The 115,343-nt window shown below is 57.9% G+C and carries 98 protein-coding genes, 1 tRNA gene, 1 pseudogene and 2 riboswitches (1 of these 102 running past the window's edge); of the genes and pseudogenes, 55 read left to right on the top strand and 45 right to left on the bottom strand.

What is annotated here, in order from left to right; genetic code table 11:
* Together J8G15_RS07830 and J8G15_RS07825 are read left to right on the top strand one after the other, a co-directional pair.
* Window positions 1-10,370 carry the 3' portion of a leukotoxin LktA family filamentous adhesin gene (locus J8G15_RS07830; RefSeq protein WP_210546939.1) on the top strand. 4,018 nt of this gene lie to the left of the window's left edge, so the window shows 10,370 of its 14,388 coding nt (coding positions 4,019-14,388); the start codon falls outside the window, past its left edge; the stop codon is at window positions 10,368-10,370.
* Window positions 10,371-10,400: 30 nt separating this feature from the next.
* Window positions 10,401-12,068 (top strand): ShlB/FhaC/HecB family hemolysin secretion/activation protein, encoded by a 1,668-nt coding sequence (locus J8G15_RS07825; RefSeq protein WP_210546938.1) that lies wholly within the window; start codon window positions 10,401-10,403, stop codon window positions 12,066-12,068.
* Window positions 12,069-12,150: 82 nt separating this feature from the next.
* Here the strand turns inward: J8G15_RS07825 and J8G15_RS07820 are convergent, their stop codons facing one another.
* Window positions 12,151-13,065 (bottom strand): inositol monophosphatase family protein, encoded by a 915-nt coding sequence (locus J8G15_RS07820; protein WP_210546937.1) that lies wholly within the window; start codon window positions 13,063-13,065, stop codon window positions 12,151-12,153.
* Window positions 13,066-13,213: 148 nt separating this feature from the next.
* On the opposite strand from J8G15_RS07820, the gene J8G15_RS07815 reads away from it, so the two are divergent.
* Complete coding sequence (locus J8G15_RS07815) at window positions 13,214-14,017, top strand: RNA methyltransferase (RefSeq protein WP_210546936.1); 804 nt, start codon at window positions 13,214-13,216, stop codon at window positions 14,015-14,017.
* 9 nt (window positions 14,018-14,026) lie between these two features.
* Window positions 14,027-14,800, top strand: a complete 774-nt coding sequence (cysE, locus tag J8G15_RS07810) for a serine O-acetyltransferase (protein ID WP_210546935.1) — start codon at window positions 14,027-14,029, stop codon at window positions 14,798-14,800.
* 12 nt (window positions 14,801-14,812) lie between these two features.
* On the opposite strand, the gene mog is transcribed toward cysE, so the two are convergent.
* Together mog and yjgA are read right to left on the bottom strand one after the other, a co-directional pair.
* Complete coding sequence (gene mog / locus J8G15_RS07805; protein WP_210546934.1) at window positions 14,813-15,421, bottom strand: molybdopterin adenylyltransferase; 609 nt, start codon at window positions 15,419-15,421, stop codon at window positions 14,813-14,815.
* Window positions 15,418-16,083: a ribosome biogenesis factor YjgA gene (gene yjgA, locus J8G15_RS07800; RefSeq protein ID WP_210546933.1), complete on the bottom strand. Its 666-nt coding sequence runs from the start codon at window positions 16,081-16,083 to the stop codon at window positions 15,418-15,420. The genes mog and yjgA overlap by 4 nt, the downstream gene beginning before the upstream one ends.
* Before the next feature lie 64 nt (window positions 16,084-16,147).
* Here yjgA and pmbA point away from each other — a divergent pair, with 64 nt between their 5' ends.
* On the top strand, window positions 16,148-17,542 hold the full coding sequence (gene pmbA / locus J8G15_RS07795; protein ID WP_210546932.1) for a metalloprotease PmbA: 1,395 nt from the start codon (window positions 16,148-16,150) through the stop codon (window positions 17,540-17,542).
* Between the two features lie 93 nt (window positions 17,543-17,635).
* On the top strand, window positions 17,636-18,448 hold the full coding sequence (locus tag J8G15_RS07790; RefSeq protein WP_240538480.1) for a DUF4399 domain-containing protein: 813 nt from the start codon (window positions 17,636-17,638) through the stop codon (window positions 18,446-18,448).
* An 8-nt stretch (window positions 18,449-18,456) separates the two neighbouring features.
* On the opposite strand, the gene J8G15_RS07785 is transcribed toward J8G15_RS07790, so the two are convergent.
* The 11 genes from J8G15_RS07785 to J8G15_RS07730 all read right to left on the bottom strand — a co-directional run bounded on the left by J8G15_RS07785 (window position 18,457) and on the right by J8G15_RS07730 (window position 31,864).
* A complete protein-coding gene (locus tag J8G15_RS07785) occupies window positions 18,457-18,903 on the bottom strand; it encodes a GatB/YqeY domain-containing protein (protein ID WP_210546930.1) in 447 nt (148 codons plus the stop codon).
* Window positions 18,904-19,005: 102 nt separating this feature from the next.
* On the bottom strand, window positions 19,006-19,218 hold the full coding sequence (rpsU, locus tag J8G15_RS07780) for a 30S ribosomal protein S21 (RefSeq protein WP_210546929.1): 213 nt from the start codon (window positions 19,216-19,218) through the stop codon (window positions 19,006-19,008).
* 163 nt (window positions 19,219-19,381) lie between these two features.
* Window positions 19,382-20,638, bottom strand: a complete 1,257-nt coding sequence (locus J8G15_RS07775) for an NAD(P)/FAD-dependent oxidoreductase (protein ID WP_210546928.1) — start codon at window positions 20,636-20,638, stop codon at window positions 19,382-19,384.
* A gap of 206 nt (window positions 20,639-20,844) precedes the next feature.
* Entirely contained in the window at window positions 20,845-21,405 is a 561-nt protein-coding gene (gene cysC, locus J8G15_RS07770) for an adenylyl-sulfate kinase (protein ID WP_240538479.1), read from the bottom strand.
* A 2-nt stretch (window positions 21,406-21,407) separates the two neighbouring features.
* Window positions 21,408-22,208, bottom strand: a complete 801-nt coding sequence (locus tag J8G15_RS07765; protein WP_210546926.1) for a sulfotransferase — start codon at window positions 22,206-22,208, stop codon at window positions 21,408-21,410.
* 72 nt (window positions 22,209-22,280) lie between these two features.
* Window positions 22,281-23,954 carry a ShlB/FhaC/HecB family hemolysin secretion/activation protein gene (locus J8G15_RS07755; RefSeq protein WP_210546924.1) on the bottom strand — a complete coding sequence of 558 codons (1,674 nt, stop codon included), beginning with the start codon at window positions 23,952-23,954 and terminating at the stop codon, window positions 22,281-22,283.
* Between the two features lie 22 nt (window positions 23,955-23,976).
* Complete coding sequence (locus J8G15_RS07750) at window positions 23,977-24,870, bottom strand: GLUG motif-containing protein (RefSeq protein WP_210546923.1); 894 nt, start codon at window positions 24,868-24,870, stop codon at window positions 23,977-23,979.
* A 30-nt stretch (window positions 24,871-24,900) separates the two neighbouring features.
* A complete protein-coding gene (locus J8G15_RS07745) occupies window positions 24,901-26,751 on the bottom strand; it encodes a filamentous hemagglutinin N-terminal domain-containing protein (RefSeq protein ID WP_210546922.1) in 1,851 nt (616 codons plus the stop codon).
* Window positions 26,752-27,201: 450 nt separating this feature from the next.
* Window positions 27,202-27,999, bottom strand: coding sequence for a uroporphyrinogen-III C-methyltransferase (gene cobA / locus J8G15_RS07740; protein ID WP_210546921.1), 798 nt, complete (start codon window positions 27,997-27,999; stop codon window positions 27,202-27,204).
* Between the two features lie 10 nt (window positions 28,000-28,009).
* Window positions 28,010-28,909 (bottom strand): DNA-binding protein YbiB, encoded by a 900-nt coding sequence (ybiB, locus tag J8G15_RS07735; protein ID WP_210546920.1) that lies wholly within the window; start codon window positions 28,907-28,909, stop codon window positions 28,010-28,012.
* 66 nt (window positions 28,910-28,975) lie between these two features.
* Window positions 28,976-31,864, bottom strand: coding sequence for a nitrate reductase (locus J8G15_RS07730; protein ID WP_210546919.1), 2,889 nt, complete (start codon window positions 31,862-31,864; stop codon window positions 28,976-28,978).
* A 20-nt stretch (window positions 31,865-31,884) separates the two neighbouring features.
* Between J8G15_RS07730 and J8G15_RS07725 the strand changes: the two genes are divergently transcribed.
* Both J8G15_RS07725 and J8G15_RS07720 read left to right on the top strand, forming a co-directional pair.
* Window positions 31,885-32,097: a hypothetical protein gene (locus J8G15_RS07725; RefSeq protein WP_210546918.1), complete on the top strand. Its 213-nt coding sequence runs from the start codon at window positions 31,885-31,887 to the stop codon at window positions 32,095-32,097.
* Between the two features lie 492 nt (window positions 32,098-32,589).
* On the top strand, window positions 32,590-32,889 hold the full coding sequence (locus J8G15_RS07720; RefSeq protein WP_210546917.1) for a Dabb family protein: 300 nt from the start codon (window positions 32,590-32,592) through the stop codon (window positions 32,887-32,889).
* Between the two features lie 109 nt (window positions 32,890-32,998).
* Here J8G15_RS07720 and J8G15_RS07715 read toward each other — a convergent pair whose 3' ends face one another.
* The 4 genes from J8G15_RS07715 to nirB form a co-directional block, all read right to left on the bottom strand.
* Window positions 32,999-33,172, bottom strand: a complete 174-nt coding sequence (locus J8G15_RS07715) for a hypothetical protein (RefSeq protein ID WP_210546916.1) — start codon at window positions 33,170-33,172, stop codon at window positions 32,999-33,001.
* Window positions 33,173-33,225: 53 nt separating this feature from the next.
* Window positions 33,226-33,408 carry a hypothetical protein gene (locus tag J8G15_RS07710; RefSeq protein WP_210546915.1) on the bottom strand — a complete coding sequence of 61 codons (183 nt, stop codon included), beginning with the start codon at window positions 33,406-33,408 and terminating at the stop codon, window positions 33,226-33,228.
* Between the two features lie 251 nt (window positions 33,409-33,659).
* The gene (gene nirD, locus J8G15_RS07705) at window positions 33,660-34,046 is read right to left on the bottom strand and encodes a nitrite reductase small subunit NirD (protein ID WP_210546914.1); all 387 of its coding nucleotides are present in this window, start codon (window positions 34,044-34,046) and stop codon (window positions 33,660-33,662) included.
* Between the two features lie 85 nt (window positions 34,047-34,131).
* Window positions 34,132-36,573 carry a nitrite reductase large subunit NirB gene (gene nirB, locus J8G15_RS07700; protein ID WP_210546913.1) on the bottom strand — a complete coding sequence of 814 codons (2,442 nt, stop codon included), beginning with the start codon at window positions 36,571-36,573 and terminating at the stop codon, window positions 34,132-34,134.
* A gap of 326 nt (window positions 36,574-36,899) precedes the next feature.
* Between nirB and J8G15_RS07695 the strand changes: the two genes are divergently transcribed.
* The 6 genes from J8G15_RS07695 to J8G15_RS07670 all read left to right on the top strand — a co-directional run bounded on the left by J8G15_RS07695 (window position 36,900) and on the right by J8G15_RS07670 (window position 44,026).
* Entirely contained in the window at window positions 36,900-38,174 is a 1,275-nt protein-coding gene (locus J8G15_RS07695) for a type IV pili methyl-accepting chemotaxis transducer N-terminal domain-containing protein (protein WP_210546912.1), read from the top strand.
* 53 nt (window positions 38,175-38,227) lie between these two features.
* On the top strand, window positions 38,228-39,973 hold the full coding sequence (locus J8G15_RS07690; RefSeq protein WP_210546911.1) for a bifunctional protein-serine/threonine kinase/phosphatase: 1,746 nt from the start codon (window positions 38,228-38,230) through the stop codon (window positions 39,971-39,973).
* A 311-nt stretch (window positions 39,974-40,284) separates the two neighbouring features.
* Window positions 40,285-41,382, top strand: coding sequence for a HAMP domain-containing sensor histidine kinase (locus J8G15_RS07685; RefSeq protein WP_210546910.1), 1,098 nt, complete (start codon window positions 40,285-40,287; stop codon window positions 41,380-41,382).
* A 117-nt stretch (window positions 41,383-41,499) separates the two neighbouring features.
* Window positions 41,500-41,928, top strand: coding sequence for a response regulator (locus J8G15_RS07680; RefSeq protein WP_210546909.1), 429 nt, complete (start codon window positions 41,500-41,502; stop codon window positions 41,926-41,928).
* A 50-nt stretch (window positions 41,929-41,978) separates the two neighbouring features.
* Window positions 41,979-42,296, top strand: a complete 318-nt coding sequence (locus J8G15_RS07675; RefSeq protein ID WP_210546908.1) for an antibiotic biosynthesis monooxygenase — start codon at window positions 41,979-41,981, stop codon at window positions 42,294-42,296.
* Window positions 42,297-42,538: 242 nt separating this feature from the next.
* Window positions 42,539-44,026, top strand: coding sequence for a potassium/proton antiporter (locus J8G15_RS07670; protein WP_210546907.1), 1,488 nt, complete (start codon window positions 42,539-42,541; stop codon window positions 44,024-44,026).
* A gap of 207 nt (window positions 44,027-44,233) precedes the next feature.
* Here the strand turns inward: J8G15_RS07670 and J8G15_RS07665 are convergent, their stop codons facing one another.
* The 10 genes from J8G15_RS07665 to J8G15_RS07620 form a co-directional block, all read right to left on the bottom strand.
* Complete coding sequence (locus tag J8G15_RS07665) at window positions 44,234-45,493, bottom strand: NarK/NasA family nitrate transporter (protein ID WP_210546906.1); 1,260 nt, start codon at window positions 45,491-45,493, stop codon at window positions 44,234-44,236.
* A 165-nt stretch (window positions 45,494-45,658) separates the two neighbouring features.
* The gene (locus J8G15_RS07660; RefSeq protein WP_210546905.1) at window positions 45,659-46,492 is read right to left on the bottom strand and encodes an ABC transporter ATP-binding protein; all 834 of its coding nucleotides are present in this window, start codon (window positions 46,490-46,492) and stop codon (window positions 45,659-45,661) included.
* Window positions 46,489-47,412 carry a nitrate ABC transporter permease gene (gene ntrB, locus J8G15_RS07655; RefSeq protein WP_210546904.1) on the bottom strand — a complete coding sequence of 308 codons (924 nt, stop codon included), beginning with the start codon at window positions 47,410-47,412 and terminating at the stop codon, window positions 46,489-46,491. The genes J8G15_RS07660 and ntrB overlap by 4 nt, the downstream gene beginning before the upstream one ends.
* Before the next feature lie 55 nt (window positions 47,413-47,467).
* On the bottom strand, window positions 47,468-48,712 hold the full coding sequence (locus J8G15_RS07650; RefSeq protein WP_210546903.1) for a CmpA/NrtA family ABC transporter substrate-binding protein: 1,245 nt from the start codon (window positions 48,710-48,712) through the stop codon (window positions 47,468-47,470).
* A gap of 327 nt (window positions 48,713-49,039) precedes the next feature.
* Window positions 49,040-50,317 (bottom strand): D-amino acid dehydrogenase, encoded by a 1,278-nt coding sequence (locus J8G15_RS07645; RefSeq protein WP_210546902.1) that lies wholly within the window; start codon window positions 50,315-50,317, stop codon window positions 49,040-49,042.
* Window positions 50,318-50,399: 82 nt separating this feature from the next.
* A riboswitch (glycine riboswitch) is annotated at window positions 50,400-50,516 on the bottom strand.
* A 14-nt stretch (window positions 50,517-50,530) separates the two neighbouring features.
* Window positions 50,531-50,619: riboswitch (glycine riboswitch) on the bottom strand.
* A 70-nt stretch (window positions 50,620-50,689) separates the two neighbouring features.
* The gene (locus tag J8G15_RS07640; RefSeq protein WP_210546901.1) at window positions 50,690-51,397 is read right to left on the bottom strand and encodes a VOC family protein; all 708 of its coding nucleotides are present in this window, start codon (window positions 51,395-51,397) and stop codon (window positions 50,690-50,692) included.
* A gap of 80 nt (window positions 51,398-51,477) precedes the next feature.
* Window positions 51,478-52,104, bottom strand: a complete 627-nt coding sequence (locus J8G15_RS07635) for an ANTAR domain-containing response regulator (protein WP_210546900.1) — start codon at window positions 52,102-52,104, stop codon at window positions 51,478-51,480.
* Between the two features lie 41 nt (window positions 52,105-52,145).
* Entirely contained in the window at window positions 52,146-53,564 is a 1,419-nt protein-coding gene (locus tag J8G15_RS07630) for an efflux transporter outer membrane subunit (RefSeq protein WP_210546899.1), read from the bottom strand.
* Window positions 53,557-56,712: an efflux RND transporter permease subunit gene (locus J8G15_RS07625; protein WP_210546898.1), complete on the bottom strand. Its 3,156-nt coding sequence runs from the start codon at window positions 56,710-56,712 to the stop codon at window positions 53,557-53,559. Before J8G15_RS07625 ends, J8G15_RS07630 begins: the two co-directional genes overlap by 8 nt.
* 12 nt (window positions 56,713-56,724) lie before the next feature.
* Window positions 56,725-57,957: an efflux RND transporter periplasmic adaptor subunit gene (locus tag J8G15_RS07620; protein ID WP_210546897.1), complete on the bottom strand. Its 1,233-nt coding sequence runs from the start codon at window positions 57,955-57,957 to the stop codon at window positions 56,725-56,727.
* Between the two features lie 148 nt (window positions 57,958-58,105).
* Here J8G15_RS07620 and J8G15_RS07615 point away from each other — a divergent pair, with 148 nt between their 5' ends.
* Window positions 58,106-58,756: a TetR family transcriptional regulator gene (locus J8G15_RS07615; protein ID WP_210546896.1), complete on the top strand. Its 651-nt coding sequence runs from the start codon at window positions 58,106-58,108 to the stop codon at window positions 58,754-58,756.
* 23 nt (window positions 58,757-58,779) lie between these two features.
* On the top strand, window positions 58,780-59,844 hold the full coding sequence (tsaD, locus tag J8G15_RS07610; RefSeq protein ID WP_210547503.1) for a tRNA (adenosine(37)-N6)-threonylcarbamoyltransferase complex transferase subunit TsaD: 1,065 nt from the start codon (window positions 58,780-58,782) through the stop codon (window positions 59,842-59,844).
* A 56-nt stretch (window positions 59,845-59,900) separates the two neighbouring features.
* On the opposite strand, the gene J8G15_RS07605 is transcribed toward tsaD, so the two are convergent.
* Window positions 59,901-60,281: an Hsp20/alpha crystallin family protein gene (locus tag J8G15_RS07605; RefSeq protein WP_210546895.1), complete on the bottom strand. Its 381-nt coding sequence runs from the start codon at window positions 60,279-60,281 to the stop codon at window positions 59,901-59,903.
* A gap of 97 nt (window positions 60,282-60,378) precedes the next feature.
* On the opposite strand from J8G15_RS07605, the gene J8G15_RS07600 reads away from it, so the two are divergent.
* From J8G15_RS07600 to J8G15_RS07470, 27 genes are all read left to right on the top strand, one after another.
* Complete coding sequence (locus J8G15_RS07600) at window positions 60,379-61,653, top strand: branched-chain amino acid ABC transporter substrate-binding protein (protein ID WP_210546894.1); 1,275 nt, start codon at window positions 60,379-60,381, stop codon at window positions 61,651-61,653.
* Between the two features lie 30 nt (window positions 61,654-61,683).
* Window positions 61,684-62,868, top strand: coding sequence for a pyridoxal phosphate-dependent aminotransferase (locus tag J8G15_RS07595; RefSeq protein WP_210546893.1), 1,185 nt, complete (start codon window positions 61,684-61,686; stop codon window positions 62,866-62,868).
* Between the two features lie 29 nt (window positions 62,869-62,897).
* Entirely contained in the window at window positions 62,898-64,130 is a 1,233-nt protein-coding gene (locus J8G15_RS07590) for a cation:proton antiporter (protein ID WP_210546892.1), read from the top strand.
* A gap of 116 nt (window positions 64,131-64,246) precedes the next feature.
* Window positions 64,247-64,513, top strand: coding sequence for a 30S ribosomal protein S15 (rpsO, locus tag J8G15_RS07585; RefSeq protein WP_210546891.1), 267 nt, complete (start codon window positions 64,247-64,249; stop codon window positions 64,511-64,513).
* Window positions 64,514-64,724: 211 nt separating this feature from the next.
* Window positions 64,725-66,845, top strand: coding sequence for a polyribonucleotide nucleotidyltransferase (pnp, locus tag J8G15_RS07580; RefSeq protein ID WP_210546890.1), 2,121 nt, complete (start codon window positions 64,725-64,727; stop codon window positions 66,843-66,845).
* 58 nt (window positions 66,846-66,903) lie between these two features.
* Entirely contained in the window at window positions 66,904-67,899 is a 996-nt protein-coding gene (locus J8G15_RS07575; RefSeq protein ID WP_210546889.1) for an NAD(P)H-quinone oxidoreductase, read from the top strand.
* A complete protein-coding gene (tpiA, locus tag J8G15_RS07570) occupies window positions 67,896-68,639 on the top strand; it encodes a triose-phosphate isomerase (protein WP_210546888.1) in 744 nt (247 codons plus the stop codon). The genes J8G15_RS07575 and tpiA overlap by 4 nt, the downstream gene beginning before the upstream one ends.
* A gap of 37 nt (window positions 68,640-68,676) precedes the next feature.
* Entirely contained in the window at window positions 68,677-69,033 is a 357-nt protein-coding gene (gene secG, locus J8G15_RS07565; protein WP_210546887.1) for a preprotein translocase subunit SecG, read from the top strand.
* Window positions 69,034-69,153: 120 nt separating this feature from the next.
* A tRNA-Leu gene (locus J8G15_RS07560) sits at window positions 69,154-69,238 on the top strand.
* A gap of 58 nt (window positions 69,239-69,296) precedes the next feature.
* Entirely contained in the window at window positions 69,297-69,656 is a 360-nt protein-coding gene (locus J8G15_RS07555; protein ID WP_210546886.1) for an NADH-quinone oxidoreductase subunit A, read from the top strand.
* Window positions 69,657-69,660: 4 nt separating this feature from the next.
* Window positions 69,661-70,140: an NADH-quinone oxidoreductase subunit B family protein gene (locus tag J8G15_RS07550; RefSeq protein ID WP_210546885.1), complete on the top strand. Its 480-nt coding sequence runs from the start codon at window positions 69,661-69,663 to the stop codon at window positions 70,138-70,140.
* A 10-nt stretch (window positions 70,141-70,150) separates the two neighbouring features.
* Window positions 70,151-70,759: an NADH-quinone oxidoreductase subunit C gene (locus tag J8G15_RS07545; RefSeq protein WP_210546884.1), complete on the top strand. Its 609-nt coding sequence runs from the start codon at window positions 70,151-70,153 to the stop codon at window positions 70,757-70,759.
* 11 nt (window positions 70,760-70,770) lie between these two features.
* Window positions 70,771-72,024 (top strand): NADH-quinone oxidoreductase subunit D, encoded by a 1,254-nt coding sequence (locus tag J8G15_RS07540; protein ID WP_210546883.1) that lies wholly within the window; start codon window positions 70,771-70,773, stop codon window positions 72,022-72,024.
* Between the two features lie 29 nt (window positions 72,025-72,053).
* Window positions 72,054-72,521, top strand: coding sequence for an NADH-quinone oxidoreductase subunit NuoE (gene nuoE / locus J8G15_RS07535; RefSeq protein WP_370627513.1), 468 nt, complete (start codon window positions 72,054-72,056; stop codon window positions 72,519-72,521).
* A complete protein-coding gene (nuoF, locus tag J8G15_RS07530; protein ID WP_210546882.1) occupies window positions 72,521-73,873 on the top strand; it encodes an NADH-quinone oxidoreductase subunit NuoF in 1,353 nt (450 codons plus the stop codon). Before nuoE ends, nuoF begins: the two co-directional genes overlap by 1 nt.
* A gap of 12 nt (window positions 73,874-73,885) precedes the next feature.
* The gene (nuoG, locus tag J8G15_RS07525) at window positions 73,886-76,018 is read left to right on the top strand and encodes an NADH-quinone oxidoreductase subunit NuoG (RefSeq protein WP_210546881.1); all 2,133 of its coding nucleotides are present in this window, start codon (window positions 73,886-73,888) and stop codon (window positions 76,016-76,018) included.
* The gene (gene nuoH, locus J8G15_RS07520; protein WP_210546880.1) at window positions 76,015-77,097 is read left to right on the top strand and encodes an NADH-quinone oxidoreductase subunit NuoH; all 1,083 of its coding nucleotides are present in this window, start codon (window positions 76,015-76,017) and stop codon (window positions 77,095-77,097) included. The genes nuoG and nuoH overlap by 4 nt, the downstream gene beginning before the upstream one ends.
* Window positions 77,098-77,109: 12 nt before the next feature.
* Window positions 77,110-77,631 (top strand): NADH-quinone oxidoreductase subunit NuoI, encoded by a 522-nt coding sequence (nuoI, locus tag J8G15_RS07515; RefSeq protein ID WP_210546879.1) that lies wholly within the window; start codon window positions 77,110-77,112, stop codon window positions 77,629-77,631.
* 26 nt (window positions 77,632-77,657) lie between these two features.
* A complete protein-coding gene (locus tag J8G15_RS07510) occupies window positions 77,658-78,323 on the top strand; it encodes an NADH-quinone oxidoreductase subunit J (protein WP_210546878.1) in 666 nt (221 codons plus the stop codon).
* Window positions 78,323-78,631, top strand: a complete 309-nt coding sequence (nuoK, locus tag J8G15_RS07505) for an NADH-quinone oxidoreductase subunit NuoK (protein ID WP_210546877.1) — start codon at window positions 78,323-78,325, stop codon at window positions 78,629-78,631. Before J8G15_RS07510 ends, nuoK begins: the two co-directional genes overlap by 1 nt.
* A gap of 4 nt (window positions 78,632-78,635) precedes the next feature.
* Complete coding sequence (gene nuoL / locus J8G15_RS07500; protein ID WP_210546876.1) at window positions 78,636-80,651, top strand: NADH-quinone oxidoreductase subunit L; 2,016 nt, start codon at window positions 78,636-78,638, stop codon at window positions 80,649-80,651.
* A gap of 13 nt (window positions 80,652-80,664) precedes the next feature.
* Window positions 80,665-82,140: an NADH-quinone oxidoreductase subunit M gene (locus J8G15_RS07495; protein ID WP_210546875.1), complete on the top strand. Its 1,476-nt coding sequence runs from the start codon at window positions 80,665-80,667 to the stop codon at window positions 82,138-82,140.
* A 38-nt stretch (window positions 82,141-82,178) separates the two neighbouring features.
* The gene (gene nuoN, locus J8G15_RS07490) at window positions 82,179-83,666 is read left to right on the top strand and encodes an NADH-quinone oxidoreductase subunit NuoN (protein WP_210546874.1); all 1,488 of its coding nucleotides are present in this window, start codon (window positions 82,179-82,181) and stop codon (window positions 83,664-83,666) included.
* Window positions 83,667-83,676: 10 nt separating this feature from the next.
* Window positions 83,677-83,979, top strand: coding sequence for a DUF2818 family protein (locus J8G15_RS07485; RefSeq protein WP_210546873.1), 303 nt, complete (start codon window positions 83,677-83,679; stop codon window positions 83,977-83,979).
* Between the two features lie 10 nt (window positions 83,980-83,989).
* On the top strand, window positions 83,990-84,592 hold the full coding sequence (locus J8G15_RS07480; RefSeq protein ID WP_210546872.1) for an NUDIX domain-containing protein: 603 nt from the start codon (window positions 83,990-83,992) through the stop codon (window positions 84,590-84,592).
* Window positions 84,589-85,038 (top strand): DUF1178 family protein, encoded by a 450-nt coding sequence (locus J8G15_RS07475; RefSeq protein ID WP_210546871.1) that lies wholly within the window; start codon window positions 84,589-84,591, stop codon window positions 85,036-85,038. The genes J8G15_RS07480 and J8G15_RS07475 overlap by 4 nt, the downstream gene beginning before the upstream one ends.
* A 209-nt stretch (window positions 85,039-85,247) precedes the next feature.
* Complete coding sequence (locus tag J8G15_RS07470) at window positions 85,248-90,008, top strand: NAD-glutamate dehydrogenase (RefSeq protein WP_210546870.1); 4,761 nt, start codon at window positions 85,248-85,250, stop codon at window positions 90,006-90,008.
* A 75-nt stretch (window positions 90,009-90,083) separates the two neighbouring features.
* On the opposite strand, the gene J8G15_RS07465 is transcribed toward J8G15_RS07470, so the two are convergent.
* From J8G15_RS07465 to J8G15_RS07455, 3 genes are all read right to left on the bottom strand, one after another.
* Window positions 90,084-90,488 carry a hypothetical protein gene (locus tag J8G15_RS07465; protein WP_210546869.1) on the bottom strand — a complete coding sequence of 135 codons (405 nt, stop codon included), beginning with the start codon at window positions 90,486-90,488 and terminating at the stop codon, window positions 90,084-90,086.
* Between the two features lie 28 nt (window positions 90,489-90,516).
* Window positions 90,517-90,714, bottom strand: coding sequence for a hypothetical protein (locus J8G15_RS07460; RefSeq protein ID WP_210546868.1), 198 nt, complete (start codon window positions 90,712-90,714; stop codon window positions 90,517-90,519).
* A 76-nt stretch (window positions 90,715-90,790) separates the two neighbouring features.
* The gene (locus J8G15_RS07455; RefSeq protein WP_210546867.1) at window positions 90,791-92,566 is read right to left on the bottom strand and encodes an ABC transporter transmembrane domain-containing protein; all 1,776 of its coding nucleotides are present in this window, start codon (window positions 92,564-92,566) and stop codon (window positions 90,791-90,793) included.
* Between the two features lie 90 nt (window positions 92,567-92,656).
* Between J8G15_RS07455 and J8G15_RS07450 the strand changes: the two genes are divergently transcribed.
* The 4 genes from J8G15_RS07450 to J8G15_RS07435 are packed head-to-tail and all read left to right on the top strand — an operon-like array spanning window position 92,657 to window position 97,471.
* Complete coding sequence (locus tag J8G15_RS07450; RefSeq protein WP_210546866.1) at window positions 92,657-93,208, top strand: MarR family winged helix-turn-helix transcriptional regulator; 552 nt, start codon at window positions 92,657-92,659, stop codon at window positions 93,206-93,208.
* Window positions 93,198-94,661 carry an efflux transporter outer membrane subunit gene (locus J8G15_RS07445; protein ID WP_210546865.1) on the top strand — a complete coding sequence of 488 codons (1,464 nt, stop codon included), beginning with the start codon at window positions 93,198-93,200 and terminating at the stop codon, window positions 94,659-94,661. Before J8G15_RS07450 ends, J8G15_RS07445 begins: the two co-directional genes overlap by 11 nt.
* Window positions 94,662-94,691: 30 nt before the next feature.
* Window positions 94,692-95,900 (top strand): efflux RND transporter periplasmic adaptor subunit, encoded by a 1,209-nt coding sequence (locus J8G15_RS07440; RefSeq protein ID WP_210546864.1) that lies wholly within the window; start codon window positions 94,692-94,694, stop codon window positions 95,898-95,900.
* A gap of 11 nt (window positions 95,901-95,911) precedes the next feature.
* A complete protein-coding gene (locus tag J8G15_RS07435) occupies window positions 95,912-97,471 on the top strand; it encodes a DHA2 family efflux MFS transporter permease subunit (protein ID WP_210546863.1) in 1,560 nt (519 codons plus the stop codon).
* Between the two features lie 14 nt (window positions 97,472-97,485).
* Here J8G15_RS07435 and J8G15_RS07430 read toward each other — a convergent pair whose 3' ends face one another.
* Entirely contained in the window at window positions 97,486-98,568 is a 1,083-nt protein-coding gene (locus J8G15_RS07430) for a carotenoid 1,2-hydratase (protein WP_210546862.1), read from the bottom strand.
* 245 nt (window positions 98,569-98,813) lie between these two features.
* Between J8G15_RS07430 and J8G15_RS07425 the strand changes: the two genes are divergently transcribed.
* The gene (locus J8G15_RS07425) at window positions 98,814-100,466 is read left to right on the top strand and encodes a methyl-accepting chemotaxis protein (RefSeq protein ID WP_210546861.1); all 1,653 of its coding nucleotides are present in this window, start codon (window positions 98,814-98,816) and stop codon (window positions 100,464-100,466) included.
* Here the strand turns inward: J8G15_RS07425 and J8G15_RS07420 are convergent.
* The 6 genes from J8G15_RS07420 to J8G15_RS07395 form a co-directional block, all read right to left on the bottom strand.
* Window positions 100,413-101,189 carry an ABC transporter ATP-binding protein gene (locus tag J8G15_RS07420; protein ID WP_210546860.1) on the bottom strand — a complete coding sequence of 259 codons (777 nt, stop codon included), beginning with the start codon at window positions 101,187-101,189 and terminating at the stop codon, window positions 100,413-100,415. The two genes, J8G15_RS07425 and J8G15_RS07420, sit on opposite strands and share 54 nt — an antisense overlap.
* Before the next feature lie 30 nt (window positions 101,190-101,219).
* Window positions 101,220-102,350 (bottom strand): succinylglutamate desuccinylase/aspartoacylase family protein, encoded by a 1,131-nt coding sequence (locus tag J8G15_RS07415; protein ID WP_210546859.1) that lies wholly within the window; start codon window positions 102,348-102,350, stop codon window positions 101,220-101,222.
* Between the two features lie 8 nt (window positions 102,351-102,358).
* Entirely contained in the window at window positions 102,359-103,072 is a 714-nt protein-coding gene (locus J8G15_RS07410; protein ID WP_210546858.1) for an ABC transporter permease, read from the bottom strand.
* Window positions 103,072-103,758, bottom strand: coding sequence for an ABC transporter permease (locus J8G15_RS07405; protein WP_210542594.1), 687 nt, complete (start codon window positions 103,756-103,758; stop codon window positions 103,072-103,074). The genes J8G15_RS07410 and J8G15_RS07405 overlap by 1 nt, the downstream gene beginning before the upstream one ends.
* A gap of 18 nt (window positions 103,759-103,776) precedes the next feature.
* A complete protein-coding gene (locus tag J8G15_RS07400; protein WP_210542597.1) occupies window positions 103,777-104,544 on the bottom strand; it encodes a transporter substrate-binding domain-containing protein in 768 nt (255 codons plus the stop codon).
* 114 nt (window positions 104,545-104,658) lie between these two features.
* Window positions 104,659-107,214 (bottom strand): FtsX-like permease family protein, encoded by a 2,556-nt coding sequence (locus tag J8G15_RS07395; RefSeq protein ID WP_210546857.1) that lies wholly within the window; start codon window positions 107,212-107,214, stop codon window positions 104,659-104,661.
* A 174-nt stretch (window positions 107,215-107,388) separates the two neighbouring features.
* On the opposite strand from J8G15_RS07395, the gene J8G15_RS07390 reads away from it, so the two are divergent.
* Entirely contained in the window at window positions 107,389-107,802 is a 414-nt protein-coding gene (locus J8G15_RS07390) for a dihydroneopterin aldolase (RefSeq protein ID WP_210546856.1), read from the top strand.
* Between the two features lie 31 nt (window positions 107,803-107,833).
* On the opposite strand, the gene J8G15_RS07385 is transcribed toward J8G15_RS07390, so the two are convergent.
* Together J8G15_RS07385 and J8G15_RS07380 are read right to left on the bottom strand one after the other, a co-directional pair.
* The gene (locus J8G15_RS07385) at window positions 107,834-108,148 is read right to left on the bottom strand and encodes an HNH endonuclease (RefSeq protein ID WP_210546855.1); all 315 of its coding nucleotides are present in this window, start codon (window positions 108,146-108,148) and stop codon (window positions 107,834-107,836) included.
* Window positions 108,149-108,156: 8 nt separating this feature from the next.
* Complete coding sequence (locus J8G15_RS07380) at window positions 108,157-108,363, bottom strand: hypothetical protein (protein WP_210546854.1); 207 nt, start codon at window positions 108,361-108,363, stop codon at window positions 108,157-108,159.
* Between the two features lie 221 nt (window positions 108,364-108,584).
* On the opposite strand from J8G15_RS07380, the gene ubiG reads away from it, so the two are divergent.
* The gene (ubiG, locus tag J8G15_RS07375) at window positions 108,585-109,340 is read left to right on the top strand and encodes a bifunctional 2-polyprenyl-6-hydroxyphenol methylase/3-demethylubiquinol 3-O-methyltransferase UbiG (RefSeq protein ID WP_210546853.1); all 756 of its coding nucleotides are present in this window, start codon (window positions 108,585-108,587) and stop codon (window positions 109,338-109,340) included.
* A 54-nt stretch (window positions 109,341-109,394) separates the two neighbouring features.
* Here ubiG and J8G15_RS07370 read toward each other — a convergent pair whose 3' ends face one another.
* Entirely contained in the window at window positions 109,395-110,018 is a 624-nt protein-coding gene (locus J8G15_RS07370; RefSeq protein ID WP_210546852.1) for a glutathione peroxidase, read from the bottom strand.
* A gap of 160 nt (window positions 110,019-110,178) precedes the next feature.
* Here J8G15_RS07370 and udk point away from each other — a divergent pair.
* Window positions 110,179-110,823: pseudogene (gene udk / locus J8G15_RS07365) on the top strand (uridine kinase).
* A gap of 100 nt (window positions 110,824-110,923) precedes the next feature.
* Window positions 110,924-111,979, top strand: a complete 1,056-nt coding sequence (locus J8G15_RS07360) for an alkene reductase (RefSeq protein WP_210546851.1) — start codon at window positions 110,924-110,926, stop codon at window positions 111,977-111,979.
* Here the strand turns inward: J8G15_RS07360 and J8G15_RS07355 are convergent.
* A complete protein-coding gene (locus J8G15_RS07355) occupies window positions 111,964-112,275 on the bottom strand; it encodes a hypothetical protein (protein WP_210546850.1) in 312 nt (103 codons plus the stop codon). The two genes, J8G15_RS07360 and J8G15_RS07355, sit on opposite strands and share 16 nt — an antisense overlap.
* Window positions 112,276-112,278: 3 nt before the next feature.
* Between J8G15_RS07355 and J8G15_RS07350 the strand changes: the two genes are divergently transcribed.
* Complete coding sequence (locus J8G15_RS07350; RefSeq protein ID WP_210546849.1) at window positions 112,279-112,560, top strand: DUF427 domain-containing protein; 282 nt, start codon at window positions 112,279-112,281, stop codon at window positions 112,558-112,560.
* 56 nt (window positions 112,561-112,616) lie between these two features.
* Here the strand turns inward: J8G15_RS07350 and J8G15_RS07345 are convergent, their stop codons facing one another.
* A complete protein-coding gene (locus tag J8G15_RS07345) occupies window positions 112,617-112,985 on the bottom strand; it encodes a hypothetical protein (RefSeq protein ID WP_210546848.1) in 369 nt (122 codons plus the stop codon).
* A 278-nt stretch (window positions 112,986-113,263) separates the two neighbouring features.
* On the opposite strand from J8G15_RS07345, the gene J8G15_RS07340 reads away from it, so the two are divergent.
* Window positions 113,264-114,031, top strand: a complete 768-nt coding sequence (locus tag J8G15_RS07340; RefSeq protein WP_210546847.1) for a hypothetical protein — start codon at window positions 113,264-113,266, stop codon at window positions 114,029-114,031.
* Here the strand turns inward: J8G15_RS07340 and J8G15_RS07335 are convergent.
* Window positions 114,028-114,999, bottom strand: a complete 972-nt coding sequence (locus J8G15_RS07335; protein ID WP_210546846.1) for an IS481 family transposase — start codon at window positions 114,997-114,999, stop codon at window positions 114,028-114,030. The genes J8G15_RS07340 and J8G15_RS07335 overlap by 4 nt on opposite strands.
* A gap of 83 nt (window positions 115,000-115,082) precedes the next feature.
* Here J8G15_RS07335 and J8G15_RS07330 point away from each other — a divergent pair, with 83 nt between their 5' ends.
* A complete protein-coding gene (locus J8G15_RS07330) occupies window positions 115,083-115,334 on the top strand; it encodes a hypothetical protein (RefSeq protein ID WP_210546845.1) in 252 nt (83 codons plus the stop codon).
* The last annotated feature ends 9 nt before the right edge of the window (window positions 115,335-115,343 follow it).

Genomic DNA, 115,343 nt, shown 5'->3' with positions numbered 1-115,343 from the left:
GCACCGTGTCCCTCACCGCCACGGACGAGTCGAACATACGCAGCGTGGCCGGTGCGGCCAGCTACGGCGGCAAGGGGGGCTTCGGCGTGGGCGTGGCCATCTCGTCCGTTGCCTCGGACACCTTTGCTGGGTTCAACGGCGGCATGGTGAACGGCGCAGGCGGTGTACAAGCCACCGCAATCAGTAACAACGCCATCTTCTCGGTGGCCGCCGCCTTGAGCGCCTCCAAGGGCGTAGGGTTTGCGGGCTCGGTGAGCTGGAACGACATCGACAACCACACGGAGGCGAAGAGCACCGATGCCGTGCTCACCTCCAGCGGCAACGATGTGAACCTGGACGCCGACGACATCTCGGACATCAAGTCCATTGCGGGCAGCGTGGCTCTCTCGGGCGGTAGTGCGACGGTCGGCATTGCGCTGGCCAAAAACGACATCAGCAACGAAGCCCTCGCCCAAGTCGAGCGTGGGTCCCTGTCGGGTAAAAACGTCCGAGTCGAAGCCACTGAGAATGCCACCATCGAGGCCTTTGCCGTCGGCGGCAGCGGCGGCAAGAATGCCCTAGCCGGCTCGGTGGGCATCAACACCATCGACAACACGACTACCGCCTCGGCCAAAGATTCCGTGATTTTGGCCACGAACGGGTTAGTCAAGGTGCATGCGGCCAATGCCTCCACCATCGATTCGTTCACCGGCGCAGCGGCCGTGGGTGGCAGCAATGCGGTGGGCGCCTCCGGTTCCTATAACCACATCGCTGGCGAAGTAAAAGCCGAGATCTCCGGCGGCTCGGCCAATTCGGCCAATGTGAATGTGGCGGCCGAGCGTACCGGCACGCTCGACGTCTGGGCCATCTCGGGTTCAGCGGCGGGCACCACCGGGCTCGCGGGCTCGATTGCGCTGAACGATGTGGGCGGGTCCACCACGGCGCGTATTGGCGATGCTGCCAAGGTCTACGCTACTGGCAATGCGTTGGTCACTGCTGACGCGGACGATTTCATCAAGTCCAGGGCCGGTGCTGTAGGCATCGGCGGGTCCGCCGGGGGCGCAGGCGGCATTGCCTTCAATGACATGCACGCAGACACCAAGGCCGAAGTGACCGGAGCGGGAACTCAGGTCACTGCCCTGGGCCAGGGAGATGCTGCGAAGGTCGACAACGGTACCTTGTCTGGGGCTGGCGCGTTGAAAGGTCAGCAGAAAAAGGATGATTTGCGTGGCGCCGCCGTGGTGTCCTCATCGACCTCAGAGGTGGAGAACTACGCCGTGAGCGCAGCCGGAGGCGGCAGTGGTGCCGTGGCGGGGACGGTGAGTATTGCCATACTGGGCGGCAGTACAACAGCCGAGGTCACTGGCGGAGCGCAGCTGAACGCGGTATTTGGTGACGCGGAGCAGGAAGCCCGAGTGGCGGCCTATCACCATGACACCATGGTGTCTAAAACCGGCGGCGTCGCCGCGGGGGGCAGCGCGGGCGCGGGCGGCGCGGCCGACACAGCCGTGGTATCGCATACCACCCGAGCCAAAGTCAGTGGCGCACAGGTGCAAGCACAGAAGGCGGTGGCGATCGATGCAGCTTCCAGCACCAACATCAAGCAGGTTGTGATGGCTGCCGCCGGCGGCGGCTACGCTGGCCTGGCGGGCACGGTCGGTGTTGTGTTACTGGACGGCACGACCGAAGCGCTGGTCAACAACGCGAAGCTCGATTCCAAAGGCAGCGTGAAGGTGGAAGCCACGTCAGACTCTGATGTCGATCTCACGGCCGGTGCACTGGCTGGCGGCGGTGGGGCTGGCGTGGGCATCACCGCGGCCGTGACCGTGGTCGAGCAAAACACCCGGGCCAGCGTGAGCGGCACGAGCGAGCTCAACGCCAATGGTGAGACCAAAGTTAACGCAGCGTCGACCTTCGAGCAGAAGAACGATGCCTACACAGCCGCCGCAGCGGGCGGCGTGGGCGTGGCTGGCACGATCAATGTGGTGGTGGTCAAGGGCAGCACAGACTCCGAGGTGGGCTCCGGGGTGAGCGTCAACAACGACATCACTTATGGCAGTGCAACGCAGGACGTGGCTGTTACGGCCAGTGACCTCACCCGAGTGACCAACCGATTGGGTAGTTTGGGCGTGGGCGGCAGCGCGGGTATCGGCGCTGTAGCCGATGTCACCCTGATTCACAACGGTGCCTCGGCCAGCGTGGCCAGCGGTGCTTCGGTTACGGCCGACCGCGATATCACCGTCAGCGCCAATACTGTGCGTGATGTGGACTCCACTGCAACGGCACTGGCTGGGGGCTACACGGCTGGCATCGCAGGCGCCGTATCCGTCATCTCCGTCGGCGCGCGCCCTGACGGCGACGCAAAAGACAACTCTACTGGCTCGGTGGGCAAGGCCGGTGAACTCGCCAGCGGCAGCGCCACGGGCGACCAACTGGGCAGCGAATGGAGTGCGTCGGCATCCCGCGCAGATGCGGCGCGCAGCAGCGTTCAGCTATCGCAAGACTTGGGCGCGGCCCCCGTTGCCACTTCTGCGGCGGCTAGCGTTGCCGCCGGCGCCACGATCAACGCGGGTCGGGATGTGAATGTAAACGCCCATAACCAAACTGATACCGACGCTACCGCCACCGGGGCCGCGGCTTCAGCAGGTTTCTCGGTGGGTGGCGGTATCGCCATTGCCACGGTCAGCGACAAGACGGTTGTTTCCTTGAGTGGCACTACCACGGCTGGCGGCAGTGTGAGCGTGATTGCGATTGACGATCAGCCCGATGAATCGCTGCTTCGGACCTACGCGGGCGGCGGTGGATTGGCCGGTCTGGCCGCCAGTTTTGCTTGGCACGATAAGGCGTCAAAAGCGCAGGCTGAACTCGGTGGCGTCGTGATCGCCACCGGTGGGGTCAAAGTGTCGGCCAAGATAGACCACGACCTGGAGGCAAAGGGCGGTGCGCTCGCAGCGGGTGCGGTGGGGATAGGTGCGGCCATCACAAAAGTCGATCAAAATAGTGTTGCTAGCGCCGACCTTTTAGGCAATGTGCGGATTAACTCCAAGTCGTTGACCGTGGGCAGCGATGCGAAAACCAAGGGGAGTGCCGACGTCGCTGCAGCGGCGGGTGGCCTTTTTGCGGGCGCCGCTGGCGCATTGGCCGAGGCGAATGACAACACCCAGGCGTTGGCATCGATCGGCAATAACGCATTCATTCGCACTGGAACTGGAGCTATCACGCTGCACGCTGACGTGAACCCGAACGCGCACGCTGAGGCACTGGGCGTGGCGGTTTCGGGCGGTGTGTCTATCGGCGCCTCTGTGGCGAATGCAGATGTGAATACCGTGGCGCGCGCCACCACTGGTGCAAACGCAGACATCGTTTCAGGCAGTATGGATGTGCGGGCACGCACATTGCGCACCGGTGACACAGCCTATGCCAATGCCATTGCGGGCGCAGGTGGCCTGCTGCTGGGGGCCAGCGCCACATCAGCAAATGCCAGTGTCGGTGCCACCACCGAGGCATTGCTGGGCGACAACAATGAAATCACCACCGGTGGTGATTTGTCCGTGCAGGCACTCTCATCGACCCGTGCAGAAGCCGATGTCACTGGCATCAATGCAGGCTTGCTCGCAGCGGGTAGCAATACCGCCAAAGCGCGTACCAACACCCAAACCCATGTGAAGGTGGGTGATGGGGCTGATCTGGTTGCGGGCGCTGTGCGCTTGCAGGCCGATGGCAGCGATACCCTGCGCGCCGGCACGGTCTCAGGCGCCGGCGGCCTGGGCGTGTTGATTGCCTCCCTGTCAGAAACTGATGCCGACGCTGATACAACTGTTGAACTCGGCACGCCGGCTGGCAACGGTGGTACCGTCGTGGTAGACACAGTGGACATCGATGCAGTGCAGCGTGTGGATTTTGACGCTACTGCCAATTCCACCAGCGCCGCCGCCGTGGGCGCGTCTGGCGCCCGCGCCGTGAACAATGTGAATGTCGATACCGGGGCTGCCATCGGTCAGAACATGATTGTGTCTGCGCAAGACCTGTTCAGTGCGCGTGCCGGCAACGAAATCGAAAAATCCACGGACAACGCCAGCGGCTATCAGGTGGACTCCGGCTCGGGCGGCCTGCTCAGTGGGGCCGCGGCAAGGTCGGAAACCCAGATCCGAAACGATGCGCAGGTGAGTGTGGGCCGCGATGCCTTGCTCAGTGTGAAAAACGATGCTCTGCTGTCCGTTTTGGACAACAATAGCCGAATTGTTAAAGTGCCCGTTAACGGTCTGCTTGAATTGGCGGCCTGGAACGAGGTGGCCGCTTACGATCGCGTGCGTCTGGACTCCGGCGGTGCTATTGCCATTGCCCGAGCCGAATCCGTGATCGACAACGTCAGTACCACCGGAGTCACAGTGAGGGACAGTGCAGCACTGCTGAGCGACGGCAATATCGAGCTCTCAGCCCGAACCGCCGCCACAGCCAAGGCCAAGGCCCACTCCAAAACTTACGGATTGGCCGGCGCCGCAGAAGGCACGAGCAGTTCCACAATCAGCGCCGATCAGGTGGTGAGCATTGGCACAAACGCTTTCCTGGAAGCAGGGGAGAGCGTGCATTTGATGGCCGGTACCGATCGTACGCAGGCCAACGACCTCAGTGCTGACGCGGAAACCCGCTTGTGGAATCGCACCGCTATTCCCATCGAAACCGACCCCAAAGCCTATGGCCGGTTGGAGCAGCACAACGACATCACCATTGCCAATGCTGCGCAAGTGCGTGCAGTACGGGATGTCTATCTCACGGCCACCGACGGCGCGCACAAGGCACGCGGTTTCGGCGAAGGCACTGATTTGTACCGCGAAGCGCTGGCCGCCATCGGCAACTTCTTTGGCGCCGACACCTCCTCTCTAAAAATCACAGGTGGCTCCAGTGCCGACAATGCCAATCTCGCCGTGCCGGTGGGAGGCGCGTCCTCGCGTGTGCAGGTGGAGGGCTCAGTGCAAGCGGGTATTCGCAGCCATCAGTGGATCACCGTCGACAAGAACGGCGTAGTCACCGCTTCGGAAGGGTTGCTGGATCTGGTCACCAAGACCGATGGCCAGAATGTCGCTAAATTGCTGGAGCTGGAAATTGATGAACTGAACGAATTGGCTGTGTTGAAAAACAAGCAGTTTGAAGATTTCAAAGGTGGTGGCGCCGTGGCCGCGGCCCTCGGAGCCCAAGCCGATGCGCAGGCCCAGAAGACGGCGGCCTTGCAGGATCAGACCGCCGCCAACTTGGTGATGACCAATGTTCAAGGCTACGTCGACACGGCTAAAAATGCGGCCACTGCCGCCGCAGGTGCCGCAGCTGCTGCCGCCAATGCAGCAACGTTGGCAGCCCAGGGGGCGGGGCTCTCCGCGACTGACACGACCGCTGCCGTGAAAGTGGCGTCGGCAGCGACCGCCACCGCGACTGCGGCCAACGCCGCCAATGCAACTGCCGCCAGCACCGCTGCAGGCCAGGCTGAAACAGTACGCGATGATTTGGTTGCAGCCACCAACGCCACGACCGACACAGCCGCCAAGGCCTATTTGCAGGCGATGGCAAACGCCGCCAGTGAGGCAGCCACCAAGGCTCGGGCCGTGGCCAATGCCGCCGCGAGTCAGGCGGCCGTTGACGCCGATACCGGCGCCTCTGCCGCCGCCAAGATCGCAGCCGCACAGGCGACCAACAACGCGCGCGCAGCAGCCAATGCGGCCGCCAAGGCCGCTGCTGTTGTGGCTGCCAATGACGCTGCGGCATCCGCCAACCAGGGTGTTACTTCTGCCGACAGTGCGGTGGCCTCTGCCAATGCTGGACTTATCAGCGCCAATGGCAACCTGGCTGCGGCCCAGGACTCAGGCAGTGCGTCCGATGCGGCTTTGGGAATAGGTGCAGACGCCAGTATTCTCTCGATCCAGCTCGCCCAGTTGCAGGGTGCCACCAATGTGGACTTTGTGGACATCGGTGTGCCCGACGACATCATCGCGGCGCGCTCTGGCAATGTGAGGGTCAGCGGCAAGGCACTCACGGGCGAAGGTGCTCTCGTGGCGCCAGGCGACGCGAAGATCGAAATCAAGAATGAGTCCTCCCGCTTCATGCGCGTAAATGCTGATCTGTTTATCCCCGATGAGGGCGGCGGGCAGGTCACATTCAACGGGATGCGCGTCTCGAACAAAGACGACATCAACCAGCGCAACGCCATTGGCCAAAGCGCCAACCTCGGCATCACCGACGCGTTTAACACCAGCAAACCATCCATCTTGGTGGAAAACAGCAACAGCAACGACAGCGGTAACAGCGGTGGCGCAGCGCAACTTTGGATTTACGGCAATGTGACCAACTTGGGCGGTGAAGCCAAGGCGACCAGTCATGGCACTTTGCGCGTGGCAGGCAACATTGGTGCGGAAACAGTGACCTTGGTGACGGGGGGTGACTTCATCAAGACCTGGTCACCCGGCTACACCCACCAGGGTGGTGACCCGGTAGCGCGTTTGGATAACTTGCCAGACGATCGAGAGACTGATAAAGCGGACTATGCACAGAGCGGACTACCTAGCTGTGCGTCAGTTGCCTGCGGATCGACCATCGCCGGCAATAACGTCTACATCAACGCCGAAAAGCTCAACATCAATGGCCTGATCCAGGCTGGTTTGCCCGAGCGCGGTATTTCCATCACCGATTCATTGCTGGACGCAACGAGCGTGCTAGACCCGACGCTCAGCAATCGGGTGGTCATGCAAAATGCACGCTCAGTCTGGACGGCCAACCCCAGTGGTGCCACGCGCTACTTCGACCTGACCAACCCGACGGCCGACGGTATCGCCGACAGCGGCGAGATCAAATTGCGCTACGACGCAGAGTTCAACCGACTTGAGTTGGCTGACGTGCGCATGGCCGGCGGCCACATGGAGTTGCACGGCAACATCTTTTCTACCGGCAACGGTGAACTGAGTGTGATGGACGGCTATGGGCGCATCAATATCACGAACACCACCGGGTACGACCTCGCCGTGGGGCGTCTGGACACGGGCCCTGGCGTTGAGGGGATGATCCGCATCACCGACACCGCGCGTGACGTGAACGGCAATTACCGCGGTGCGGACCTGACACCGCTGGTGACGGAAATCACGCGCGTCAATGGCGTGGCAACCACGAGCACCAACACGGGTGCGGGCGGAGCGATGCAGATTGTGGCTACTTCCAATGTCAACGACGGTCGCAATACCGTCTTCAACCCCATGGCCAACCGGCGCTTCAACTGGATCAATGAACAGACCACTAACTGGGAACGGGTAGAGACTTACCTTACCAAAACCACCTGGGGTGCCGATTTCTTGGCGCGTGATCCAGGACAGCAGCCTTCCAGCGTCACGCCGGATAAGCCCACCTACACCCGCCGAATTGATGGCGACTGGCTGTCCATCGTGAGCAACCAAGGAGACGACTACAAGTTGGACTACACGAACGCACTTACCCCCGAGAGCAAGACCACACTGCCTCGTACCAGCAGCGCGGTGGATTGCCTTTGGGGGGTTTGCCACAGCCGGCTGTACTCATCCAAGGAAAAGTACACCTGGACCCAGACTGAAAGCTTCCAGCACAGCCTCAACGCGTCTCAGGGCGTGGCCGTGATGTTCACCGGATTTGACTCCTCTGAGGTCAAAATTGATACCAACGGCCAGCTGCTGTTCTCAGGCCTGGTGCGCAGTGTGGCGGGGGATATCACGCTGGATGCCAGCAACGGCATGGCCACCCTCAACGCTGATGCACGGCTGCAGGGCCAGCAGATCGATCTGAACTCAGCTGCTGGTGCCATAGGCACGGTGTCCGCGCCGGTTCGTGTTGAGTTGGTCAATGACGGAACCCTGACGGCCAGCGGACGAGATGGCGTGGCGGTTGCAACGAGCCGCGGCGATCTGCTGATCAACAGCGTTAGCGCTACTCAGGGTGATGTGAACCTCACGGCAGACGGGGACATCCGCACTTCGGTCGCTGGCACAGCGGTGACGGGTCAAAACGTGTCGCTGGTCTCAATCAATGGCGGCATCCACGGCCTCATGGATACCCTGGCGCTGCAGGTCGAAACTCTGGGCACGGCTGGCAGCTTATCTGCCAGCGCAGTTGGTGACATCCGCCTGCAAGAGGCCACCGGTGACCTGCGCGTGAAGCAGGTGGCGTCGGTGACGGGCGATGTTCACCTTGCAGCACCCGGTCGCTTGTTGGACGCCAACACGGTGGAACAGGAGGACATACAAGGGCGCACCGCGCTTCTGGGTCTTTGGAAAGAGATGGGCCTGACTGGTTCGGAGTCGCAGGATGCTTTGGATCGGAGTCTGGAAAGTCAGACAGGGCAGCTGAAGCAGCAATACGAGAGCTACTTCCGCATGCGCCGTTTGCACCTGAACGGCGATGGCAGCTATATCGCCGATGCGTACAACGCCAACTTCAAGTTTGAGTTGACGCCGAACCAGGCCACCTCCCTGAAAACCATCAACGGCTGGGGTGATTCAGAGCTGGTGGCCTACAGCACGGCCCAGACCGATGCCTATCACGCTGCCTATACGCGTTTTGGTGATACAGGCTACATCGCCGATTACAAGCCCGGGGTCTCGGGACCTGGCCTCACGGCCACTGAAACCGCCTCTTTGTCAGAAGGCGCGCAATGGACCAAAGCTCAACTGGTCAATGCGCTGGCGGCAGGCCTGTTCCGCGAGACGACCGACACCGACATTCGCATTGAAGAGGCCAACGTTGTTGGTCGCAACGTGACGCTGACGGCGCAAACTGGCATTGGCATGCAACAAGTCGCATCGACGGTGATCACGCTGGACGCCGAGGGCCTGTTGAGCGACCCGGACAAGCTCGCCTTACTAACTGCGGAGCGCAGCGACATCACGGTGGATGTCAACGGCCAGATCAGCGTGAAGCAATACGAAGATATGGATGTCACGGTCAATGGCACGCTTGACGCCAGTACCGCTACCGGTAGTGTTCTTCTGAGCTCCGAATCCGATGTCACTCTCGGACAGGTCAGCGCTGTCGACGAGGTTCGAATCAAAACTGGTGCCAGCTTGCTGGGCAAGAACGGACAGACGCACGTGATTGCAAAGAGTGCCGTACTGGAGGCTGGTCAGGGTTCACTTGGTGCGGCGGGCTCGCCGATTCTGGTCGACCTGGGCGCCAGTGGCTCACTCACAGCACGCGCTGGTACCGACCTGTTTGTCCGTGAAGTCAGTGGCGACATGGTGGTCAGTTCCGTGTTCGCCCGCGGTGACGTCGCGCTTGACGCACAAGGCAGGATTGTCGAGGCGGTTGAGGACAGTCTGCTTGACGTGAAGGGCACCAACGTCACATTGATCGCAGGCGATACGGTTGGCAAGCCAGGCGGCCAGAATGCGCTTGACGTGCAGATGGGCAAGACAGGACTGCTGAGCGCCAGCGCGCCCAACGGGATCTACCTCAGCACCACGGGCCTGTTGGCCAGGCTGGGTGACATCACGACGCAGAACGTGTTTCAGCTGACGGCGGTAAAGGGCTCCGTCACACTGGCCGGCACTGTGCAGGCCGACGCGGGTGTGACGCTCTCTGCGGCCGACGATATTCACTTCGACGGCGGACAGGTTCGCACTTCCAACGGAGACGTTTCGCTGGAGGCGGGTACCGACGGGGGTGGTTCGGTCGTCGCTGGCAAAGCGGCGGCAACTGGTGGTGTCGATATCGTGGCCTTGGGAGGCTTGCTCATCAAGGCGCCTGACAGTATCGGGGCCGGAGGCCCTCTCGTGGCACAGGTGGCGGCGAATGCCACCTTCCTTGCCTCGACGATCATTGCCAATGTTGCGACAACACCATTGGAAGGGCCACTCACCCTGTCAGTGGCGAACGTCGGCGGTGGACCGGGCGCAAACATTGTGATGGACGGGAGTTCAGACGCCAGCGTGACGTTTGCTGTCTTCAATGCCGGCATTGCAGAAATCACCGCGCATACGCCAAGCCTTCAGGTTCCGACTGGCAACATCACCAATTACGCGGTGTTCAACATGCCGGCCTACTCGACGCGAATTGACACGCTCAGCCGCGCCGCCAATCCAGGGTATGACGTGAACGGGTTCACACTTGGGGGCGACTTCAGCCTGAATGCGTTGTCAAACTCGGTGGCTTTGGATGCCTTCATCTTGATGAGAAACCCCGATCTGCAGGTTGCGGGGAATCCTCCCGGCAATGTTGCTGACGCGGTTGGTTTTGCACTGCAAACCCAAAAATCAGCTGGCAATGCCGAGGGAGAGGATCGCGAGAAGGATATTTTGAGTGGCTTCTCAAATGGGTCGGATGGACAAAATTCTGGCCAAACGCTGGTTAGAGTCGGCGCCAACTGGATGGGCGACCTTTCCCGCTAGGAATAACAGTAATAAGAGAGCAACTGAACAGTGATTATCAAGACAAAGCATCTCATTTTCGTAAACGTCCTGGGCGCAAGCCTGGGTCTTCACGCCGCCACAGCACCGACACCTGGCGCCATACAACGGCTGGATCAGGACAGTCTGGAACGCTCCAAACTCGAGAAGCAACTTCAGAAGGCGGCCCCTCAGAGCCCCGAGATCACCGTTCCCGGGCAAAGCAAGGAGCAGGGTGTAGTTTCGGATGTCAAAAACATTCCGGTCACCCGCTTTGATATCGATTCATCCGAGCTGTTGACCACGGAAGAAATTCGCGGGGTCCTGGATGCCTATGAGGGTAAGACGGTTAGCCTGAATGACCTATACCAGGCCGTCAATGATCTGAACAAGCTCTATGACGCCAAGGGTGTCAAGACGGCACGCGCCATTCTTCCCGCGCAGGAAGTCCGTTTGGGAATCGTCAAAATTAGACTGATTGAGGCGCGACTCGGAGAGTTGAAGGTGTCTGGAGCGAAGTACCTGAACCCGGACTTTGTGGGTGACCGCATCCATCAAAGGCAGGGTGACTTGGTGTCAGTTACCCAACTCGAGTCTGACCTGGTTCGTTTTAATTCCTTGTATGCGACAAAATTGCGTGCCGATGTGACTGCTGGTGCGAAGGTGGGAACGACCGATATCACGATCGACGTGCAAGAGCCCAAGCGATATCAGTTGACGACGTTTGCTGACAACGCGGGGCGTGAATCCGTGGGGGATTCGCGCCTGGGCGTCATTTTCAACGCGAGTAATTTGACGGGTCGCAACGACAACCTGCAGTTGTTGGCGACGGGGACTCAAGGGTCGGACAGCTATGGCCTGAGCTATTCGGTTCCTGTTTCAACGAACGATTTGCGCCTGGATGTGGCCTACAACCATGGCTCCATCAAGCTGGTCAATGGCCCGTTTGTACCGCTAGACATCAGTGGTCGGTCACAGGATTTGTCGCTGGGTCTGACGCAGCCGTTGTCCATCACCATGAATCGGCAATGGGCGGCCTATGGCCGTTTTTCGTCACGGAACTCCGTGAGTCTCTTTGGCGGGTTGACTCAGCAGGATGTTGGTTTGCATGTTTTTTCCATGGGCATCAGCGGTGAGGCGCACTTTGACGATTACGCCTGGACGCTGGACAACAGCCTGAACGTGGGAACAAAGGCATTTGGAGCTAATTCGGATTTTTCGTATTTTCGGGCGAGTGCCAGTCGGGTTGACCGCTTGAGCGGGCGCCTTCAACTGATCACCAAGGCGGGGTTGCAGTACTCATTCACTGATGTCCTGCCGGCCGGCGAGCAATTCCAGGTTGGTGGGCTTTATTCCGTCAGAGGTTTTCCTGAAGGTCTGCTGTCCGGGCGCCATGGGTACTTTGGCAGTGTCGAATTGCGGGCGGCGTTGAATTCACCGTCGCCTGAGGAGATGGCAAACTCGGTCCCCGGGGTGCATGGACTGGTATTTCTCGATCATGGTGGTACTTTGCCCTATCGGCCGGGCGTCAGTGTGACCAAGAACGATTCGCTTAGCAGCGCCGGGTTTGGCTTGATCTTTGACTTCGGCAGCAAGGTGTCGGCACGACTAACACTGGCCTATCCCCTTGAGAACAATCCCGCTGAAGATTCCAAGGTGTCGCCTCGAATTCATATGGGTATCAATATTCAATGGTTATGAGTTTTTGCCAGAGGGTCAATGCCGATCAAGCTGCCGTGAGGCGGTCATCGCCCAATGGCCGCTCGGGGCCCTAGGTTCGGCGTTACTCTGAAGCGTCGCCTGGAGCGGCGGCCACCCCGACGCTGCCCTTGCCCTCAGCGACAAGGGCCTGCACAGCTTGGCTAACGGCGGCTTTTTCACCGGCGCTGGCAAACTTGCTGTATTTGCCCAGAATACTGACCAGCTGCCCGTAGATGCGGGGGTTGCCGGCCATGCATTCTTGTTGTTCCAGAAAGTTGGCGTCGCCCGAGAAGTTCCCGACCAATCCGCCCGCTTCAGTGACCATCAATGAACCGGCCGCTGTATCCCAAGGCTGAAGGCCAGTCTCGAAGAATCCATCGGTGAATCCTGCAGCGACATAGGCCAGGTCCAGCGCAGCAGAGCCCGGGCGGCGCAGGCCGGCAGTGCGTTGCATCATGTCGCCCATCATGCGCAAGTAGGTGTTGAAGTCGTCGCTCTGGCGGAAGGGGAAGCCTGTAGAAATCAGGCAGTCCTGCAACCGAATCCGTTTGGAAACGCGCAGGCGGCGGTCATTCATATAGGCGCCCCGACCTTTGGTCGCTGTAAAAAGGTCGTTGCGACTTGGGTCGTAAATAACCGCTTGTTCAATCTTTCCCTTGACGGCGAGCGCGATGCTAACGCAGTAGACGGGCAAGCCGTGTATGAAGTTGGTGGTGCCGTCCAGCGGATCGATGATCCAGACGAATTCTGAATCTTGTGCGCCGTGCTCCCGCCCCGATTCTTCGGCCCAGATGCCGTGGCCTGGGTAGGCGGTGAGCAGGGTTTCGATGATGGCATGCTCTGCCGCGTGGTCAACTTCGGTGACAAAGTCATTCACCAGTTTCTGGGAAATCCGCACTGATTCAACGTCAAGCGCCGCGCGGTTGATGAGAGCGCCAGCGGCGCGGGCAGCCTTGACGGCCACATTGATCATGGGGTGCAGATTGGGAGACGACATAAATTTTGAGAGTTGGTCGCAAAAACACAGGGGCTTTCACGACAGACCAAGAACGTTTCAGGACAGCCCGGCGATGCGGACAGCGACAATAGGCGGATTTTAGCCTGTCAGCGCGGTTGCGCGTTGGCCGGCGTGTTAGATGAATGCCATGCAAACACGTTTTATCTTGATCAACACCAGCCATGCGGGCAATGTCGGGGCCGCTGCACGCGCCATGAAAACCATGGGCTTTGACGATTTGGTGCTGGTTGCACCGCGTTGGCCCAACGTGCTCAACCGCGAGGAAACCATCCAGCGCGCCAGTGGCGCCCTAGATGTGCTGAAGAATGCCCGCATTGTGGCGACGTTGGATGAAGCATTGGACGGCATGTCGCACCTGTGCGCCACCGCCATGACTCCGCGCGACTTTGGCCCACCTACCGTGACCCCGCGCGAGCATTTCGATAAGCTATCAAAAGGAGAGCTACCCACGCTGGTTCGACAGGGGCCTGACGGTGAAAGTGATAAAAATTCTGGCGTGGCGTTTTTGTTTGGCTGTGAGCGTTTTGGCATGAGCAATGACGATGTGTACCGGTGTCATGCCTGTCTCAGCATTCCAAGTAATCCGAAGTTTGGCTCCCTGAATTTGGGTGCTGCATTGCAGGTAATCGCCTATGAGTGGCGTCTGGCGTTGGGCGCCTATCCTGTGGAGGAGGCGACCGCGACGCCGACGCTGGCTGATGCGCAGCAAGTGGCTGGCATGTTGGCACATTGGGAGAAGTCACTGATGACGATTGGCTTTCTGGACCCCAAGGCGCCCAAAAAACTGATGCCACGTTTGAATCAGCTGTTGAACCGGGCCGGCATTACGCTTGAGGAGGTCAATATGCTGCGCGGCATTGCGAAATCGGTCGAGCAGTCTGCCACAGGCGTCAAGCCCTTGCCCAAGACAGACGCACCCTCTGAAAGCTAGACTTCACCCATGTTTTCCCGACTCCGCTCCGATATTGAATGCATTCTTGAACGCGACCCGGCGGCCCGAAGCCGCTGGGAGGTTCTGACCTGCTACCCCGGCTTGCACGCGGTTATTCTGCACCGTCGCGCCCATTGGTGCTGGTCACATGGTTTCAAATGGGCGGGCCGGTTTATCTCCAATTTTTCGCGGTTCCTGACGGGAATTGAGATTCACCCCGGCGCCAAGATTGGAGAGCGCGTCTTCTTCGACCATGCCATGGGGGTTGTTGTTGGCGAGACAGCTGAGATTGGTGACGGTTGCACGATCTATCAGGGCGTGACGCTGGGTGGCACCTCGCTCTACAAAGGTGCCAAGCGTCACCCCACTCTGGGTCGCGATGTGGTGGTGGGCGCGGGTGCGCAGGTCTTGGGTGGTTTCGAGGTGGGGGACGGCGCCAAAGTCGGCTCCAATGCGGTGGTCACCAAGCCGGTGCCAGCGGGCGCCACGGCAGTGGGCAACCCTGCGCGCATCATTCAGGCCAATCGGGACGTCAAACGCGAAGAGGCGGCTTCGAAGATGGGGTTCTCAGCCTATGGCGTCACCCAGAACGATGACCCGTTGAGTCAGGCGATGCGCGGCCTTATTGACAATGCGGGCTCACAGGAGCACCAAATTGCCTTGTTGTGGAAAGCCATTGAGACTCTGCAGACCAATCGCTCGGCCACGGATTGTGTGCCCTGTGATGCCGCTCTGCTTGAGAATTTTGAGGCGGACAAGCTCAATCAGCTTGTTGGCAAGTAGACGGCCGAAGCCCTAAGCAGTGGGGCGAATGGCCGACTTGGGCCGAAACGCCTTGCACACGGCATCGTTGGTTTCCAGGTAAGGGCCACCAATCAAATCGATGCAGTAAGGCACGGCGGCAAAAATGCCAGCCATGATGGACTCGCCCGTGGCTTTGTCGCGCAAACCTTCCAGGGTTTCCTGAATAGATTTCGGCTGGCCCGGCAGGTTGATGATCAGCGACTGATCACGAATCACCGCCACCTGGCGAGACAGAATGGCCGTCGGCACAAATTGAAGGCTGATCTGGCGCATCTGCTCACCAAAACCCGGCATTTCCTTGTGCGCAACAGCCAGCGTGGCTTCAGGTGTGACATCGCGCAAGGCAGGGCCAGTGCCACCGGTGGTCAGTACCAGTGAGCAGCCCGCATCGACCAAGGCGACCAAGGCCGCACTGATGGCTGCCTCTTCGTCGGGAATCAGTCGGGGCTCGAACTGCAGGGGGTTTTTCAGGGCTCGGGTCAGCCAGTCTTGCAGTGCTGGCAAACCTTTGTCCAGGTAGACGCCGCTGGAGGCACGGTCACTGACGGACACGATGCCGATTTTTACCGGTTCCAAGCCGGCCGCTGCGGTGTTGGTCATTGCGCCTCTTCCTCTCCGTCCTCGCTTACCGCATCTGAGTGCGTTGGTGCACTGGGGCTTTCCGACTTGTTCAGCTGTTCACGCACGATTTGAAAAATATCGCGGTAGGCGCGGCCATGGCGAACGGCGTCACCGGGCTTCTCAGGCACGGCATCCTTGCGGGCTTGGCGAATCAGTGCGCGCAGTTGCTGGCTATCGGTGTCCGGGCACTGGATGATCCAACCGCCAAAGGCGTCGTCGTTGGCCATCAGGCGGTCGCGCCAGCTTTCTGACAAGTGAAGGACCAGATTTTCGTGTGCCGAGCCACTGTGCTGCTCAGTGAGGGCGATACGAATCGATTGAATCACGTCGGGCTCAATCTTGCGCATCAGCTTGCCAATGAATTGCATCTGACGACGCTTGCCTTCGAAATTGGTGATGCGCTTCGCCTCTGCTATGGCGTCTCTGAGCTTGTCCGTCAAATCCAGGCGGGCCATCAAGTCGCCGCGCATCGCCAGCAGGTCTTCACCGAGTTTTTGGAGCTCATCGCTTTCGCGTTTGAGGTCGGTTCGGCTCTGGTCGTCGGTGCCTTTGAGTTCGGCCTTGAGTTCGATATCGCGATCGCTGCCTTCGGCAACGAATTCACCGCGAACGAAATAGCCTTTTTTGAATTTGCGTGACATGGTTGGGGAGTAGAGAGAGGGGCGCGGCAGAGTTTGCGCGTAGCCAAGTATCATAGCCTCCGATATGAAGAAATCCAACACGCCCCCCGCCCAGCCCGCCGCAGACAGCGGCTTTAGCTACAGCCGCCCATTTTTTGAAGACCTGGTGGACACCGCCTTGGCCCATGCCAAAAAGCTCGGCGCCTCCGATGCCGGTGCCGAAGCATCAGAGGGTTGTGGCCTGAGTGTTTCGGTTCGCAAGGGCGAGTTGGAGAATGTGGAGCGCAACCGGGACAAGTCGCTGGGCGTCACCGTCTACGTGGGTAAGCGCCGCGGCAATGCCAGCACTTCAGATTTCTCTAAAGCCGCCATTCACCAAACCGTGCAGGCGGCTTACGACATCGCTCGCTTCACGGCAGAAGACCCGTTTGCCGCCTTGCCAGACGCCAAAGACATCGCTCAGCCGGCCAAACAGCGTACGAATCTGGATTTATTCTTCCCTTGGGCCATTGATAGCGCGCAGGCTGCCCAAATGGCCTTGGTGGCCGAGGCTGCGGCATTGGACGTGGACAAGCGCATCACCAACAGCGAGGGTGCCAGCGTCTCGGCCCAGCAGTCTCACTTCTTTTCCGCCCACACCAATGGCTTTCGAGGCGGCTACGCCAGTTCGCGTCACGGCATGTCGGTGTCGCCGATTGCCGGCAAGGGAAACGACATGCAACGTGACGCCTGGTACAGCTCCATGCGCTGCGCGGATGACCTGGCTTCGCCCGAAGCCGTGGGGCGCTACGCAGCAGAGCGGGCACTGAGCCGCTTGAAGGCGCGCAAGATTGCCACCACGGAATGCCCGGTGTTGTTTGAGTCGCCGCTGGCAGCCGGTTTGTTGGGTTCATTCGTGCAGGCCATCAGCGGCGGCGCGCTGTACCGCAAGAGTTCCTTTTTGCTCGACTCATTGGGCAAACAGGTGCTGCCCAAGCACATTGACATCATGGAAGACCCTTTTGTGAAGCGCGGCAAAGGCAGCTCGCCATTTGACGATGAGGGCGTCAAAGTCAAAGCCCGTCAGGTGGTGGAGGCGGGTTGTGTACAGGGCTACTTTTTGAGCAGCTACTCGGCGCGCAAACTTGGCATGAAGACCACAGGCAATGCCGGTGGCTCACACAATTTGACGCTGACATCGCGCCTGACACGAGCCGGCGACGATCTGGATGCCATGCTGAAAAAGCTGGGAACCGGTTTGTTCGTGACCGAGTTGATGGGCAGTGGTGTGAATTACGTCACGGGTGACTACTCACGCGGGGCCAGTGGTTTCTGGGTTGAAAACGGCCGCATTGCTTTTCCTGTGCATGAGATCACCATCGCCGGCAACATGAAAGCCATGCTGAAAGGGATCAAAGCGGTCGGAGCCGACACCTACAACTACGGCGCCAAGACGGTGGGCTCTATTTTGGTGAATCGGATGAAGGTGGCCGGTAGCTGATCAAAGTTCGGTCGAGACGCGCAGACGCCGCAAACAATTATTTAGTTCGCAACGCGCTGGCAAGGTACTGGTGCGTCTTGGTAGGGATGGATGATGTCAATTGATAGAACGATGTGGGTTCGTGGGCTGGTCCTTCTGGGCAGTATGGGGTTTTGGGGCGCTCAAGGGGCACTTGCAGGCGGCGCAGCCACCCCCTTGCACCCGTGGCAAGTGGCGGTCAAGCCGGGCGCAGCCCAAGCGTATTTCACCAACCTCAAGGACGGCGACGAGATTCAAATGCCGTTTTTGGCGTATTTCGGACTCTCACAGGGCTGGGGACTTGCGCCCATACAGGCGCCTGCTGGCGGTAAAAGTGGTCATCATCATTTGCTGATTAATCGCGATCTGCCACTGGATTTCAAGCAGCCTCTGCCCTTCAATGACCAATATATTCACTTCGGCAAGGGGCAGATGGAGACGACGTTGAATCTGGCGCCGGGCGAGTACACCTTGCGAATGTTGCTGGCGGACGACAAGCACTTGCCGCGCTTCGTCTACAGCAAACCACTCAAGGTGACGGTGAGTCAACAGCGCGCCAAGGTGGAAGTCCCTGCTGTGACAACTCCTAGCATTGCGCTCATCGTCGACAAGGGCCTGACAAGCTCTCGTTTTCGCGTTCTTTTTCATGCTTCCAACCTGAATGTTGGACATCTTGCTCAAAAAATTCCGGGCTCAGGCCATTTCCGCTTGTCGGTGCTGCCTTTGGCCGGAGGCAAGGCGGCAGAGTTTGATTTTGTCGACGGTGAAACTGAAATTTGGCTCCAGCCACCGGCCGGAGAGTACAAGTTGTCACTGTCTTTGGTCGACAACGTCGATCCGGACAAGAACCTCGCTGAGGTGGTGCACACCACCGCCAGCGTGAAGTAGTTGCCGGCTTAGCCCGCGAGAGCGGCTTTGACGGCGGCAGACACCTGTCCCATGTCGGCCTTGCCGGCCAGTTGGGCTTTCACAGCACCCATGACTTTACCCATGTCGCCGGGGCCGCTGGCGCCAAGTTGGGTCACGATGGCCTGCACCGCCTCGGCCACGTCGACAGCGCTCATGCGCTTTGGCAGGTAGATCTCCAACACCTTGATTTCAGCCGCTTCCTTGTCGGCCAGATCCATGCGTTCGGCCAGGGTAAAGGCGGCAATGGAATCCTTGCGCTGTTTGATGAGCTTGTCCACGATGGCGATCATCATGGGGTCATCAATCTCGACGCGCTCATCCACTTCCTTTTGCTTGGCGGCTGCCAGCAGCAGGCGAATCGTGCCCAAGCGTTCGCTGTCTTTGGCGCGCATGGCATTTTTCATGTCTTCGGTGATTTGGTCTTTGAGTGACATTGCAGTGTTCCTTGGTGCTGAGTATTTGAAAAATCGAGGGCGTAAAAAAAGCCCACCTGAGCGTCCCCGGTGAGCTTTTTTTGTGCCGTGAAGGCGTACTTTTTAGTACATCTTCTTGGGCAACTGCATGGCGCGGATGCGCTTGTAGTTGCGCTTGACAGCAGCAGCCTTCTTGCGCTTGCGCTCAGCTGTTGGCTTCTCATAGAACTCGCGTGCGCGCAAGTCAGTCAGCAAGCCCAGCTTTTCAATGGTGCGCTTGAAACGGCGAAGAGCGACGTCAAAGGGTTCGTTTTCTTTTACACGGACAGTTGTCATTACGTAATGTGATCCAAATTGTGCCGACGATGGTCGCGTGGGGAGATCGAGCCCCACACGCCGCGTTCGGCGATTTTTTCCCGCTTAAAAGTTGATCAGGCAGCGGGAGTTTGCCAGCAAAGCCTTGGATTATAGCGCTTCTTCTAATGCAATCCAAGCGCCGTCAAGTATTTTGAGCGGCTGGGCGCAGCTTGGCCGCCAGCCCTTGGGCGCAGGCGAAGCCGCTGGCCCATGCCCATTGAAAATTGTAGCCACCCAACCACCCCGTCACGTCGACGACCTCGCCAATGAAGTACAAACCGCTTTGGCGGGACTCCATGGTTTGGCTGGACAACGCCACGGTGTCCACACCGCCGGCGGTGACCTCGGCCTTTTTATAGCCCTCGGTGCCGGTGGGGGTGAGTTCCCATCGGCTCAAGCGCTCGGCCAAGGCGTTCAGTGACTTGTCCGTGGCCTCGTTCACGGGGCGGGCCCAGTTGTGTCCTTGGGCGGCGCCTTGATCCGCCCAGGTGTCGGCCAGTCGTGACGGCACGAGGCCGGCCAGTTCGTTGGCGACCAATTTGCGGGAGGTCGCTTTCGCTGCGTTCAGGTGCTGCGCGATGTCCACCTCGGGCGCCAGGTTCAGCCGAATGGGGGTGTCGGGCTGCCAGTAGCTAGATATTTGCAACACGCCGGGGCCACTCAAACCCCGGTGGGTGAACAGCAGGTCTTCTGCGAACGTGATGCTGGTTTTCTTGCTGCCGGTGGCAATCTTGACGGGCAAGGACAGACCGGACAATTGCGCGAAGGGTGCCCAGGCGTCCGCGTCAAACGTCAATGGCACCAACGCGGGGCGGGGCGTGATGACGGGAATGTCGAACTGGCGGGCGATGCGGTAGCCCCAGTCGGTGGCACCAATTTTCGGAATTGACAGGCCCCCACTGGCGACGACGACGGCCCCGCAATGCACGGTATCCTGGTCACTATCGATTTCATAGCTGTCTGCACATTCTGCATAAGGGGTAGAGGCCAAAAACCTGATGTTTTTGACGACGCAGGGTTGCCAGCGGGTGACGCCGCCCTTGGCGCATTCGGCCAACAGCATATTGATGAGGTCTTCGGCCGAGTGATCACAAAACAGCTGGCCTTTGTGCTTTTCGTGAAAAGCGATCTGGTGTTTTTGCATCAGCGCGACAAAGTCCGCGGGAGTGTAGCGAGACAAAGCAGACCGGCAAAAACGCGGGTTGTCACTCAGGAAGTTGGCCGGACCGGTGTCGCGGTTGGTGAAGTTAGCGCGACCGCCGCCAGAGATGCGAATTTTCTCGGCCACCTTGGCCGCGTGGTCGATGACCAGCACTTTCAAACCCAGCTGTCCCGCCACCCCGGCGCAAAACAGGCCGGCGGCCCCCGCCCCCACGATCACAACGTCAAATTTTTGCATGGGAAGGAGTTTAGACGCTGCCCAAGGCTAGCTTGCAGGACGAGAAGACGCCTCGCGGCCCGATCCAACGACGCGTCAGTACTTTGGCTGAACAGTGTGAGTTCAATGTATGAGTCATGAAACAAGCGATTCTGCCCGTATAAACCGCGTCAGCTGGCCCTTTGTATTTTGGTGCAACCCGAGTTCCGGCTAGGCGACTAGTTGGTTCATGCGCTTACTTGCAAGTAGTTCAACAGAGCTCGCGTTAGGCGTTCAACAAACTCTTCAACACTCTCTGCACCTGTATTGAGTTGCAAGGCGGGCGCCAAGGATATTTCATATGGAGATGAAACGCCCGTGAAATCCGAAATCGTGCCTTTTTCAGCTTTGGGGTAATGGCCTTTGGGATCACGGCCCCGACAAACTGTAACGGGACATTGGCAGTACATCTCGAAGAAGGCGCCTTCTGGCAACAAGCAACGTACCGCATCGCGCGCAGCCCGCATGGGCGAAACCAGCGCGACAATTGCAACGACCCCTGTTTCCAGAAAAAGTCTGGCCACCTCGCCAGTCCGCCGCACATTCTCATTGCGATCATCCACTGAAAAACTCAAATCAGAACACAAACCGTGGCGTAAGTTGTCGCCATCAAGAAGCACGGTTCGAAAGCCTGCGAGGTGAGGATTTTGTTGCGCAGCACGGGCCAAGGTTGACTTGCCTGAGCCTGGCAAGCCCGTTAACCAAACCACCGCACCCGGGTGTCCGCTGCATGCTTCATGCTGCGCCACTGTCACTGCTGCCGGTTGTCAAACAACGTCGCGGCTGACCGGTGTGTCACTGGTCTTTTTTTCAACTGCGGATAGTAAAGTTGGTAGTACCACGCATAAGCGGTTTCAATCAGCGTTTGGATGCGCGGCGAAATTTCGTGCCGCTTTGGAGCAGTGATTTTGCTGGCCTGCTTGTGCGTGTACTTCATGTCGTGGTGGCTGTCGCTTTCCTGCACGCCTACCGCCAACTGGTCCGCGTTGATGGTGAGGGGCTCCACGCCGAGCCACTTGTAAATGAGTGATAGACAGGCTACCGGCTGTGCCATCAGGTCTTCAAACCGTACAAAAAACAACCGCTCCTGCACATGCGTGGGCAAGTCCGGCACCCCGTGCAATGAAATCAGTGGTGCACCGATCGCCTTATCCTTTGCAAATAGCGCATCGGCTCGACCAAAACGGTCGTAGTCAGCCAGGTAATCGACGAAGTCGATCAGGATAGTGCGTTGGTGTTGAGCTTCTATGGCGCCATAGATTTGCCCCAAGTCACGCAGACACACAATCAGCTTCGCCTCGGGTTCTATGTGCAGCAGCATTTCAATGGCATGCAGCCAAGCTCGGGTATTATCCACCACCACAGACTTTTGGCAATCATGGTGCCAACCACGAAGATAACCCTGCATAGCTGGTGTCAAAGGTGGTGTCGAGCTGCGCCAGAAAAAACTGATGATCGCTGACCATGCGTCGGATGCCCAGCAAAGTGTTGCACAACGGACTGTTACTTCCTTCGCAATGAATCTCTGGGGTGCTGTGCCAGTAGTTGGCACAGCAAGGTTGACCCAGCTCGGGGTAAGCCAGTTACGCCTACAAATTTGGGCATCTGTTTCTTTACGCTTAAATTAAAGCGGCAAGCTTACTTGAAGCCACCAGCGCGGATTGTGGTTGGCGGTGTCAGACACCGGGTCGCCACCCCTGGTGCGCCAGGCGACGGAAGTTCTGAATTGCAACTTGCTAATCTGGCCATTCAGGCCAAATCCGGCCCCTGCAATTGACCGCGTGTTGTCACCGGCGGCAAACGCATTTCGGTTGATATCCACAGATCCCGCATCGTAAAAAACCACCGCTTGCAGCCGCTCGCTCAAGTTGCGACGCGCTTCCAGATTCAGCAACATACCTTGGTCCCCGCTGGCTTCACCTTGGGGATACGCGCGCACACCATTGGCACCACCGAGCGAGAACTTTTCCGATGAATTCAGGTTTTTACTTGCTTGTTGGCCCGAGAGTGCCAGCAACACGCTGTAGTTGTCGCACACACGTTGCTGGCGGCTCAGGCTATAGGCCAGCTTGCTGAATGTGCCATTGCTATTGGCTGAGCCGACTGCGGTATCCCGTGCCAACGATGACGCATCCATCGTCAGGTTGCCACTGGTCAGCGCCATATCAAAGGCCGTCAGACCGCCTCCCAAAAGCGCATCTGGCCGGCTGCCAGCCAGACCGAGTGTGACCAGTTGCACTTGCTTGTCGACACTAGAGACCGGCACATCGGTCTGATCAGCTAGCTTCTTGTCTTCCCAAGTCAGCGTGCCCCACAGATTGCTGCTTTGGCTGCGCACAAACGGGTAAGTGGCATACAGGCTGGTGCTGCTGGCCGTGCCGTGCGCTTGCAGGGCGGCAAACTCTTCACCCAGCTTGTAGCGAGTATCAGAATACGCCACGCCTAATTTAAGGCCGCTTCCCCCCACTGGTAGCTGGTAAGCCAGCCGTGCGTAGCTCATGAGGTCGCCGCTGGTGATCGCGCGCAGGCTCAACAGGTCGCCCAAGTTGAACGGGTTGTTCAATCCCACCGCGGCGCCGGTGCGGTATTCACCGGTGTAGCGGTTGCCGTAATTGTCGACTTCCAGGTTGGCGAGATAGGCTTGCGCCGGGTCCAGTTCAACCAGCAAATCCGTGGTGCCGACACTGGCGCCGGGTTGCAGTGCAGCACGAACGCCGCCTACACCGGGGGTGTCGGCCAGCAGCAGCAAGGCACGGCTCACTTGGTCAGCATTGATCGGATCGCCGGTTTTGACAGCGGCCAGATAGCGATTGGCTTGGGCATCGGGCAAACGCGATTTGTTGCTTAAGCTCTGTTGGCTCAGTACTCCTTCCAGCACGGCAATGACCAGAACGCCATCCTTGATGTCTTGTGCAGGCAGGTAAGCGCGCGCCACCACGAAGCCACGCTCCCGGTAATAAGCGGTGATGCGGGCCGCACCTTCAGTGAGTTCTGCCAGACTCTGCTCGGCGCCGCTGAGGTTGGCCACCAGCGCTTCCAGTTCGGATGGTGGGAGCACATGGCTGCCAGACACGCGAATTGACTTGACGGCAAAACGCACATCGGTGGCTCTGGCGCCTTGCGGCACGGCTTGTCCTTCAATGCGTAGCGGTGCAACCACTTTGGGCGTAGCCAGTTCGGGTTGTTGTTGCAGGTCACGGCTGATTTGCCCGGCATCGGGTTTCGGTTGCGCATGGGCACTAGCGCAGACCAGCACGGCCAGAGAGATGAACGTGAGATTGAATCGAGGGGACTTCATGAGAACGCTTTTCATACAAATACTATTGCACCACCATGTCCACGGGATCTTTAATACCGCCGTCTTTAACCGTTGTGAAAGCAGGCGGTTGGGTAAACATTGGAGGCGGGGTAAATCGCAGTCCCGGGTTGGCTGGCAGGCTGATTGGCGGAGAAGTGACTGACGGCGTGTAGCCGAACTGGCCAGAGGAGAAGTTAGGCGAGCCCGCCCTGTTCGTGAAATTGATTTGGCCGTCCAAAACAGAAACATAAAGTCCAGGTAGGACGCGTGGCAACATATTGCCGGGCAAGGCCGCAATAGCGGTCACGACACCACCATTGGCAGCGGCAGCGGCTGCGTTGACGGTCAACGCGCCATTCACCAATTTGGTGAATTCGTATTCGCTGCGCAAAAATGGCCGAGTTGGGCCATCGGCCACGTACCAGATGTTGGTGAAGTCCCAGCCGGTGTAGGTGGATTGCGTCAGCAATTCAGCGGTAGTTTTACCTGTGCCGCCGTTTGAGCTGGCTTGCCCGGAAGTCACCGTGTCCCAGAAACTGTTTGTAACATTGCCTCTGGTAATAAGCCCAATCAGGCCGCCAACATTCCTGCCAAGCACCGCGCCAGTTGAATAAGAGTTGTTAACGCTTGTTGTGTCGAGATAGCCAACCAATCCGCCAGTCGCGGAGCCACCTGTTACGGCTCCCGTTGCATAAGAGTTGTTGACACTGACAAAGCGGGCCTGACCAACCAGTCCTCCAACGTAATAAGCCGTCGGTGCACTTACAGCGCCCGTGGCGTATGAATTGTTAATAGAGCCGTAAAACCGGGCCTGTCCAATCAGCCCCCCCACCAGAGATGATTTACCACTAATCGCTCCCGTCGCATAGGCGGAATTGATCGTACCGCCGTTACTGAGACCCAGGAGACCACCCACCCATGAAGTACCAGAGACTGCGCTCGTTGACTACGCATTGGTGATATTGGTCCCTACTTTGTTCCCGACCAAGGCACCTACGTAGGATTTCCCGGTGATTGCGCCACCGACAACACCCACGTTCTGAATATAAACCCCACTAGATGCGCCAAACAGTCCCACATCGTTAGTCGTTGGCCGGTAGATAGTGAGATTACTGATTGTGTGGCCGAGTCCATCAAAGTTCCCAGCAAAGTTGGTGCTACCGCTGCCAATCGGCGCAAAACCAGCGCCGCCGTTCCATCCACTTGTGGCGCTCGCATCGATATTGCCACCAAGCGCATAGTTACCCGCCAGTCCGCCACTCATACCCTGCAAGTCGGTGGCCGTGGTGCTGCCTGCCTTACCCAGGCTAGTGATCACGGTGAAGATCTTCACCGTTCCGTCTGATCCCAACATGGTGCTGAAGTTCGGCCCAGCCTGCAGATTGACCGGTGCGTTGATGTTGTAGGTGGCAGTGTTGCCCGAGGCAATGGTGCCCTGCCCATATTGCAAAGCCAGGGAACCAGTTGCGCCCGAGGCGGTGATGGTTTGGTTGATGTTGATGTTGCGCCAGGCGTTGAGCGTCAGCGCAGTATTAGCGCTCCAACTCACCACATCGTTGACGAAGATATCGCCATTGCTGCCTGATCCACCATAGAGGTTCGTGGCGGTGTTAGTCCCTGTTGCGGTTTGAATGGTGACGCTATTGCTGGCCAGTAAAGTGCCAAGCGCTGTGCCGGTGATATCGCCACCGTTGGCGGCAATGGTGAAGTCCACCGGGTCAATCAACCAGGTGCCATTCAGGCCGCTGGCGGCCAGAGTGGTGATGCGGGCATCGTTTGCGATCTTGACATGTGCCGCGCTGGTTTCGATGAAGCCACCGTTGCCACCGGCCGGGGCCGATGCATCCAGCGTGCCCGCCACGTTGACGCTGCCGGTATCCATATCACCCATCAGCTTGATGACACCGCCCACGTTTTGCACGGTTTGGGCCTGGACGATGCCGGTGTTGTTGACCACGGCGGTGGTAAGCGCGTTGGCCGCCGTGGCCGACATGAAGACCTGACCTCCGTCGGCTTGAATCAGTTGCTGGTTGTCCGCCAACGCATTGACTGCACCTTGATCGATGTTGTAGCTCAGCAGGCTGCCGTTGTTCAGGTTCAGTGAAACTTTGTTGCCTGCGGCCAGCAGGGCGGTGCCCAGGGTGGCAGAGATAACGCCTTCGTTGCGCACTTCAGGCGCCAGCAGGGCGATGTAGCCGCTTTGCGCGGCAGTGAGTGTGCCTTTGTTGACTATGCGCCCGTCAGCCATGCCTGAGTAGCTATTGAATGTATAGCTGCCAGCCACCAGGTCTGCATCACTCAAGCCCAGTGTGGAGGCCACCAAACCGCCGACGTTGACTTGTGCCCCGGTGCCAAATAGCACGCCATTGGGGTTGATCACAAACACCTGACCATTGGCACTCAGGCTGCCCAGAATCTGACTTGGGTTTTGGCCGATGACCCGGTTCAGCGCCACGGCGGTGGCACTGGGCTGGTTAAAGCGCACCGCTTCGTTGGCGGTAACGCTGAAATCTTGCCAGTTAATGGCCAGGTTGGCGCTGGTTTGGTTGATGGTGGTGTTCAATCCCACTTGGGTAATGGTGGCGGCGCCGGCGCTGACCTGGCCGCCGGTGGGCCCCGCTTGTGCAAGCGGGGCCAGAAACAAGCCAACGCTCAGCGCCATTGCGCCAGCCACCAAGCCACGGCCGGTGCTGGACTTGCCTCGCCCCTTGGCGTTTTCCGCCACTGCCATCATCACGCCCAGCGCTTGGTTCCAGACAAGGCGGTAAATGCGGTTCATTGAGGCGTGGCTTTTCATGGAGGGTCTTTGCCGGAGCAGAATTGACAAATAATTTGATACAACTTGATTGTCGTCAGTAAATCAATGCCCTTTGCGTGTTTCTACGGTAGATTGGCCGATAAATAAAGACGAACAGGTGAGCTGTGGGTGTGTGGCAATCCTGACCACCCTTCAAGCTGCGAAATCCCTCCATCCATCCGCGTTGGGTTGGGTTGGTGAAGAATGACCTCACTCCTTCCAAAGGCGGCGTGACGGCATGGCCGGTGGGCCCGATTCGGCGGGGTTTAAGGCCGTCAGCACGCGGGCGAAAGGGCTGCCAACCAGGGAAAGCGAGTGGTTGGGGGTATGGCTGATGTAGCCGGTGACTTGATGAAGAATTGAGCGCCGCAAAGGATGTCCAATGACCTCCACAGCTGATAGGCCGGCGTCCCAGGTTTACCCGGCGCCCGCGCAGTATTCGGCATAGATTCAGCCGAGGGCGGCTTGAGATGCTGGGGTGGATTGCTGCAGGGTCAACAGGCCTTGAAACACATCGCCCACCACGATCACGCTGGGGCTGGCGAGTTGGGCGTCAAGAATGGTGTCTTGCAGGCTGTCCAGCGTGGTGATGGCGTGGCGCTGGGTTGGCAGCGAGGCGTTTTGGATGATGGCCACAGGGGTGCCGGGGGGCAAGCCGGTGAGCAGCTCTTGCTGGATATGTTGCACGCCGTTCACGCCCATGTAAATAACCAACGTAAGGCGGGCGCTGTAGGCCGTGGCGGCCAGGGTGCGCCAGTCGGTGCCTGAGCTGCCGGGTTTGGGGTGGCCGGTGATGAAGACGACGCCGTGCGCATGTTCCCGGTGCGTCAGGGGAACGCCCAGTGAACTTACGGCGGCCAGACCGGCCGTGATGCCGTTCACCACGTCAACGTGAATGCCCGCTTGCGCCAAGTGCTCCACCTCTTCGCCGCCGCGGCCAAAGACGAAGGGGTCGCCGCCTTTGAGGCGCACCACGTTTTCGCCTTCGCGCACCGCCATCAGAATGAGTTTTTCAATGAAGGCTTGCGGTGTGGACTGGCAGCCCCCGCGTTTGCCCACGTGAATGATGCGGGCGCTGGTCGGGATCAAGGCCTGAATAGCTTCGCTGACCAAATCGTCCACCAGCAGCACAGTGGCGGCCTGAATGGCTTTCAGAGCCTTGATGGTCAACAGGTCCGGGTCGCCGGGGCCGGCGCCCACCAGGGTGCAGCGGCCGGGGCCGGAGAAAGTGTGGGTGGGGTGTGTCATGTTGTCGTCCTTATGGACGAGTTAGATGCACGATGTGTGCCACTTGTTGTGCAATCGGGGCAGGCACGGGGGCATCACCGGCCAAAACGGCCTTGATCCACTGCGCTGTGCTGGCCACGTCGGGCGCAGGCAAACCCGGCACACTGGCCAACGAGCCGCCCTGGGGATCTTGTACGCGGGTGACTTCACCGTTGGAGAACACGTCCATGGCCGGTGTGCGGCGCGGGTCGGCCACGGGTTCGCCCTCAGTGCCGCGCAGAAGCAAAGCCGTCGCTCCGACCAAGCGGAACGTGGCCGTCATGGAAAGCAGGTATTCGGGGTGGGTGTAGCTGCTGATGACCACGGCCGGGTGGTCGCACGCGTTCATCAGTTTGACCAGGCTGTGGGCCGGGTTGCGCAGGCCCACCACGCGGCGCACATCCAACAAGCGCTGCAGGCCAGGGCACAGCAGGGCGGTGGGCACAAATTGCACAGTGCCGGGTGCTATCTTTTGAATAGCTTCTTGTGCAGGCAGACCAAGCGCTTCAAGCACATTTTGTGAAGAAATCCGCGTGGACTCGGTCGCGGTGCCATGCACCACCACGGGCAGGCCCTCCCGGGCCAGCAACAGCGCCAGCAGCGGTGTGAGGACAGGGAGCTTGCGTGCACCGTTGTAGCTGGGAAGCACCACGGCGGTGCGTCCCCCGGTAGGAATCTTGTGCAGACGGGCGTGGGTGGCATCCATGAAGCCGGCCATTTCCTGGTCGGTTTCGCCTTTGATACGCATGGCCAGACAGAATCCACCAATCTCAAAGTCGGTCACCGTGCCGTCCAGCACCTGGCCAAACAGGTCAGCGGCCTGGTCCCGGTCGATCGCGCGGGCGCCGTCTTTGCCGCGACCGATGACCTTGATGTAGTGACTGATGCTCATGCGTCGATTGTCTGTGAATTGATATGACACGGGCCCATGAGCTTATGCCCGCACACGGGGGCTCGGTCAGGCGTTTTGCAACCCGGCACCCAGCGTGGCTCGCACCATGCCCTGTAACTGGGGTACACAGGAGCCACAGTTGGTACCGCACTTCAGACTGCTTTGCAGTGAAGCCAGACGCTCCAGCGCAGATCCGCTGCTTTGCGCCAGGTGTGACTCAATAGCCGCGTCGGTGACGTTGAAGCAAGCGCACACGGCCTTGCCACGCGAGACCACAGCCACCGGTGGCTTGGCGCCGGGCACTAGGAGGGCGCGCCCATAGGTGTGTGCCGGCAACTGGTCTTGCAGCAAGGTTTTGATCCAGCTTTGGGCGCTGGTGTCCCCCGCCAAAAGGAATCCTTCCAGCTGGGTGCTTGGGTCGTTGTGCCGTAAATGAATGGCGCGGCGCTGACCCCGTTTTTTGTCAGCGTAGCGCAGCACATCGCCACCATGCAGGTCGAGCAGCGCCTCAATGAGCTCGAGCAACTCGTCGGGCGGGGCTCCATGGGCGGCGGCGCGAAACAAAAGGCCACTGCGCTCGTCGGCGCCATCGGCCTGGCCCGCAAACGGCGCGCAGCTGGCAAAGGGAAAGCGGGCCATCAAGGCTTGTAATTGCGCTTGGGCCTGCAGCACCCGCCCAGCGGGCAGCCAGGCCACGGCCAGCAGCCCCCACGGCAGATCTGCTTTCAACACCTTCACCGCCGAGTGTTTGAACTCGGGTTGCTTGGAGGTGGGGCAGAAGGCTGAAGTGGTCAATGCATTGACGCCTGCCAGTCGTTGCCCGGTTGCGCTAACCCCGCTCAGGTATTCGTCACCCCAGTGCATGGCAATGAACACCTGGCTCATGCTCAGGTCCGCGCTGCCTTGCACCGGTAGCACGATGGAGCCGCGCTTGCTGGTGACGTGGACCAGGTCGCCATCGGCCAACAGCCGGCGCGCCATGTCTTGCGGGTTCATCTGAATGGCGGGCTCATTCACATGGCCAAACAGGCGCCCCAGCGTGCCCGTACGGCTCATGCCGTGCCACTGGTCGCGCAGGCGGCCGGTGGTCAGTGAAAACGGGTAGCGGGATTCGCGGGGTTCCGCCACCGGGGTGTAGGCGGCGGCCACAAAACGGGCTTTGCCGTCCGGCGTGGGAAACACCGCATCTTGGTACAGCCGGGCTTGACCTTGCGACTCGCCTTCGCGCAGCGGCCACTGTTGAGGGGATTGCTCCAGCGCGGCGTAGGTGAGCCCGGTGATGTCCAAGTCACGCCCGCGAGTCGTTTCTCGGTGCTCCAGCCAGACTGTTTCCGGGCTGGCGTAGGCAAACAGCGTGTCGCTCACGGGCAGTGCAGTCGGTGCAATCGACAGGTCCGGTGGCGTGAAAGCATCTGGCTGGGTCGAGGGCGCGGCCAGCTTGATTTCCAGGCGTTGGGCAAATTCGGTCGCGATCTGCCAGTCGTGGCGGGTCTCGCCGGAAGGGGAAACCGCTGCGCGCACCCGGCTGATGCGCCGCTCGCTGTTGGTGACCGTGCCTTCTTTCTCGCCCCAGGTGGTGGCGGGCAAGAGCAGGTCGGCATAGCGGGCGGTGGCCGTGGTTGCAAACGCCTCTTGCAGCACGACGAATTCCGCTCGCTCCAGTGCGCGGCGCACGGTGGTCTGGTCGGGCATGCTTTGCGCGGGGTTGGTGCAGGCAATCCACAGGGCCTTAATTTCCCCGTCGGCGGCGGCTTGAAACATCTCAACCGCCGTCTTTCCGGGCGTGGCGGGCACGTCGGCCACGCCCCACAGCGCGGCCATTTCGGCCCGGTGCGCGGGGTTGGCCAGATCACGGTGGCCGGACATCAGGTTGGCCATGCCGCCCACTTCGCGTCCGCCCATGGCGTTGGGCTGGCCGGTGAGTGAAAACGGCCCGGCGCCGGCTTTGCCGATTTGGCCGGTGGCCAGATGCAGGTTGATCAGCGCCGCATTTTTGGCCGTGCCGCTGCTGGACTGATTCAGGCCCTGGCAGTACAGACTCAGGGTTGGCGTGCGCGGCGCGTTGGCGTCAGCGTCAACACCGGCAAACATTCGGGCCGCTTGCAGCAACGCGTCTTTGGTAATACCGCAAGTCTCGGCGACAAGATCGGGTGTGCAGTCACGCACCAGCGATTTGAGCGCGTCAAAGCCTTGCGTGTGGCTGGCGACAAAGGAAGCGTCGGTCCACCCCTCCCACAGCATCAAATGCAGCATGCCGTTGAACAGCATCACGTCGGTGCCGGGCAACAGGGGCAAATACAGGTCGGCCAGTTCGGCCGTGTCGGTGCGCCGAGGGTCGCAGACGATCACTTTGAGGCTCGGGTTGGCCTTTTGGGCGTCTTCAATGCGACGAAACAGAACGGGGTGGGCAAACGCCGGGTTGGCCCCCACGATGAAGATGGTGCTGGCGTGGTTCACATCGTCGTAACAAGCAGGCGGGGCGTCAGCCCCCAGCGTTTGCTTGTAGCCCGCCACCGCGCTGCTCATGCACAGGCGCGAATTGCTGTCGATGTTGTTGGTGCCAATCAGGCCCTTGGCCAGCTTGTTGAAGACGTAGTAGTCCTCGGTCAACAGTTGACCGGAAATGTAGAAGCCCACGGCGTCAGGACCATGCTCCCGAATGACGCGGGCGAACTGGTCGCTGGCCAGGTCCAGCGCGCCGTCCCATTTGATGGGAGTTGGCGAAGCCGAACGAGTCAGGCGTTGCAGGGGTTGCAACAAGCGGGTTTGGCGCGTGATGTCTGCACTGGCGGTCAGCGCCAGCGTTGAGCCTTTGGAGCACAGACGGCCAAAGTTGGCTGGGTGGTCGGGGTCGCCGCGCACACCGGTGATCTGGTTGCCGGTGGATTCGATGATGACGCCGCAGCCGACGCCGCAGTAGGGGCAGGTGGAGCGGGTGTTTCGAGTCGCTGTCATGCCGACACTTGCTCCGCACCTTGGCTCCCCAATGGGGGCGCCGTGTTCGCACGCCCGTGCCACCCTTCGTGCGGGCCGTTGCGCTGGGTGCGCGCATGGGTTTTGTCATTCAAAAAGGCGCACCCCCCCGACCCGGTGCGAACCTGCCCAATTGGGCATTCCCCACTTTGGGGCGTTTGGGGGGTGTGGAAGCGCTGGCTGCTGCACTCTGGCTTTCCACCTCCGCCCTCTGATGGGGCAGTCGCGGGCCCGGCGACCCGTGCGTTGTGGAAGGTGGTGCTGGCTTTCATTGCAATAAATCCTTGATGCGCGTCAATGACGTATACCAAAGCAACATTCAAGCCAGTATCTCGGGCCGCCCGTTTGTTGATTGCGGGGAGTCAGATCATGCCCGCCGAGTATTTCAAAACGCGCACAACGAGAGCGGCAAACCGTGCTGGTGCCCGCTCCATTGTTTGTCCCTGGCAGATAGCTTCGGAACACCACGCTGCGCGTTCTCTGGCGCGGGTGCCCGCCGCCTAGCCACCCAGCCGTGTTGCCCCAATTTCAGGATCTTGCGCAAGCACCCAGTCAGTTAAAAATATCAGTTTCCGTTGACACCGTGCTGGCATGCACTGCGCGGCCAATCTGCACCCGGGCTCGACGATGACCCTGCCGCGTACCATTCTTTGACTCCGGTCCATGAAAGAATCTCAGCCTATTCGTGATCCAACCCAAGGTATTCCATGCCCATTCGCCACCTGGTTCTGTTGAAATTTAAAGCCGCTGTGACAGCGCCTGATCTCCAACGCATCGAGGTTGGGTTTGTTGATTTGCAGCGCCAAATCAGTACTGTCCAAAGTCTTGAATGGGGCACCAATAACAGCCCCGAAGGCCTGGCCAAGGGCTTCACTCACTGTTTTAACCTCACTTTCGCCGACGACGCAGGCCGCGCGGTCTACCTGCCGCATCCCGCGCACCTGGCGTTTGTGGAGATTCTGAAACCCGCGTTGGACGATGTGCTGGTGCTGGACTACACGGTGTGACTTGCCGGTTGGCGAGATGAAGAAATAAGACAGGGCGTTTCCCGTGATGCTGAAGTTGCTGCTGCCAGCGATCCCCTGGTTGCCGAAAACCTTGGCCGGGGTCGCCCATTCAAGCGGGCGCCGTGTGCACAGGGCCGGTGTCCGCTTCGTTGGCCATGCCGCCCTTGACTTCGTCTCCCTCTTTCCAATTGAAGGACGGATAGTCCAGGTCCATAAAGTACAGGTTTTGTGCCAGGGCGGCTTGAGACAAAAAGTGGGCCAAGACAGAAGGGGCGTATTTCATGGTGGTGTTTCCTGTCCAGGAGTGAGGCCGCGCGGACCGTCAGAGCCGAAGGATCACTTGTAGCCCGACGGGGCGGTGTTGTCGTCAACGTACTCGCTGTTAACTTTGCCCGGCACCCGCTTCCCCAAGGTGCAAAACCCATCAGCAAGCAGCTGGCTGATGGAGGCATCAGCATCAGTATTGTTCCCCTTGGCGCGCTGAACCAGGCGGTGGGCCTGCTCGCACGTGAGCGGCATGGCGCTTTGGCCTTGCGAGTCGAAAAGCGTTTGCTCTGAAGCGGCCCTCGGTGCATCACTTGAGCTGGCTTACCGCCGTCCCGGCTGGGCTGGGGCTGATGACGATTTTGCCCCGGTCATTCAGGCCAACTTCTATCTCGTCACCGGTCGAGTCGTCGTTTCGGCGGGTTTACTCCCATTCATTGACCTCTTTCCCAGACATGGAAGGCCGCCGGCGATAGGCCGGGGGACTTGGTTCCCGTGGGCGTCAATTAAGCAGCCACTGCGCCTTTGCACTGCGGCCCGGCCACGGGGCGGGTCAGGTCGGTGGCGTGGTTCGCCAGCTCGGCGGCCAGCAGGTAGACCTGGCCGTCTTCAACCTTGACGCCGAACTTGGGTGTGCAGCCTTCGTCCGGTGCGCTGGCTTGCCCGTTGTACAGGCCAATGGTCCAGTTGTGCAATGGGCAGGTCACGCTGGTGCCGAACACAATGCCTTGTGACAACTGGCCGCCTTTGTGCGGGCAACGGTCAAGCAGGGCAAACACTTCGCCTGAGTCGTTGCGGAACACGGCCACTTCCAGCCCATGGGCACGGGCCACGCGGCGGGCACCCAGCACGGGGATGTCTTCAACAGGGCAGATCAGGGTCCATTCAGTCATTTTGCTATTCCTTTGATAGCTGCTCACGCTTATTCAAAAAGCGCGGGAGCAGGTTTTTGTCACTAATCAGGTTGTTGAAAGCCGTTCAGGTCCCGATGGCATCGAATTGGCGGGTGTCAACGGCCGCTTCCTTGTGGTCAAACCAGGGATCAGGCTCACCGTCCAGGCTGAATTGCAGCCGTGCCCACAGCGCTTTGCGCCCGGCTTCGTCGTCCAGAATTTTTGCCTTGATGTAGGCCAATCCCACCCGGTTCACGTAGTGCACGGTGCGCTCCAAATACCAGCCTTCCTGACGGTACAGCTCACAAAATGCGCCGGCGTATTCCAGCACCTCTTCTGAGGTTTTGAGCTTGACCAGAAAGTGCGCCACCTCGGTTTTAATACCGCCGTTACCACCGATGTACATCTCCCAGCCGCTGTCCACGCCAATGATGCCCACGTCTTTGATGCCGGATTCCGCACAGTTGCGCGGGCAGCCTGACACGGCGAACTTGACCTTGTGGGGGGCGTACATGCGCCACATGGCGCGCTCCATGTCTTTGCCCATCTGGGTGCTGTCCTGCGTGCCCATGCGGCACCATTCGCTGCCCACACAGGTTTTTACCGTGCGAAGCGCCTTGGCGTAGGCATGGCCGCTGGGCATGCCAATGTCTTTCCAGACGTTAACCAGGTCTTCTTTTTTCACGCCCAGTAAGTCAATGCGCTGGCCGCCGGTGACCTTGACCGTAGGAATCTTGTATTTGTCCACCACGTCCGCAATACGGCGCAGTTCGCTGGCGGTGGTCTCGCCGCCCCACATGCGAGGGATCACGGAGTAGGTGCCGTCTTTCTGGATGTTGGCGTGGCTGCGCTCGTTGATGTAGCGGCTTTGTGGGTCGTCCTTGGCTTCTTTGGGCCAGCTGCTGATCAGGTAGTAGTTGACGGCTGGACGGCACGATGCGCATCCATTGGGCGTCCTCCAATCCATCGCGCTGAAAACATCGGAAATCTTCAACAGCTTGCTTTTGACGATGGCATCCCGCACTGCTTGGTGGCCGTGGTCGGTACAGCCGCACATGGCTTTGGTCTTGGGCGTGGCGGAATAGTCGCCTCCGGCGGTGAACATAAGAATCTGCTCCACCAAACCGGTGCATGAGCCACACGAGGCGCTGGCTTTGGTGTGCTTTTTGACTTCGTCCAGCGTGAACAGGCCTTTTTCGCGAATGGCTTTGCAAATGGTGCCCTTGTTGACGCCGTTGCAGCCGCACACTTCGGCCTCGTCCGGCATGGCGGCGGCCTTGTTGTGGCCTTCATGGCCGGTGTCGCCAATATTGCTTTCGCCGAACATCAGCTTGTCACGGATGTCGCTCACGCTGCGGCCATCGCGCAGCAGCTTGAAGTAGTAGCTTCCGTCCACCGTGTCGCCATACAGGCAGGCGCCAATCAGCTTGTCGTCTTTGAGCACCAGTTTTTTGTAGACGCCACCAAAGGGGTCGCTCATCACGATCTCTTCCGTGCCTTCGCCGCCCATGAATTCGCCCGCGCTGAACAGGTCAATGCCGGTGACTTTCAGCTTGGTGGACGTAAGCGAGCCCTGGTAGCGGCCAGTGCCGAACTGCGCCAAGTGGTTGGCCGCCACTTTGGCCTGCTCAAACAGGGGCGCGACCAGGCCGTAGGCAATGCCGCGGTGGGCAGCGCATTCGCCCACCGAGTAGATGCGGGCATCGGTGATGGTCTGCATGGTGTCGTTCACCACGATGCCTTTGTTGCAGTGCAGGCGAATTTTCTCGGCCAGCTCAGTGTTGGGTCGAATGCCGACGGCCATGACCACCAGATCGGCTGGCACCTCGGTACCGTCCTTGAACTTGATGGCGCTGACGCGCTGGCCGTTGTCTCCACCGCCGCCCACCAACTCCTGGGTTTGCGCGCCCATCAAAAACCGCAGACCACGGCTTTCCAGTGATTTTTGCAGCAGCTTGCCCGCCACACTGTCCAACTGACGTTCCATGAGGGTTGGCATCACATGCACCACACTCACCGTCATGCCGCGCAGCATCAGTCCGTTGGCCGCTTCCAGCCCCAGCAGGCCACCGCCAATGACCACTGCGTGTTTGTATTTGGTGGCCGCGTCGATCATGGCGTTGGTGTCGGCAATGTCACGGTAGGCAATCACGCCTTCCAAATCTTTGCCCGGCAGGGGCAGTATGAAAGGGTTGGAGCCGGTGCACATCAGCAAGCGGTCGTATTCCGCTTCTGTGCCGTCCTCAGAGCGCACGATGCGGTTCACGCGGTCCACCGACACCACTTTTTTGCCGGCGTGCAGGGTGATGTGGTTGTCTGAGTACCACTCCCAGCTGTTGAGCACGATCTCGTCCAGCGTTTGCTCACCGGCGAGCACCGGGCTGAGCAAAATGCGGTTGTAGTTGGGGTGGGGTTCGGCGCCGAACACCGTGATGTCATACAGCTCGGGGGCGACCTTGAGGAGCTCCTCCAACGTGCGGACACCTGCCATGCCATTGCCAACCATAACCAATTTCGATTTTTTCATCGTGCTGCTCCAGTTGCGATTCGTCGGCGTGCAGGGCGTTTGCATATGCCTGCCCGCCAAATGGGGTTGAGAAAACGGATCCGTCGAAGCTGCGGCCCACAGGGGCGCACAGTCGGCTTGAGCTCTCAAAAACAGGACGCACGTCGTTGCGCGTCAACCCTGGAGCGCTTTGGCTCAGGCAGGGCGCATCGTCACGCCCGATATTGACTAAGCAAGCGTCGTGCCAAAGTTGACTGCCGATTTCGGTGCACGCGAGCACCACGATGTTGCTAGTGGCGCGCGAATTGCTTGTGGTGCACCCTGTTTACCCTTTTTCCTGGATTTTTATGACGAGCGCGTTGGTACATCTGAATGGCAGTCCCGGCTCCACCCTGGCGTTCGACCTGGAGTCAGCCGGCATCCATGTGATTTGCGTCACGGTTGAGCGCCAGAATTTTGTACGCGACGTGGTGCAGCACGCGCCGGACCTGGTGGTGGTCGAAGACGCATTGCCGGACGACTCGCTGTTCAAAGCGACCCAGTCCATTGCCGAGATATCCCCCCGTCCAGTGGTCGTGTTCACCAACGACAGCGATGCCGAGCACATTGTTCGTGCGGTTCAATCCGGCATTCACGCCTATGTGGTGAACAGCTATGCGCCGCAGCGTTTGCGCTATCTGGCACAGATGGCGCTGGCGCGTTTTCGCCATGAGCAGGCCTTGCGCAACGAGCTGCGCGATGTCACCAGCCGCTTTGAAGAACGAAAAATGGTGGACCGCGCCAAGGGCATCCTCATGCGCGCCCGGCAGGTCTCAGACGACGACGCGTTTCAGATTCTGCGCACCGCCTCCATGCACAGCCACCAGCGGCTGGGCCAAGTGTCGCAGCAGATCATCCAGTCTGCACGGTTTGCCGAGTCGGTGAACCGGGCGGGGCAGCTGCGCATGCTATCGCAGCAAATCATCAAGCTGGTGTTGCTCCAGTTGGCTGGGATTGACGCGCCAGCCCAGCAGCAGCGTTTGAAAGAAGCCACGCTGCGCATTGACGGCACCTTGGTGCATTTGGGAAAAACGCTGTCCAAACCCACCTACGGTGACTTGCGGGCGCAGGTGTTGCTGACTTGGGCCCGCCTCAAAGCCGCGCTTCAGGCCACGCCCCGTGCCGACCAGATGACCTACGTAGACGAGTTGGCGGAGCTGCTACTGCAAGAGGCCGAGCGCCTGACGACCAGTCTGGAAAACGCGGGTTCCGTGTCGCCTTTGCAGGTCCTAAACGTGGCGGGTCGCCAGCGCATGTTGTCGCAGCGCTACGCCAAATACGCCTTGCTTCAAGTGCTGGGCGGTGCGGACGTGAAGTTGCGCTGCGAATCAGGCATGGCGGCGGCGAGAACGAGTTTTGAGCAGTCTTTGCAGTACCTCGACTCCATTCCCCTGAGCACCCCGGAGATCCGCAACGCCTTGGAGGCATCTGGCAAGGGCTGGCTGCAGTTGCTGGCGGGTGCGGCTGAAGCGAACCAGCCGGGCGGCCAAGATCGCGTGGCACTGGCCAGTGAGGAGTTGCTGGAGCTGTTCGAGCAGCTGTCGGGCCATTACGAGCGCAGCATGCAGATGCTGGGCGGATGACTTGTGCGACACCGGTGCACCATTTTGGGCGTGTTTACCGTGGGTATTGGTGCATGGCGTTTGAACTAGACATTGGTTGTACCTCGCGCGCGGGCCTCAAGGAAGTCAACGAAGACTTTTGTGGCGCCATGTTGCCCGAGCCGGGCAGCGCAGACATGGGGGCGATTGCTGCCATCGCCGATGGTGTCAGCACCGGAGGCAAGGGCCGCGAGGCGGCGCAAACGACGGTCATCAGCCTGCTGCGTGATTACTACGGCACACCCGCCACCTGGGATGCCACGGTGGCGCTGGACCGCATCATTTCGGCTCAAAACCGTTGGCTGGCTGGCATCAACCAGCGCCGCCAACCAGCCATGGGCCTGACCACACTCACGGCTTTGGTGTTGCGGGGCCAGTCTTACACCCTGGCCCACGTGGGCGATTCCCGAGCGTATCTGCTGCGCGGGAGTGACACGGTACAGATGACGCACGACCATGTGGTCAACCACCCCGATTTTCAGCACCAGTTGCTGAGGGCCGTGGGAGTGGAAGACCAACTGGTGGTGGACTACGTGCAGGGCGACCTGGTGGTGGGAGACGTTTTTGTGCTGCTCACGGACGGCGTGCATGGCAAGGTGGCGCACCGACGCTTTGCCGAGATGGTGGCAGGGAGCAGCGCCCAGGATGCCAGTGCGGCCTTGGTCGAGGCGGCGTTGAAGGCGGGCAGCGACGACAACGTGAGTGCGCTGGTGGTGCGGGTCAAAGGCCTGCTGGAAGCCACGCTGCAGGATCAGGACCGCATCGCTCAAACGCTGACAGTGCCCCAATTGATGACGGTGGGCGAAGTGCTGGATGGCTTGATCGTGACCATGCGGGTGGCTGACAGCGGCATCAATGTGCTGTACCAGGTGCGTGATCCAGCCAGCAAAAAGCTGTACGCGCTGAAAACCCTGCACCCGGACCGGGCCCACGACCCGGATGAGCGTGCCATGCTGGCGCACGAAGCGTGGTTGGGCGGGCACCTCCAGGGTTCGCGCGCCGCTGACAACTTGGTGCAGGTGCACGCCGGGCATCCAGCGGGTTTGGCCCGCAATTTTCTGTACGTGCTGTACGACTGGCATGCCGGTGAGACCTTGCAGCAGCAGCTCGATCACAAGCAAAAGTCCAGCGTGACGCAGGTATTGAGCATCGGCGTGCAGGCCTTGAAGGCCATGGGACGATTGCACCGCCAGGGTGTGATTCACCGCGACATCAAGCCGGCCAATCTGCACCAAGGCAGCGATGGCATGCTGCGCGTGCTGGATTTGGGCGTCGCCCTGAGCGGTCGGGAGCCGGCCTCCATGCGCCAACTCCACGCCGGCACGCCAAGCTACGTCAACCCGGAGCAATGGGGCTATTCACTGAAAGCCGGAACCACCGATTCAGAAAAGGAGTTGCCGGATGCGCAAAGTGACTTGTTTGCACTGGGGGTCACCCTGTACCAAGTGTTGACACGGCACCTTCCCTATGGCGAGGTCATGCCCTACCAAGTGGGGCGCTACTACCGCGACCCCACGGCGCCTAGCCGGCACAATCCGGAAATCCCGATCTGGCTGGACCACGTCCTGCTCAAAGCCGTGTCCCGCGATAAACGCCAGCGCTTTGAGACCGCCGAAGAGTTTCTGTTGGCGCTGGAGCGCGGCGCGTCTCGCCCCTTGAGTGCCCCCAGCGCCACGCCGCTGATTGCGCGCGATCCAACCGCCTTGTGGAAAATCGCATTGGGGGTCTCGGTTCTGTTCAATCTCTTGCTGGTGTACTGGGTGATTTTCTTGCCAAAGTAATCAACTGTGCCCATTTTTTCATGGGTGTTTGTTATTCATTTTGAAGTGGTCGGTGTGGCTGTCGGATTGTGCAGGTTGCGGCCATTCAACGTTCTGGGCGTCGCTCGGATTTGCGACTATGCTCAGCGCTAAAAAAAATACCGACTAGGGCCAAAGGAAACTCCATGTGTATTGATCGACCGTGCAAGGTCAGGCTGCCGCTGCGGTCTGCGTGCGGCCTATGACGGTTGTTCGCGGCTGGCGAGCGACTATCGGCAAACTGGCACGGTGGTGGGCTCCCGAGACGACGGGTCTGCCTGAGCAGGTTCGTCATGTCCGAACGGGTTTGGCACTGGCCTTGGGCATCGTTTTCCCCTTTGGCTTTTACAACATCTTTGTGGGAAAAGATGGTCGGGCTGGGCGTGGCCGAATTGGCTGCTGCCCTGTTGCTGCTATTACCGGGTGCTCTGCTGGCGCGGCACACCAAGCGCGTGACATTGGCTGAAAATTTTTTGCTGCTGGGCGTGTCTGTGGTTTTTGGGGCCTTGTTGGTGTTTGGTGCCATTGAGGGGACCGGAATCTATTGGGTATTCATTCTGCCGTTCCTCGTTTTCTTCATCAAAGATCAGCGCAGTGGTTGGCTCGGCAGCCTTTGGTTTTTGGGCCTGTCGAGCGTCTATCTGATCGTTTTGGCGCCTCATTTCACCTTCAATTACCCACATACGCCGGTTGTAGTCAGCCGTTTTTTGATCGCCTTTTTTCTCTACACACTGATTGCGGCTGGCTTCAATCGGCACCGCGTGCGCTTTGAAGGATCCCTTGTGGAAGCCCGCATGCAGGCAGAGGCCACTGCCCAGGCCAAGTCCCGTTTTCTGGCCGCTGCCAGCCACGACCTCCGTCAACCCGCCCACGCGCTAGGTTTGTTTGTGGGGCGCCTGACCCAAGTCAGTCACGACGCACAGACCCGTCAGATCGTGAACGGCGTGGACCAAGCCGTGCGGGGTCTTCAGCAAATGCTGGATGATTTCTTTGATTACACCCGGCTGGACGCCCACGCCGAGCCGCCGCTCACCCATCATTTTGCGATTGGCAATGTACTGGACCGTCTGGAAATCGGGTTCGGTTCCCGGGCGCTGGAAAAGGGTTTGCGCTTTCGCATTCGGCCATCGCCCTATTGGGTGAATAGTGACCCTGTCGTGTTGCACCGTGTGCTGTTGAACCTGGTCAGCAACGCCCTGCAGTACACCGCAGACGGTTTCATCTTGGTGGCTTGCCGGGTTGACTCTCTGCGATCAACCTTGCGCATTGAGGTGTGGGACAGTGGTATTGGCATTGCTCCGCAGTACCACGAGGCGATATTCGCGGAGTTTTTTCTGAATCCTGAGCGCGATCGGCGCAAGGGCATTGGCCTCGGCTTGAGTATTGTTTAGCGGTCCCGTCAGTTGCTCAATCACCGGGTGAGTCTGACCTCCCAGTTTGGGAGGGGCAGTCGCTTCTCTGTGGAGGTACCACTGGAGCCGGCGCCGCCTCACATTCGAGACCATGCAATGGTTGTGCCGCCAGACCAGGCAGCATGGGCCGGGCTGCGGGTGTTGGTGATTGAAGACGATGCCCTGGGCGGTTTGCTGACCACTTGGGGCTGCCAAGTGATTGTGGCGGGTGACGCAGCAGAGGCCTTGGCCCTGTGGGCGCAGGGCATGCGGCCCGAGTTCATCGTCAGCGACTATCGGCTACTAGGCGATTTCAACGGCGTTGACACGGTGTTGAAACTGCGCCAATTGGCGGGAACCCCGATTGCCGCGTGTGTGGTCAGCGGGGACAGGGACGACGCCGTCCGTCACGCGGCCATGGAGGCTGGGTTGATCCTGCTGACCAAACCGGTTCGTCCCGCGAAACTGCGAAGCATGATGCGCCATCTGACTCGGACCCAGGCAACGCAGCCTCAGCTCTCTGATGAGCAGCCGGCTTGGGCGTGATGGGCTTGTCACCGAGGTGTTGAACTTTTTTTAGCCTTTGAAGGAGTTGTATGTCGTCCATCGCCAATACCCCCGCCTCGCCGTACTACGCGGTCATTTTCACCTCGCTTCGCACCGAGGGCGACGACGGTTATGACGCCATGTCGGAGCGGATGATGGCCTTGGTGGCCGACCAGCCGGGCTTTCTGGGCGTTGAGTCGGCGAGAGATGGCGTTGGCATCACGGTGTCTTATTGGCAAGACCTGGAATCCATCAAGCAGTGGAAAGCGCAAGCTGAGCATCTGGAGGCGCAGGCCTTAGGGCACCAAAAGTGGTACAGCTCGTTCAAAACCCGCATCGCTAAAGTCGAACGTGAGTACGAGATGTAGGTGTTGGTTCTGTGTCCGCCTTGGCCACGGGCCGACCACGTCGGGGCACACCAGCAGGGCGTTATCTTCATGGGTCGCGTCGGATTGAAGCCCGGGGCTAGGTGGGCAAACTGATCAGGCCTTCCTCGTTCAAATTGAATGGGCGCCGCGTTAAAACGACACCGATTTCAACGACAGGTTCCAGCTTGTGTTTGTTGCGCGCTGTACTCACGCACTGGCACGCTTCCTGATAACGTCAATGCATGTCTGTTTCTCTTGATTTTCTTGCCTTGCCGCTGCTTGCTGCCGCGTCGTTGATTTTTTTCAGTGTGCTGGCCGGTGTGATTTCGGCGCGCGCGGGTTTTTCCTTCCTGCTGGTTTTTTTGGTGGTGGGCACGCTGGCCGGGGTGGATGGCCCCGGTGGTTTGAAATTCGACGATTTTCGGTTGAGCTTTTGGGTCGGCAACGTGGCGCTGGCGGTGATTCTGCTCGACGGCGGTCTGCGCACCGAATTCACCACCTTTCGCACCGGTTTGAAACCTGCGCTGTGGCTGGCCACGGTGGGTGTCGTGGTGTGCACGGGTCTCACGGCGGTGGCCGCGCATTTTTTGCTTTTCCTGGATTGGCCACTGGCGCTGCTGGTGGGCGCCATCGTGGGCTCCACCGATGCGGCGGCGGTGTTTTCACTGTTGAAATCATCGGGTGTACGGCTCAATGAGCGGGTGGCGGCCACCTTGGAAATCGAGTCGGGCATGAACGATCCGATGGCAGTCTTTTTGACCTTGAGCCTGATCGGCATCGCCTTGACCGCGGCCGCCGCCCCGATGGTCGGGCCCGAAATTGATTGGGCTTCGCTGCTGCTTGCGCTGCTGCATCAAATGGGCTGGGGCGCCGCGCTGGGTTTGATGAGTGGCTTCGGGCTGGCGTGGTTGCTCATCCGGCTGGGGCGCGGCCCGGATGGCGGAGGAGGAATACGAGCGCTGTTGATCGTTTCGGGTGGTCTGGCAGTTTACGCAGGCACCACCGCGCTGGGCGGCTCGGGTTTTCTGGCGGTGTACGCCATGGGTGTGATCGCGGGCAACCGGGCGCGCAAGCAAGTGCGCCCGGCGCTCTCAGCCATGGACGGCTATGCCTGGCTGTCGCAGGCCGGCATGTTTTTGCTGCTGGGCTTGCTGGTCACGCCGAGTGAATTGTTACGCACACTGTGGCCAGCACTGGGCGTTTCGGCGGTTTTGATGCTGGTCGCTCGACCGCTGTCGGTCTGGCTGTGCCTGAAGCCAATGCGCTTTGCCAACAACGAAATTGCATTCGTCTCGTGGGTCGGTTTGCGCGGGGCGGTGCCGATTGTCTTGGCTGTGTTTCCGGTGATGGCCGGTTTGCCAGGCTCCCACACGTTTTTCAACGTGGCGTTTGTCGTGGTGATCACGTCGCTGCTGTTCCAAGGCTCCACCATTGCCTGGAGCGCACGGCGCCTGGGGGTGACCTTGCCAGACCAGGGTGACATGGCGCAAGCACGCCAGGTATTTGGCGATTTCGTCATTGACGCGGCCACACCCATGATGGACCTTTGCACCTTTTATGGACTGCCCGTGCCGGGCGAGTCCGACCAGAGCGCTGGCCACTGGCTGCGTAACGAGCTCGATCGCCCTCCAGTCGAGGGCGACAGCGCCACCCTGGGTGAAGCCGAGCTCAGCGTGCGCGTCATGGATGGTCAACACATCAAACAGATCGGTATCAAACTCGGCCTTTGATCGAGGTCGGGGCACAAGCGGCAGCGCGCCGCCACCTACTCGTTCCAATGAACCACGGTTGGGGTCGTTGGCTGCCGAAAAATCGTCAAGATTCGACGTGTTCTGAGGCACTTGGTTCAATCCAGATTTCGCGAAGCCGGTGGCATGGATCCGCCATAAAAAAAGGAGGCCGAGGCCTCCTTTTTTTATCTTCATCAATGGCTGGATTTAGTGCGCCGAAGCGGGCTTGGCCGAAGGCGATACCTGCATTTCAGGAGGGCTAACATGAGCACGGCCGCCCTTCTCGGCCCAGGTGCGCGTCCAGCGAACCTGCATTTTGCGCAACATGGCCAGCAGCAGCAGGGCGCAGGCCGCAAAGGCGACAAAACCCCACAAGTAGGTGCCGGTGTACTCTTTGGAGAAGCCCATGGCCAAAGGAATGAAGCTTCCGCCGACGGCGCCAATCTCACCAATCATCGAACCCGCGACAGCCGTTGCCAGTGGCCAGCGCAGTGGCACCAATTGAAACAACGCCCCGTTGCCCGCACCCAGCGAGGCGAAGCACAGCATGAACAAGAGCGTGGTCAAAGGCAGCGAAGCGCCGGCCAGGCCGCACAGCACCAGCGTGGCAGCAATCATGAGCAGAACGCCACTCAAGGTCGTGATGCCGCCGACGCGGTCCGACAAATAGCCGCCCACCACACGCACGGCAGAACCCATCACCGCCGCCAGCATCGTGAGCTGACCGGCTTCGACCTTGCTGACCCCAAACTGGTCATGAAAGTAGGTGGGCAAAAAGCTGGCCAGACCAATGAAGCCACCGAAGGTGACGGCGTAGATCAAGCTGAATGCCCAGCCGTCTTTCTCAAACAGGCAGGCAATGTGCTCCCGGAAGGTTTGATGGGCGCTGTCTTGCGGCTCCCTGGCAAAAATGACCATCACGGCAAAAGGCACCAGCATGCACAAACCAGCCAGGCCATACACCGTCTGCCAACCGTAGGCCACGGCCAGCGGCGGGGCAAACAACACGGCCAGCACAGTGCCAGAGTTGCCCGCACCGGCAATGCCCATGGCCAAGCCTTTGTACTTTGGGGGGAGCGAGCCACTGCCCAGTGACAAGGCCACGCCAAAACTGGCACCTGCGATACCCAGCAACACACCCATGGCGATCACGTCGTTGTAGGAGCTGATAAAGAAAAAGCCAAAGGCCAGTGCACCCATGACCATCGCCATCTCGACCAGCGCCGCATTTTTGCGGCCAATGTACTGAGCCAGTATGCCCAAGGGAAAACGCATGAATGCGCCAGCCAGAATGGGCACCGAGATCATGAAACCTTTTTGCGCTGCGGTCAGGTTGAACGTCTCGGAAATGAACGGCGCCATGGCGCCGTTCAATACCCAGACGGCAAAACAAAAATCAAAGTACAAAAACGCTGCAAACAGCGTGGGCGCGTGGCCACTTTTTAGAAATGTCTTAAATCCCGCCATGGTGCCGGTCCTCTATAAAACTAAACAATTCAATAAATAGGGGTATTGCGAAAACCGTGCCAGTTTTTAGGGCGAAAAAAAGCCCTTGGTGCCACGAAAGTGGGCGCAAGGGCCGGATGATGGTGCATTGCACCAATAGGTGCGCACCAAGTTGGCGAGGGGCGTTCAGGCCGCCTTTTCGACGTGGGCTTGCCGGGTGTACAGAAAATCGATGACCGCCTTTCGGTAGTGCTGGTACGGCGCGCTGCCCGCTAGCGCCACCCGATTGCGCGGGCGCGGCAGGTCCACGCTTAGCACCTCCCCGATGGTGGCGGCCGGGCCGTTGGTCATCATCACGATCTTGTCGGACAGCAATACGGCCTCGTCCACATCATGGGTCACCATGACCACGGTGCTGTGCGTGCGGGCGACGATGTCCAGCAATTCATCTTGCAGTTTGGCGCGAGTGAGTGCATCCAGTGCACCAAAAGGCTCGTCCATGAGCAGTACTTTCGGCTCCATCGCCAGCGCCCGGGCAATGCCCACCCGCTGCTTCATGCCACCCGAAATTTCACCAGGGCGTTTGTGCGCGGCTGGCGTCAGGCCCACCAGCGCCAGGGCGGCATCGGTGCGTTCTTTCAGTTTCGCTTTGCTCTCAGCCACGGCGCCAGTGCGGTTGCCGGAGCCGAACACGCGCTCCACGCCCAGGTAGATGTTCTCAAAGCAGGTGAGCCAAGGCAGCAAGGAGTGGTTCTGGAACACCACCGCGCGCTCCGGGCCAGGTCCGGCAATCTCGCGGTTGGCGCACAAGAGCGTGCCTTGGGTGGGTGTGGTCAACCCGGCAATGAGGTTGAGCAAGGTGGACTTGCCGCAACCGGAGTGCCCGATCAAGGCCACAAACTCGCCTTTGGCCACCGTGAGGTGAATGTCGCGCAGGGCGCAAAACGGGCCCTTTTTGGTTTTGAAGGTCTGCTCAACTCCGGCGATTTCAATGAAATGGGTGTTCAGTTTTTCGTTCATGATTTGACTTCCTCAAAAGTGAAGGCGGTGGCGAGCTTGATCAGTGCATGTTCCAGTACCAGGCCAACCACGCCAATGACAAAGATGGCCACGATGATGTTGGTCACATTGAGGTTGTTCCACTCGTCCCAGACCCAGAAGCCAATGCCTACGCCGCCAGTCAGCATCTCAGCCGCAACGATCACCAGCCAGGCCGTGCCCACGGCCAGGCGCACGCCTGTCAGCATGTAGGGCAAGACGGAGGGAAACAGGATTTTGGTCACGATCTTCCACTCGGACAGGTTCAGCACCCGGGCGACGTTCATGTAGTCCTGTGGCACGCGTTGCACGCCCACGGCGGTGTTGATGATCATGGGCCAGATAGAGCAGATGAAGATGGTCCAGATGGCGGCCGGGTCCGCGCCCTTGAACACCAGCAAACCAATGGGCAACCAAGCCAGTGGCGAGACCGGGCGCATCAGACTGATCAACGGGTTGAACATGCGGCTCATGAATTCAAAGCGGCCAATCACAAAGCCGGCGGGAATGCCAACCAGTGCCGCCAACCCAAACCCGACCGCCACGCGCTGCAGCGACATCAAAATATTCCAGCCCACGCCCTGGTCGTTGGGGCCGTTGCTGTAGAACGGATCGCTGAACAGTATCACCGCTTGCTTGAAGGTTGGAAGGGGTCCGGGGATGCTGTTGCTCGTTCCCACGCTGACCAGGGCCCACACCCCGACCAGCAAGGCAAAGCCCAGCAGCGGCGGCAGCACGGCCATGCCGAGGGCGCGCCAGTCAAAGGGTGTGCGCTCCGGCGTGGCGGTTGCCACAGTGACCGCGGGCTCTCTTGAAGTGCTCACGCGGGATGAGTTTTCTTTGGGGATCGCAATGCCCTCGGCCACGGGGCCTAGGGGCGAGTGAAATACGGCGCTAACCATGGTGTGCTCCTTGAAAGGATAGGTACGGCGGGGAGGGGGCACCTCCCCGCGTCGTTCAGGCTTTGACTTTGAAACTGTCGGCGTACTTTTTGGGGTCCTTGCCATCCCATACCACGCCGTCCATCAGGGTGGAGGTGCGCATCACGTCTTTGGGCACGTTGATCTTGAGTGCTGAGGCGGCCTGCTTGTAGAGGTCAATCTGGTTGATCTCCTTGGCCACCTTGAGGTAGTCAGGGTGGGCGTCCAGCAAGCCCCAACGCTTGTGCTGGGTTAGAAACCACATGCCGTCTGACAGATAGGGGAAGTTCACCGCGCCGTCGTTGAAGAATTTCATGTGATTGGGGTCGTCCCAAGTTTTGCCCATGCCGTTTTGGTAGCGGCCCAGAATGCGCTGGTTGATGGCGTCGACCCCGGTGTTGATGTAAGACTTCTGCGCCACGGTTTCGGCCATCTTCAGCTTGTTCTGAAGGCTGGCGTCAATCCAGCGGCTGGCTTCCAGAATCGCCATGGTGACTGCGCGGGCGGTGTTGGGGTTGTTCTTGACGAACTCTGACGTGGTGCCCAGCACCTTCTCGGGGTGGTCTTTCCAGACGTCCTGCGAAGTGGCAGCGGATACACCAATCCCGTCCATGATGGCGCGGTGGTTCCAGGGTTCACCCACGCTGAAGCCGTCCATGTTGCCGACCCGCATATTCGCCACCATTTGGGGCGGGGGCACCACAATGCAGCGCACGTCCTTGAACGGGTTCACTCCGGCCGAGGCCAGCCAGTAGTACAACCACATGGCGTGGGTGCCGGTGGGGAAAGTTTGGGCAAAGGTGTATTCGCGGGGTTCTTTCTTCATCAGGGACACCAGTCCCGCCAGATCGACCGCGCCCTTGTCGGCCAGGGCCTTGGACAGGGTGATGCCCTGGCCGTTGTTGTTCAGCGTCATCAGCACGGCCATGTCTTTTTTGGGCCCGCTCACGCCCAGGTGAACGCCGTAGACCAGACCGTAAAGCACGTGGGCAAAGTCCAGTTCGCCATTGACCAGCTTGTCGCGCACACCCGCCCAAGACGCTTCCTTGCTGGGAATGATCTTGACGCCGTATTTCTTGTCAAACCCCAGCACGGAGGCCATCACCACGCTGGCGCAATCGGTCAGGGGAATGAATCCAATCTTGACCTCGGTTTTTTCTGGCGCGTCAGAGCCACCGGCGTACACCACCGAGCGCAGCGCGGGGCTGATACCGATGGCGCCCACGGCGGCCGATTGCAGCACAGTCCGTCGGCTCAGTGAATTGGCGAGTAAGTCAGTCATGTGTCTTCTCCAAGGTTTAAAAACAAACGAAAAGCAAAAAAAGGCGTCCTCACGCTGCGCGGGGCTTGGTGCAAGCCGCGTGCAGGTGGGGACGCCTTTGTCCGGATCGACCGGTTGAATCCGCCTTTGGACTCAACCCGTCTGGTGACCTACTTTGGTCGTATCAATGTCTAAGCAATCACTGTGCCAACTTTTTTGAGAGTGAGTTGCTATCGAATATGTAGCTTCTTCCGCATATCGGACAAGGGCTAGGTGTCAATTTCTTGTCTAAGTGTGAATCAGCACGAGGATGGTGCGGTGCACCATCCTGGCAAGGTCGACCATGACTCAGCCTTGGGTAAACGCAAAGTCCACTTCGGGCGTCAACCCACTCACGATGCGGGCAATGGATTTGCCGGAGCCACAAGCGTGCGTCCAGCCCAGCGTGCCGTGGCCGGTGTTGAGGAACAGGTTGGGCAGCTTGCTTTTGCCGATCAGCGGCACGTTGCTGGGTGTAGCGGGGCGAAGGCCGCTCCAGAAACTGGCTTGGGTGGCGTCGCCGGCTCCGGGGAACAGTTGCTCCACCCGGCGGACGATGGCTTCGCAGCGAATGCGGTTCAGGTCGCGGTCATAGCCATTGAACTCCGCCGTGCCGGCAATGCGCAAGCGGTCGGTGCCGTCGCCATTCACCGGCGTCAGGCGTGAAAAAACCAGTTTGAATTCATCATCCGTCAAGCTGACCTGGTGCGCCATGTTGGCGTCCTTCACGGGCATGGTGACCGAATAGCCTTTGGCGGGATAAATAGGCAGTTTGATGCCGAGCTGCTTCAGGTACAACGGGCTGAAAGACCCCATGGCCATCACGTATGAGTCTGCGTACAGGCGCTGGAAGCGGCCCTCGTTGTCGGTGGCCTCCACGTGGTCAATCTGTCCACCCGCTTCGCGCAAGGCGGTGATGGTGTGGTTCATAAAAAACTTCACCCCATTGGCTTCGCACAGTTTGACCAACTCGCGGGCAAAGCGATTGGCGTCACCCGACTCGTCTTCGGCGGTGTAGGTGGCACCGGCCAACTGTGGGCGAATATGGCCCAGGGTGGGCTCCAGACGAACGGCCTCGTCGGCGCTCACGATGTTGCGCTCGCACCCCAGTTCGCGCATTTGCTCGGTGGGTGCCAGAGCGGCGTCAAACTCTTTTTGCGAGGTGTAAAAATGCAGAATACCTTGCGTGCGCTGGTCGTACTCAATGCCCGTGTCGCGGCGCAGTTGCTGCAATGTGTCGCGGCTGTAAGTGCCCAGGCGCACGATTTGCTGAATGTTGTGGCGGGTGCGCGCCGGTGTGCACTCGCGTAGAAACTGCAATCCCCACATCCACTGGCGCATGTCGGCCCGCAGGCGAAACAGCAGTGGCGCGTCTTCTTTGCCCAGCCATTGCAGCAGCTTGATGGGCGCGCCGGGGTTGGCCCAAGGCTCGGCATGGCTGACCGAGATTTGCCCGCCGTTGGCAAAACTGGTTTCCGCCGCCGGGGAGGACTGGCGGTCCACCACGGTGACTTCATGACCCTGTTGGGAGAGGTAATAGGCTGAACTGACGCCAAGAAGCCCGCTGCCAAGAACGATGATACGCATGGATAACCTTTTCGGGGTCTAGCCCAGGCAGAACCTGCAGAGTGCACTATGGAATAAATAGCACCCAGGGCGCTGCCCGGATGCCGCTCCCCCTGTCCTTGGTACCTGAGAGATTCACACCGCAGTGGACTGCGGAGCTTGCTCCTTCGGTGCATCGCCGACACCTTGCGGGTGGCGATGGCTCTCCAGACGGCGTTTACAAATGGTGGCAGTACGTCACCGGTGAGGGTGTACCTGAGCGTTCATGGGAGTTTGCGCCTTCGGTGGAGCGTCTGGGACGCTCTCTCTCCTGCCGGACAGGATTCTAGCGGGTTGGATGAAGTGACCGGCGGAAATATTTCACTGCCGCCAGACTTCGGGCTGCGTTGGTTCTTAAACCCCTTGGCTCTCCAGTTGCACCAAGCCTTTGGGGGTCTTCAACGTGGCAATGAGGTTGGCGGGACCCTCTTCGACGGCAATGCCGGTGAGCCCCAGTGCGTCATACGCAGCCTGCAGTTTGGACGCGGTGGGGTGGGTCACGGCAATGCTTTGCAGCGAGATACCAGAACGGGGCAGGCTGTTGCGCGGGTGCAGGCGCAAGGGCTCTTCCGCGTCAGGCTTGCCCCATTGAATCAAGCTGGGCAGTGCGCCATTAAACAGGCGTTGCCCGTCTTCACGCACCGTGACTTGCCATTGCAGCACCCCTTTGCGGGTATGGCGGCTGGCGTGTACCGCGAGACCGGGTTCGATGTCTTGGCGTTTCAGCGCTATTCGGGCCGCTTGCATGTCGTCGGTATTGACCACGAAGTGCACCAGACGCGGCTGTTTGGCAACGGCCGCCTGCAGTGCCGCGTCGTCCATGTCAAACCAGCGCTTGCCAACCGCATTGGCGGGGCGCGAGGCGGTTGGATTGATGGCGATGATTTCCAGGTAGGCCAGCGGGTAGGCTGGCGTGGCAATTTTGATGAGGCGGTTGTGCGTGCCAAACTGCGCATGCTCGCCGCCGGGACCGGGGGTGACGCCTAGGGTGGCTTCGCACCATTGCACACCCAACTCCAGGGTTTTGGCCACGACAACCAGATGATCTATTTGTGTTTTCATGGCGTGACCTTACCACCGGGGCGGCGCGATTTGCTTGAGGTCTTCGACTTAAATGATGCGCCGCCGGCCGCCGTTGCACCTCAGGCGAGCAGGTCGGCCACGTCCAGCATGCGCTGGGCCACGTCGGCCAGTTTCAGTCCCTTGTCCATGGCGGTTTTGCGCAGCTTGTCGAAAGCTTGCTGTTCGTTCAGGTTTTGGCGCTGCATGAGCAGGCCTTTGGCGCGGTCAATGGTTTTGCGGTCTTTGAGTTCAGTCTTGGTGTCGGCCAGCTCCTGACGCAAAGCCTGCTCGTGCTGGAAACGGGCCATGGCGACGTCCAAAATGGGGCGAATGCGTTCGCTGGACAGCCCGGCGACGATGTAGGCCGTAACCCCGGATGCCACAGCATGGCGCACCTGGGAGGTGTCATTGTTGTTGGTGAACATCACGATGGGGCGTCGCGCGTCCCGGGTGGCCATGACCACATGCTCAAGCGCATCACGGGCCTCGCTTTCGGCATCCACAATGATCAGGTCGGGCTGAAGCTGATTGATTCGCTCCTGCAGGAATACATCGGCGGGCAGCACCGCTACCAGATTGAAGCCGTTTTCCAGCAAGCCGATGCGAAGACTGCGCGACCGCTCCGCCTGGCTGATGGCATGGTCGTCTGCCGGATCTTCCACCGCCAGATCGGGGGCCACTACAACGATTCTTAAGGATTCATGCATGCCCAGCACATGCAAGAACCGCGCCGAAGTGGCGTTTGTGGTTAAGGCATGGTGGGTGCCCCGCCGCCCAGTGCCTTGTACAGCGCGACCTGACTCTGGGCGTAGATGAGCCGGGTTTGCACCAGTGCCTGCTGCGCACTGAACAGCGAGCGCTGGGCATCCAGCCAATCCAGCTGACTGGACGCACCATTTTGGTAACGCAGATCCGTCAAGCCATGGCGAGCGGCTTCCGCGGCCAACTGGGCTTCCTGGGCACGCAACTGGCGGGCGAGGGTGGCGTTGGCAGCCAAGGCATCGGCCACCTCTCGAAAAGCACTTTGAATGGCTTTCTCGTACTGCGCCACGGCGATTTCTCGCCCCGCTTTGGCGCCGTCCAGATTGGCCTGGTTGCGTCCACCATCAAAAATCGGCAGCACTAACTGGGGCGCCACGGTGAAGCCCCAGTACCCGTCCTTGAACAAGTTGCCAAGGTCGCTGCTGGCGGTGCCTGCGCCCGCAGTCAGGGAAATGCGTGGGTAAAAGGCGGCGCGGGCCGCGCCAATATTGGCGTTGCTGGCCACCAGTTGCTGTTCCGCTTGGCGGATGTCAGGCCTGCGCGTCAGCAAGTCCGAGGGCAAGCCCGCAGGCAATACGGCAAATTGCAAGGGCGTTGGGTTGGTACCTGCCAATTGGGCGCGGGCGGCCGGCGGCAAGGATTGGCCCAACAGCAAGACCAGCGCGTTTTCGTCCAGCGTGCGTTGGCGCTCCTGTTGCGCCAAGGTGACTCGGGCGGCAGCCTGCAGCGACTCGGCCAGGCGCAGGTCCAGCTCAGACACCACACCGTGTTTGAAGCGCAGCTGCACCAGCTTGAGGGAGTCGTCGCGCGTGGTCAGGGTCTGGCGCGAGAGTTGAAGCAAGGCCTCGTCGCTCAATAGGCTCAACCAGGTTTGCGCCACGGTGGAAATCAGGCTGATTTGTGCCGTCTTGCTGCCTTCTTGCGTGGCCAGGTACTGGGCCAGCGCCTGCTGTTTCAGGCTGCCGACACGGTCAAAAAAGTCCAGCTCGTAGGCGGTGACGGCGAAGCCGGCGGTGTAGGTGCTGTTGATGCCGCCTGAGCCAGTAGGTGCGCGGGAGCCCGTAGCCGTTGCATTCACCGTTGGCAATTTATCCGCGCGGCGGATGCCGAGTTGGGCGCGGGCTTGTTCAATGTTGAGCACTGCCACTCGCAGATCACGGTTGTTCGTGAGTGCCGTCTGAATCAGCTCCTTCAAGGTGGCGTCAGTGAAAAACGTCTGCCAGGCCAAGTCAGCCGCAGCGGGCGCGCCGGCCGTGCTGGGGTTGACGGATGCCTCGGGCCATGTTGATTCGATGGGCGCAGCCGGGCGCTCATAAGTGGGCATCAGGCTGCAACCGGCCAGCAGCAGGGCGGCCGCCAGGGGCGCCAATGCCCGGGGCGTCGCGCGTGAGGGGGACTTAATCATGAGAAATCACTCCTGCGTGTTGGCCATGTTCGGCGTCAAAACGCCGCTGCCTTTCACTGCCTTTGAAAATACTGCGCACCACCACAAAGAAGACGGGCACAAACACCACCGCCAAGACAGTGCCAGTGATCATGCCGCCGATCACACCCGTGCCAATGGCGCGCTGGCTGGCTGAGCCGGCGCCTGTGGCCAAGGCCAGTGGCAGCACGCCCAGCGTGAACGCCAGAGAGGTCATGATGATGGGGCGAAAGCGCAAATGCGCAGCTTCCAGGGCTGAGGCGACCACGCTCTTGCCTTGCGCCTGCAGGTCTTTGGCGAACTCGATGATCAAAATCGCATTCTTCGCTGAAAGACCAATGATGGTGATCAAGCCCACCTGGAAGTAAACGTCGTTGGAGTAACTGCGCAGCAAGGTGGCCAGCAACACACCGAGCACGCCCAAGGGCACGACCAGAATCACCGACAGAGGAATGGTCCAGCTTTCATACAAAGCCGCCAGGCAGAGGAAAACCGCCAATATGGCAAAGCCGTACAAGATGATGGCTTGCGAGCCAGCCAGCTTTTCTTCGCGGGACTGACCCGTCCATTCAAACCCCATGCCTCGTGGCAACTGGGCGGCGAAGCGCTCCATCTCGGCCATGGCGTCACCCGTGCTGTAGCCGGTGGCTGCGCTGCCGCTGATGCGCATGGCCGAATAGCCGTTGTAGCGCACCGTCTGCATGGCGCCACTGACCCAGCTGGTGCGGGTAAAGGCGGACAAAGGCACAGTTTGCCCCTGGTTGTTGAGCACATTCAGCTTGAGCAGGTCGTCGGGTTGCATGCGGGCCGGTGCATCGGCCTGCACCACCACGCGCTGGAGTCGTCCGGCGTTGGGAAAGTCGTTCACATAACTGGAACCCAATGCAGTTGAGATCACGCTGTTGATGGCATCAAAGCTCACGCCCAGGGCGCTGGCTTTGTCGCGGTCAATGTCAAGCTGCAACTGTGGCGCGTCTTCCAGACCGTCCGGGCGAACGCCGGTCAGTACTTTGCTTTTGCCTGCCATGCCCAGCAACTGGTTGCGAGATGCCAGCAGCACGTCACGGCCCAAGCCGGCGCGGTCTTGCAGCCGGAAGCTAAAGCCTGATGAGGACCCTAGTTCGGGAATAGGCGGTGGGCTCAGTGGGAAGATGAACGCATCGCGAATGCCCATCAGCGCGCCAAAAGCGCGGCCCGCAATGGCCTCGGCGGAGCTACCGGGCGCAGTGCGCTCGGCCCAGTCCTTGAGTGTGACAAACGCCAGCGCTGCGTTTTGGCCTTGGCCAGAAAAGCTGAAGCCCAGCACGCCAACCATGCTTTGGACCTCAGGTTGTTTGAGCATGAAGCCTTCGACCTGCTCCATCACGGCCCGGGTGCGTTCTTGCGTGGCGCCAGGTGGCAGTTGCACATTCACCAGCATGGTGCCCTGATCTTCGTTCGGCAGAAACGAGGTGGGCAGGCGCATATAAACCACCACGGCAGCGGCGACGATGGCCGCATAAATGACCAAAGCACGGCCCGCGCGCGGCAGCAACTTGGCCACGCCGGACTCATACCCTTTGGTGGTGCGGGTGAAACCACGGTTGAACCAGCCGAAGAAGCCTTTTTTCTCGTGGTGGTGGCCGGCCTCAACGGGCTTGAGCAAAGTGGCGCATAACGCTGGCGTGAGTGACAGTGCAAAAAAGGCCGAGAACGCAATGGAGACGCCCATCACGGCTGCAAACTGGCGGTAGATATTGCCCACCGAGCCACTGAAGAACGCCAACGGCACAAACACGGCAATCAGCACCACGGTCACGCCAACGATGGCGCCTGAAATCTGACCCATGGCTTTGTGGGTGGCTTCGCGCGGCGAAAGACCTTCCTCACTCATGATGCGTTCGACGTTTTCGACCACCACAATGGCGTCATCTACCACGATGCCAATCACCAGCACCATGCCGAACATGGTCAGTACGTTGATGGAGAAGCCCATGGCCAGCAGCGAGGCAAAGGTGCCCAACAGCGCCACAGGCACCACGATGGTGGGAATCACGGTGTAGCGAATGTTCTGCAAAAAGAGGAACATCACCAGGAACACCAAGCCAATAGCCTCCAGCAGCGTCACAGCCACTTGCTTGATCGAGATGTCGACAAAGCGTGAACTGTCGTACGGGATGTTCCAGCTCATGCCTTGCGGGAAAAATCGCTCTAGGTCCTGCATCTTGGCGCGCACAGCCTTGGCCGTGGCCAGGGCGTTGCCGCTGGGGGAGAGTTGGATGCCGATGCCGGTGGCCGGCTGGCCATTGAGGCGGGCTGAGGTGGCATAGGCTTGTGCGCCCAGTTCGATCCGGGCCACGTCTTTCAGACGCACGGTTGAGCCGTCGGCATTGGCGCGCAGCACCACTTTGCCAAACTGCTCGACGTTGGACAGTTGCCCGTTCACCACCACGGTGGCCGCGATGCCCTGGCCGGCCACGTTGGGCAGACTGCCGATTTCGCCGGCGGAGACCTGAGCGTTTTGCGCCCGGATGGCCGTCGTGACATCAGCGGCGGAGAGCTTGAAACCCAGCAATTTGGCGGGGTCAATCCACACCCGCATGGCACGCTCAGTGCCAAACAGCTGGACTTGGCCGACGCCGGGAATACGTTGCAACTCAGGCACCACGCTGCGCGAGGCAAAGTCGCCCAGGGCGACTGGGTCCAGGGAGGCGTCCGCACCGGAGAGCATCACAAACTGCAAGAAGTTGCCGCGTGACTTGTCCACGCGAACACCTTGCTGTGTCACGGTAGAGGGCAGGCGGGGCGTGGCGCGGGAAAGGCGGTTCTGGACATCCACCTGAGCGAGGTTGGCGTCAGTTCCGGGCTCGAAACTCAGGGTAATCGTGCCGGAACCATTGGCCTGTGCCACCGACTCCATGTAAATAAGACCTGGTGAGCCGTTCATCTCGCGCTCAATCACGGAGAGCACGCTGTCCTCCAGCGTTTGTGCGGAGGCACCAGGGTAGGCGGCGGAAACCACAATGGCGGGCGGCGCCACCGGCGGGTACTGGGAGATGGGAAGTTGGGTGATGGACACACCACCCAGCACCATCACAAACAGGGCAATCACCCACGCAAAGATGGGCCGGTCAATGAAAAATTTAGCCATGGTGAGGTGTCCTTAGCTCGCTGCTTTGTCGGCGGGCGTTGGTTTGGCCGCGCCAGACGGGGTCCAGGGCAAGGCTTTCACCGGTGCGCCGCCACGCAGTTTCTGAAAGCCGTCCACCATGACCTGGTCACCGGCCTTTAGACCATCAAGAATGACCCACTGTCCGTTTTGTTGGGCGCCAACCTTAACGGGGCGCGGGGCCACCTTGCCTTCGGCGTCGACCACCATGACCGAGTCACCCTGGTTGGAGCGGGTCACCGCTTGCTGGGGTAGGGTTATGGCGTTGCTGACTTTGGATTGCTCCAGGTGCACGCGCACATACAGTCCGGGCAGCAAAACACCGTCAGGATTGGGCACTTCGGCGCGCAGAGTGATTTGACCGGTGGTGGCGTCCACGGTCAGGTCGGTGAACAGCAGTTTGCCGGCACGGGCGTATTCAGTGCCGTCTTCCAGCACCAGTTTCACACTGGCGGCTTGGGTGCCGTTGGCACGTTTGAGTTGCCCGCCTTGCATGGCGCGTTGCAGCTTCATGACTTCAGCCGCAGACTGGGTGAAATTGACGTACATCGGATTGGTTTGCTGAATCACGGCCAACGGCGTGGCTTCGCCCTGGCCTACCAACGCACCTTCGGTTACCAGCGAGCGCCCAATGCGGCCCGAGATGGGCGCAGTGACGGCGGCGTAACTCAGGTTGATGCGAGCAGTTTGAACGGCGGCCTTGCCAATAGCCACGTCTGCTTCAGCTTGTTTTTGGGCGGACTGAGCGGCTACAAACTCTTGCTCGCTGATCGCTTTGGCAGCGGCCAGGGGCTTGTAGCGCTCGGCCTGGGCGCTGGCTTGCATCAGATTGGCCTCTGCCTTTGCCAAGTTGGCTTGGGCGCTGGCGTAAGTGGCTTGGTAGGGGCTGGCGTCAATTTCAAACAGGGATTGGCCTGCTGTCACGTCGCCACCTTCGCGAAACAAGCGCTTTTGTACTATGCCGGCCACTCGGGCCCGAACCTGCGCCACGCGGGAAGCTTCCAACCTGCCCGGCAATTCAGTGACCAAGCCGATATCACCGGGGGTGACGGTGACAACCCCGACCTGAGCGGGTGGCATGCCACCGGCAGGCCCGGCGGGTGCCGCTGCTTTGGGGCCGCAGCCGACCAGCACGGCGGCGAGGCTCAAGGCGCTGAGCGCCAGGGTGCGTTGAATCTTGGGGGCTTTTGGCAAGCCAGAGGACAGCCGGGCGCGGGAAGAGTGCATGGGTGTGTTCCGGAAAGGGATGGGGGTGGCCAACATTTTGGCACCCTCATTTGTAATAAATAAGACGTCGAAGTATACATACAGTCATGAATGTATGAAAATAGAGGCTTATTGCAGATTTGTAATGGGTCAACGAAGGAGGGCGACGATGGCGAGATGTACAAAAGAAGAGGCCCTGGCCACACGACACCGGTTGCTGGATGCGGCAGAGCATGTTTTTTCAGAGAAAGGCGTTTCGCGCAGCTCTTTAAATGATATTGCCCTGGCGGCTGGTGCGACGCGGGGTGCGATTTATTGGCACTTCAAGAACAAGACGGACTTGTTTCACGCCATGATGGAACGCATCACCATGCCCATGGAGGATGCGCTGCGCCAAATTGGGTGTGATGAAGACGCCGATCCGCTGGATCAGTTGCAGCGGGCTTTTCTAGACGCGCTGCGCAAGATTGAAACCGATGCACAAACCCGTCGGGTGTTCGAGGTGGCCATTCTGAAGGTCGAATATGTCGAAGAGCAGCTCGCGCTGCAGGAGCGCCATCGTCAGTGTCGTGACGATGCGGTGCAACAAATGCAACGCAGCTTGGAAAAAGCTTGTGTGCGTCGGGCTGTGAGTTTGTCCCTGCCTGCGGCGGCAGCGGCCCATGGTTTGCATGCCTTGATCGATGGTTTGATTCGCAACTGGTTGCTGGCTCCCACGGCCTTTGGCTTGGTGGCCGTGGCGCAGGCCAGTATGCAGGTCTATCTCACCGGGCTGGGTTTGCTGGTCTCGGTGCCGGTTGACGCACAAGCCATCCCCTAAACTTGCCCCCTATGTCGAAAAACTTGCGGATTTTGGGGATCGAGTCCTCGTGTGATGAGACCGGTGTGGCACTGGTGGAGCTGCGTGGCAGCGAGGTGCCTATCCTGTTGGCTCATGCCTTGTACAGCCAGATTGAAATGCATCAGGCCTATGGCGGCGTGGTGCCGGAATTGGCCAGCCGGGATCACATCCGCCGGGTGCTGCCCTTGACAGAGCAAGTGCTGGCTGAGTCGAAACAAACCCTCGCAGATATTGATGTGGTGGCCTTCACCCGCGGCCCCGGCCTGGCCGGCGCCCTGCTGGTGGGCGCGGGCGTGGCTTGCGCGCTGGGAGCGGCGTTGGGTAAGCCGGTGTTGGGCGTGCACCATTTGGAAGGTCATTTGCTCTCACCTTTTTTGAGTATTGACCCCCCTGAGTTCCCTTTTGTTGCCTTGTTGGTGTCTGGCGGGCACACGCAGCTGATGCGAGTTGACGGCGTTGGGCGCTATGACATGCTGGGCGAAACGATTGACGATGCAGCCGGCGAGGCGTTTGACAAGTCCGCCAAACTGCTAGGTCTGGGCTACCCCGGTGGCCCGGCGCTCTCCAAGCTGGCCGAGCAGGGGGACCCCACCGCCTTCAAGCTGCCGCGTCCTCTATTAAAGAGTGACAACCTCGATTTTTCCTTTGCTGGCCTGAAAACGGCGGTGATGGTGCAGGCCAAAAAACTGGCTGCTGCCCAAAACTGCCCGGTTGAGGCTTTGCCGGCACAGGTTTTGGCCGATCTGGCGGCCTCCACGCAGGCGGCGATTGTGGAGGTGTTGGTCAAAAAATCACTGATTGCGCTCAAAAAATCAGGTTTGAAGCGACTGGTCGTGGCGGGAGGCGTGGGCGCCAACCGTTCTTTGCGGGAGCAGTTGAACGCCGAATGCACCAAACGCCAGATTCGTGTGCACTACCCGGAGCTGCATCTGTGCACCGACAACGGCGCCATGATTGCCATGGCGGCCGCCATGCGGCTCCAATCGGGCCAGCAGGCTGCCAGCGAGGTGTACGCCTTTGACGTCAAACCCCGCTGGCCGCTGGATGCCATCCAAATAGGGTTGTAGCCCCTTTTTTCCTGCGCGGCTAGCTATTCAATTGATAGTGAACTGCCTGCGTCGCATTAGTTGATGGCCAGCTCGCTGACACGGCTGACTGGCACTTTTTTGCCCAATTTGAGGGTGAGCACCCCGTCAGCCAACTTGGCTTCACTGGTGCTCAAGTCAATGTCCTGCGGCAATTCCAAGGCAAACTGGTATTTGCGGGGTGCGCCTTCCCGGCTGTCCACACGTACCGTATTGCCTTCAATGCCAATGCTCAACTGGTCTTTGGCGATGCCAGGCACGTCGAACTTCAAAGTGAATGAGGTCTCGTCCTGCTCGGCAATGCATTGCTGCTGTTGAGTGCGGCGCTGGGCATCCACCAGAAAGCGCTCCAGAGAACGGCCTGCGGGGGAGTGGAGGTGACGGGAAAAACCAGCAGGACTTGTAGTGGCAAAAAACATGGTGAAACTCCTTGTGTACACTGCGCGGCGTTCGACATGAACCACCGCTTGTCCTAAATCTGTGAATGATTTGGCGACTTTCAAGAGATTTTTTAGTATGTTTATTTTTCCCCGCAAAGCCTTGAAATTACTGGCTGTGGCGCTAATTGCGCCTGCTTTTGCCATGGCGCAGCCGAGCGCTGCACCCATCAAAATCGCCCTGATTGAGGGTTTGAGTGGTCCGTTTGGCAACACCGGCGAGGCCGTGTTTCGCAATCTGTTGTGGGCGGTCGAGCGGGTGAATGCCCGCGGCGGCGTCAAGCTGGCGCCCGGCAATCGGCCCTTGGTGCTGCAGCGGTTTGACAGCAAAGGCCAGGCCGAAGAGGCCTTGTCGACCCTGAAGTCGTCCATTGATGAGGGTGCCCAGTTTGTGATGCAGGGTAATTCCTCGGCCACGGCGGCGGCTTTGATTGATGCGATCAACAAGCACAACGAGCGCGAGCCAGGAAAACGCGTGCTGTTTCTGAACTACTCTGCCGTGGACCCGACGCTGACCAATGAGAAATGCAGCTTTTGGCACTTTCGTTTTGACGCCCACGCTGACATGCGCATGACCGCCTTGATGGATGTGCTGAAAGACGACAAGGCGTTGAAAAGTGTCTACATCATTGGCCAGGATTACAGCTTTGGTCACGCCGTGGCTCGCGAAGCCAAGCGCCAACTCGGTGCATTGCGCCCTGATGTGCAGGTCGTGGGTGAAGAGTTGCACCCGTTGGGACGAGTCAAAGACTTTTTTCCCTATGCCGCCAAAATCAAGGCCAGCGGCGCCCAGGCCGTGATCACGGGTAACTTTGGCAATGACCTGACTTTGCTGGTCAAGGCGGCCAAAGACGTTGGGTTTGAGGGCAAGTTCTACACGTTTTACGGCAATGCGCTGGGCGCACCTGCAGCTATCGGTGTGGCCGGCATTGGCAATGTGGTTGCCGTGGCCGACTGGCTGCCCAACGTGCAAACAGCACAGAGCGAGGCGTTTTACCAATCGTTTCGGGAGCGATTCCCCAAACCCGTCGATGACTATGTTCACATGCGCATGCAACTCATGGTTGAGGCTTTGACACAGGCGATTGAAAAAGCCGGTACTACGAATTCAATAGCTGTCGCTGCTGAGCTGGAGAGGACTAAAGTCACTTTTTCAGGTCAAACCGGCGCCATGCGAGCGGCTGACCACCAATTCCAGCAGCCACTGGTGGTGGGCTTGATGGACCGGCAGGGCACGCCTGGGGTCAAGTTTGATGTCGAAGGGTCGGGCTACGGGTTTCGCGTCATCAAGACTGTAAGCGCCGCCAACGCCGAGTTGCCCACCAGCTGCAAGATGCAGCGGCCTGCTCCGTAAACGGGCGAACCTGTCCTGCTGGAACCCACGATGCGCAACGCTATCCAAAACTTGGGGGAGTCCCGCATACGGGAAGTCGCCAATGCGGGGCTGGGACGGCCCGATGTATTGGCGTTCTGGTTTGGTGAGAGCGACGAAGTCACCCCCGACTTCATTCGGCAAGCCGCCATTGACTCGATCCAGCGTGGCGAAACCTTTTACTCGCACAACCTGGGGCTGCCCGAGTTGCGTGAGGAAATCTCGCGGTACATGAGTGCTCGCCATGGCGCTGTCTCCGTCGACCGACTGGCTGTAACCAGCGGCGGGGTGAATGCCTTGATGCTGGCCATGCAGCAGTTGATTGACGCGGGCGATGAAGTGGTGGCCGTGACGCCGGTCTGGCCCAATCTGACCGCCCAGCCGGTGATTTTGGGCGCGCGCTTGGTCTGCGTTCCCTTGCGTCCGATCGATGGGGCCTGGCAGCTGGATCTGGAGACATTGATCAAGGCGATCACGCCAGCAACCAAGTTGCTGGTCATCAACGCGCCCAATAACCCAACTGGTTGGACGCTGTCGGCCGACGAGCAGCGTCGTTTGTTGGACCATTGCCGCCGCACGGGCACCTGGATTTTGGCGGACGAGGTGTATGAGCGCCTCGACTATGAGCCCTCTGCCAACGGCTGCGCCCCCAGCTTTCTGGACATTGCGACGCCCGAGGACCGCCTGGTTGTGGTGCACAGTTTTTCCAAGAGTTTTTTGATGACGGGTTGGCGTTTGGGCTGGCTGGTCATGCCGGCTGACATGACGCCGCACATGGGAAAGCTGATCGAGTTCAATACCTCGTGCGCCAGTGTGTTCACTCAACGGGCTGGCGTGGCAGCCCTGCAACGTACCGATGAGGTGACCCCTAGAGTAGTGGCTCAACTCAAAGTCTGCCGCGACACCTTGATTCCCTTGTTGAAGGCAATTCCGGGTGTGGAGGTCGCTGCGGCACCGGGGGGCATGTATGCTTTCTTCCGCTTGGAAGGCTTCGATAATTCTTTGGCGACGGCGAAGCGGTTGGTGCTGGAAGCTGGGTTGGGGCTGGCGCCGCGGGAGGCCTTTGCCCCAGAGGCGCGCGGTTGGCTTCGCTGGTGTTTTGCCTCGCGCGATCCGCAGCGACTGGTTTTTGGGGTGCAGCGGCTTGAAAAATGGCTGGCGCAGCAGGCGTTGCCGCCTTCTGATGCCGCGATTTAGACATTGAATTGATCAGAAAGAAATAAAAAATGCCTTATGTTGACTTTCTTCCAACCTGGCCGTTGAGCTCCAACACGCTGTTCTTTTTTGGCCTGTTGCTGTTTTGCGGCTCAATTGGTGGCTTTCTGGCGCACCGGCTATCGTGGTTGCCCAGTATCACGGGTTTCATGCTGGTCGGGTTTTTGGTGGGCCCCAATGTCATGGGACTGGTGAGCTACGAAGAGTTGGCGAGTTCGCGCATCGTGGTTGATGTGGCCTTGGGTCTGATTCTTTACCGGCTCGGATTGTCCTTGGACATCAAGGATTTGGTGCGAGACAAGTCGCTGCTGGCCATCTCGGTGGTCGAAAGCTCTTTGACTTTTGCGGTGGTCTATTACGGACTGGCCTGGGTGGGGGTGATTGGCTTGCCGGCTGCCGTGATCGCCGCCGTGGCAATTTCGTCCTCACCCGCTGTTTTGATTCATGTGGCGCACGAGTTGGGGGCGTCGGGCCCTGTCACTGATCGTGCCGAATCTTTGGTGGCGTTGAACAACGTGATCGCCTTCATGGTATTTGCTACCTTGTTGCCCGCCTTGTATGCGGAAGGCCAGGCCCCGATGGAGACCGTCATTGGCGCGCCTTTGTACAGTTTCCTGGGCTCGGCCGCGCTGGGCGGGTTGGCGGGTGTCGTTTTGCACTACACCGCCCGCAAATTCAAAGGCGCGACCCAGTACCACTTGGCGCTGGTGATTGGTGCTGTGGTGTTCACGCTGGGTGCGTCCATGATGTTGAACCTTTCCACCCTGTTTGCCCCTTTGGTGCTGGGCGTGGTGGTGCGGGGGATTGAGCGCAAAGACCTGATCTCCGATATGGAGTTCGGCCCGGCGTTCGAGTTGTTCTTTATTGCCTTGTTCGTCTATGCCGGTGCCAACCTGCACGTGGCGGAAATGGTGCAATACGCACCCGCTGCGGCTATTTTCGTGATTGGCCGCAGTGCGGCGAAATGGTTTGGCGTGGGTGCGACTTCCTACCTGTTCCGGCTACCGACGCGCCAGAGCACCACAACCGGGTTGCTTTTGTTGCCAATGGCAGGCCTGGCCATTGGTCTGGTCAATACCACCGTGGCTTTGTTTCCTGTGCATGGCGGGGTCGTCAGCTCTATCGTGCTGGCAGCGGTGGCCGTCATGGAAACCATCGGACCGCCCATTGCCGCGCGAGCGTTGCGCATGTCGGGCGATTCACTGTCAGGTGACGAGTCGCCGGAAGAGGGGACGCCTCACTGATTGGGGCCAGGAACGCAGCACAGGCTATAATCATCGGGCTTTGCATGTCGCAGAGCGCACGTCAGGGGCAATTCCAGTGCCTGACGCAAGTTGTAAATAAATATCAGGAACAAGAAATGATCGCATCCAGCATCAAAGCCGCTGTCGTCAAAGACAACGCTCGTCAAGCCGGTGACACCGGTAGCCCGGAAGTGCAAGTGGCACTGTTGACCGCGCGCATCAACGAACTCATGCCTCACTTCAAGACCCACGCCAAAGACCACCACGGTCGTCGTGGTCTGCTGCGCATGGTTAGCCGTCGCCGCAAGCTGTTGGACTACTTGAAGTCCAAAGATGCAAGCCGTTACGTTGCGCTCATCGCCAAGTTAGGCCTGCGTAAGTAAGCGATTGCTTGAATGACAAACGCCTGAGTTAGCCACCTAACTCAGGCGTTTTTTACTTCGGAGACGACAAAAACGGAGCGAAGCTGTGTCATTCCATAGGTAATTTGCGTAATTTTCGTGATTTTCTATGGAATGGCATCGTGTTCTGTGTTGTTGAATCCGGGCTCGGGCGAGGTGGCCTGCACCTCCCAATATGACCAGGAGATAACAAATGAGCATTTTCAATAAAGTCACAAAGACCTTCCAATGGGGTCAGCACACCGTCACCATGGAGACCGGCGAAGTCGCCCGTCAATCCACGGGTGCCGTGCTGTTGGACATGGATGGAACTGTGGTTTTGGCCACTGTGGTCGCAAAAACCACTGGCAAGCCAGGTCAGGATTTCTTCCCGTTGACCGTTGATTACCTTGAAAAATCGTATGCCGCCGGAAAAATTCCAGGTAGCTTTTTCAAGCGCGAAGGCCGCCCCAGCGAATTTGAGACATTGACCAGCCGTCTGATCGATCGCCCCATTCGCCCCCTGTTTCCTGAAGGATTTCTGAATGAAGTGCATGTGGTCATCCACACACTGTCGTTGAACCCTGAAGTTGATGCTGATATCGCCGCATTGATTGCCACCAGTGCAGCGTTGTCCATTAGCGGTATTCCTTTCAGCGGCCCCATCGGAGCAGCCCGTGTGGGTTACGTGAATGGCGAGTACGTGTTGAACCCCGGCCAAACTGCACGCAAAGATTCCATCATGGATCTGGTGGTTGCCGGTACCGAGGCCGCCGTTTTGATGGTGGAGTCGGAAGCGCAGCAATTGTCTGAGGAGATTATGCTGGGTGCCATCGTGTTCGGTCATGAGCAAGGCAACGTCGCAATCAACGCGATTCATGAATTGGTTCGTGACGCTGGCAAACCCATGTGGGACTGGAAAGCCCCCGCCAAGGATGAGCCCCTGATTGCCAAGATCGATGTGTTGGCCAAAGAGAAGCTTGTTGCTGCCTACCAGATTCGTAACAAACAAGCCCGCACCCAGGCTTGCCGCACGGCATACGCTGAAGTCAAGGCTGCGCTGACGGCAGATGGCGCTGCATTCGACTCAGTGGCTGTTGAAGGCATGTTGTTCGACATCGAAGCCAAAATCGTTCGCAGCCAGATTCTGGCTGGCGAGCCCCGCATTGACGGCCGTGACACACGCACCGTTCGTGCCATTGAGATTCGTAATAGCGTGTTGCCACGTACCCACGGTTCTGCTTTGTTCACCCGTGGTGAAACCCAGGCGTTGGTCGTGACCACCTTGGGTACCGAGCGCGACGCACAACGCATTGATGCGTTGTCAGGTGACTACGAAGACCGCTTCATGCTGCACTACAACATGCCTCCGTTCGCCACCGGCGAAACCGGCCGTGTCGGTACCCCCAAGCGTCGTGAGATTGGTCACGGTCGTTTGGCCAAGCGTGCCTTAATCGCCGTGTTGCCATCCAAAGAAGACTTCCCTTACACCATGCGTGTGGTGTCGGAAATCACCGAGTCCAATGGCTCGTCTTCCATGGCTTCCGTTTGCGGTGGATGCCTGTCCATGATGGACGCTGGCGTCCCCATGAAAGCTCACGTGGCAGGTATCGCCATGGGCCTGATCAAGGAAGACAGCCGCTTTGCAGTCTTGACCGACATCCTGGGTGACGAAGATCACCTTGGCGACATGGACTTTAAAGTGGCCGGTACCACCAACGGTATTACCGCGTTGCAAATGGACATTAAGATCCAGGGCATTACCAAGGAAATCATGCAAGTTGCTTTGGCTCAGGCCAAAGAAGCCCGCATGCACATTCTGGGCAAGATGCAAGATGCCATGGCAGAGGCCAAAACCGAGGTGTCCAACTTTGCGCCTCGTTTGTTCACCATGAAGATCAATCCGGAAAAAATCCGTGACGTGATCGGCAAGGGTGGTTCGGTCATTCGCGCATTGACTGAAGAAACCGGTACGCAAATCAATATTGACGAAGACGGCACGATCACTATTGCGTCGGCAGATCCAGCCAAGGCAGAAGAAGCCAAGCGTCGCATCGAGCAAATCACGGCTGAGGTCGAGATTGGCAAGATCTACGAAGGTCCAATCACAAAGATTCTGGACTTCGGCGCTTTGGTCAACTTGTTGCCAGGTAAAGATGGTCTGTTGCACATCAGCCAGATCGCCCACGAGCGTGTTGAGAAAGTCTCTGATTACCTGACCGAAGGCCAGATCATTAAAGTCAAAGTGATGGAGACGGATGAAAAAGGCCGCATCAAATTGTCGATGAAGGTTTTGCTGGATCGTCCGACTCAAAACTCAGGTGACCAGGCGTAAGCAATGAAATTGATAGCACCCTGCGCAGTTTGCGCGGGGGCTATGACTTGAAATGACCATGAAGGCTATTGAAATCTCCACCTTTGGTGCGCCCGATGTTTTGCGCATGACGGAGCGGCCGATGCCAGTACCTGGCGCGGGTGAGTTGCTCATTCGCGTCGCGGCCAGTGGCATCAATCGGCCTGATGTGCTTCAGCGCAAGGGTAGCTACCCAGCGCCTGCGGGTGCTTCTGACCTTCCAGGCCTGGAAGTGGCGGGAGTGATCGAGCAGGGCGATACGTATGAACTGGCTCAAGCGGGCTTGAAGGTTGGTGATCGCGTTTGTGCCTTGGTGTCTGGTGGCGGCTATGCCGAGTACTGCGTCGCACCTGTGATGCAATGCCTGCGCGTTCCAAAAGGCTTGACGGATGTCGAGGCCGCCTCCTTGCCTGAAACGTTTTTCACGGTATGGAGCAACGTCTTCGACCGTGGCGGCTTGAAGGCGAACGAAACCCTGCTGATTCAGGGAGGCTCGAGCGGTATCGGTGTGACTGCGATTCAGTTGGCCAAGGCGATGGGTGCCATGGTTATCGTCACGGCGGGCAGTGATGAGAAATGTGCTGCCTGTGTCGAACTCGGTGCAGACCATGCCATCAACTACAAAACCCACGATTTCCAGGTTGAGGTGAAGCGCTTGACGGATGGCGTCGGCGTGAATGTCATTTTGGATATGGTTGCCGGAGACTATGTGGCCAAAGAGGTAGAGTCATTGAGTGAGGACGGCCGCTTGGTCATCATTGCTGTGCAGGGTGGTGTCAAGGCCGAGATCAATGCCGGACTGGTGTTGCGACGCAGACTGACAATTACGGGCTCTACGCTCAGGGCACGTCCCATAGCGTTCAAGCACGCCATCGCACAATCGTGCTTGAAGCAGGTTTGGCCATTGATTGAGGCCGGAAAAATCAGACCTGTGGTCAATGCTACTTTTCCTGCCAACGAGGCGGCAAGTGCCCATGCCTTGATGGAGTCGAACCAGCATGTGGGAAAAATCGTTTTGACTTGGGGTGTTCCATGAAAAAGAAGCTCATTGCCGGCAACTGGAAAATGAATGGAGGCCTGACTGCCAACGAATCGCTTGTAAAGGCGTTGTTGGCTGGGCTGAAATCTCCATCGTGTCAGGTTGCGCTGTGTGCACCGTCCATCTATCTGTCTCAACTCCAGTTGTTGTTGGCGGGTGGCCCCGTCGATCTGGGCGCGCAAGACATGTCGCAGCACGAGGCCGGTGCATTTACTGGTGAAATCTCAGGTGCCATGCTGAAAGAATTTGGGATTCGTTACTGCATTGTTGGCCACTCGGAGCGTCGTCAATACCATGGTGAAACCGATGCATTGGTGGCGGAAAAAGCGCAGCGGGCGTTGGCTTGTGGGATCACCCCCATTGTTTGTGTCGGAGAAACTTTGTCGGAGCGGGAAGCAGGAAAAACTGAAGAGGTTGTTAAGCGACAATTAGCCGCAGTGATCCACACAAACGGTCATTGCATCAGTGAAATTGTGGTGGCCTATGAGCCAGTGTGGGCGATTGGCACCGGGAAAACCGCCACGACCGAACAGGCGCAGCAGGTCCACGCTGTATTGCGTGGGCAGCTGAAAGCAGCCTCTGCCCATGCTGACCGTATCCAGATACTTTATGGCGGCAGCATGAACGCAAGCAATGCGGCGCAACTGTTGAGCCAACCGGATATAGACGGTGGATTGGTGGGAGGAGCCTCCCTCAAGCCAGTGGATTTTTTGTCAATTATTGACGCGGCCCGCTGATATTCAGCGCGGACTATTTGAATTTTTGGAGTAATTAATGAATGCGTTGTTAACAGTATTGCTCGCCGTGCAAATGATCTCGGCTGTGGTGATGGTTGGACTTATCTTGATTCAGCATGGCAAAGGCGCCGACATGGGTGCCGCGTTCGGCAGCGGTGGCTCGGGTAGTCTTTTTGGGGCAACAGGAAGTGCGAATTTCTTGTCTCGCACGACCGCCGTGCTGGCAACTGTTTTCTTTGTTTCGACCCTTTTGCTGGCGTACTTTGGAGTCGCTCGCCCTGCGGCCAGCTCAGGAAGTGTGCTCGAGGGAGTGACTGCGCCCGCACCTGCTGCACCCGCTCCAGTCGTGCCTGCCGTGCCCGCCACCGGTGCCGCGCAAATCCCTGCGAACTAACAACAAATTGAATTCCCCCCCTCTCCGGAGTCGGAAACAGGGTGTTTTCAGGCTAAAATTGCGGTTGTTCCGATTGCTAGATAACGCATGTTCCTCATGCAGTCGGGGTAACTGAAAGCAGCCGTCGTGGTGAAATTGGTAGACACGCTATCTTGAGGGGGTAGTGGCGAAAGCTGTGCGAGTTCGAGTCTCGCCGACGGCACCAGATAATAGGCTTGTTGCATGCTACGGCAACAAGCCAAGACCTTGACCAGAGCCTCCAGATGAACCTTGATCAGTACTTGCCCGTTCTTTTGTTCATTTTGGTTGGTATCGCGGTTGGGGTTGTTCCTCAGGTTTTGGGCTACATACTCGGTCCAAATCGTCCTGACCCTGCGAAAAATTCCCCGTATGAATGTGGTTTTGAGGCGTTTGAAGACGCTCGCATGAAGTTTGACGTCCGCTACTACCTCGTGGCGATCCTTTTCATCATTTTTGACCTTGAAATCGCCTTCTTATTTCCTTGGGCTGTGTCGCTCAAAGAGGTTGGCTTGCTAGGTTTTTGGTCTGTGATGGTGTTCTTGAGTGTTCTGGTTGTAGGTTTTATCTACGAGTGGAAAAAAGGGGCCCTTGACTGGGAATGATGCAATGATTGAAGGCGTATTGAAGGAAGGTTTTGTCACGACGAGTTACGACTCCGTGATGAATTGGGCTAAAACAGGCTCTGTTTGGCCAATGACCTTTGGCTTGGCGTGTTGCGCTGTTGAGATGATGCATGCCGCAGCGGCGCGCTATGACATCAGCCGCTTTGGTGCCGAGGTGTTTCGTGCAAGCCCGAGGCAATCGGATCTGATGATTGTGGCCGGAACGCTGTGCAACAAAATGGCGCCGGCGTTGCGCAAGGTCTACGACCAGATGTCTGAACCCCGTTGGGTGATCAGCATGGGGTCCTGTGCCAATGGCGGTGGCTATTACCACTACAGTTATTCAGTTGTTCGTGGTTGCGATCGCGTTGTACCTGTTGATGTTTATGTTCCAGGCTGCCCGCCGACTGCCGAGGCTCTTCTGTACGGCATCATGCAATTGCAGCAAAAAATTCGCCGTACCCAAACTATTGCCCGTGCTTGAGGAAGTCTAGATGACTGTTTATGCCGTTAATGTTGATGCTCTGAAGCTCACGGTTGCTAATTTGCTGGGTGATAAGCTAAAAAGCATCAATGTGGCCCTGGGTGAGATCACCGCAATCGTCAGTGCTGCGGACTATCTGGATGTGGCCAAAGTGTTGCGCGACGATCCAAGCTGTGCCTTTGAGCAATTGATCGACCTATGCGGAGTCGATTACTCAGAGTACAAAGATGGCGGTTACGAGGGAGCACGGTTTTGCGTTGTTATTCACTTGTTGTCCGTCAGTTTGAATCAGCGAATTCGACTCAAAGTTTTTGCGCCTGATGATTCGTTCCCCAGTTTGCCGAGCGTCAATGATCTGTGGAATTCTGCAAACTGGTTTGAGCGAGAAGCGTTTGATCTGTTTGGAATTGTCTTTGAGGGGCATAACGACTTGCGTCGAATATTGACCGACTATGGATTTATCGGTCATCCCTTCAGGAAAGACTTCCCGGTCACCGGCCACGTTGAAATGCGTTATGACGCCGAAAGCAAGCGCGTGATTTATCAGCCCGTCACGATTGAGCCACGTGAGGTGACCCCACGTATTGTTCGTGAGAATAATTATGGAGGACTGCATTAAGCAGGTTGCTCATGGCTGAAATCAAAAACTACACACTTAACTTTGGTCCACAACACCCGGCCGCGCACGGCGTGCTCAGATTGGTATTGGAGCTTGACGGTGAGGTGATTCAACGCGCGGATCCGCATATTGGCTTGTTGCATCGCGCGACGGAAAAGCTGGCGGAAAGCAAGACGTTTATTCAGTCGTTGCCTTATATGGATCGATTGGACTATGTGTCCATGATGTGCAATGAGCACGCTTACTGCCTAGCGATTGAAAAGTTACTGGGAATTGATGTTCCTGTTCGGGCTCAATACATCCGGGTGATGTTTGCGGAGATTACCCGCTTGCTCAACCACCTGATGTGGTTGGGTTCGCATGGAAATGACTGCGGCAGTTCAACGATTTTGATCTACACGTTTCGAGAGCGTGAGGATTTGTTCGATATGTACGAGGCGGTCAGCGGTGCTCGCATGCACGCAGCATATTTCCGACCGGGTGGCGTCTATCGGGACTTGCCTGACTCGATGCCTCAATACAAGGCCAATAAAGTCCGAAATGCCAAAGGTATCGCGGAACTCAATGCCAATCGTCAAGGCTCGCTGCTTGACTTTATTGAAAATTTCACACAACGGTTCCCCACCTATTTGGGGGAGTACCACACGCTTCTGACTGAAAATCGAATTTGGAAGCAGCGCACAGTGGGAATCGGTGTCGTTTCCCCAGAGCGTGCGCTGAATATGGGTTTTACAGGTCCTATGCTGCGCGGTTCAGGTATTGCGTGGGATCTGCGTAAAAAGCAACCTTATGATGTTTACGATCAAATGGACTTCGATATCCCCGTAGGCCAGACCGGCGATTGCTACGATCGCTATTTGGTCCGCATGGAGGAAATGAAGCAGTCGAATCGAATTATCAAGCAATGTGTGGATTGGCTTCGAGCCAACCCAGGGCCGGTGATTACAGATAACCACAAGGTGGCAGCGCCTGATCGGGAGTCCATGAAGTCGAACATGGAGGAGTTGATCCACCATTTCAAGTTGTTCACCGAAGGCTTCCATGTGCCGGAAGGCGAAGCCTATGCAGCTGTTGAACACCCTAAAGGCGAGTTCGGCATTTATTTGGTTAGTGACGGAGCAAACAAGCCTTATCGATTGAAAATTCGACCACCAGGCTTCGTGCACTTGGCCGCTTTGAATGAGATGGCTGGGGGGCACATGATCGCCGACGCCGTTGCAGTTATCGGGACAATGGATATTGTGTTTGGAGAGATTGACAGATGACCCCGGCAATAATGACTCCTTCCATGCAAATGCGATTTGAGAAAGAGGTCGCGAAGTACCCGTCTGACCAAAAGCAATCTGCGGTAATGGCCTGCTTGGCAATCGTTCAGCAAGACCAAGGTCACGTCAGTGCTGAAAGTGAGAAAATCGTCGCCGATTTCCTCGGCATGGCGCCAATGGCGGTGCATGAAGTCACAAGCTTCTACAACATGTACAACCAGAAGCCCGTTGGAAAATACAAGCTGAATGTCTGCACCAATTTGCCATGTCAACTGCGAGATGGCGGCAAAGCCCTTCAGTATCTGGAGCAAAAGCTCGGCATTCACATGAATGAAACCACCGCTGATGGAGTGTTTACTCTACAGCAGTGCGAGTGCTTGGGAGCCTGTGCCGACTCACCGGTTTTATTGGTGAATGACCGGACCATGTGCAGTTTTATGAGCAACGACAAGCTGGATCAGCTGGTCGATGGGCTCCGTGCGGCGGAGGCTAAATAATGTTTGCTGAAAAACTACTTGCTCAATTTCAATCAACTGGTGTGCAAACGTGTTTTCACGATCGGCATATCAATCCGCAGATTTATGCTGAATTGAATGGCGTCAATTGGCGTTTGAAAGACTATGAAGCGCGTGGTGGGTACCAAGCGCTTCGAAAAATTCTCGCCAAAGATGGTGGTGAAGGGCTATCGCAGGATCAAGTCATTGCTGTGGTGAAAGAGTCTGCATTGCGCGGACGGGGTGGCGCCGGATTTCCAACTGGATTGAAGTGGAGCTTTATGCCCCGTCAATTTCCGGGACAAAAGTATTTGGTGTGTAACTCCGACGAAGGAGAGCCGGGGACCTGTAAAGATCGAGAAATTCTTCAGTTCAATCCTCATATTGTGATTGAAGGCATGATCATCGCTGCCTATGCCATGGGCACGTCGGTTGGGTACAACTACATTCACGGCGAAATCTTCAAAAGTTACGAGCGCTTTGAAGAGGCGCTGGAAGAGGCTCGATCCGCTGGCTTGTTGGGCGACAATATTTTGGGCAGCAACTTCAGTTTTCAGTTGCATGCAGCCCATGGCTTCGGCGCATACATATGCGGCGAGGAAACCGCATTGCTGGAATCGTTGGAAGGCAAAAAGGGCCAACCCCGATTTAAACCCCCTTTTCCAGCAAGTTTTGGTTTGTATGGAAAGCCCACCACGATTAACAACACCGAGACTTTCGCGGCTGTGCCTTGGATCATTCGAAATGGTGGTCAAGCCTATCTGGAATGCGGCAAGCCCAACAACGGTGGGACCAAGATCTACTCCATCAGCGGCGATGTTGAGCTTCCGGGCAATTACGAAATTCCGATGGGCACACCTTTTTCGAAGCTACTCGAAATTGCAGGTGGCGTGCGCAAAGGGCGACAGTTGAAGGCCGTCATCCCGGGTGGTTCGTCGTCGCCGATTCTCCCTGCAAGCATCATGATGGACTGTACGATGGACTACGATTCCATTTCCAAAGCTGGCTCCATGCTCGGGTCAGGCGCGGTCATTGTTTTGGATGACAGCCGCTGCATGGTCAAAAGTTTGCAACGACTTAGCTACTTCTATATGCACGAGTCGTGTGGTCAATGTACGCCCTGTCGTGAGGGGACCGGTTGGTTGTCCCGCATGGTTGACCGTATCGAAAATGGGCAAGGGCGTCCCTCTGATCTGGATTTGTTGAATTCGGTCGCTGACAATATTCAGGGACGAACCATCTGCGCCTTGGGTGACGCCGCCGCCATGCCTGTGCGCGCCATGATCAAGCACTTCCGCCATGAATTTGAATACCACGTCGAGCACAAGACCTGCATGGTCCCTGCATACGTTTGAGCGAGTCCCAAGATGATTGAAATTGAACTCGACGGAAAAAAGGTTGACATTGTCGAAGGCAGCATGATCATGCATGCCGCCGAAAAAGCTGGCACCTACATTCCACATTTCTGCTATCACAAGAAACTCAGCATCGCCGCCAATTGCCGCATGTGCCTGGTTGACGTAGAGAAGATGCCCAAGCCAATGCCAGCCTGCGCCACGCCGGTGACACAGGGCATGATCGTTCGGACCAAAAGCGACAAGGCGATCAAGGCACAGCAGTCAGTGATGGAATTTTTGCTGATCAATCACCCGTTGGATTGCCCTATTTGTGACCAAGGCGGCGAATGCCAACTTCAAGACCTTGCTGTTGGTTATGGCGGCTCATCTTCCCGCTACGAGGAGGAAAAACGGGTCGTTGCAGTGAAGGACATTGGGCCTTTGGTTTCCATGCAGGAAATGAGCCGTTGTATTCATTGCACACGTTGCGTTCGCTTTGGCCAAGAGGTCGCTGGAGTGATGGAATTGGGCATGTCCCACCGCGGCGAACACGCAGAAATTGAGACTTTCATTGGGCAGACGGTTGATTCGGAGTTATCGGGCAACATGATCGACATTTGCCCGGTCGGCGCTTTGACCAGCAAGCCGTTCCGCTACAGCGCGCGTACTTGGGAACTGTCTCGACGCAAATCCGTAAGCCCCCATGATTCGACGGGTGCGAATTTAGTGGTTCAAGTTAAGAGCAACAAGGTCATGCGGGTCGTTCCCTTTGAAAACGATGCAGTCAATGAATGCTGGATTGCGGACAGAGACCGGTTTTCGTATGAGGCGCTCAATGGCGAGGAGCGCTTGACATCGCCAATGATCAAGCAAGGTGGCGTATGGTCCACCGTTGATTGGCAGACGGCGTTGGAATATGTTGCCAATGGTTTGAAGCAGGTTAAGTCAGAGCACGGCGCAGGTGCGATTGGCGCGCTAGTTAGCCCCCATTGCACCATCGAAGAGCTGTCCCTGACCGCGGCCTTGGTCCGTGGGCTAGGAAGTGAAAATATTGACTACCGGCAACGCAATGCCCAATTCGGGACCGTTCCAGGCGCTCGCCACCTTGGCACCAGCATTGCCAGTCTGTCGGAGTTGCAGTGTGTACTGGTGGTTGGGTCGAGCTTGCGCAAGGATCATCCACTGATGGCGCAGCGGGTACGTCAATCGGCTCGCCGTGGGTGTAGCGTTCTTCGCGTTGCAGATTCCATGGAGGACTGGGCGATGCCGGTCGCACACAGCTTGATTGTTGACAGCCGTCAATGGGTTCAGGCTTTGGCCGATGTGGCCTGTGCGGTGGCCGCCGAAAAAGGAGTAGAGGCTCCTGCAAACGGCAATGTAAGTGATGTCGAAGTGAAGATCGCACAGTCGCTGCTTGGCGGCGAACAAAAAGCTATTTTGCTGGGCAACGCAGCGGCACATCACGAGAAAGCAGTAAGCATCTTGGCTTTGGCCAATTGGCTTGGCGACCACACCGGTGCGACGGTTGGCTACCTGTCCGAGGCAGCGAATACGGTGGGTGCGCAGGTGGTTGGGGCTATTCCCGGCGACTCCGGAATGAATGCCGCACAGATGCTGAAGGGTTCTTTGAAAGCGGTGCTGCTGCTGAATACCGAGCCTGAGTTTGACTCCGCCGCTGGCACAGATGCAATCAAGGCACTGTCAAGTTCGGAGATGGTTGTGACGCTCAGTCCGTTCAAAGCCAACATGGCCTTCAGCGATGTATTGCTGCCAATTTCACCATTTACTGAAACATCTGGTTCGTTCGTCAATGCCGAGGGTCGAATTCAAGGCTTCCACGCCGTGGTGAAACCTTTGGGAGAAACGCGTCCCGCCTGGAAGGTGGTTCGCGTTTTGGCGAACATGCTGGATTTGCCTGGCTTCGATGTCGAATCAACGGTAGATGTGTTGGCCCGGATTCATGGGGGGGCTTTGGTGGGATGTACTCACGTACCAGCATCCTTGCTGAGCAATGTCGTCGTCTCTTCCATTGACTTGTCGCCAGCTCATAACAAACCTGCGACTGCCTCGATTTATCAACTTGATGGAATTGTGCGTCGCGCGGCAAGTTTGCAATGTACCGCGGATGCCAGTGCGGATTCCGCGTCGGAGGTGACCGCATGATTGATGTCATTTTTTCATTTGGTCAAGGTTTGATCGGCGCGTCGTGGTGGTCTGGCGTTGCTTGGCCTGTGATTTGGACGTTGCTCAAAATTGTGGTCGTTGTTTTGCCACTGATGGGGGCAGTCGCTTACCTGACGCTTTGGGAGCGAAAGTTCCTCGGATGGATGCAAGTTCGGGTGGGTCCAAATCGGGTTGGTCCGTTGGGTTTGCTTCAACCCATTGCCGATGCATTGAAGCTGCTGGGGAAAGAGGTGCTGATGCCCACCGCAGCGAGCAAGGGTTTGTTCTTTATCGGTCCTGTTTTGACAATCATGCCGGCCATGGCTGCTTGGGCTGTCATCCCTTTTGGGCCTGATATCGCATTGGCCAACATTAACGCCGGTCTGTTGTTTGTGATGGCCATCACGTCGATGGAGGTCTACGGCGTTGTGATTGCTGGTTGGGCGTCCAACTCGAAATACTCTTTCCTGGGTGCGTTGCGGGCTTCAGCTCAGATGGTCAGTTACGAGATCGCCATGGGATTTTGCTTGGTGATTGTGCTCATGGTTTCGGCGAGCATGAATTTGACCGACATCGTGACTGGCCAAGGACGGGGGTACTTTTCATCGATGGGTTTGAATTTCCTGTCTTGGAACTGGCTACCTCTGCTGCCAATATTTGTTGTCTACATTATTTCCGGCTTGGCAGAGACTAACCGACATCCGTTTGACGTGGTTGAGGGGGAGGCGGAAATCGTTGCGGGACATATGGTCGAGTATTCGGGCATGTCTTATGCCATGTTCTACCTCGCGGAATATGCCAATATGTGGCTGATCTCAATCTTGGCCGCCATCATGTTTCTGGGTGGGTGGATTTCTCCCATCGACAGTGCGCTTTTCAACTGGATTCCGGGCTGGATATGGTTGGGCGTCAAAACTTGTGTAGTCGTCAGTTTGTTTATTTGGGTACGAGCGACCTTCCCACGGTTTCGGTATGACCAGATCATGCGTTTGGGCTGGAAGATATTCATCCCCATCACTTTGATCTGGTTGGTCGTCGTTGGTGGTTGGATGCAAACATCTTTCAATATCTGGAAGTAAAAAGAGTTGAATATGTCTACTACCGCGCGAGCCTCCACCACGCCAGCATTTTCATTGCGAGACTTCTTATCAAGTTTCCTGCTTTTGGAGCTATTCAAAGGCATGGCATTGACTGGCCGTTACCTGTTCCGACGGAAGGTGACCATCCAGTTTCCTGAAGAGAAAACCCCACTTTCTCCGCGCTTTCGCGGGTTACATGCTTTGCGCCGATACGAAAATGGTGAAGAGCGTTGTATTGCCTGCAAGCTGTGCGAAGCAGTGTGTCCGGCGATGGCGATTACCATTGAATCTGAGATTCGCGATGATGGATCTCGGCGTACCAGTCGATATGACATTGATCTGACCAAGTGCATTTTTTGTGGTTTTTGCGAAGAAAGCTGCCCGGTGGACTCGATCGTGGAGACACACATCCTGGAATACCACGGAGAGAAGCGCGGCGATCTCTACTTCACAAAAGAAATGTTGCTAGCCATAGGCGATCGCTATGAAGGCGAGATTGCTGCAAGCAAAGCGGCCGACGCCAAATATCGCTGATTTGGCATAAGAAAGAATTTTCACCGATGGATGTCAAGACCGGTCTCTTTTACGTTTTCTCTTTGGTATTGCTGTTTGCAGCATTTCGAGTCATTACGGCTCGGAATCCTGTGCATGCCGCATTATTTCTTGTGCTTTCCTTTTTCCAGGCCGCAATGATCTGGATGCTTTTGAAGGCCGAATTCCTGTCAATTACCCTCGTGCTTGTTTACGTTGGCGCAGTGATGGTGTTGTTTCTATTTGTTGTCATGATGATGGATATCAACATGGACAGTGTCAGACAGGGGTTTTGGCGTCACTTTCCGTTGGCCGCTGTCGTCGGGGTATTGATTGCGTTTGAAATGGCCGCCGTTCTGATGGGTGGGTTCAATGTGAGCGACGAACCGGTCGTATCCGTTGGCGTTGGGCAAACCTTGATTGCGACCAACAACACGAAGGAACTTGGAATCCTTTTGTATACCGAATACGTCTATCCGCTACAGATTGCAGCGGCGATTCTGTTGGTGGCAATGATTGCAGCAATCGCATTGACTTTGCGGCGTCGTAAGGACAATAAATCGGTGAATCCGTCGGATCAGGTCCGTGTGAAATCCCGTGATCGCATGACCGTACTCAAGATGCCTGTTACCAAAGTGGCGCTCGAGGCGGAGCCATCTTCCGTCGAGATGCCCACTCAAGAGGAGAAAAAATAATGACACTAACTCTTGGACATTTCTTATCTCTTGGGGCAATGCTGTTTGCACTGTCTGTCATCGGCATTTTTTTGAACCGAAAAAACTTGATTGTTTTGCTGATGGCTATCGAGTTGATGCTGTTGGCAGTTAACACCAATTTTGTGGCCTTTTCTCACTACATGGGAGATATGCACGGCCAGATCTTTGTGTTCTTTATTCTGACTGTTGCTGCGGCTGAGTCTGCGATCGGTCTCGCCATATTGGTTTTGTTGTTCCGGAATAAGTCAAGCATTAACGTTGACGAATTGAATACGCTCAAGGGTTAAGAAAATGAGTCAAACCCTATCTGCAGCTACCCTACTAACTGTGCCGTTGGCGCCTTTGGCCGGCGCGATTTTGGCCGGAGTATTGGGGACCAAATTCGGTGGCAATTGGATTGGTCGCCGTGCTTCCCACTCGCTGACTATCTTCGGCGTATTGCTATCTTTCATTTTGTCAGCCATGACTCTGAAAAGCGTCGCCCTTGACGGCGCGCGTTTCAACGAGACTCTCTACACCTGGATGGTTGTAGGCGGGTTGAAAATGGAAATTGGTTTTCTCGTTGACGGCCTCACTGCCATGATGATGTGTGTCGTGACCTTCGTTTCGTTGATGGTTCACATTTACACCATTGGATACATGGAGGAAGACGAGGGGTACAACCGCTTCTTTGCATACATCTCATTGTTCACCTTCTCAATGTTGATGCTCGTTATGAGCAACAACATGCTCCAGCTGTTTTTTGGCTGGGAAGCAGTCGGGTTGGTGTCCTATCTTTTGATTGGATTTTGGTTTAACAAACCGACAGCAATCTTTGCCAACATGAAGGCCTTCTTGGTCAATCGAGTCGGTGACTTCGGTTTCATTTTAGGAATTGGGTTGATTGTTGCCAACGCTGGCACGCTCAATTACGCAGAGGCTTTCGCAAAGGCAAACGAACTGTCGTTGCTGACATTTCCAGGTACTGACTGGATGTTGATTACCGTGATTTGTATTTGTCTGTTCGTCGGCGCGATGGGTAAGTCCGCACAATTTCCGCTGCACGTATGGCTTCCGGACTCCATGGAAGGGCCGACCCCAATTTCAGCCTTGATTCACGCTGCAACCATGGTGACTGCGGGCATTTTTATGGTGGCCCGTATGTCGCCATTGTTTGAGCTCAGTGAGACAGCACTTAATTTTGTGTTGATCATTGGAGCCATCACTGCGTTGTTTATGGGTTTCTTGGGGATCATCCAGAACGACATCAAGCGTGTGGTTGCTTACTCCACCTTGTCCCAGTTGGGATACATGACGGTGGCCCTTGGTGCATCTGCCTATTCGGTCGCTGTTTTTCACCTCATGACCCACGCCTTTTTCAAGGCGCTGCTGTTCCTGGCGGCTGGTTCGGTGATCATCGGTATGCACCACAATCAGGATATTCGATGGATGGGCGGTGTTCGCAAGTACATGCCCATCACATGGATCACCACGCTTTTGGGGTCCTTGGCCTTGATTGGTACTCCTTTTTTCTCAGGTTTCTATTCCAAAGATGAAATCATCATGGCGGTGCATGCCAGTACCTTGCCTGGTGCGGGCTTTGCCTACTTTTCGGTTTTGGCTGGCGTATTTGTTACCGCTTTCTATTCTTTCAGGTTGTATTTTTTGGTGTTTCATGGCAAGGAGCGATACGACCAGAATCCTGACGCTCACCACGATGATCACCATGGAAAGCAAGAGGCTCATCACAGCCCACATGAGTCGCCATGGGTAGTCACTGTGCCCTTGATTTTGTTGGCCATTCCTTCTGTCGTCATTGGTTTTTTGACCATCCAACCGATGCTGTTCGGAGACTTCTTGAAAGATGCGATCTTTGTGAATGCCGATATTCACAAAGGAATGATGATGCTTGCTGAGGAGTTTCATGGCCCGGTGAAGCTTGCGCTGCATGGTTTGACATCCTTGCCATTTTGGCTTGCCTTGTCCGGCGTTGTTTCGGCGTACTACATGTATATCGTCAACCCCGCATTGCCAGCAGCAATCAAATCTCGTGTTCTCCCTCTCTACAACGTCCTGGAAAACAAGTATTTTCTGGATTGGATCAATGAGAACGTTCTGGCTCGTGGAGCGCGCGCTTTGGGGACATTGCTCTGGAAGGTGGGTGATCAGTTCATTATTGACGGCACACTGGTCAACGGATCATGGAAAGTGATTGGTCGCTTGTCTGGCGCGGTGCGCAAGGCTCAATCTGGCTACTTGTATCACTACGCGTTGGTGATGATCTTGGGTGTCTTTGTGCTTATGACGTATTTCGTCTGGCTCAAGTAGGAGAATAATAAAAATGGGATTGTTGAGCCTGGCTATTTGGACGCCGATCTTCTTTGGCGTCGTTTTGCTTGTCCTGGGTCGTGACGAGCACGCCCGTGTAGTTCGCTGGTTTGCGCTGATTGGCGCCCTGGTAAGCTTTCTCGTAACCTTGCCACTGTACAACGGGTTCGAATTGGGAACTGCTGCCATGCAGTTTGTCGAACACGCGCCGTGGATCGAGCGTTTCAATATCAACTACCACCTCGGTGTTGATGGAATTTCTCTGTGGTTCGTTGTCCTCACTGCATTCATCAATGTGGTTGTTGTGATTGCGGGTTGGGAAGTGATTATCCGGCGGGTCAACCAATACATGGGCGCCTTTCTCATTCTGAGCGGATTGATGATTGGCGTTTTCTGCGCGCTCGATGGCATGTTGTTTTACGTCTTCTTTGAGGCGACCTTGATTCCGATGTATTTGATCATTGGTATTTGGGGTGGTCCCAACAAGATCTACGCGGCGTTTAAGTTTTTTCTCTACACGCTGCTTGGCTCCCTGTTGATGCTGGTGGCGCTCATTTATCTTTATATCCAATCGGGCGGTAGTTTTGACTTGGCCGATTGGTACCAATTGCCTCTGAGCGGCAAAGAGCAAACCCTGCTGTTTTTCGCATTTTTGGCAGCGTTTGCTGTGAAAGTTCCGATGTGGCCTGTGCACACATGGTTGCCAGACGTTCACGTTGAAGCACCTACGGGTGGTTCGGCAGTGCTGGCGGCCATCATGTTGAAACTGGGGGCCTATGGTTTCCTTCGTTTTTCGATGCCGATAGCACCCGACGCTTCGCGAGAGTGGGCATGGCTGATGATCACCTTGTCCCTGATTGCGGTTGTCTATGTCGGCTTGGTGGCAATGGTTCAGAAAGATATGAAGAAGCTCGTAGCGTACTCATCAGTTGCACACATGGGTTTCGTGACTTTGGGATTTTTCATCTTCAATGACTTGGGCGTCTCTGGCGGCTTGGTTCAGATGATTGCACACGGCTTTGTTTCTGCTGCGATGTTCCTGTCGATTGGAGTTTTGTATGACCGTGTCCACTCTCGGGAAATCGCAAGTTACGGTGGTGTCGTCAATACGATGCCGAAATTCGCCGCCTTTGCGTTGTTGTTTGCGATGGCAAATTGCGGGTTACCTGGCACAGCAGGTTTTGTTGGTGAGTGGATGGTTATTCTGGGTGCGGTCAAAGCCAATTTTTGGCTAGGATTCGCAGCGGCTAGCGCCTTGATTTTCGGAGCCGCTTACACCTTGTGGATGTTCAAGCGGGTCTATCTTGGACCGGTAGCCAATGAAGACGTGAAAGGGCTCGTTGATATCAACGGCCGCGAATTCTTGATGCTTTCATTGCTTGCCATTGCCGTCCTGTACATGGGAATTTATCCAAAACCTTTCACCGATGTGATGGATACCTCAGTGGCCCATTTGCTTCAACACGTTGCGTTGTCCAAGCTGAATTGATCAGTCTGCGTTGACCAAATTGAATTAAGAGACAGAACATGATCGACAAACTCAGTTGGATCTCGGTTTACCCAGAGATCATCCTGCTTGTAATGGGGTGCGTCATTGCGATTGCTGACCTTTCCGTGAAAAGCCCTCGTCGTACCGGAACCTACGTGCTGACTTTAGTGACTTTGGCGGTTGTGGCGGCCCTGCAGGCCAGTTACGCCAGTGCTGGTGTCACCTTTTATGGCTTTGGTGATATGGTTGTTAGCGACCAGATGGGCAATTGGTTGAAGGTGTTTGCGACCTTGGCCGTGATGGTCACCTTAGTCTATGGTCGTCCGTATGCGGCTGACCGCGACATGATGCGAGGTGGAGAGTTGTTTTCACTAAGCGTTTTTTCGCTGCTCGGAATGTTTGTCATGATCTCCGGCAACAACTTTTTGGTGATCTACCTGGGGTTGGAACTGCTCACATTGTCAAGCTACGCGTTGGTTGCCTTGCGTCGTGATGACGCGACTGCGACTGAGGCTGCCATGAAGTATTTTGTGCTGGGCGCACTCGCTTCGGGTTTCTTCCTCTACGGCTTGTCAATGATGTACGGTGCTACCGGTTCTTTGAACGTGAATCAGGTGTTTGCCGCCATTAATTCTGGTCAAGTGAACCACCAGGTTTTGATGCTGGGACTGGTTTTTTTGGTCGCCGGTTTGGCTTTCAAACTGGGGGTGGTTCCTTTTCATATGTGGATTCCTGACGTCTATCAAGGGGCGCCTACGGCGGTGACTTTGCTGATTGGTGGGGCGCCCAAGTTGGCCGCATTTGCCATTTTCATTCGCCTGCTCGTAGAGGGCATGTTGCCACTTGCCTTTGACTGGCAACAGATGCTGATGGTGTTGTCTGTAGGATCTCTGTTGATCGGAAATCTCGCAGCAATTGCTCAGACCAACATCAAACGGATGTTGGCGTTCTCGACCATTTCGCAAATGGGTTTTGTTTTGCTGGGTTTGATGTCTGGTGTGATCGACGGAAATATGCGTTCTGCGGCAAACGCGTACAGCTCGTCGATGTTCTATGTGATCTCCTACGTATTGACCACATTAGCCAGTTTTGGCGTGATCATGTTGTTGGCGCGCGAGGGCTTCGAAAGTGAAGAAATCTCCGATTTTTCCGGTCTGAATCAGCGCAGCCCACTTTACGCAGCGGTGATGGCGATTTGCATGTTTTCGCTAGCGGGCATTCCTCCTATGGTCGGGTTTTATGCCAAGTTGTCAGTTCTGCAGGCGTTGATTGCCTCCGGTTTGGCTGTTCACATTGGACTGGCCGTCTTTGCGGTGATCATGTCGCTGGTGGGTGCCTTCTACTACCTGCGAGTCATTAAAGTGATGTACTTTGATGAACCTACGTCGAGCGCTGAAATTTCTGCGCCAATGGATGTGCGGGCCGTGCTCACGATCAATGGTGCGCTTGTCCTTGGATTGGGCATCTTGCCTGGTGGATTGATGGCGCTTTGCGCGCATTCCATCATTCAAATGCTTAGAACCTGAGCCCTGACGTATGTCTCAGTCGGTCGCGGCCACGCTGCTAGTTCTTGTGGCATTCTGTGCAGCCAATCTCCCGTTTTTGACTCAGCGACGCTGGTTGGTGGGTCCCGGGTTGGCCAACAAGTCGCTCGGCGTGCGCATGCTTGAATTGATGTTTTTGTATTTTTGCGTCGGCTCCTTGGGTTTGTTGTTGGAAAACAGTGCGGGTCAAATTTCACCTCAGAAATGGGAGTTCTACGCGATCACTGGAACCCTATTTTTGACGTTTGCATTTCCTGGGTTTTGTTACCGTTACCTCCTCAAGCGTCTCACATAAGGGTGCTTGAATGACTGATTCGAACCTGGTCGAGACAAAGGTCTCCAGTCAGGAGTTGTTTCTCGGTAAGTTTCTTCACGCCTTTCGTGACACAGTAGCGTTGCCAGATGGTAATTTGGCCAGTCGGGAGTATGTCGTACATCCGGGCGCGGTCATGGTCATCCCATTGCTTCAATTAGAAAGTGGTGACATTCGCGTGGTACTGGAACGTCAGTTTCGCTATCCCGTTGGGCGGGTGATGATTGAATTTCCGGCCGGAAAGCTTGATCGCGGCGAGGCAACATTCCTATGCGCGCAGAGAGAGCTGTTGGAGGAAACTGGCTACACCGCACTTGAGTGGTCTCGGGCGGGGGTGTTGCACCCAGTGATTGCTTACTCCACCGAGTTCATTGAAGTCTGGTTTGCTCGAGGTTTGAAACTGGGCGATCAGAATTTGGACGATGGAGAGTTTCTTGAGGTATTTTCAACAACGCCTGAGCAACTTCTGGAATGGTGCCGTGATGGTAATATCACAGATGGAAAAACATTGGCCGGAGCGATGTGGCTTCAAAACTTCCTGTCAGGGATGTGGCCACTAAGTTGGATGCCGGGTTCGTCACCGGTCTCTTCGTGAAAGTTTTGGACCTTCAATGCCATTTCGAACACCGGTTCGAAGGTTGGTTTTCTTCTGAGGACGACTTTGCTTCTCAAATTGATTCAGGCGCTTTAATTTGCCCTCTTTGCGGTGACGCTCGAATTCACAAGCGCCTAAGTGCGCCCCGTCTCAACCTTGGTTCGAATCAGACCGGTGGCGACTTAGCGATATCTCAAGCCAACCCCGTGGTTCGCACATCAGCGATGCAAGCGGCATGGGAGGACTTTGGGCGGCATTTGGCCGCAAATACAGACGATGTAGGCTCGCAGTTTGCGGAAGTGGCACGCAAGATTCACTACGGTGAAATTCCTAAACGTGGAATCCGGGGAAAAGCGACGGTTGCGGAGACGCAAGCATTGATCGAAGAAGGCGTTCCTGTTCTCCCTATGCCCCAAACCAATGAGATAAAGGGATCGTTGCACTAAGCACGGACGCCGTCGTGACTGGGATTGATTGGTAGAGCCTTCTCTGCTTTTGTAGTGCTGCGGCGGGCGGAACCAATTCGTTGCTGACTGACGGGGTTTGAGATGAAGTAATACAACTGTTGCATAACGCCATGAGTTTGGCGTGAAGAGTTCCGATGGATAGAGAAGCAAGCCTAGAATTTCAGGAACCCTAATCCTTCGGATACATCATGACCCACCCCGCGCTTGCTGAACTGCTTTCCTACACCAAGAAACAAGCGGGGCCGGCGGTTGGGCGACAGGGAGACTTTGTAGCGGCTTATTTCGAGAATTCTGATCCCGACGAAATCGGTGCTCGCGAGCCCTCTGCTCTATTTGCCATTGCCAATGCGCATTGGCGCTTGCTGGATGCGGCCCGACCGACGCAGTCCCCCCGTGTGCGAGTCTTCAACCCGACCTTGGCAGAGGACGGTTTCGTCAGCGAGCACACCGTTGTGCAAATTGTGAACGAGAACATGCCTTTTTTGGTTGATTCGGTCACGATGGCGATCAATCGCAGTGGGCGAACAGCGCATTGGATTGTTCACCCTATCATGAGCGTGGTTCGTGACAAACAGGGCAAGGTGTCTGGTGTTGCGCGCTTCGCCACGGCGGCCGCAAATGGTCAAAATCATCCCGTTGAGTCTTTGATTTTGGTGGAGTGTGATCGAATTATCAGGCCCGAGGATGTGCAGGCTTTGGCAGCAGATTTAGAGCGGGTTTTGGGCGATGTCAGAGGCGCCGTTCAGGACTGGTCCGCCATTCTCGAGAGGTTGGCAGCGGCGGGTGCGGCATCCAAATTGTGCAAATTGTCAAACGAAAGCCGCCAGGAGGGACTAGATTTTTTGGCGTGGTTGCAAGACCGAAACTTCACGTTTTTGGGTGCAAGAGACTATGACCTGAAGCGCGACGATCAGGGCGTCAGTCTGGTGGCCCGTGAAGGCTCTGGACTGGGTATTCTGCGGGGTGAGGTTCGTACACCCGAGAGTCGTTTGCCCGCTGAAGCCCTTTCGCTAATTGAGTCTGATGAACTGGTTCTTGTGACCAAAGCGATGACACGTGCCACAGTCCATCGCCCGGCTTGGTTGGACTACATCGCCGTCAAACGCTTTGATGAAGCTGGAGAGGTGGTTGGTGAGGCACGCTTTCTTGGCCTCTACACGTCGATGGCTTACTCGGCCCACGTCAGTGAAATTCCGCAGGTCCGTCGGCGAGCGGCAGAGGTCATGGTGAGCGCAGGGGTTGTGCCTGACAGCCACGCGGCAAAATCGCTCGAATCCATCCTGAACGCATACCCACGTGATGAGCTGTTTCAGGTTGATCTTCCGACTTTGACGGACCACACGATTGGTATCTTGCGGCTGCAGGAGCGTCAGCGTGCTCGTTTGTTTCTGCGTCGTGACCCGTTTGGCAGATTTACCTCGGCCCAGGTTTTTGTGCCGCGGGACCGATACAACACAGAACTGCGAGTCAAGGTTGGACTTGAACTGATGACCGCCTTGGACGGAGCGTCGATTGAGTTCACCCCAATGCTGACAGACAGTCCTATGGCGCGTATTCATTACCTGGTGATTGCCAAGGTGCAGGCGCCCAAAGATATGAACAGCGCAGCGCTTGAAGCCCGCATTGCGAAATTGGCTCAACGCTGGGAAGACGATTGCACAGCGGAATTGTTACGTGCGCATGGCGAAGGTGTTGGCCTGGCTTTGGCGCACCGGTTTGCCAACGCATTTCCTACCTCCTACCGTGAAGATTTCTCGGCGCCTGTCGCTGCGGAAGATGCAGATCTACTGGCCGGGCTGACGCACGTGGCGCCACTTGCGGTGAGGTTGTACCGCTCCCTCGATGCTGAAGCCGGCATGCTTCGTTTCAAAATCTACAACACCACCAAAGTTGCACTGTCGGATTCATTGCCTGTGCTTGAGCGGATGGGCGCCAGGGTCTTGTACGAGCACCCTTACCGCATTGGCAGTGGCAATGAGGCGCGCTGGATTCATGACTTGGGTTTACAGCTACCACCGACGACGGATTTGGCGACCGTCAAGACCCGCTTTGAGTCCATGTTCGTGAAAACCTGGCGAGCCGAGGTCGAAAGTGATGACCTGAACAAGCTGGTCCTGACCACAACAATGGATGAGCGCGCTATCGCAGTATTGCGTGCTTACACCCGCTACTTCAGACAGTTGGGCCTGCCGTTCAGCCAAAGCTATATTGAGGCCGCGTTAAACAACAATGCGGACATGGCACAAGCTATTGCTGCGTTGTTTGTGGCGCGATTTGATCCTTCATTGAAGGGCGATCGTGACCTGAAGCAGAAGCAATTGACCGAGCAATTGGAAACACAGCTTGGCAATGTCGCCAGCCTGGATGAGGATCGGATTCTTCGGCAATTCATTTCGACGGTCCTGGCCACCATGCGCACCAACGCCTGGCAGCAGAGTGCGCCAGGTGTGATCAAGCCGTACTTGAGCTTCAAGCTCAATCCCCGCGAGGTGCCGGGGATGCCCGAGCCGAAACCGATGTTTGAGATTTGGGTGTACTCCCCCCGCATCGAAGGCGTGCATTTGCGCGGTGGCAAGGTGGCCCGTGGCGGGCTTCGTTGGTCGGACCGTCGGGAGGACTTCCGCACCGAGGTGTTGGGTCTCGTGAAGGCGCAGCAGGTGAAAAACACGGTCATTGTTCCAGTGGGCTCCAAAGGAGGCTTCGTGCTAAAGAGCGCGCCGCCGGCCACAGACCGTGAAGCCTATATGGCTGAAGGGGTTGTCTGCTACAAACTGTTTTTGTCCGGCATGCTGGACCTGACCGACAACGTAGTCAAGGGCGTGCTGGTGCCGCCAATCAACCTGGTGCGCCATGATGAAGACGATCCCTACCTGGTCGTTGCTGCAGATAAAGGAACTGCCACATTCTCCGACTACGCGAACGCGGTATCGGCCGACTATGGGTTTTGGCTGGGCGATGCCTTTGCGTCAGGCGGATCTGTTGGCTACGACCACAAGAAAATGGGCATCACCGCCCGCGGTGCTTGGGAGTCCGTGAAGCGCCACTTCCGAGGACTTGACGTCAATACCCAGACTACACCATTCACGGTGGCCGGCATCGGTGATATGTCAGGCGACGTGTTTGGCAATGGCATGCTGTTGTCCGAGCACATCCAACTGGTGGTCGCGTTTGACCACCGGCATATTTTTATCGACCCGACACCGGACGTCGCGAGGTCCCATGCCGAGCGCAAGCGGCTGTTTGACCTGCCACGCTCCAGCTGGGATGACTATGACAAGAGTCTGATTTCTGCCGGTGGCGGCGTCTTTTCCCGATCATCCAAATCCATTCCGCTCACTGCCGAGGCCAAGGCCATCTTGGGCATCGATGCCAATTCACTGCCCCCCGTGGATTTGCTGCGCGCCATTTTGCAGGCGCCGGTTGACCTGCTCTACAACGGCGGTATCGGCACCTACGTGAAGGCCAGCTATGAAACTCATGGCCAAGTTGGAGACAAGGCCAGTGATGGTTTTCGAGTCAATGGCAATGAGTTGTGCTGCAAAGTATTGGCCGAAGGTGGAAACCTGGGAGCTACCCAAAATGGGCGAATCGAGTTTGCACAGAAAGGCGGCCTGATCTATACCGATGCGATTGACAACTCGGCCGGCGTGGATTGCTCTGACCATGAGGTCAATATCAAGATTCTGCTGGGTGGTGTGGTCGAAGCTGGCGACTTGACTCTGAAGCAGCGCAATGACCTGTTGGCTTCGATGACCGACGAAGTGGGCTTGCTGGTGTTGGCCGATAACTACTATCAAAGTCAAGCATTGGACATTGCAACCCATCGGCCACTTTATGTGCTGGATGGGCAGCAACGCTTGATGCAGTGGCTGGAGAGTCAGGGGCGGTTGAATCGTGCGATTGAATTTTTGCCGACTGATGAAGAAATCGCCCGTCGCAAGGCACGCAAGGTAGGCCTGACGGCACCAGAAGGGGCCGTGGTTCTGGCTTATGCCAAGATGTCGGTGTTTGATGATTTGGTGGCTAGCAACTTGCCAGACGACCCTTATTTCAGCCAGTCTCTCAAAGCCTATTTCCCCAAGGTGCTGAGCGAACGATTCGCCGATGCCATTGCGGCTCATCCGTTGAAGCGCGAGATCATCGCTACCTATGTCACCAACACTGTCGTGAACAGAACCGGCGCCACCTTCGTCAACTTTGTGGCGTCTGAGGCCAGTGCAACCGCCGCGGATGTGATTCGTGCGTTTACCTTGGCGCGTGAAGTGTTCGATTTGGAGCCACTGTGGGACCAGATTGACGACCTGGATTACCAGGTGGATGCCAAACTGCAGCTGGACTTGTTGGCCAAACTCAATGCAATTACCCAGCGCGCCTCACGCTGGATGCTGCGGGTTCGGGGTCAAAATACTGACCTGCCAACCTTGATCGGACGTTATCAACCAGTGGCTAGGGAGTTACGTGCCAACTTGGCTGAGTGGCTGCCCCAAAATGCCAATGAGAGCTGGCAAGCGGCCACCGACGCATTGGTAAAGGCAGACGTCGAGCCCACACTGGCACAAAACCTGACGGCACTGGAGTTTATATTCCCTGCGCTGGATCTGGCGGACCTTGCGCAGCAAGCCCAGACCAGCTTGGAGCAGGCGGCTCGAACTTATTTCGGCATTGATGCCGAGTTGGGTTTGAGCGAATGGCGTACGCAGATCAATCGTTTGCCCACGGACACCCTGTGGCAAACCCAGGCGCGCGCCAGCGCCCGAGACGACGTCTACTCCATAGCCGGACAGGTGACGCAAGGGTTGCTGATCCGCAAGGAAGAGCTGGCGGTGTGGCGCACCACGCATGAGGCGTCCATCGCGCGTCTATGTCAGCTGTTGGTCGATATTGGAACCATGGGGGCCGACCTCGCGCCGGTTTCAGTGGGTTTGCGAGAGCTTCGTCATTTGGCGTAAGGAACTTGGGCGACGTGAATGCCGCGCCGCTTGACCGGGTGTAGTAACAAAAGGCAAGGTGTGAACCCTGCTTTTTCATGCCCGGAGGTCCACGATGCGACCCGTGAGGTCGCCCTGTGAGTTGGTGACTGGAATCGCAAATGCGTCTGACTTGAGTGCGCTGTTGGTCGCTGTTCGATTCGTTGCGCTGGCGGCGTAGGAAGTCACCAGTACTTCCTGGGTCTGGGGTGAAAACCCGCCTTCCGAGCGAGATGCTTTCTGACGGTAGGTCGGGTCATTTTGCTGTTGCTGCCTGCTCAAGGCCTGAACACGCCCTTGGCTTTGTGCTGCCTCTTGCTCCGCCTCATTGGCCCGTGCGCGCAAATCCTCGGCGTTGGCTTCGGCCTGATTGGCTTGCTGGCGAGCCTGAGCCAATCGGTTCTTGGTGAGAACTGATTGAAGCGAAGGGGTTGCAGTATTGGTTGCGCTGATCAAGGCCATGTTGAACCCGGAGTCAGTAAAACGTGGGTCAGGCGGTGACGTTTAGCACCTGACCCGTGGTTTGTCCTTGCGTGTTGATCACGGGACGGGGAGGTGCTTTTTCCGCAGCGCTGGCCGCCGCCTCCTTCGCTTGATCGTCCCGTTGCTGCTCCTTTTGAACGCTGGCAACACGCTGTTGGCTTTGGGTTGAGTCGATGGAAGTGGATTTGACAGAGGAAACATTCATCAGAAACTCCTATCTCAAAATTGAAGTTTACAAGCGATGGCGCCTCAGTTCAATACACGGGACTAAATGAAACGAACTAGGCCTCAAATTGCAAGGCGGCCAAGCCTGCATAAACCCCGCCTTGAGCAACCAACTCCGCATGGGTGCCTTGTTCGACCAACTGGCCGTGATCCAACACCACGATGTGATCGGCTTTCTGCACCGTGGCTAAGCGATGCGCGATGACCAGCGTCGTGCGGTCCCGCATGGCGGACTCCAACGCGGCTTGCACCATGCGTTCGCTCTCTGCGTCCAAGGCGCTGGTGGCCTCGTCCAGCAGCAGCAGCGGCGAGTTTTTCAGCATGGCGCGGGCAATCGCGATGCGTTGGCGCTGGCCGCCGCTCAGGCGCACCCCGCGCTCGCCCAGGAATGTGTCGTAGCCCTCGGGCAAGGCGTTGATGAACTCATCTGCAAACGCAGCTTGGGCAGCGGCTTTCACTTCGGCGTCGCTGGCGTCGGGGCGGCCATAACGAATGTTTTCCAGCGCACTGCTGGAGAAGATCACCGCGTCTTGCGGCACGATGCCAATACGCTGGCGCAGGTCGTGCAGACTCATTTCGCTGGTGGGTACGCCGTCCAGCACGATGCGGCCGGCGCGAGGGTCATAAAAGCGCAGCAACAATTGGAATACTGTGCTTTTACCGGCGCCACTCGGGCCCACGATGGCCACGGTTTGCCCTGGTTGGATACGCAGTGAAAATTGTTGCAAGGCGGTCTGGTTCGGACGTGAAGGGTAATTGAAATCAATTTTTTCAAAACTGATAGCGCTCCCGGCAGGTGGAATCAGGACTGGAGCCGGATTTGAGGGTGAAACGATGGGGGATTGACTGCCCAGCAACTCCATCAACCGCTCCGTTGCCCCAGCAGCGCGAAGCAGGTCACCATAAACCTCGCCCAAGATTGCAAAAGCGCTGGCCAATATGATCACGTACACCACCGTTTGCCCCAGATGGCCGGCAGTAATGCGTCCCGCCATCACCGCTTGAGTGCCTTGGTAGAGGCCCCATAGCAGGGCGGCAGAGGTAGCGATGATGATGAACGCCACCAGGATGGAGCGGGCTTTGGTGCGACGCACGGCGGTGGTGAACGCCTCGTTGGTGGATGCATTGAAGCGCGCACCTTCTCGATCTTCGGCGGTATAGCTTTGCACGACCGGAATGGCGTTAAGTACTTCGGCCGCAATGGCGCTGGAGTCCGCCATGCGGTCCTGGCTGGCGCGGGAAAGCTTGCGTACCCGCCGCCCAAACAAGACCGAGGGCACCACAATTAGTACCAGCACGCCCGATACCTGAAACATCACATAGGGGTTGGTCCAGACCAGCATGCCCAGGGCGCCGATACCCATCACCATGTTTCGCAAGCCCATGCTCAGAGATGAGCCCACCACGGTCTGAACCAGCGTGGTGTCCACCGTCAACCGGGACAGCACTTCACCTGTCTGGGTGGTTTCAAAAAACTCAGGGCTTTGATGCAGCACATGGCCGTAAACCGCATTGCGAAGATCGGCCGTGATGCGCTCGCCCAGCCAGCTGACCATATAGAAGCGCCCGGCCGAGAACAGCCCAAGGGCAAACGCCACCCCAAACAGGGCCACGAAATGATCCCGTAGAGCCATCACCTGAGCCCCTTTGTCCGACTGCACCAGACCCCCGTCGATCAAACTGCGCAGCGCAATCGGGAAGGCGAGGGTGGCCACGGCTGCCATGACCAGAAAGACGATGGCCAGTCCGATGCGAACGCGGTAAGGGCGCAAAAACGGCAGCAAGCCAGACAGGGAACGGGGTGATGCTTTGGCGGGTGAGACGGTTGTCATGAGCGCAAGTGTAGTCAAAAACCAAAAGTAGCTGCCTATCCAAACAAAGCCTTGACATTAACTGCCTAGGCAATTAATAATGCGTGCCCTATGACGTCATCCAATTCACCCCCTGATCCCGCGCAGATGCCCGTGGCCACGGCACCTGTCCGGCACGAGTTTTATCGAGCAGAGGGCTATGCCACTGAAGAAAGCGTGGGCTATTTGATGCGGCGCGTGTTGTCGGTGGTTGCGCAGGAGATCGACAAAGAACTGGCCAGTTGTGACCTCACCAACGCGCAATGGCTGCCGCTGTTCAAGTTGTATTTGGGAAAAGCATCGACGGTGGCTGAGTTGGCTCGTGAGTGTCAACTGGACGCCGGGGCGATGACCCGCATGCTGGACCGGCTCGAAGCCAAGGGCTTGTGCCGCCGGATTCGCTCGGTGGAAGACCGGCGTGTCGTCAACATTGAGTTGACTGAAGAGGGGCAAGTCACGGCACAGGGGATTCCTGGCGTGCTGAGCCGTGTTCAAAACGCGCATTTGGCAGGCTTCTCCGTGGAGGAGTTTGAAACCCTAAAAGGCTTTTTACGTCGAATTTTGAGCAACGCACAAACCTGCGGCGATAGCCCCTCGTGTTCCGGAGAAACCAATGAAGTTTGACCCAATGAGCACCCAGTCGCCTTTGCGGCAGCTACCCGGTGTTTTAGTGATTGCTGGGGTCATTGGCCTGACGGCTTGCGCCCAAATGGGCGAAGTCGCCGTTCTGAAAGAAATGCGCAGTGCCAGTACGGTAGGCTTGCCAAGGGCCAGTTCCCATGACGCCATGGTGGGTTCGACTTGGTGGAGCAACTTTGGCGACGCCCAGTTGAACGCACTGGTGGACAAAGCGCTGGCCGCCAACCCCAGCTTGCAGGTCGCGGCCGCGAGAGTGGCTCGCGCCGAGTCTGCCGCATTGGGCGCGGGCGCTGCAGTCCAGCCACAACTCAATGCCGCGCTTGACTTGACGCACCAGCAATACACCGCCAACGGCGCAGTGCCAGCGCCTCTGGCTGGCTCGATTCGGGATACGGGAACGGCCCAGTTGAGTGCAAGTTGGGAAATCGACTTTTTCGGAAAAAACCGGGCGATGTTGGCCAGCGCGCTGGGACAAGTACGAGTCGCCCAGGCCGAATCCGAGGCCGCCCGTGTGTTGCTGGCCAGTCAAGTGGCACATGCTTACTTTCAGATTGCCCGGCTGAATGATCAACTGGGCGTGGCGCGCCGGACCTTGGCGCAACGCGAGCATTCGCTGGCACTGGTTCGCGACCGTGTCGCCGCGGGGCTGGACACCCGACTCGAACTGCGCCAAAGCGAGGGCGGTTTGCCGGAAGCACGTTTGCAGATCGAGACCTTGGGCGAGCAGTTGGCTTTGGCTCGATTGGCACTTGCGGCGTTGGTGGGCGAGCCCAGCCAGGCGATGGTGCTTGCCGATGCGTCGATATTGACCACCCACAGCGTCGCGCCAGCCTCGACGATTCCTTCGGACCTGCTGGGACGCCGGGCTGACATTTCAGCCGCGCGCTGGCGTGTTGAGGCGGCCAGTCAGGATGTAGGCAATGCGCAGGCTCAGTTCTACCCCAACATCAATTTGGTCGCTTTTGCCGGTTTGTCCAGCATTGGCCTGGATCGATTGGTCAATGCCGGTAGCGAACAATGGGGTGTTGGCCCGGCACTTCGTTTGCCCTTGTTTGACGGTGGCAGGCTTCGCGCCAATTTGAAAGGCCGCCAAGCTGATCTGGATGGCGCGATTGGCAGCTACAACGCCGCCGTGATTGATGCGGTGCGCGAGGTTGCTGGCTTGTTGGCGTCGCTTCAGGCCATCTCGCGCCAGCAGACTGAGCAGCAGGCTGCGCTGGCCTTGAGCGAAGAAGCCTACAGCATTGCCATGCAGCGCTATGAGGCCGGACTGAGCAACTACCTCAGCGTGCTTGCGACCGAGGCTGCGGTGCTTAACCAGCGCCGACAGGGTGTGGATCTGAGCGCCCGGGTGATTGACACTCAGGTGAGCTTGATGCGTGCATTGGGCGGCGGCTACCGTGCCGAACTTCCCGCAGCCCTTGCTCAAAAGAACTAATTTTCCCAATTGATTTTGACTGAAGAGACCATGAACGCTCCCACGCCCTCCATACGCCCTGCGACCAGCCGAACTCGCAAAAAAGCGCTTGCCACACTGGCCACCGTAGTTGCCTTGTCCGCCACTGCGTGGGGCCTCTATGAGTGGCGGGTCGCCAGTCACTTTGAATCCACTGACAACGCCTATGTGCAGGGCAATTTGATCCAGATCACGCCGCAAATCGGGGGTACGGTGGTGGCCATCCTAGCGGATGACACGGACTTCGTTAAAGCAGGTCAGTCTTTGGTCAAGCTTGATCCAGCAGACGCCAAGCTCGCACTGGATCAAGCGGAGGCGAACTTGGGCCAAGCCGTTCGCCAGGTCCGCACCCTGTACGCCAACAACGGTAGTTTCGACGCTCAAATCAAGTTGCGCGAGTCTGACGTGGTTCGGGCGCAGACCGAGATCGCCCGTGCCACAGACGATCTGAATCGGCGCCAGGGATTGGCCGGAAACGGCGCCGTGTCCAAAGAGGAACTCAATCACGCCCAGACCCAGCTCAGCAATGGAATCAGCGCTTTGGCCGCCGCTCAGGCGGGCGTTACTGCTGCCAAAGAACAATTGCGCAGCAACCAGACCATGACCGAAGGTGTCAGCGTGGAAAAGCACCCCAGTGTGCTTTCGGCGGCAGCCAAAGTCAGGGAGGCATGGCTCGCCACCCAGCGGGCAAATTTGCCAGCGCCGGTGGATGGCTATGTGGCACGTCGTACCGTGCAGCTCGGTCAACGTGTGGCGGCGGGAACACCCATGATGTCTATCGTGCCTCTGAATCAGGTGTGGGTGGATGCCAATTTCAAAGAAGTCCAGCTGCGCCATATCCGCATCGGACAGCCCGTCAAGCTGACGGCCGATATTTATGGCACCAAAGTCTCCTACGACGGCGTGGTGGCCGGCATGGGCATGGGTACTGGGGCTGCGTTTGCATTGTTACCGGCGCAAAACGCCACAGGCAACTGGATCAAGGTGGTCCAGCGGGTGCCCGTGCGTGTGACCCTGAATGCTGAGCAACTGGTCAAAAACCCGTTGCGTGTCGGTTTGTCCATGGAGGCCGAGGTGGACGTGAGTCAGCAGGACGGCAAGATGCTGGCCGATGCCCCACGTGAATCCGCGCTGGTGCAAACCTCGGTGTATGCCTCGCTGGACAGTGGTGCAGCGGCTGAGGTGCGCCGCATCGTGGCAGCCAATCTCGGCTCGCACTGAGCGAGGGCTCAATGGCCACACCCGCCTCCTTCAACCCGCCGCCGCTGGACGGCGCCGCCCGTCTGTGGGGCACGATTGCCCTGTCGCTGGCCACGTTCATGAACGTGCTCGACTCTTCCATTGCCAACGTGTCCCTGCCGGCCATTGCCGGTGACCTTGGTGTGAGTGCCAATCAAGGAACGTGGGTCATCACCAGTTTTGGCGTCGCGAACGCCATTGCGTTGCCGTTGACCGGTTGGCTGTCACAACGCTTTGGTCAGGTGCGTTTATTCGTCACCAGTGTGATGTTGTTTGTATTGACCTCGTGGCTGTGCGGACTGGCACCCAACATGCCGACGTTGATTGTTTTTCGGGCCCTGCAAGGCTTCGTGGCGGGCCCAATGATTCCGCTGTCTCAGGGGCTGCTTCTTTCAAGCTACCCGCCGGCACTGGCTGGATTGGCAATGGCGCTGTGGGCCATGACCACACTGGTTGCACCCGTACTGGGGCCTCTGCTGGGTGGCTGGATTACGGACCATATTTATTGGTCCTGGATTTTTTACATCAATATTCCGATCGGGCTTCTCTCAGCGTTCATGGTCTGGTCGATCTACCACAAGCGGGAAAGTGTCACGCGCAAACTCCCCATTGATGGCGTAGGTTTGGGTCTGCTGGTGCTCTGGGTGGGTGCGCTGCAAATCATGCTGGACAAAGGCAAAGAGCTGGACTGGTTTCACTCCTCTGAGGTCATTGGCCTGGGGGTGGTCGCGCTGGTTGGTTTTCTCTTCTTTTTGATTTGGGAGCTGACCGAGGAACACCCGGTTGTGGACCTGCGCCTGTTCAAGCGGCGCAACTTCTGGTCGGGTACGGTGGCCATTTCTGTGGGCTATGGCCTTTTCTTTGGCAACGTGGTGTTGTTGCCGCTTTGGTTGCAACAGTTCATGGGTTATCCGTCCATTGACGCGGGCATGTTGCTGGCGCCGGTGGGTGTGTTCGCCATTCTGTTGTCGCCCCTGGTGGGGCGAAATGTCAGCCGGGTCGACCCACGCTTTCTGGCCAGTTTCGCCTTTGTGGTTTTTGCGATCGTGCTGTTCATGCGCTCGCACTTCAACACCCAGGCAGATTTTGGAACCATCATGACCCCGACCCTGGTGCAGGGCATTGCCATGGCGTTCTTCTTTATTCCGCTGTCGGTGATTGTTTTGTCCGGTATATCGCCTGACAAGATTCCGGCGGCTTCCGGCTTGTCCAGTTTTGTGCGCATTGTGGCCGGATCGTTTGGCACGTCCATTTCGACGACGGTGTGGCAAGACCGTGCGGCGATTCACCATGCGCAACTGGCCGAATCAATCTCGACCAGCAATATCGCAGCCACGCAGACCCTGGACGGACTGACTCGTCTGGGCTTGACCCCGGATCAGGCCTTGGCCCAAGTGAATCGACTGGTCGATCAACAGTCTTATATGCTCGCCGCAAACGACGTGTTCTTCGCGTCGGCGCTGATTTTTATGGCGTTGATTCCGTTCGTCTGGTTGTCCCGCCCGAAGCAGACCGGCGCAGCTGCGGCAGATGCCGCTGCCGGGGCGCACTGAGTGCTGCACCAGCCTCAGAGGCGCAAGGGGCTGGCGTATCCCGTCATCTCCAGGTAGCCGTGTCCCACGGTATTTCCCTGCTCATCCATTAACTCGCTTAGGCCCTCCCAGTAAATGGCGCCGGTGGATTGGCGGCTATCCAGCTCCTGGTTGTAAATGATTGCCTTGACTGTGAATCGCCCAGCGGGCGTTTGTACCCGCCACTCGACCGGGTACCGAGTTTTGGTGAGGGGGCTGAGCCAGTGGCGAAGCGGCTCGAAACTGACGGACCCCTGGGAGAAATCCTGCACGCTGCCCCCTTGGCTTCGCCAGGAGCCACCATCCCATAAGCTGTCGCTGTTTGAGGCGCGCAGTCGAAAGGCAGTCAATGCACTGCCATCCAGCAAGTTCATACCAATCCAGTCCCAGCCAACCGCTTGAGGATGCAGGAGCGAGTCGCTCCATTCGTGGTCTAGCCACGCAGTGCCTTGCACGTCATGGCGTTGACCCTGCAACATAACGCTGCCCTGCGCTCGAAGATGCGGCAGGCTGTAGTAGTGACTGGTTTGCGCCGCGTCTGGTCCCTTGCGCGACAAGCCTGCTTGCCCCTGAAGCAGTAGGGGTTGGGTTTCACGCAGGGTCAATTCAAACTGAAAATCATCGCCTCGCGCCGTGGTTTTGTACTGTTCGGCCAATCGTGCCAGGGACCAATCGTGAATGTGAACTGCTGTGTCAGTTTCACTGGCTTGCGCCAGGCCAAAGCCTCCCCGTGCGACACGCTGGTCGTGCCAGAGCTTCTTTTTGGCCACGTCGGTCACGGTAGCATGGGCAAACAGCAGTTGCTTGGCTGCAAAGGCGGACTTCATCGACTGGGTGGACGCCACACGCGACCGAAAGAACGTGATCTGAAAGCCCAGGACCTGAGCCAATGCGTCCGATTGAAGTCGACCGGTCAGGTACCACCACTCGATTGAAAAGTCGGGGTGGCTCCCAAAATCTCGCGGAAAGAGCAGTGGACGTGATCGAACCTGCATGGGGGGGGTGATCGCGTGGGCTTTGGCCCAGGTCGCAGCCAAACCGGTCACCAGTAAATTCCTGCGCGACAGTCCAGTTGGCATGGTAATAAGCTCCGCTGCGCGGTGTCGCGGAAATCCAGGGCCCTCCTCAATGCTTTGCTGACGCGCATCTTGGTGGCTGAGGTCGGGCGTATTAAAGTGCATGGGAGGAGGTTATCAGAGCGCACCTTGGGCCCATAGCATCGAATGTCCCGCTGTCACTCGCTGGTCATAGTGTCGTCACAAAGTGAGGTCAACATTGGGCAACTCTCGGGCTGTCCTGGCCGAGGGAACTTCACATCGTTTGAATGAGTTTTTCACCTATGTCGTTTGCCAAATCCGTTCGTGCGCCAGCCAGGTTTGGTGCATTCTCTCGCCTCATTCTTGCAGTTGTGTCGATCGTATTGCTGGTCGCGCTTGTCGGTTCAGCATTGGGCGTCTGGTCTTTGCTGCGGGTGTCGGTTGAGACCGAGAAAATGGTGGATGGTGCCATGGTCGCCGAGCGATTAACGTCCGATCTGAGGCGGTATTTGGAGGTCAATGTGGCCCGGGCCAGAGCGTTGGCCTTGAGTTCAGAGCCGCAGGTCGAAGAGGCCATCACGCCAGAAATCGAGAAAACCAGCGCGAGTGTGGCGACCTTGTTAGAAACACTGGGCACCTCCATGACCGCGTCCAACGACCTTGCTGATTTCAATGCTTTGGTTCTGGCGAATACCACCTTTGTCCAGGCCAGAAAGGCACTAATGCAAGCACGCGATGGCGGCTTAACTTCGAATATCGAAATGGTCTATCGCACCCGGTTTTCACCGACGGCCAGCGCGTTGTTGAGTGAGGTGAATCAGTTGGGCGAGGCCCGACGGTTGGATATTTCAAGGGCGTCCGAGCAGGTCCATACCTTGAGTCAGAACGCACGTCTTGGCCTGATTTTGTTCGGGCTGGGTGCGGTTCTTCTGGGGGGGATGTTGTCGTTTTGGCTTGTGCGTGGCATCACAAGGCCGATACAGCAGGCGGTGGACACTGCCAATCGGGTGGCCGCGCTAGATTTGACGATGCAGATTGAAGGTCATGAACGGGATGAGGGTGGGCAGTTGTTGTCGGCGCTGGCGCGGATGCAGCATTCCCTGGGTGAGCTGGTTTCTCAGGTGCAGGAGGCCAGCCAAAACGTGGCCGAAGGGTCCACACAAATTGCCGCGGGCAACCTGGACCTGTCAAGACGGACCGAAATGGCTGCGTCGTTTTTGCAGCAAACGGCGGCGGCCGTGGAGGAAATTTCCACCGCCATGAACCAGTCGCTTGAACTGGCGGGCCAGGGCGAGATGCTGGTTCAATCTGCCAGCGTTCAGGCTCAGGCCGGCAACGCAGCCATGACCGAGGTGATGCAGACCATGCAGGAAATTAGCGCCTCCTCACGCCAGATCGAAGACATCACCAGTGTCATTGATGGTCTGGCGTTTCAAACCAATATTTTGGCGCTCAATGCCGCCGTGGAGGCCGCCAGAGCCGGTGTAGCTGGTCGTGGATTTGCCGCGGTGGCAGCGGAGGTGCGCACCTTGGCGAATCGCTCTGCCTCAGCGGCCCATGACATCAAGGCCCTGATCGCAGCGTCCGTGAGCAAAGTGGAGCAAGGAACCCGCAAGGTCAACCACGCCCGTGACAGCATGAGCAGTATGGTGGGCTCGGTCCGGCAGGTGGCCTCCAGCATCGGGGAAATCCGGGGCAATACGGGCGAACAGAGTGTGGGCATGGCCAGCATCAGTGCTGCGGTCAATCAGCTTGATCAGATGACCCAACAAAACGCGGCTGCGGTGGAGGAGTCGGCGTCAGCGGCTCAAAGTCTTCAGGCCCAAGCCAGAGACCTCAGGGATTCGGCAACCCGGTTTCTGCTGCCAGTCAGGGACTATCCCAGCTTACTTCAAACTCCCCGACAAAAACTGCGCCAAGCGCTCGCTCTTGGGGTTTGACAAAACCTCGGCCGGGTTGCCCTCTTCCTCAACCAAGCCTTTGTGCAAGAAGATCAGGTGGTTGGCCACCTCACGGGCAAAGCCCATCTCATGGGTCACCACCACCATGGTGCGCCCTTCTTGGGCCAGCGTTTGCATGACCTTGAGCACTTCCGAGACCAACTCCGGGTCCAACGCACTGGTGGGCTCGTCAAACAGCATCACTTCAGGCTCCATGGCCAGCGCCCGGGCAATGGCCACGCGCTGTTGCTGGCCTCCGCTCAAGTGGGCCGGGTAGCTGTCTTCCTTGCCTTGCAAGCCCACTGTCTCCAGGTACTTACGCGCCACCTTAATGGCAGCCTCGCGCTCCATGCCCAGTACATGCACGGGTGCTTCGATGATGTTTTGCAACACCGTCAGGTGGGCCCACAAATTGAAGTGCTGGAACACCATGGCCAGCTTGGTGCGCATGCGCTGCAGTTGCTTGGGGTCCGCGGCGTGCAGTTCGCCGTTTTTGCCAGGGACGAGCTTGATGTCTTCCCCGGCCACGTTGATGCGACCCTCATTGGGCTTTTCCAGCAAGTTGATGCAACGCAGGAAAGTACTTTTTCCCGAGCCGGAGCTTCCGATGATGCTGATCACATCGCCGGCGCGTGCCTTCAAGGACACGCCTTTGAGTACCTCATTGCTGCCAAAGCGTTTGTGGATGTTGTCGACTTGGAGTTTGAGGGGTTGGGATGTCATGAATTCTTTTTCAAAAGAGCAGGTGCAGGCCTAAGCGCCCAGGAGCAGACCCGTTCTGAACGGGGTAGCGCCAGCAATCTTGGCCAATTCGCCACCGGATGTGATGTAACGGTCGCCAACCCGCGCGTACAACACACCGTCGACACCGGCCAACACGCGGTGGGTGATGTTGTCAATGGGGTCAATGACCTCGGCGACGAGGTCACCGGTTTTCATCAATTGGCCGGGTTGGGCCGCAAAGACGACCACGCCCGGTGCTGGCGCGGTGATCGTTTCTGAACCGGCCAGCGGGGTGGCGTCGCACAAGGAGGCAGGGACCTGCGGCGGTGTGTCGCATGCAATGACTTGTTGAAGTTGCAGAAACGCGTAAATCGCCTGCGCATCGGCTTGCGCAAATTCATGACTCAGGTCGAGTTCACCGCGAAGCTCAATCGTCGTGCTGTGGCAGCTCTGGGGCAGGGGTTTAGCGTGGCCTTTTTGTGTGAGCGCCTCTGACAGTTGCCACCAGACGCTGGACAGGCATTCGTCAAACGAGGCCCCTCCTGCACTCTTGGCCAGCAAAGTGGCACGGCTGCCGACCAAGTGCGCCAACGCTTCCATCTGCGGCCAGCAGGCCTCTTCGGTGTAGAAATGAACCACCGCTTCGCAGTCGCAATGCAAATCCAGTGCGAAGTCGGCGTCATGGGCTAGGGTCAGCAGTTGACGGCGCAGACTTTCCAGCTCGGTGGTGGGCTGCCAGTTGATCAGGTAGTCGCTGATTGCCTTTCGCACCAGCGCCACGTTCGTGGCTGAGTTGGTTCCCAGCGCGTCGAGCACGGCGGGGTCAATCAGCTTGGCGAAATCGGGGTAGTGGCGATTGAAGTTTTCCGAGGTGTCCAGATCGAACCGTCCCATGGGCTTGTGGTCCACGCGCTGGGCTAATCCGATCGGGTTGGCCACGGGGACCAAAATGACCTCACCTAAGATGGTGCCCGCCACATCGGCCGCGTCCAGCAGGGGCCGCAGGTGGTGCGCGGCCAACATGCCTGGCAATTCTTCCGCATGCAAGCTGGCCTGAATGTAGACCTTGGGTCGCGCACCAGGGGTGCCATAGTGAAAGCTGGAGAGTGTTTTTTGGCTTCCCAAGCTACTGGAAAGAAGCGAATAGTCGGTGCGTTGCATGGTGGGTGTCAGTGTTTGCGCGGCGCCAGATAAGCCAACAAACGCCCCTCGCTGAATTTGAAGAAGCCGATCAGGCAGAAAGAGGCCACCAGGTAAATGCCAGCGGCGGCCAGGTAGGCCTCAAACGGCAGGTAGTAGTCCGAGTAAATGCGACTCGCCGCGCCCGTGACATCAATCAGAGAGGGCACAGCACTGGCCAGACTGGTGGCATGCAGCATCATCACGACTTCATTGCTATAAGCCGGCAGGGTGCGGCGCATGGCGCTGGGCAGCACGATGTAGCGCATCACCTTGAAGCGGCTCATGCCGTAGGCCTGGGCGGCCTCGACCTCGCCGGCACTGGTTTCGCGAATGGCACCGGCCAGCATCTCTGCCGTGTAGGCGGCCGTGTTCAGGCTAAACGCCAGCAAGGCGCAGAAGAACGGCTCTTTGAAGTGGGTCCAGGGCCAGACATCGTCCCAGCGCGCCTGAATCCACTCCAGTTGGCCCAAGCCGTAATAGATCAGGTAGACCTGAATCAGCAGCGGCGTGCCGCGAATGACAAAGGTGTAGCCGCTGACCAGCCACTGCAAGGCCTTGATGGGTCCGGTCAGCATCAGCGCAAAGATGAGGGCCAAGACGGCCCCCACGACCAGGGACGAGGCCAACAGGCTCAGGGTGGTCAGAATGCCGGTGCCGTACAGCGCCAGGTTCTGGGGCTCAAAAATGATGGCCCATTGCATCAGAGCTGCCCTCGTTGGGTGCCCAGACTGAAGCGGGCGTTGAGTTTGCGCAGCAGCACCAGGGACAAGGTGGTGTAGATCAGGAACAAAGCGGCCGTGAACAGGAAGAACTCAAAGGGGGAGCGGGTCGCCGCGCTGGCCTGCTTGGCCAGGTAAGTCATCTCTTGCAGGCCAATCAGGCTGATCAGGGCGGTGGCCTTGATCAGCACCAGCCAGTTGTTGGTGAAGCCGGGCAGCGCATAACGCACCATCTGGGGGGCAGTGATGCGCATAAAGGTTTGCACGCGTCCCATGCCAAAGGCCCAGCCGGCCTCCATCTGACCTTTGGGGATGGCCAGTATGGCCCCGCGAAAGGTCTCGGTCATGAAGGCGCCGTAGATAAAGCCGATGGTCATCACACCAGCGGTGAAGGGGTCGACATCGACGTAGTTGTCGCTGCCCAGGTATTCGATCAGGTTATTGAGCCCAATGGTGCCCCCGTAGAAGACCAGCAGCATCAGCACCAGCTCAGGGATGCCGCGAATCACGGTGGTGTAGACCGTGGCCAGGGCGACCAGCACCGGTCGCCCCGAGAGTTTGGCCGCTGCGCCTGCCAGGCCCAAGACAATGGACACCAGCAGGGCGCAAAGCGAGACGCCCACCGTGAGCACGGAGCCCTGCAGGATGGCTAGGTAGTAGTCATTCATGGGTGGGCGTGTTGGACTTTAGCTGCCGTAAACGTCGAACTTGAAGTACTTGTCGTTGATCGTCTTGTAGACGCCGTTACCGCGGATGGTCTTGATGGCAGCACTGATGTCGTTCTTTAACGTGCCCTGGCCTTTGCGCAGAGCCACACCGGCGCCGGTGCCAAAGTACTTGGGAATGAACAACTCAGGGCCCACCAGGGTGTAGTCCTTGCCTTCGGGCTTGCTGAGGAAACCACCGCCCACTTCCAGGATGTCGGCCACGGTGCCGTCCAGTCGACCGGAGCGGATGTCCAGGTAGACCTGGTCTTGGGCTTCATAGGCGACTACGTTCACACCAGCGGGCTTCAGTTCAGCCATGGCGTATTTCTCTTGGGTGCTGCCTTTGAGCACGCCAATGTTCTTGCCCTTGATGGAAGCGGGGCCAGAGAAGGGCACGTCTTTCTTCACCACCACGCGGCTTGGCGTGTTGTAGTACTTGTCGGAGAAGTCAACTTGCTTCAAGCGGTCAGCGGTGATGGACATGGAGCTGATGATGACGTCGTACTTGCGCGCCATGAGGCCAGGGATCATGCTGTCCCAGACTTGTTCCACAAACACGCACTTGCGCTTGAGCTCGGTGCACAGGGCGTTGGCGATGTCCACATCAAAGCCGGTGGGCGTGCCGTCAGCGGTTTTGAAGGTAAAGGGTTCGTAGGTGGGGTCAATGGCGACCTTGAGGTCTTTGCCTTGGGCAAAGGAGGTCAGGCTCAGTGAACCGATGGCGATGGCCAGCAGAAGTTTTTTCATGGAAAGTTCCTTTTTTATGTCGGGCCGGAGACCCGAACGGTTTAGATAGCAAGAGTTGAATTCTACGGGGGGATACCCGGGGAGTACCCTGAGGTTTCCCCCCGGTAGGGCGCTCTACCAGTCTTCTTTTACCGCAGATATGGCCGATTTTCCCGCCGCGGCGCGCACAGACAACCAAGCGGTGACCGTGCCTGCCAGTGTCACTGCCAGGCAAAGAAGCAATAAACGGGCCCACGGCACCATGAGGTCCATGGTCCAGTGAAAGCTTTGGGGGTTCACCACCTTGACCAGAATGACCGAGACGGCCAGCCCGAGCAGCAGCCCGGCCAGCGCCCCCAGGGTGGTCCAGGCCATTCCCTCCATGGCCACAACCGACAACACCTGCTGGCGGGTGAAGCCCAGGTGGGCCAACAAGCCAAATTCTTTCCGGCGAGAAAAAATCTGCGCGCTGAAGCTTGCCGCCACGCCGAAAAGTCCGATGCCAATGGCCACCGCTTGCAGCCAGTAGGTGATGGCAAAGCTGCGATCAAAGATGCGAAGCGACGTGGCTCTGATTTGAGCCGCTGACCCAAAATCGAGCAGCTGGCCCGTCCCGGGTCCTTGGGCGTCGACTTGGGCGCGAACGGCGCCTTCCACCCGAACGATGTCGCTGGGGTCTGCCAGCCAGAAGGCAATGTCATTGGTTCTGGTGTCGCCCGTTAGCCGCTCGAAGTCGTCTTTGTCGATAGCGATGGTGCCCGACTGACGGGCGTAGTCACGCCAAACACCTGCTACAAAAAAAGAAGCACGTTGCGCATGTCCGTCAAGCGCTAGAGCCGGAAAAGATGCTGAAAGGGGGGCGAAAGAAGTGCCGGGACGGGCGTCAAACAAGTCGACCATGGCCTCACTCACGTAAATCGCAGTGTGCCCTGCGGGCACCGACAACGGGCCGCTGACCAGCGGGAGACGACGAGCTGGATCTTCTAGGGGTCGGGCGATCAGCGCGACCGGCGCTTGGGTCGGGCGCAGCCGCAGCGACATTTGGCGCTGTGTTTCCAGGCGCGTCACCCCGTCCAACTTCGCCAGGCTTTGCACCAATTTGGGCGTGAAGTACACCGTATCGGAGGCGCCGCTGCTGTTGGCGCTGCGCACATACAGGTCGGCGGGTAACACCCGGTCCAGCCACTGCGTGACCGAATCACGAAAACTGGCGACCATCACGGTCAGTGCCACGGCCAAGCTCAGTGAGGCCACTACGCCACTTACGGCCACCGCCGCCGTCTCTCGCTGACGGCGGGCGCGTTCCACCGCCAGCAGGGGCAAGGTTTGGCGCGCCAGCAACGGCGCCAAGCGGTCCAGCATCAGGGCAATCAGCCAAGGCAAGGCACCAATGCCACCCACCAGCAAACAGCCCACTGAGATATATGCGGCCAGTGGAATGCCAAATACCGGCGGGGCCCATGTCAACAAAGCGCCAGCTGCTATAAAAAAAAGACTGATCCAATGGCCACGGCCAGCGGTCACACCGCCGCCGAGTCCCTTTAGGGTGGCGGCCAAGGGCAGTTGTTGGGCCTGACGCGCCGGCCACCACGCCCCCACCAGTGCAGCTGCGACACCGAGCGCACCATAGAGCAGGGCGGCCCATGCACTCCATTGCAGCGTGGGTGCCACCCCGGCGAAATAGCCCCCCCCCAGATCGCCCCCCAAAATGCGCAGCGCCAGCGCTGCCAGCGCGGTGCCCAAGGCCAGGCCCAAGGCACTGCCCACCAGTCCCAAGGCCAGCGCTTCCCACAACACTAGCGCCAGTCGCTGGCGGGCGCTGAGGCCCAGTACGCCTAACAAAGCCAATTGTTGTGACCGTTTACTCACGCTCAGCGCCAACACTGAAAACACTAAAAAGGCCCCGGTGAAGAGGGCGATCATAGCCAACACCGTCAGATTGACCCGGTAAGCGCGTGAGAGGGCGTTGATTTGGCTCGTGCGGTCGCCCGGCTCAAGGGCCAAGACGTCACGCGGCCAGTCGGGCGTCGCCTGCAGGACCTGCACAAACCCAGCCGGGGTCACGCCGGGGCGCAACTTCAGGTCGATGCGGCTCAATTGGCCCCCTTGGTTGAAAAAATCTTGCGCGGCGCCCAAGTCCATCACTGCCAAAGGCGCACCGCCTGCACTCACCTGGCCCGCAACCCGCGCCGTTTTCAGCGTCAATGCCACCTGCAGTTGTGGCTTCAAACCGAGGCGCTGCTGGGCGGCTGGGTTCAAAAACAAGGTGTCAGGGGCGAAGAGTGTCAGGCGCTCGCCATTCTTGTCCGGTTGCGGCATCAACGCGGGGGCCACCCGGGCGACGAGCAACGCATCGACACCCAGCACCCGCAGTGCCATGGAGGCGCCGTTGCGGTCTACCGCTTGGGTGGTTAACTCCAGCACGGGTGAAGCAATCAGAACATCGGGATGCTGAGCAATGCGCGCATACAAAGCCTCATCGAAAGCCCCTTGCGCACTGCGCAGCTCTAAATCGGGCTGGCCGTTGACTGAGCGTGCCGCTTGAGAAAACTCATCTAGCGCCGACTCATTGATCAAATGCACCGAAAACGCCAGCGCCACGCCCAGCATCACCGCCACCATGGCAGCGGCATTGCGCCAAGGGTGGTGTCGTAATTCTTGCCAAGAGAACGTTTTGAGGAGCGCAATCACAGTGCAGTATAGAAAAATAAGAAAGACAAAACTGCTGCAATGTCTCAAGGGAGCCGACTGCCAATGACCGTCTACATGCCTTGCTAGGCAAGGTCTGGTTAAATCGTTTCACTTTACAACTGCTTTCCTGTGGGATCATCACGCCACAGCCTTCAACCGAATTAGAAAATACCGATGACTTGCGAATCTACGATTGAGTTGACAGGCTTGAAAATCGAGACCCATATTGGGACCTATGGCCCGGGTGAATCCGCCCCCAATGCGCACCTGTTGGACATGCGCCTTGGGATTGATTCGAGTCGGGTACTCATTGCGGAAGACGGCATGCAGTTTGTTTTTGACTATGACCCATTGATCCGGGAAATAGACCGCTTGTCGCTTGACGGCCATTACGAAACGCAGGAACGCTTGTTGACGCGTATCGCTCAAGCTTGCGCTGCGTACCCAGCAATCAATGCGGTCGAAATTGTCCTGCGAAAAACGCCCGTTCGCGCTGGAACAGGTGCACTGGGCGTTCGTCTGTTGCTGAATGGCAGTGACTTTGAGCGGTTGAGAAAGACCGCTCCGATGTCGACTGTCGTGGTTTGATTCGTGCTTTGCGCCCAAGCACCCAAGCACCTTAGCGCCGACGCTTTCTCACCCGCTCACTTTTGACGGTACCCACAAAGAAATCGTTAGGTTTGGTCTTGACCCAGGACACAAACACGGCCAGCTCAGGATGAGCCAGCAAAGCCGCTACCGTGGCGTACTGGCGAGCCAGCTCAGTCTCGGTCAGCAGGGCATGGATTTGACGGTGACAGATGCGGTGCATGAACGTGGTTTGTCGCCCGCCCTTGCTTTTGGGGATGAGGTGGTGGGCATCGCGTTGTGCAGGCGGTATCGCGCGGCCACAGAGCGCGCACTGTTGGGACGGCAAAGACGGGGTGTGAATCACATTGCTTTTTACTTCAAAGGATCACTCGTTTCAATCTGTTCATTCGGCAGACCGTGGCTTAATGTATTGCGGATGAACTGTTTTTCATAGTGACGGTTGCGTCGGTTTTTCTTGGAAGACGCTCGTTGACCATAGCGCTTGTCAACAACCACATCGGTCAGGTAATTAAGATCGGTCAGACTTTTGATGGTGTTGGGAGAATTACGCTGTGGCATGTTGAGCGGAAGTGTGAGCGTGTGCGGGTGAATCAAAATAAGCGCTTTTTAGCCAATTGACCATACACCTTTTCGCCCTATTCAGGCAACGCGTAACGCCATGACCCCAAAAGGCCGATAGTCTCGGCACGCGCCCGGTGGGCTCGATTTCCCACCTGCTAAAGCACATATGCCTACTGCAGTGCCTCCGCCACCCCTTGTCCCCTCAAATCGTAAATTGCATGACCGTCATCACTTCAGAGATTGAACGATTTAACCGCCTCAGCGCCACTTGGTGGAACAGCGAAGGGCCGATGCGGCCCTTGCATGTCGTGAATGCGCTGCGCCTGGACTATGTCGTGCAGCAAATCACCGCTCATTTTGGGGGTCAAACCAACAGCCCCTTGGCCGGTTTACGTATCTTGGATGTGGGTTGCGGTGGCGGCTTGCTGTCGGAGCCGTTAGCGCGATTGGGCGCACAGGTCGTGGGTGTCGATGCCTCGCCCGGCAACATAGCTGCCGCGCGCTTGCACGCTGAGTCGCGACATGTCGTGGTGGACTACAGGCTGGGCGAACCGGCTGCAGTGGTGCCTGCGGAGGAACGATTTGATGTGGTGTTGGCACTGGAGGTGGTCGAACACGTGAGCGACGTGGACGCCTTTGTTTCCAGAGTGGCCAGCAGCGTGGCGCCTGGGGGACTGATGTTTGCTTCGACCATTGACCGCACTTGGAAAAGCTTTGTGTTCGCCATCGTGGGCGCAGAGTACGTTTTACGCGTGCTTCCTCGGGGCACGCACGCGTGGCGTCAGTTTGTAAGGCCCAGTGAGCTGGCATTGGCTGCAGGCCGGGCGGGTCTGCAGCAGACGGATCTGCGCGGTATGCGCTACCTGCCTTTGATACACAAGGCGTCTTGGTGCAAAGACACCAGCGTTAACTACATGGCGACTTTTAGCGCTGGCGCGCTTACACCGACCAGAGCAAAAAAAACTGAAAAATAAGGGTTTCAGTAGCTGTCGTGCTTTGAACCAACCCAGGGTGAATCACTCTATCCATTAAAGTTTTTGGCTCAGTGCTTTCTCAATGCCCGAGACGATGCTCGCGCTGTTGGGCGTGACCTCGCTGGGGTAATTGGCGACCACCTTGCCATGGCGGTCAATCAGGTATTTGTGAAAGTTCCAGCCCGGAGCCACCTTAGTCGCTTGAAACAAGTCCTGATACAGGGCGTTTCGCTTGGCGCCTATCACCACGGTCTTGGAAAACATGGGGAACTTGACGCCGTAGGTGTTGAAACAAAAATCGGCAATCACTTTCGATGAGCCAGGTTCCTGCGCACCAAAATCATTGGAGGGAAAACCCAGAACCACCAATCCCTTGCTTTGGTACTTGGCGTACAGGGCTTCCAGGCCTTCGTACTGGCTGGTGAATCCGCAGAAGCTGGCGGTGTTAACCACCAACACCACTTTGCCCGCGTATTGGCACAGGTTTTGGGGTGCCTCGTCTTGCAATCTGGAAAACTGGTGCTGCAAGAGGGCAGGGCACGCTGCAGCCGCCGGGGCCGAGGTAGGAGTCGGCTGAGCCGAAGCACTCGTCGCCACGCCAAACCCTCCGAATAGGCTCAACAGCATGGTCAACAATGCTTGGCGAACAGCAGAATGAATAGAGCGATTTGTTTTCATAGAACATAGTTTAGATTCCCGCGAAAGCCCTTGCGCGATTGAACGTCTTGTGTTGTCACACCATGACCGCCATAGCCTGTACGGTTTCCTAAGAGCTTATTGGCGGGACGCACGTCCTCTGTAAAAACCGGGCCTTTGTCCGTCCAGGCACGGAGATCACATGAACAAAACCAACAACAAACCCTTTGTGATCGGTGTCACAGGCGGCAGTGGCAGCGGCAAATCCACCGTGACCCGCCAAGTGTTGGCGTCCATCGGGACCGAGATGACGGCCGTGGTGTTTCAAGACGACTACTACTGCGATCAAACTCATTTATCGCCTTAAGAGCGGCGCAAAACCAATTACGACCATCCCGATGCGTTTGACTGGCCTTTGATGGTGCAGCACGTGCAAGCCTTGCGCCGGGGAGAGTCAATTGAAATGCCTACGTACGATTTCACGTTGGACAACCGCGCCAGCCAAACCATCACCGTGAAGCCCGCGCCAGTGATCGTGATCGAAGGCTTGTTTGCGCTGTTTGATGCCGACTTGCGCCACATGATGTCGTTGAAAGTGTTCGTTGACACCGCCTCAGACGTGCGCTTTATTCGCCGCTTGCAGCGCGATATGGCCGAGCGCGGGCGCAGCGCCGAGAGTGTGATTGAGCAATACCTGGAAACTGTGCGCCCCATGCACAAGCAGTTCATTGAGCCCACCAAGCGCCACGCCGACGTCATCTTGCCCCACGGCGCCAACGGCCCCGCGGTGGACATCATCACCACCAAGGTGAAAACGCTGATTCGCGATCTGGAGCGCGCGCAGTAAGCGCGCCATTTGCGTAACTCAAATTGCATTTACCCGTACTGCCGGGTGTATTGCTCGCGGTGCTATCTTCCGCGCTCATTTACACACCGGATACCCATTTATGTTTTTCTCCCCCTTGCAAGTCGGCGCTCTCACTCTCCCCAATCGCATCCTTCTCGCCCCGCTGACGCGCACCCGCGCTGGCACGGAGCACCTGCCCAATGACTTGATGGCAGAGTACTACAGTCAGCGCGCCACCGGCGGTCTGCTGATCACCGAGTGCACCATGGTCATGCCCAACACGTCCGCCTTTGTGGCTGAGGCAGGCATCTACTCCCAAGAGCAGATTGAAGGCTGGAAGAAAACCACCGCAGCGGTCCACGCCAAGGGCGGGCGCATCTTCATGCAGATCTGGCACAGTGGCCGTGCGGCGCACCCCAGCATCAACGGCGGCGCGGTCAGCGTGTCCTCTACTGCCACGCCCATCGAAGGCGATATCAACACCCCCGCAGGCAAGGTGCCGCACGTGGCAGCGCATGCGCTGACCGAAGCCGAGATTCCCGCCATCGTGGCGGCCTTTGCTCAAGGCGCCAAAAACGCCATCGAGGCCGGCTTTGACGGCGTGGAAGTGCACGGCGCCAACGGCTACCTGATTGACCAGTTCCTGCGCGATGGCGCCAACCAGCGCACCGATGGCTACGGCGGCACCATGGAAAAGCGCGCACGCTTCCTGTTTGAAGTGCTGACTGCCGTCACCGCCGCCATTGGCGCGGACCGCGTGGGCCTGCGCTTGTCGCCGCTGAACAGCTTCAACAGCATGATCGACAGCGATCCGCTCGCGCTGATCGACTTCCTGGCCGACAAGCTTAACGCTTACAAACTGGCCTACCTGCACGTGATGCGTGCTGACTTCTTCGGCCTACAAAAGGCCGATGTGATGACCGTTGCCCGCGAAAAATACAAAGGCGTGTTGATTGGCAACATGGGCTACAACCCTGAGGAAGCCGAGCAAGCCATCGCGCAAGGCAAGCTGGACGCCGTGGCCTTTGGCACCAGCTTTCTGGCCAACCCCGACTTGCCGGCCCGTATCAAGGCTGGCGCTGCATTGAACGCCCCAGATGCCAGCACCTTCTACACCCCCGGCGCCAAGGGCTATACCGACTACCTGACGATGTAAGTCGGATTCAGTTCCATCGCAGGCGCCACGCCCTTGGCGCTTGCAAAGTTATTCTGAGCCACTAAATCGCTCCATTTTTTATAGCTTTTTTGGCAATATCCAAAAGGGCTACAGGTCGATTTGGCATATAAAGTTACACATGCCACCTGACTTGTGCGATGCCCATACCCAGCACCGCCAAAGGCGTACTGATCGCGCTCGGTTGGCAGTGGGTAAGGCACAAGCCAAAGCGAAATAACCTGGCCCTGCGCCTTGAGAACGGCTGTGGTGCAATGACCAATTTCAAAAAAGGACAACCCATGAAAGCTATTTGGAACGGCATCGTCATTGCCGAAAGCGTCGACACCGTGCTGGTGGACGGCAATCACTACTTTCCCGCCAGCAGTCTGAATCGTGATTACGTGCATTTCAGCAACCACAAGACCAGTTGCCATTGGAAGGGCGAAGCCAGCTACTACTCGTTGATGGTCAATGGCGACATGAACACCGACGCCGTCTGGTACTACGCTGAACCCAAGCCAGAAGCCGAGCAGATTCGTGACCGGGTGGCGTTTTGGAAGGGTGTGCAGGTCACGGCCTAGTCCTGCGGACCGCCTTTAGCCAACCTGGGCCTGTGCGGCATCATCGGGCGGCTTGCTCACGGGCTTCGCCGAGAGGCCAATAGCAACGCCCCCACCGCGATGAATGCAATCCACGACAGATGCTTGCCCCGTGTGAAATAGAGCGGGAAAGCGGCAGACATCAACGAGGTCACGCCCATGACGGTCCGCACCTGGTCTTTGGAGACAGGGCCATACCCTGCGGTGAAAGCCAAATAGGCCAGTCCCCACCAGGCCACCGTGGTCAGGTGCCAAGCGAAGCGCAAAGTGCCCTTGGTGAACTCGGTGCCGGCCGATAACTTCGGCAGGTCACCCCGCTTGAACAGGCGAATAAAAATATAGCGCTCGCCCAGGTACGAATGGGCGATTCCCGTGGCGACGAGTTGGGTGATGGCGAAAGCGAGCATGGTGGACGAGTGCTCGGTGGTGCTGTGTGAGTCAGTGGAATTTGCAACGCCCACAATCTACCTACCCTACATACTTCGGTTAGGCGGCAACCCCTCTTCTGGCAAACGTCGGGGTTGGCCAAGTTCGCAGCGCTTCCAATCGTTTCCTATTGAATTCATAGCATCGGAATTGCATTGCGTGGAACGGAAAACTCGGCCAATCCATTTCTAGTCAATTTTTCCCGAAGTTTCGAACTGTTTTTTTAATATCCCGTCCGCTCACGTAAAGGACAAACGGGGTGAAGTTGAAACAATCACTCTACGAAATTTTGGGTGTCGACCAGCGTGCAGAACGGACCGAACTGCAGGCGGCGTTCAGTGCCCAGATGAGTGCTCTGGAACAAGCCCGCAACACCATGGCTCCGCAGGCCTATTCGGACAAGGTCCAGGTGCTGCGCGTGGCGCTGAATTCGCTCAGTGACGCCGGTTTCCGTCTGACCTACGACGCCAAGCTGGCGGCGGCCCGCATTCCCGCAAGCGCGCCAGAGGCCGCGTTGTCACTGGTGCCCATTGCCGCAGACGACGCCAACGCCGCCAACGCCAGCAACGAAGTGCGTACCGATGCGCTGTCTCTTCGGGCCGACGCGTTGTCTCTGCGTGCTGACGCCATGATGCTGAGGACCCAGGGCGAAAGGCCTCGCGCGCAACCAGCAGCAATGGCCAGAAAAGTAGCGTCGAGCACCATGGCGGGGTTTCAGTACCTCTCGCGTGCCGTCGGCTTACTGGTCATCGTGGGGGGGACTGCATTTGGCTTGACCCGGTGTATGAACGGCGATTTCTCGGACTACCGGGCCCGATTGGAGGCCAAGGCGGCCGAAAAAACGGCTTTGCAAGAATACTTTCAAACGCACGGCGTGCGCCCGGCCAATATGGCTGAAGAAGCTGAACCGCCAGTGCGCACCGGTTCTGGTGGGTCTGAGTTTGGTTCTGGTGCAAGGGTGCTCACGCCCGCCAGCGCCCAAGGCCGAGCAGTTCGTCGGCAAGTGGCGGTCTTCGCGCTTGGCTAGCTGTCAAGTCCCGCCTGTTCATAAACTCGCTTGACAAACAAATCAGGTTTTCCTGCGCGCCATTTCTGCAAAGCTTGAATAGGTGTTTGGTGCTTCAAAGCCCGCTGCGGGATATGGTGGTTGTAGGTCTTTAAATAGAGCGTCAGAGTCGTCTCCAGCTCAGCCGCTGATGCGAAACGTGTTTGCTTAACCAAGTCGCTGATGCGCCCATTGAAGCGCTCCACCATGCCATTGGTTTGCGGATGGCGTGGGGGCGACAGGCGATGCACGATACCCATCTCGGCACAGCTGATGTCGAACGTATGCTTGCCCGTGGCTTGTTTGCTCTTGGCTGTAAAACGGTCGGTAAATTGACTTCCGTTGTCAGTCAGAATCTTTTGAATTCTCATGGGCGAGACTTTTCTCAACCGGCACAAAAAATCGGTACTGCTGACGTCAGTCTGGTCGTTGTAAATGTGGAAATAGACCCACCGTGTCGCTCGATCAATGGCCACAAAGAGGTAGCGCCTCTTCGTCTCATCAGGCATCTGCGGCAGGTACTTGCTGTCAATGTGTATGAATCCAGGCTCGTAGTCCTTGAAGGTTTTCAGTGGCGCAGGCTCCCCCTCAACTTGTGGCAGCAGGCCTTTCAGATCGGAGACGCCATGGCGGCGCAAACAACGGTCCAAGCCTGAGCGTGAAACAGCGGCATTGATGAACTCGCGGGTGATCGCCAGCAGGTCGTCCAGGGGCAGTAGAACTGTGCGCCGAAGCTCGACAACAAGTTGCTCCTGCGCTGGACTGAGCGTCGTCTTCAGCGTACGCGGGCGGTGGGAGCGATCCTCTGAATCTTCGCGCTCTTTCCACTTGCGAGCGGTGGCGGGCGTGATGTTGTATCGGTCGGCCAGCGCACTGGCACCAGCGGGCGAGGTCCTTATCTCAGCGCGTGTGCGAGGGGTGGTTCGGGCGCAGGGATGGACTTGACTCATGACGTCTTCTCTCCTTGTAAGGACGCAATCACGCCCCGCATCAACTGGCGAGCTTTGAATAAGGGCCAGCTGCGGACGGGAACATGATCACACGGGACGCGACAGCTAACCAGCCCTTGACCCTGGCCAGCAATGGCGAATGGGAAATCAAGGGCGATGGTGGCGCTGCGCTGCAGTACGGCGTATGGCGCATTGAGGGGCAGCGCCTGATCTGGACGATTCGGATCGATGGCGGTGTGGTGCACGACGCGAATGTCATTGTCAAGGTAGGGGCGGATCGGTTTGAGCTTCGGGAGGCTGATGGGTCCAGCACCCAGTTCAGCCGGCTCGATTAAGGGTGTCTG

The sequence above is a fragment of the Rhodoferax sp. PAMC 29310 genome, from assembly GCF_017948265.1.
Taxonomy (GTDB): Bacteria; Pseudomonadota; Gammaproteobacteria; order Burkholderiales; family Burkholderiaceae_C; genus Rhodoferax.
This window is presented reverse-complemented; position numbering and strand designations above follow the sequence as displayed.

What these genes read in the sequence shown, in the direction of transcription:
- J8G15_RS07820 (WP_210546937.1), bottom strand. Translation starts at nt 13,065, where the DNA reads ATGTCGTCTCCCAATCTGCACCCCATGATCAATGTGGCCGTCAAGGCT.
- J8G15_RS07815 (WP_210546936.1), top strand. Translation starts at nt 13,214, where the DNA reads ATGCAAACACGTTTTATCTTGATCAACACCAGCCATGCGGGCAATGTC.
- cysE (WP_210546935.1), top strand. Translation starts at nt 14,027, where the DNA reads ATGTTTTCCCGACTCCGCTCCGATATTGAATGCATTCTTGAACGCGAC.
- mog (WP_210546934.1), bottom strand. Translation starts at nt 15,421, where the DNA reads ATGACCAACACCGCAGCGGCCGGCTTGGAACCGGTAAAAATCGGCATC.
- yjgA (WP_210546933.1), bottom strand. Translation starts at nt 16,083, where the DNA reads ATGTCACGCAAATTCAAAAAAGGCTATTTCGTTCGCGGTGAATTCGTT.
- pmbA (WP_210546932.1), top strand. Translation starts at nt 16,148, where the DNA reads ATGAAGAAATCCAACACGCCCCCCGCCCAGCCCGCCGCAGACAGCGGC.
- J8G15_RS07790 (WP_240538480.1), top strand. Translation starts at nt 17,636, where the DNA reads ATGTCAATTGATAGAACGATGTGGGTTCGTGGGCTGGTCCTTCTGGGC.
- J8G15_RS07785 (WP_210546930.1), bottom strand. Translation starts at nt 18,903, where the DNA reads ATGTCACTCAAAGACCAAATCACCGAAGACATGAAAAATGCCATGCGC.
- rpsU (WP_210546929.1), bottom strand. Translation starts at nt 19,218, where the DNA reads ATGACAACTGTCCGTGTAAAAGAAAACGAACCCTTTGACGTCGCTCTT.
- J8G15_RS07775 (WP_210546928.1), bottom strand. Translation starts at nt 20,638, where the DNA reads ATGCAAAAATTTGACGTTGTGATCGTGGGGGCGGGGGCCGCCGGCCTG.
- J8G15_RS07755 (WP_210546924.1), bottom strand. Translation starts at nt 23,954, where the DNA reads ATGAAGTCCCCTCGATTCAATCTCACGTTCATCTCTCTGGCCGTGCTG.
- J8G15_RS07745 (WP_210546922.1), bottom strand. Translation starts at nt 26,751, where the DNA reads ATGAAAAGCCACGCCTCAATGAACCGCATTTACCGCCTTGTCTGGAAC.
- cobA (WP_210546921.1), bottom strand. Translation starts at nt 27,999, where the DNA reads ATGACACACCCCACCCACACTTTCTCCGGCCCCGGCCGCTGCACCCTG.
- ybiB (WP_210546920.1), bottom strand. Translation starts at nt 28,909, where the DNA reads ATGAGCATCAGTCACTACATCAAGGTCATCGGTCGCGGCAAAGACGGC.
- J8G15_RS07730 (WP_210546919.1), bottom strand. Translation starts at nt 31,864, where the DNA reads ATGACAGCGACTCGAAACACCCGCTCCACCTGCCCCTACTGCGGCGTC.
- J8G15_RS07720 (WP_210546917.1), top strand. Translation starts at nt 32,590, where the DNA reads ATGCCCATTCGCCACCTGGTTCTGTTGAAATTTAAAGCCGCTGTGACA.
- J8G15_RS07715 (WP_210546916.1), bottom strand. Translation starts at nt 33,172, where the DNA reads ATGAAATACGCCCCTTCTGTCTTGGCCCACTTTTTGTCTCAAGCCGCC.
- J8G15_RS07710 (WP_210546915.1), bottom strand. Translation starts at nt 33,408, where the DNA reads ATGCCGCTCACGTGCGAGCAGGCCCACCGCCTGGTTCAGCGCGCCAAG.
- nirD (WP_210546914.1), bottom strand. Translation starts at nt 34,046, where the DNA reads ATGACTGAATGGACCCTGATCTGCCCTGTTGAAGACATCCCCGTGCTG.
- nirB (WP_210546913.1), bottom strand. Translation starts at nt 36,573, where the DNA reads ATGAAAAAATCGAAATTGGTTATGGTTGGCAATGGCATGGCAGGTGTC.
- J8G15_RS07695 (WP_210546912.1), top strand. Translation starts at nt 36,900, where the DNA reads ATGACGAGCGCGTTGGTACATCTGAATGGCAGTCCCGGCTCCACCCTG.
- J8G15_RS07690 (WP_210546911.1), top strand. Translation starts at nt 38,228, where the DNA reads ATGGCGTTTGAACTAGACATTGGTTGTACCTCGCGCGCGGGCCTCAAG.
- J8G15_RS07685 (WP_210546910.1), top strand. Translation starts at nt 40,285, where the DNA reads ATGTCCGAACGGGTTTGGCACTGGCCTTGGGCATCGTTTTCCCCTTTG.
- J8G15_RS07680 (WP_210546909.1), top strand. Translation starts at nt 41,500, where the DNA reads ATGGTTGTGCCGCCAGACCAGGCAGCATGGGCCGGGCTGCGGGTGTTG.
- J8G15_RS07675 (WP_210546908.1), top strand. Translation starts at nt 41,979, where the DNA reads ATGTCGTCCATCGCCAATACCCCCGCCTCGCCGTACTACGCGGTCATT.
- J8G15_RS07670 (WP_210546907.1), top strand. Translation starts at nt 42,539, where the DNA reads ATGTCTGTTTCTCTTGATTTTCTTGCCTTGCCGCTGCTTGCTGCCGCG.
- J8G15_RS07665 (WP_210546906.1), bottom strand. Translation starts at nt 45,493, where the DNA reads ATGGCGGGATTTAAGACATTTCTAAAAAGTGGCCACGCGCCCACGCTG.
- J8G15_RS07660 (WP_210546905.1), bottom strand. Translation starts at nt 46,492, where the DNA reads ATGAACGAAAAACTGAACACCCATTTCATTGAAATCGCCGGAGTTGAG.
- ntrB (WP_210546904.1), bottom strand. Translation starts at nt 47,412, where the DNA reads ATGGTTAGCGCCGTATTTCACTCGCCCCTAGGCCCCGTGGCCGAGGGC.
- J8G15_RS07650 (WP_210546903.1), bottom strand. Translation starts at nt 48,712, where the DNA reads ATGACTGACTTACTCGCCAATTCACTGAGCCGACGGACTGTGCTGCAA.
- J8G15_RS07645 (WP_210546902.1), bottom strand. Translation starts at nt 50,317, where the DNA reads ATGCGTATCATCGTTCTTGGCAGCGGGCTTCTTGGCGTCAGTTCAGCC.
- J8G15_RS07640 (WP_210546901.1), bottom strand. Translation starts at nt 51,397, where the DNA reads ATGAAAACACAAATAGATCATCTGGTTGTCGTGGCCAAAACCCTGGAG.
- J8G15_RS07635 (WP_210546900.1), bottom strand. Translation starts at nt 52,104, where the DNA reads ATGCATGAATCCTTAAGAATCGTTGTAGTGGCCCCCGATCTGGCGGTG.
- J8G15_RS07630 (WP_210546899.1), bottom strand. Translation starts at nt 53,564, where the DNA reads ATGATTAAGTCCCCCTCACGCGCGACGCCCCGGGCATTGGCGCCCCTG.
- J8G15_RS07625 (WP_210546898.1), bottom strand. Translation starts at nt 56,712, where the DNA reads ATGGCTAAATTTTTCATTGACCGGCCCATCTTTGCGTGGGTGATTGCC.
- J8G15_RS07620 (WP_210546897.1), bottom strand. Translation starts at nt 57,957, where the DNA reads ATGCACTCTTCCCGCGCCCGGCTGTCCTCTGGCTTGCCAAAAGCCCCC.
- J8G15_RS07615 (WP_210546896.1), top strand. Translation starts at nt 58,106, where the DNA reads ATGGCGAGATGTACAAAAGAAGAGGCCCTGGCCACACGACACCGGTTG.
- J8G15_RS07605 (WP_210546895.1), bottom strand. Translation starts at nt 60,281, where the DNA reads ATGTTTTTTGCCACTACAAGTCCTGCTGGTTTTTCCCGTCACCTCCAC.
- J8G15_RS07600 (WP_210546894.1), top strand. Translation starts at nt 60,379, where the DNA reads ATGTTTATTTTTCCCCGCAAAGCCTTGAAATTACTGGCTGTGGCGCTA.
- J8G15_RS07595 (WP_210546893.1), top strand. Translation starts at nt 61,684, where the DNA reads ATGCGCAACGCTATCCAAAACTTGGGGGAGTCCCGCATACGGGAAGTC.
- J8G15_RS07590 (WP_210546892.1), top strand. Translation starts at nt 62,898, where the DNA reads ATGCCTTATGTTGACTTTCTTCCAACCTGGCCGTTGAGCTCCAACACG.
- rpsO (WP_210546891.1), top strand. Translation starts at nt 64,247, where the DNA reads ATGATCGCATCCAGCATCAAAGCCGCTGTCGTCAAAGACAACGCTCGT.
- pnp (WP_210546890.1), top strand. Translation starts at nt 64,725, where the DNA reads ATGAGCATTTTCAATAAAGTCACAAAGACCTTCCAATGGGGTCAGCAC.
- J8G15_RS07575 (WP_210546889.1), top strand. Translation starts at nt 66,904, where the DNA reads ATGAAGGCTATTGAAATCTCCACCTTTGGTGCGCCCGATGTTTTGCGC.
- tpiA (WP_210546888.1), top strand. Translation starts at nt 67,896, where the DNA reads ATGAAAAAGAAGCTCATTGCCGGCAACTGGAAAATGAATGGAGGCCTG.
- secG (WP_210546887.1), top strand. Translation starts at nt 68,677, where the DNA reads ATGAATGCGTTGTTAACAGTATTGCTCGCCGTGCAAATGATCTCGGCT.
- J8G15_RS07555 (WP_210546886.1), top strand. Translation starts at nt 69,297, where the DNA reads ATGAACCTTGATCAGTACTTGCCCGTTCTTTTGTTCATTTTGGTTGGT.
- J8G15_RS07550 (WP_210546885.1), top strand. Translation starts at nt 69,661, where the DNA reads ATGATTGAAGGCGTATTGAAGGAAGGTTTTGTCACGACGAGTTACGAC.
- J8G15_RS07545 (WP_210546884.1), top strand. Translation starts at nt 70,151, where the DNA reads ATGACTGTTTATGCCGTTAATGTTGATGCTCTGAAGCTCACGGTTGCT.
- J8G15_RS07540 (WP_210546883.1), top strand. Translation starts at nt 70,771, where the DNA reads ATGGCTGAAATCAAAAACTACACACTTAACTTTGGTCCACAACACCCG.
- nuoE (WP_370627513.1), top strand. Translation starts at nt 72,054, where the DNA reads ATGCGATTTGAGAAAGAGGTCGCGAAGTACCCGTCTGACCAAAAGCAA.
- nuoF (WP_210546882.1), top strand. Translation starts at nt 72,521, where the DNA reads ATGTTTGCTGAAAAACTACTTGCTCAATTTCAATCAACTGGTGTGCAA.
- nuoG (WP_210546881.1), top strand. Translation starts at nt 73,886, where the DNA reads ATGATTGAAATTGAACTCGACGGAAAAAAGGTTGACATTGTCGAAGGC.
- nuoH (WP_210546880.1), top strand. Translation starts at nt 76,015, where the DNA reads ATGATTGATGTCATTTTTTCATTTGGTCAAGGTTTGATCGGCGCGTCG.
- nuoI (WP_210546879.1), top strand. Translation starts at nt 77,110, where the DNA reads ATGTCTACTACCGCGCGAGCCTCCACCACGCCAGCATTTTCATTGCGA.
- J8G15_RS07510 (WP_210546878.1), top strand. Translation starts at nt 77,658, where the DNA reads ATGGATGTCAAGACCGGTCTCTTTTACGTTTTCTCTTTGGTATTGCTG.
- nuoK (WP_210546877.1), top strand. Translation starts at nt 78,323, where the DNA reads ATGACACTAACTCTTGGACATTTCTTATCTCTTGGGGCAATGCTGTTT.
- nuoL (WP_210546876.1), top strand. Translation starts at nt 78,636, where the DNA reads ATGAGTCAAACCCTATCTGCAGCTACCCTACTAACTGTGCCGTTGGCG.
- J8G15_RS07495 (WP_210546875.1), top strand. Translation starts at nt 80,665, where the DNA reads ATGGGATTGTTGAGCCTGGCTATTTGGACGCCGATCTTCTTTGGCGTC.
- nuoN (WP_210546874.1), top strand. Translation starts at nt 82,179, where the DNA reads ATGATCGACAAACTCAGTTGGATCTCGGTTTACCCAGAGATCATCCTG.
- J8G15_RS07485 (WP_210546873.1), top strand. Translation starts at nt 83,677, where the DNA reads ATGTCTCAGTCGGTCGCGGCCACGCTGCTAGTTCTTGTGGCATTCTGT.
- J8G15_RS07480 (WP_210546872.1), top strand. Translation starts at nt 83,990, where the DNA reads ATGACTGATTCGAACCTGGTCGAGACAAAGGTCTCCAGTCAGGAGTTG.
- J8G15_RS07470 (WP_210546870.1), top strand. Translation starts at nt 85,248, where the DNA reads ATGACCCACCCCGCGCTTGCTGAACTGCTTTCCTACACCAAGAAACAA.
- J8G15_RS07465 (WP_210546869.1), bottom strand. Translation starts at nt 90,488, where the DNA reads ATGGCCTTGATCAGCGCAACCAATACTGCAACCCCTTCGCTTCAATCA.
- J8G15_RS07460 (WP_210546868.1), bottom strand. Translation starts at nt 90,714, where the DNA reads ATGAATGTTTCCTCTGTCAAATCCACTTCCATCGACTCAACCCAAAGC.
- J8G15_RS07455 (WP_210546867.1), bottom strand. Translation starts at nt 92,566, where the DNA reads ATGACAACCGTCTCACCCGCCAAAGCATCACCCCGTTCCCTGTCTGGC.
- J8G15_RS07450 (WP_210546866.1), top strand. Translation starts at nt 92,657, where the DNA reads ATGACGTCATCCAATTCACCCCCTGATCCCGCGCAGATGCCCGTGGCC.
- J8G15_RS07445 (WP_210546865.1), top strand. Translation starts at nt 93,198, where the DNA reads ATGAAGTTTGACCCAATGAGCACCCAGTCGCCTTTGCGGCAGCTACCC.
- J8G15_RS07440 (WP_210546864.1), top strand. Translation starts at nt 94,692, where the DNA reads ATGAACGCTCCCACGCCCTCCATACGCCCTGCGACCAGCCGAACTCGC.
- J8G15_RS07435 (WP_210546863.1), top strand. Translation starts at nt 95,912, where the DNA reads ATGGCCACACCCGCCTCCTTCAACCCGCCGCCGCTGGACGGCGCCGCC.
- J8G15_RS07430 (WP_210546862.1), bottom strand. Translation starts at nt 98,568, where the DNA reads ATGCCAACTGGACTGTCGCGCAGGAATTTACTGGTGACCGGTTTGGCT.
- J8G15_RS07425 (WP_210546861.1), top strand. Translation starts at nt 98,814, where the DNA reads ATGAGTTTTTCACCTATGTCGTTTGCCAAATCCGTTCGTGCGCCAGCC.
- J8G15_RS07420 (WP_210546860.1), bottom strand. Translation starts at nt 101,189, where the DNA reads ATGACATCCCAACCCCTCAAACTCCAAGTCGACAACATCCACAAACGC.
- J8G15_RS07415 (WP_210546859.1), bottom strand. Translation starts at nt 102,350, where the DNA reads ATGCAACGCACCGACTATTCGCTTCTTTCCAGTAGCTTGGGAAGCCAA.
- J8G15_RS07410 (WP_210546858.1), bottom strand. Translation starts at nt 103,072, where the DNA reads ATGCAATGGGCCATCATTTTTGAGCCCCAGAACCTGGCGCTGTACGGC.
- J8G15_RS07405 (WP_210542594.1), bottom strand. Translation starts at nt 103,758, where the DNA reads ATGAATGACTACTACCTAGCCATCCTGCAGGGCTCCGTGCTCACGGTG.
- J8G15_RS07400 (WP_210542597.1), bottom strand. Translation starts at nt 104,544, where the DNA reads ATGAAAAAACTTCTGCTGGCCATCGCCATCGGTTCACTGAGCCTGACC.
- J8G15_RS07390 (WP_210546856.1), top strand. Translation starts at nt 107,389, where the DNA reads ATGACTTGCGAATCTACGATTGAGTTGACAGGCTTGAAAATCGAGACC.
- J8G15_RS07380 (WP_210546854.1), bottom strand. Translation starts at nt 108,363, where the DNA reads ATGCCACAGCGTAATTCTCCCAACACCATCAAAAGTCTGACCGATCTT.
- ubiG (WP_210546853.1), top strand. Translation starts at nt 108,585, where the DNA reads ATGACCGTCATCACTTCAGAGATTGAACGATTTAACCGCCTCAGCGCC.
- J8G15_RS07370 (WP_210546852.1), bottom strand. Translation starts at nt 110,018, where the DNA reads ATGAAAACAAATCGCTCTATTCATTCTGCTGTTCGCCAAGCATTGTTG.
- J8G15_RS07360 (WP_210546851.1), top strand. Translation starts at nt 110,924, where the DNA reads ATGTTTTTCTCCCCCTTGCAAGTCGGCGCTCTCACTCTCCCCAATCGC.
- J8G15_RS07350 (WP_210546849.1), top strand. Translation starts at nt 112,279, where the DNA reads ATGAAAGCTATTTGGAACGGCATCGTCATTGCCGAAAGCGTCGACACC.
- J8G15_RS07345 (WP_210546848.1), bottom strand. Translation starts at nt 112,985, where the DNA reads ATGCTCGCTTTCGCCATCACCCAACTCGTCGCCACGGGAATCGCCCAT.
- J8G15_RS07335 (WP_210546846.1), bottom strand. Translation starts at nt 114,999, where the DNA reads ATGAGTCAAGTCCATCCCTGCGCCCGAACCACCCCTCGCACACGCGCT.
- J8G15_RS07330 (WP_210546845.1), top strand. Translation starts at nt 115,083, where the DNA reads ATGATCACACGGGACGCGACAGCTAACCAGCCCTTGACCCTGGCCAGC.